The 115,343-nt window shown below is 71.2% G+C and carries 87 protein-coding genes and 3 pseudogenes (2 of these 90 only partly in view); 38 read left to right on the forward strand and 52 right to left on the reverse strand.

Annotated elements, in window-relative coordinates; translation table 11 throughout:
* A protein-coding gene (locus tag ACQP0N_RS22195) for an LLM class F420-dependent oxidoreductase (protein ID WP_433121742.1) crosses the window boundary here: on the reverse strand, positions 1–339 show its 5' end (the start). 645 nt of this gene lie to the left of the window's left edge; only the first 339 of its 984 coding nucleotides appear in the window; its start codon is at positions 337–339; its stop codon lies beyond the left edge, outside the window.
* A gap of 153 nt (positions 340–492) precedes the next feature.
* Here ACQP0N_RS22195 and ACQP0N_RS22200 point away from each other — a divergent pair, with 153 nt between their 5' ends.
* Both ACQP0N_RS22200 and ACQP0N_RS22205 read left to right on the forward strand, forming a co-directional pair.
* Positions 493–1,713 (forward strand): low temperature requirement protein A, encoded by a 1,221-nt coding sequence (locus ACQP0N_RS22200; protein ID WP_433113811.1) that lies wholly within the window; start codon positions 493–495, stop codon positions 1,711–1,713.
* Positions 1,714–1,802: 89 nt separating this feature from the next.
* Positions 1,803–2,666, forward strand: coding sequence for a DUF1028 domain-containing protein (locus tag ACQP0N_RS22205; protein ID WP_433113813.1), 864 nt, complete (start codon positions 1,803–1,805; stop codon positions 2,664–2,666).
* A gap of 19 nt (positions 2,667–2,685) precedes the next feature.
* Here the strand turns inward: ACQP0N_RS22205 and ACQP0N_RS22210 are convergent, their stop codons facing one another.
* On the reverse strand, positions 2,686–3,573 hold the full coding sequence (locus ACQP0N_RS22210; protein ID WP_433113815.1) for a phosphatase PAP2 family protein: 888 nt from the start codon (positions 3,571–3,573) through the stop codon (positions 2,686–2,688).
* Positions 3,574–3,761: 188 nt separating this feature from the next.
* Between ACQP0N_RS22210 and ACQP0N_RS22215 the strand changes: the two are divergent.
* A pseudogene (locus ACQP0N_RS22215) lies at positions 3,762–4,393 on the forward strand (DUF3159 domain-containing protein).
* Positions 4,394–4,678: 285 nt separating this feature from the next.
* On the opposite strand, the gene ACQP0N_RS22220 reads toward ACQP0N_RS22215, so the two are convergent.
* Entirely contained in the window at positions 4,679–7,585 is a 2,907-nt protein-coding gene (locus ACQP0N_RS22220; RefSeq protein WP_433113817.1) for a glycoside hydrolase family 48 protein, read from the reverse strand.
* A gap of 842 nt (positions 7,586–8,427) precedes the next feature.
* Between ACQP0N_RS22220 and ACQP0N_RS22225 the strand changes: the two genes are divergently transcribed.
* Positions 8,428–9,771: a GH1 family beta-glucosidase gene (locus ACQP0N_RS22225; protein WP_355047653.1), complete on the forward strand. Its 1,344-nt coding sequence runs from the start codon at positions 8,428–8,430 to the stop codon at positions 9,769–9,771.
* A 77-nt stretch (positions 9,772–9,848) separates the two neighbouring features.
* Here the strand turns inward: ACQP0N_RS22225 and ACQP0N_RS22230 are convergent, their stop codons facing one another.
* A complete protein-coding gene (locus tag ACQP0N_RS22230) occupies positions 9,849–12,812 on the reverse strand; it encodes a nitrate- and nitrite sensing domain-containing protein (protein ID WP_433113819.1) in 2,964 nt (987 codons plus the stop codon).
* A 99-nt stretch (positions 12,813–12,911) separates the two neighbouring features.
* Positions 12,912–14,324, reverse strand: coding sequence for an FGGY family carbohydrate kinase (locus ACQP0N_RS22235; protein WP_355047651.1), 1,413 nt, complete (start codon positions 14,322–14,324; stop codon positions 12,912–12,914).
* 262 nt (positions 14,325–14,586) lie between these two features.
* Here ACQP0N_RS22235 and ACQP0N_RS22240 point away from each other — a divergent pair, with 262 nt between their 5' ends.
* Positions 14,587–16,500 carry an anthranilate synthase family protein gene (locus tag ACQP0N_RS22240; RefSeq protein ID WP_433113821.1) on the forward strand — a complete coding sequence of 638 codons (1,914 nt, stop codon included), beginning with the start codon at positions 14,587–14,589 and terminating at the stop codon, positions 16,498–16,500.
* A 97-nt stretch (positions 16,501–16,597) separates the two neighbouring features.
* On the opposite strand, the gene wrbA is transcribed toward ACQP0N_RS22240, so the two are convergent.
* The 4 genes from wrbA to ACQP0N_RS22260 form a co-directional block, all read right to left on the reverse strand.
* Positions 16,598–17,215 (reverse strand): NAD(P)H:quinone oxidoreductase, encoded by a 618-nt coding sequence (wrbA, locus tag ACQP0N_RS22245; protein ID WP_355047649.1) that lies wholly within the window; start codon positions 17,213–17,215, stop codon positions 16,598–16,600.
* Between the two features lie 288 nt (positions 17,216–17,503).
* Positions 17,504–17,872, reverse strand: a complete 369-nt coding sequence (locus tag ACQP0N_RS22250; protein ID WP_433113823.1) for a DUF3037 domain-containing protein — start codon at positions 17,870–17,872, stop codon at positions 17,504–17,506.
* Entirely contained in the window at positions 17,869–18,627 is a 759-nt protein-coding gene (locus tag ACQP0N_RS22255; protein WP_433113825.1) for a HipA family kinase, read from the reverse strand. The genes ACQP0N_RS22250 and ACQP0N_RS22255 overlap by 4 nt, the downstream gene beginning before the upstream one ends.
* 26 nt (positions 18,628–18,653) lie before the next feature.
* Complete coding sequence (locus ACQP0N_RS22260; protein WP_433113827.1) at positions 18,654–19,244, reverse strand: TetR/AcrR family transcriptional regulator; 591 nt, start codon at positions 19,242–19,244, stop codon at positions 18,654–18,656.
* 130 nt (positions 19,245–19,374) lie between these two features.
* Here ACQP0N_RS22260 and ACQP0N_RS22265 point away from each other — a divergent pair, with 130 nt between their 5' ends.
* Entirely contained in the window at positions 19,375–20,316 is a 942-nt protein-coding gene (locus tag ACQP0N_RS22265) for an alpha/beta hydrolase family protein (RefSeq protein WP_433113829.1), read from the forward strand.
* Positions 20,317–20,369: 53 nt separating this feature from the next.
* Here ACQP0N_RS22265 and ACQP0N_RS22270 read toward each other — a convergent pair whose 3' ends face one another.
* The gene (locus tag ACQP0N_RS22270; protein WP_355047644.1) at positions 20,370–20,762 is read right to left on the reverse strand and encodes a DUF4190 domain-containing protein; all 393 of its coding nucleotides are present in this window, start codon (positions 20,760–20,762) and stop codon (positions 20,370–20,372) included.
* Between the two features lie 124 nt (positions 20,763–20,886).
* Between ACQP0N_RS22270 and ACQP0N_RS22275 the strand changes: the two genes are divergently transcribed.
* On the forward strand, positions 20,887–21,990 hold the full coding sequence (locus ACQP0N_RS22275; protein ID WP_433113831.1) for a winged helix DNA-binding domain-containing protein: 1,104 nt from the start codon (positions 20,887–20,889) through the stop codon (positions 21,988–21,990).
* A gap of 49 nt (positions 21,991–22,039) precedes the next feature.
* Here ACQP0N_RS22275 and malQ read toward each other — a convergent pair whose 3' ends face one another.
* The 5 genes from malQ to ACQP0N_RS22300 form a co-directional block, all read right to left on the reverse strand.
* Complete coding sequence (gene malQ, locus ACQP0N_RS22280; protein WP_433113833.1) at positions 22,040–24,088, reverse strand: 4-alpha-glucanotransferase; 2,049 nt, start codon at positions 24,086–24,088, stop codon at positions 22,040–22,042.
* 180 nt (positions 24,089–24,268) lie between these two features.
* A complete protein-coding gene (locus ACQP0N_RS22285; RefSeq protein WP_433113835.1) occupies positions 24,269–25,477 on the reverse strand; it encodes an ABC transporter ATP-binding protein in 1,209 nt (402 codons plus the stop codon).
* A gap of 10 nt (positions 25,478–25,487) precedes the next feature.
* On the reverse strand, positions 25,488–26,324 hold the full coding sequence (locus ACQP0N_RS22290) for a carbohydrate ABC transporter permease (RefSeq protein ID WP_355047639.1): 837 nt from the start codon (positions 26,322–26,324) through the stop codon (positions 25,488–25,490).
* 1 nt (position 26,325) lies between these two features.
* Positions 26,326–27,300, reverse strand: a complete 975-nt coding sequence (locus tag ACQP0N_RS22295; RefSeq protein ID WP_433113838.1) for a carbohydrate ABC transporter permease — start codon at positions 27,298–27,300, stop codon at positions 26,326–26,328.
* A complete protein-coding gene (locus ACQP0N_RS22300; RefSeq protein WP_396804081.1) occupies positions 27,297–28,589 on the reverse strand; it encodes an ABC transporter substrate-binding protein in 1,293 nt (430 codons plus the stop codon). The genes ACQP0N_RS22295 and ACQP0N_RS22300 overlap by 4 nt, the downstream gene beginning before the upstream one ends.
* Positions 28,590–29,343: 754 nt before the next feature.
* On the opposite strand from ACQP0N_RS22300, the gene ACQP0N_RS22305 reads away from it, so the two are divergent.
* The 3 genes from ACQP0N_RS22305 (at position 29,344) to ACQP0N_RS22315 (ending at position 31,029) form a co-directional block, all read left to right on the forward strand.
* Positions 29,344–30,045, forward strand: a complete 702-nt coding sequence (locus tag ACQP0N_RS22305) for a VOC family protein (protein ID WP_433113840.1) — start codon at positions 29,344–29,346, stop codon at positions 30,043–30,045.
* Between the two features lie 187 nt (positions 30,046–30,232).
* On the forward strand, positions 30,233–30,664 hold the full coding sequence (locus tag ACQP0N_RS22310) for a hypothetical protein (protein WP_433113842.1): 432 nt from the start codon (positions 30,233–30,235) through the stop codon (positions 30,662–30,664).
* A gap of 47 nt (positions 30,665–30,711) precedes the next feature.
* Positions 30,712–31,029, forward strand: a complete 318-nt coding sequence (locus ACQP0N_RS22315; protein WP_433113844.1) for a hypothetical protein — start codon at positions 30,712–30,714, stop codon at positions 31,027–31,029.
* A gap of 366 nt (positions 31,030–31,395) precedes the next feature.
* On the opposite strand, the gene ACQP0N_RS22320 is transcribed toward ACQP0N_RS22315, so the two are convergent.
* A complete protein-coding gene (locus tag ACQP0N_RS22320) occupies positions 31,396–32,106 on the reverse strand; it encodes an HAD family hydrolase (protein ID WP_433113846.1) in 711 nt (236 codons plus the stop codon).
* Between the two features lie 40 nt (positions 32,107–32,146).
* Positions 32,147–32,767, reverse strand: a complete 621-nt coding sequence (locus ACQP0N_RS22325) for a TetR/AcrR family transcriptional regulator (protein WP_433113848.1) — start codon at positions 32,765–32,767, stop codon at positions 32,147–32,149.
* Positions 32,768–32,944: 177 nt separating this feature from the next.
* Between ACQP0N_RS22325 and ACQP0N_RS22330 the strand changes: the two genes are divergently transcribed.
* On the forward strand, positions 32,945–34,147 hold the full coding sequence (locus tag ACQP0N_RS22330; protein ID WP_433113849.1) for a low temperature requirement protein A: 1,203 nt from the start codon (positions 32,945–32,947) through the stop codon (positions 34,145–34,147).
* A gap of 13 nt (positions 34,148–34,160) precedes the next feature.
* Here ACQP0N_RS22330 and ACQP0N_RS22335 read toward each other — a convergent pair whose 3' ends face one another.
* Positions 34,161–35,036 (reverse strand): RNA polymerase sigma-70 factor, encoded by an 876-nt coding sequence (locus tag ACQP0N_RS22335; RefSeq protein ID WP_433113851.1) that lies wholly within the window; start codon positions 35,034–35,036, stop codon positions 34,161–34,163.
* 158 nt (positions 35,037–35,194) lie between these two features.
* Between ACQP0N_RS22335 and ACQP0N_RS22340 the strand changes: the two genes are divergently transcribed.
* Positions 35,195–35,578, forward strand: a complete 384-nt coding sequence (locus ACQP0N_RS22340; protein WP_433113853.1) for a DoxX family protein — start codon at positions 35,195–35,197, stop codon at positions 35,576–35,578.
* A 40-nt stretch (positions 35,579–35,618) separates the two neighbouring features.
* A complete protein-coding gene (locus ACQP0N_RS22345) occupies positions 35,619–35,987 on the forward strand; it encodes a hypothetical protein (RefSeq protein WP_433113855.1) in 369 nt (122 codons plus the stop codon).
* Positions 35,988–36,602: 615 nt separating this feature from the next.
* On the opposite strand, the gene ACQP0N_RS22350 is transcribed toward ACQP0N_RS22345, so the two are convergent.
* From ACQP0N_RS22350 to ACQP0N_RS22370, 5 genes are all read right to left on the reverse strand, one after another.
* The gene (locus ACQP0N_RS22350) at positions 36,603–37,163 is read right to left on the reverse strand and encodes an SMI1/KNR4 family protein (protein ID WP_433113857.1); all 561 of its coding nucleotides are present in this window, start codon (positions 37,161–37,163) and stop codon (positions 36,603–36,605) included.
* A gap of 182 nt (positions 37,164–37,345) precedes the next feature.
* Complete coding sequence (locus tag ACQP0N_RS22355) at positions 37,346–37,639, reverse strand: barstar family protein (protein ID WP_377597792.1); 294 nt, start codon at positions 37,637–37,639, stop codon at positions 37,346–37,348.
* A gap of 1 nt (position 37,640) precedes the next feature.
* A complete protein-coding gene (locus ACQP0N_RS22360) occupies positions 37,641–46,289 on the reverse strand; it encodes a DNRLRE domain-containing protein (protein ID WP_433113859.1) in 8,649 nt (2,882 codons plus the stop codon).
* Positions 46,290–46,496: 207 nt separating this feature from the next.
* Complete coding sequence (locus ACQP0N_RS22365; RefSeq protein WP_433113861.1) at positions 46,497–48,335, reverse strand: BTAD domain-containing putative transcriptional regulator; 1,839 nt, start codon at positions 48,333–48,335, stop codon at positions 46,497–46,499.
* 156 nt (positions 48,336–48,491) lie between these two features.
* Positions 48,492–51,197 (reverse strand): MGH1-like glycoside hydrolase domain-containing protein, encoded by a 2,706-nt coding sequence (locus tag ACQP0N_RS22370; RefSeq protein ID WP_433113863.1) that lies wholly within the window; start codon positions 51,195–51,197, stop codon positions 48,492–48,494.
* Positions 51,198–51,239: 42 nt separating this feature from the next.
* Here ACQP0N_RS22370 and ACQP0N_RS22375 point away from each other — a divergent pair, with 42 nt between their 5' ends.
* The 12 genes and pseudogenes from ACQP0N_RS22375 (at position 51,240) to ACQP0N_RS22430 (ending at position 67,976) form a co-directional block, all read left to right on the forward strand.
* A complete protein-coding gene (locus tag ACQP0N_RS22375; RefSeq protein ID WP_433113865.1) occupies positions 51,240–53,183 on the forward strand; it encodes an amylo-alpha-1,6-glucosidase in 1,944 nt (647 codons plus the stop codon).
* 137 nt (positions 53,184–53,320) lie between these two features.
* Complete coding sequence (locus ACQP0N_RS22380) at positions 53,321–54,655, forward strand: glycosyltransferase family 4 protein (protein ID WP_433113867.1); 1,335 nt, start codon at positions 53,321–53,323, stop codon at positions 54,653–54,655.
* Positions 54,656–54,903: 248 nt separating this feature from the next.
* The gene (locus ACQP0N_RS22385) at positions 54,904–56,637 is read left to right on the forward strand and encodes a serine/threonine-protein kinase (RefSeq protein ID WP_433113869.1); all 1,734 of its coding nucleotides are present in this window, start codon (positions 54,904–54,906) and stop codon (positions 56,635–56,637) included.
* Positions 56,638–56,755: 118 nt separating this feature from the next.
* Positions 56,756–57,715, forward strand: a pseudogene (locus ACQP0N_RS22390) (serine/threonine-protein kinase); the annotation flags it as partial.
* 323 nt (positions 57,716–58,038) lie between these two features.
* Entirely contained in the window at positions 58,039–58,392 is a 354-nt protein-coding gene (locus tag ACQP0N_RS22395; RefSeq protein WP_433113871.1) for a hypothetical protein, read from the forward strand.
* A gap of 103 nt (positions 58,393–58,495) precedes the next feature.
* Positions 58,496–59,305 (forward strand): metal-dependent hydrolase, encoded by an 810-nt coding sequence (locus ACQP0N_RS22400; protein WP_355052763.1) that lies wholly within the window; start codon positions 58,496–58,498, stop codon positions 59,303–59,305.
* A gap of 692 nt (positions 59,306–59,997) precedes the next feature.
* Positions 59,998–61,023, forward strand: a complete 1,026-nt coding sequence (locus ACQP0N_RS22405) for a LacI family DNA-binding transcriptional regulator (RefSeq protein WP_433121744.1) — start codon at positions 59,998–60,000, stop codon at positions 61,021–61,023.
* Positions 61,024–61,109: 86 nt separating this feature from the next.
* Entirely contained in the window at positions 61,110–62,414 is a 1,305-nt protein-coding gene (locus tag ACQP0N_RS22410) for an ABC transporter substrate-binding protein (RefSeq protein WP_355052762.1), read from the forward strand.
* A gap of 67 nt (positions 62,415–62,481) precedes the next feature.
* Positions 62,482–63,450: a carbohydrate ABC transporter permease gene (locus tag ACQP0N_RS22415; protein ID WP_433113874.1), complete on the forward strand. Its 969-nt coding sequence runs from the start codon at positions 62,482–62,484 to the stop codon at positions 63,448–63,450.
* Position 63,451: 1 nt separating this feature from the next.
* Complete coding sequence (locus ACQP0N_RS22420) at positions 63,452–64,333, forward strand: carbohydrate ABC transporter permease (RefSeq protein ID WP_355052760.1); 882 nt, start codon at positions 63,452–63,454, stop codon at positions 64,331–64,333.
* Positions 64,330–66,570 carry an alpha-xylosidase gene (gene yicI, locus ACQP0N_RS22425; RefSeq protein ID WP_433113876.1) on the forward strand — a complete coding sequence of 747 codons (2,241 nt, stop codon included), beginning with the start codon at positions 64,330–64,332 and terminating at the stop codon, positions 66,568–66,570. The genes ACQP0N_RS22420 and yicI overlap by 4 nt, the downstream gene beginning before the upstream one ends.
* Positions 66,567–67,976 carry a GH1 family beta-glucosidase gene (locus tag ACQP0N_RS22430; RefSeq protein WP_433113878.1) on the forward strand — a complete coding sequence of 470 codons (1,410 nt, stop codon included), beginning with the start codon at positions 66,567–66,569 and terminating at the stop codon, positions 67,974–67,976. The genes yicI and ACQP0N_RS22430 overlap by 4 nt, the downstream gene beginning before the upstream one ends.
* Positions 67,977–68,141: 165 nt before the next feature.
* Here the strand turns inward: ACQP0N_RS22430 and ACQP0N_RS22435 are convergent, their stop codons facing one another.
* A complete protein-coding gene (locus tag ACQP0N_RS22435; RefSeq protein ID WP_355052788.1) occupies positions 68,142–68,735 on the reverse strand; it encodes a nucleotidyltransferase family protein in 594 nt (197 codons plus the stop codon).
* A gap of 171 nt (positions 68,736–68,906) precedes the next feature.
* Positions 68,907–70,586: a bifunctional 3'-5' exonuclease/DNA polymerase gene (locus tag ACQP0N_RS22440; protein ID WP_433113880.1), complete on the reverse strand. Its 1,680-nt coding sequence runs from the start codon at positions 70,584–70,586 to the stop codon at positions 68,907–68,909.
* Between the two features lie 129 nt (positions 70,587–70,715).
* Between ACQP0N_RS22440 and ACQP0N_RS22445 the strand changes: the two genes are divergently transcribed.
* Both ACQP0N_RS22445 and ACQP0N_RS22450 read left to right on the forward strand, forming a co-directional pair.
* Positions 70,716–72,440, forward strand: a complete 1,725-nt coding sequence (locus ACQP0N_RS22445; protein WP_433121746.1) for an ABC transporter ATP-binding protein — start codon at positions 70,716–70,718, stop codon at positions 72,438–72,440.
* 50 nt (positions 72,441–72,490) lie between these two features.
* Positions 72,491–74,182 carry an ABC transporter ATP-binding protein gene (locus ACQP0N_RS22450; RefSeq protein ID WP_433121748.1) on the forward strand — a complete coding sequence of 564 codons (1,692 nt, stop codon included), beginning with the start codon at positions 72,491–72,493 and terminating at the stop codon, positions 74,180–74,182.
* A gap of 6 nt (positions 74,183–74,188) precedes the next feature.
* On the opposite strand, the gene ACQP0N_RS22455 is transcribed toward ACQP0N_RS22450, so the two are convergent.
* Genes ACQP0N_RS22455 through ACQP0N_RS22475 form a run of 5 tightly spaced genes read right to left on the reverse strand, consistent with a single transcriptional unit; the run spans position 74,189 to position 79,210 of the window.
* The gene (locus ACQP0N_RS22455) at positions 74,189–75,118 is read right to left on the reverse strand and encodes a carbohydrate ABC transporter permease (RefSeq protein WP_355052757.1); all 930 of its coding nucleotides are present in this window, start codon (positions 75,116–75,118) and stop codon (positions 74,189–74,191) included.
* Positions 75,118–76,026 (reverse strand): carbohydrate ABC transporter permease, encoded by a 909-nt coding sequence (locus ACQP0N_RS22460; protein ID WP_357128190.1) that lies wholly within the window; start codon positions 76,024–76,026, stop codon positions 75,118–75,120. Before ACQP0N_RS22460 ends, ACQP0N_RS22455 begins: the two co-directional genes overlap by 1 nt.
* An 18-nt stretch (positions 76,027–76,044) precedes the next feature.
* Entirely contained in the window at positions 76,045–77,484 is a 1,440-nt protein-coding gene (gene ngcE / locus ACQP0N_RS22465; RefSeq protein ID WP_355052755.1) for an N-acetylglucosamine/diacetylchitobiose ABC transporter substrate-binding protein, read from the reverse strand.
* Between the two features lie 26 nt (positions 77,485–77,510).
* Positions 77,511–78,260: an SIS domain-containing protein gene (locus ACQP0N_RS22470; protein WP_355052754.1), complete on the reverse strand. Its 750-nt coding sequence runs from the start codon at positions 78,258–78,260 to the stop codon at positions 77,511–77,513.
* Positions 78,257–79,210 carry a MurR/RpiR family transcriptional regulator gene (locus ACQP0N_RS22475; protein ID WP_357128182.1) on the reverse strand — a complete coding sequence of 318 codons (954 nt, stop codon included), beginning with the start codon at positions 79,208–79,210 and terminating at the stop codon, positions 78,257–78,259. Before ACQP0N_RS22475 ends, ACQP0N_RS22470 begins: the two co-directional genes overlap by 4 nt.
* Positions 79,211–79,415: 205 nt before the next feature.
* On the opposite strand from ACQP0N_RS22475, the pseudogene ACQP0N_RS22480 reads away from it, so the two are divergent.
* Positions 79,416–80,401, forward strand: a pseudogene (locus ACQP0N_RS22480) (N-acetylglucosamine kinase).
* Positions 80,402–80,559: 158 nt separating this feature from the next.
* Here the strand turns inward: ACQP0N_RS22480 and ACQP0N_RS22485 are convergent.
* From ACQP0N_RS22485 to ACQP0N_RS22515, 7 genes are all read right to left on the reverse strand, one after another.
* Positions 80,560–80,988 carry an SRPBCC family protein gene (locus tag ACQP0N_RS22485; RefSeq protein WP_433113884.1) on the reverse strand — a complete coding sequence of 143 codons (429 nt, stop codon included), beginning with the start codon at positions 80,986–80,988 and terminating at the stop codon, positions 80,560–80,562.
* The gene (locus ACQP0N_RS22490) at positions 80,981–81,301 is read right to left on the reverse strand and encodes an ArsR/SmtB family transcription factor (protein ID WP_433113886.1); all 321 of its coding nucleotides are present in this window, start codon (positions 81,299–81,301) and stop codon (positions 80,981–80,983) included. The genes ACQP0N_RS22485 and ACQP0N_RS22490 overlap by 8 nt, the downstream gene beginning before the upstream one ends.
* The gene (locus tag ACQP0N_RS22495; protein ID WP_433113888.1) at positions 81,294–81,671 is read right to left on the reverse strand and encodes a glyoxalase superfamily protein; all 378 of its coding nucleotides are present in this window, start codon (positions 81,669–81,671) and stop codon (positions 81,294–81,296) included. Before ACQP0N_RS22495 ends, ACQP0N_RS22490 begins: the two co-directional genes overlap by 8 nt.
* A gap of 195 nt (positions 81,672–81,866) precedes the next feature.
* Positions 81,867–83,450, reverse strand: coding sequence for a CoA-acylating methylmalonate-semialdehyde dehydrogenase (locus ACQP0N_RS22500; RefSeq protein ID WP_433113890.1), 1,584 nt, complete (start codon positions 83,448–83,450; stop codon positions 81,867–81,869).
* On the reverse strand, positions 83,447–84,745 hold the full coding sequence (locus ACQP0N_RS22505; RefSeq protein WP_433113892.1) for an aspartate aminotransferase family protein: 1,299 nt from the start codon (positions 84,743–84,745) through the stop codon (positions 83,447–83,449). Before ACQP0N_RS22505 ends, ACQP0N_RS22500 begins: the two co-directional genes overlap by 4 nt.
* 101 nt (positions 84,746–84,846) lie before the next feature.
* A complete protein-coding gene (locus tag ACQP0N_RS22510; RefSeq protein WP_433113894.1) occupies positions 84,847–85,563 on the reverse strand; it encodes a hypothetical protein in 717 nt (238 codons plus the stop codon).
* Positions 85,560–86,444, reverse strand: a complete 885-nt coding sequence (locus tag ACQP0N_RS22515) for a hypothetical protein (RefSeq protein WP_433113896.1) — start codon at positions 86,442–86,444, stop codon at positions 85,560–85,562. Before ACQP0N_RS22515 ends, ACQP0N_RS22510 begins: the two co-directional genes overlap by 4 nt.
* Positions 86,445–86,517: 73 nt before the next feature.
* On the opposite strand from ACQP0N_RS22515, the gene ACQP0N_RS22520 reads away from it, so the two are divergent.
* A complete protein-coding gene (locus ACQP0N_RS22520) occupies positions 86,518–87,456 on the forward strand; it encodes a hypothetical protein (RefSeq protein WP_433113897.1) in 939 nt (312 codons plus the stop codon).
* A gap of 7 nt (positions 87,457–87,463) precedes the next feature.
* Here the strand turns inward: ACQP0N_RS22520 and murD are convergent, their stop codons facing one another.
* Positions 87,464–88,810, reverse strand: a complete 1,347-nt coding sequence (gene murD / locus ACQP0N_RS22525) for a UDP-N-acetylmuramoyl-L-alanine--D-glutamate ligase (protein ID WP_433113899.1) — start codon at positions 88,808–88,810, stop codon at positions 87,464–87,466.
* Between the two features lie 82 nt (positions 88,811–88,892).
* Here murD and ACQP0N_RS22530 point away from each other — a divergent pair, with 82 nt between their 5' ends.
* A complete protein-coding gene (locus tag ACQP0N_RS22530; protein ID WP_433113901.1) occupies positions 88,893–90,242 on the forward strand; it encodes a hypothetical protein in 1,350 nt (449 codons plus the stop codon).
* A 65-nt stretch (positions 90,243–90,307) separates the two neighbouring features.
* Here ACQP0N_RS22530 and ACQP0N_RS22535 read toward each other — a convergent pair whose 3' ends face one another.
* The 4 genes from ACQP0N_RS22535 to ACQP0N_RS22550 all read right to left on the reverse strand — a co-directional run bounded on the left by ACQP0N_RS22535 (position 90,308) and on the right by ACQP0N_RS22550 (position 97,065).
* Entirely contained in the window at positions 90,308–91,393 is a 1,086-nt protein-coding gene (locus tag ACQP0N_RS22535) for a hypothetical protein (protein WP_433113903.1), read from the reverse strand.
* A 1,653-nt stretch (positions 91,394–93,046) separates the two neighbouring features.
* Positions 93,047–94,729, reverse strand: coding sequence for a PucR family transcriptional regulator (locus ACQP0N_RS22540; protein ID WP_433113905.1), 1,683 nt, complete (start codon positions 94,727–94,729; stop codon positions 93,047–93,049).
* A 43-nt stretch (positions 94,730–94,772) separates the two neighbouring features.
* Positions 94,773–96,224, reverse strand: coding sequence for an argininosuccinate synthase (gene argG / locus ACQP0N_RS22545; protein ID WP_433113907.1), 1,452 nt, complete (start codon positions 96,222–96,224; stop codon positions 94,773–94,775).
* Positions 96,225–96,252: 28 nt separating this feature from the next.
* Positions 96,253–97,065, reverse strand: a complete 813-nt coding sequence (locus tag ACQP0N_RS22550; protein ID WP_433113909.1) for a TrmH family RNA methyltransferase — start codon at positions 97,063–97,065, stop codon at positions 96,253–96,255.
* 120 nt (positions 97,066–97,185) lie between these two features.
* Here ACQP0N_RS22550 and ACQP0N_RS22555 point away from each other — a divergent pair, with 120 nt between their 5' ends.
* On the forward strand, positions 97,186–99,033 hold the full coding sequence (locus ACQP0N_RS22555) for a thiamine pyrophosphate-requiring protein (protein WP_433113911.1): 1,848 nt from the start codon (positions 97,186–97,188) through the stop codon (positions 99,031–99,033).
* A 115-nt stretch (positions 99,034–99,148) separates the two neighbouring features.
* A complete protein-coding gene (locus tag ACQP0N_RS22560) occupies positions 99,149–99,874 on the forward strand; it encodes a hypothetical protein (protein ID WP_433113913.1) in 726 nt (241 codons plus the stop codon).
* Between the two features lie 93 nt (positions 99,875–99,967).
* Here the strand turns inward: ACQP0N_RS22560 and ACQP0N_RS22565 are convergent, their stop codons facing one another.
* A complete protein-coding gene (locus ACQP0N_RS22565; protein WP_433113915.1) occupies positions 99,968–100,573 on the reverse strand; it encodes a TetR/AcrR family transcriptional regulator in 606 nt (201 codons plus the stop codon).
* Between the two features lie 125 nt (positions 100,574–100,698).
* Between ACQP0N_RS22565 and ACQP0N_RS22570 the strand changes: the two genes are divergently transcribed.
* Positions 100,699–101,061: a DUF1330 domain-containing protein gene (locus tag ACQP0N_RS22570; RefSeq protein ID WP_433113917.1), complete on the forward strand. Its 363-nt coding sequence runs from the start codon at positions 100,699–100,701 to the stop codon at positions 101,059–101,061.
* A gap of 144 nt (positions 101,062–101,205) precedes the next feature.
* On the opposite strand, the gene ACQP0N_RS22575 is transcribed toward ACQP0N_RS22570, so the two are convergent.
* The 4 genes from ACQP0N_RS22575 to ACQP0N_RS22590 form a co-directional block, all read right to left on the reverse strand.
* Positions 101,206–103,410: a transglycosylase domain-containing protein gene (locus tag ACQP0N_RS22575; protein ID WP_433113919.1), complete on the reverse strand. Its 2,205-nt coding sequence runs from the start codon at positions 103,408–103,410 to the stop codon at positions 101,206–101,208.
* Between the two features lie 202 nt (positions 103,411–103,612).
* Positions 103,613–104,383, reverse strand: coding sequence for a hypothetical protein (locus ACQP0N_RS22580; RefSeq protein ID WP_433113921.1), 771 nt, complete (start codon positions 104,381–104,383; stop codon positions 103,613–103,615).
* A gap of 151 nt (positions 104,384–104,534) precedes the next feature.
* Entirely contained in the window at positions 104,535–105,641 is a 1,107-nt protein-coding gene (locus ACQP0N_RS22585) for an SPFH domain-containing protein (RefSeq protein ID WP_433113923.1), read from the reverse strand.
* Positions 105,642–105,646: 5 nt separating this feature from the next.
* Complete coding sequence (locus ACQP0N_RS22590; RefSeq protein ID WP_433113925.1) at positions 105,647–106,120, reverse strand: NfeD family protein; 474 nt, start codon at positions 106,118–106,120, stop codon at positions 105,647–105,649.
* A gap of 98 nt (positions 106,121–106,218) precedes the next feature.
* Between ACQP0N_RS22590 and ACQP0N_RS22595 the strand changes: the two genes are divergently transcribed.
* Positions 106,219–107,520, forward strand: coding sequence for a serine hydrolase domain-containing protein (locus tag ACQP0N_RS22595; RefSeq protein ID WP_433113927.1), 1,302 nt, complete (start codon positions 106,219–106,221; stop codon positions 107,518–107,520).
* Positions 107,521–107,571: 51 nt separating this feature from the next.
* On the opposite strand, the gene ACQP0N_RS22600 is transcribed toward ACQP0N_RS22595, so the two are convergent.
* The gene (locus ACQP0N_RS22600; RefSeq protein ID WP_433113929.1) at positions 107,572–108,384 is read right to left on the reverse strand and encodes a DUF3097 domain-containing protein; all 813 of its coding nucleotides are present in this window, start codon (positions 108,382–108,384) and stop codon (positions 107,572–107,574) included.
* Positions 108,385–108,708: 324 nt separating this feature from the next.
* On the opposite strand from ACQP0N_RS22600, the gene ACQP0N_RS22605 reads away from it, so the two are divergent.
* A complete protein-coding gene (locus tag ACQP0N_RS22605; protein ID WP_355052729.1) occupies positions 108,709–109,503 on the forward strand; it encodes a hypothetical protein in 795 nt (264 codons plus the stop codon).
* A gap of 138 nt (positions 109,504–109,641) precedes the next feature.
* Here ACQP0N_RS22605 and ACQP0N_RS22610 read toward each other — a convergent pair whose 3' ends face one another.
* The 4 genes from ACQP0N_RS22610 to fabG form a co-directional block, all read right to left on the reverse strand.
* On the reverse strand, positions 109,642–110,421 hold the full coding sequence (locus tag ACQP0N_RS22610) for an HAD-IIA family hydrolase (protein ID WP_355052728.1): 780 nt from the start codon (positions 110,419–110,421) through the stop codon (positions 109,642–109,644).
* On the reverse strand, positions 110,414–111,466 hold the full coding sequence (locus ACQP0N_RS22615) for a ferrochelatase (protein ID WP_433113931.1): 1,053 nt from the start codon (positions 111,464–111,466) through the stop codon (positions 110,414–110,416). The genes ACQP0N_RS22610 and ACQP0N_RS22615 overlap by 8 nt, the downstream gene beginning before the upstream one ends.
* A gap of 101 nt (positions 111,467–111,567) precedes the next feature.
* Positions 111,568–112,335, reverse strand: a complete 768-nt coding sequence (fabI, locus tag ACQP0N_RS22620; RefSeq protein WP_433113933.1) for an enoyl-ACP reductase FabI — start codon at positions 112,333–112,335, stop codon at positions 111,568–111,570.
* 28 nt (positions 112,336–112,363) lie between these two features.
* Positions 112,364–113,068 carry a 3-oxoacyl-ACP reductase FabG gene (gene fabG, locus ACQP0N_RS22625; protein WP_355052725.1) on the reverse strand — a complete coding sequence of 235 codons (705 nt, stop codon included), beginning with the start codon at positions 113,066–113,068 and terminating at the stop codon, positions 112,364–112,366.
* 152 nt (positions 113,069–113,220) lie between these two features.
* On the opposite strand from fabG, the gene ACQP0N_RS22630 reads away from it, so the two are divergent.
* From ACQP0N_RS22630 to ACQP0N_RS22640, 3 genes are all read left to right on the forward strand, one after another.
* The gene (locus tag ACQP0N_RS22630; protein ID WP_433113936.1) at positions 113,221–114,474 is read left to right on the forward strand and encodes a sensor histidine kinase; all 1,254 of its coding nucleotides are present in this window, start codon (positions 113,221–113,223) and stop codon (positions 114,472–114,474) included.
* On the forward strand, positions 114,471–115,133 hold the full coding sequence (locus ACQP0N_RS22635; RefSeq protein ID WP_357128104.1) for a response regulator transcription factor: 663 nt from the start codon (positions 114,471–114,473) through the stop codon (positions 115,131–115,133). The genes ACQP0N_RS22630 and ACQP0N_RS22635 overlap by 4 nt, the downstream gene beginning before the upstream one ends.
* Before the next feature lie 101 nt (positions 115,134–115,234).
* Positions 115,235–115,343, forward strand: the 5' portion of a protein-coding gene (locus ACQP0N_RS22640) for an alpha/beta fold hydrolase (RefSeq protein WP_433113938.1). It continues 788 nt past the right edge of the window; only the first 109 of its 897 coding nucleotides appear in the window; the start codon lies at positions 115,235–115,237; its stop codon lies beyond the right edge, outside the window.

Raw genomic sequence — 115,343 nt, forward strand, 5'->3', positions numbered from 1 at the left:
GTCCCGGGTACGCCGGAACGGCTCGTCGAACCGCGCCGCGTTCCAGTCCCGCACCAGCACCGGGGAGGACGCGCCGATGCCGAGCGCGAACCGGCCCGGCGCGGCCTCGGCCAGCGCCGCCGCGCTCATCGCGAGCAGCCCGGGCCCACGGGTGAAGACCGGGGTGATCGCGGTGCCCAGCCGTAGCTGCGGCTGCCACGCCGCGGCGAGGGCCAGCGGGGTGAACGCGTCGGTCCCGGCGACCTCGGACGACCACACGTCGGTGAACCCGGATCGCCCGAGGGTCGCGTAGACCCCCTGGTGCTCGGTCAGCGGAACCCCGCCCAACGGCACCGTCATGCCCCATCGATTCGTCACCGATCGATCCTGCCTGGTGACGGCGCCCCTGAGCAAGATCCCCTTAGTGGGCCTAATCGCCGGTTCGCCGCGCCCCGGCCGCCGAAGGTGTTACCACTGCGAGGTGGACCGGAGCACCGGCGCAGGCCGCTGACCATGGGTTCCAGGGCGGCAGGACACCTGGAGCCGGTCCCGGCGGCAGCCGCGCCCGGTCGGGCGACGTTCCTGGAACTCTTCTTCGACCTGGTGTACGTCTTCGCGCTCACCCGGATCTCCGCGCGGGCGTTCGAGGATCTGAGCCGGGAGCCGGCCCGCGACCACGCTGCGGCGGCGATCACCGGCAGCGGCAAGACGCTGCTGTTGCTGCTGGCGCTCTGGTCGGTCTGGCAGGGCACCGCGTGGACGACCAGCCGCTACGACCCGTACCGCGCGCCGTTGCAGATCGTCGTGTTGACGGCGCTCGTGAGCAGCATGGTGATGGGGGTGGCGGTCCCCCGGGCGTTCTCCGAGACGTCGCTCATGTTCGCCACGGCGTACGTGGTCGCGCAGGTGACCCGACCGGTGATCCTGTCGATCGCGTTGGGGCCGCACCCGTACCGCCGGCTGAAGGTGCGCATGGCGGTCGTGTTCGCCGTCACGGGGGTGCTCTGGATCAGCGGGGCGCTGCTGGACACCAACACGCAGGTGGTGCTCTGGTCGGTGGCCCTGGCGGCCGAGTACCTGGCCGCTCGGTGCGGGTGGCCGGTGCCGGGGCTGGGCCGGTCCACGGTCTCGAAGTGGGAGATCGCCGGCGAGCACCTGGCGGAGCGGTACCAGCAGTTCTTCCTGGTGGCGCTCGGCGAGACCATCCTGGTGGCCGGTTTCGCGTACAGCAAGGGCCCGTACGGGTCGGGGCACATGTGGGCGTTCGCGTTCGCGGTGGCCACGTCGATCATGCTGTGGCGGATCTACGTGCAACGCGCCGGGCAGATCCTGGGCGAGGCGGTGCAGATGGCCCGCCACCCCGCCAACATCGGCCGCTCGGCGGCCGACACTCACCTGATCATGGTGATCGGTCTGGCCGCGACGGCGGTCGGCTACGAGCTGGTGATCGAACATCCACTCGGCCATGCCCCGGCGCCGTGGGTGGTCATGGTGCTCGGCGGGCCCGCGCTGTTCCTGGCCGGCCGGGCCCGCTTCGAGTACGAGGTCTTCGGGCGGGTGTCGCCGTCCCGGTGGATCGCCATCGGAGTGCTCGCGGCGGCCGCCGTACCGCTGCTGTTCCTGCCGACGGTGGTCGCCACCGCCGCCGGCACGGTCGTGCTCGGCGGCGTCGCGGTCGCGGACGCCCGCCGGGCGCGCGGCGCGCCGCCGGAGGCCGCCGCGACGCCGTTCTGAGGCACCGGTGTACGCGGCCAGGCCGGTTGGGTCGAGTCTCACCGCCCCTGGCCGGCCGAGGGCCTGGACACACGACCTAGTCTCGGCGGGTGACCTTCTCCCTCGTCGCCCGCTCCGCCGACGGCCGCCGCCACGGCGTCGTCGTGGCCAGCAAGTTCCTCGCCGCCGGAGCGTTGGTGCCGGCGGCCGCGGCAGAGGTCGGCGCGCTGGCCACCCAGGCGCACGTCAACCTCGCCTACCGTCCGCAGGGGCTCGCGTTGTTGCGCACCGGGGTGGCCGCGGCCGAGGTGGTGGCCGGTCTGGTCGCCGCCGACCCCGAGCGGCAGCACCGGCAGCTCGCCGTGGTGGGCGTCAGCGGGCCGGGCGCGAGCTGGACCGGGCCGGCCTGCCACCCCTGGGCGGGCGGGCGCGTCGGCGACGGCTGGGCCGCGCAGGGCAACATCCTGGCCGGCCCCGAGGTGGTCGACGCGATGGGCGAGACGTGGCAGGGCGCCTCGACGCTGCCGTTCGCCGAGCGGTTGGTCGCCGCGCTGCGGGCCGGTGACGAGGCCGGCGGGGACCGGCGCGGCCGGCAGAGCGCCGGCCTGCTGGTGGTCGAGCGCGGCGGTGGGTACGGCGGCACCAGCGACGTGGTCGTCGACCTGCGGGTGGACGACCATCCGGACCCGGTCGCCGAACTCGGTCGGCTGCTGACCGTGCACACCATGCTGTTCAGCCGGCCCGACCCGGCGACCCTGCTCGACCTGAGCGGCGCGGTCGCCGACGAGGTGGCGGCGCTGCTCACCGCGCTGGGTCACCCGGTGGGCGACGCCGGGCCGGAGGCGGCGCTGGTCTCCTGGGCGGGCCTGGAGAACCTGGAGGAGCGCCTGGTGCCGGGGCGGATCGACCCGGTGGTGCTCACCCACCTGCGTGGCGTCGCCCCGCACGTGCCCGCGCCCCGCCAGGGCGCCTGATCACCGGACGCTCGCCGGGTCAACCCTTCACACGGGGTACCAGCCGGTGCACGACGGTCAGCGCCAGGGCCATGACCAACGCCATCGTTCCGGCGATGCCGGCGGCGCTGCCCGCGTACCCGGCGAACAGCGGCCGGCGGGCCAGCTCCTCCGGGCCGGTCCCGCGCAGATCCACCAGCCAGCTGAGCGCCAGCCCGGAGGCGATCAGGGCGAGCACTCCGGCGACACCGAGCACGGCGGCGGCGACGCGGTGCGCGTCGCCGGGCTCGATCTGGGCCTGCTCCCGTTGGGTGATCAGCAGGAGCAGCCCGGCCAGCGCTGCCCAGACACCCACCACCAGGTAGGCGGCGACCGCGTCACTGGGCCGGTGCCAACCGGCGGAGAGGGTGGCCACCCCGGCGACGGCGGCGTAGAGCGCGCCGACGAACGCGCCGACGGCCCGCACCTTGCGGGGCAGGACGAGCATCAGCGCGACCGCCACCGACGCGGCCACGGCGGTGTGCCCACTGGGGAGGCTGTTGCCCACCGCGTCCCGCTCCGGGTCGACGCCGAAGTCGGGGCGGCTCAGCCCGTACTTGAGCAGTTGGGTGGAGACGTTGGCCCCGGCGATGAGCAGGGTCGCGGTGACGGCCAGGGCGATCCGCCCTCGGATGAGCGCGATGAAGCCGATCATCGCGGTGGCGGCGAGCAGCGACACCACCGACATCGCGTTCAGGATCCGGTCCACCGGCCCGTCGATGCGGTCGTGACCGATCTCGTTGCCGGTGAGGGCGACCGTGTCGACCCACTGACCGATCTCGGTGTGCATGGCAACCCGCCACACGGCGAGGAAGGCGGCCGCCTGGACGAGGGCCAGTACGACCAACCAGACCGCGGTCCAACCCCGTGCCGTCGCGCGCATCCGCACACCGTAGCGGCCGGACCGGACCGGCCGGTCGGTGGCCCACCGGCCGGTGGCGGTTAGGTTGTGGCGGGGGTGAGGAGGTGGCGGTGAGCGACACACCGGAACGCGAGTCCGGCCAGGTCGAGCCCGGCGCCGCGCGGGAGTCCGGCCAGGTCGGGCCCGGCCCCGCGCGGGTTGAGTCCCTGGCGGATCTGCTGGGCGGACGGCGGGGCGCGGTCGACGCCACCCTGCCGCCGGTGGCGTTCGCCCTGGGCTGGCTGATCGGCGGCGAGTCGCTGTGGACCGGGGTGGGCGCGGCGCTCGCCGTCGGCGTCGTCGTGGCCGGCGTACGACTGCGACGGGGGACCGGCCGCGCTCGGTGCTGATCGGCCTGCTCGCCGTCTGCGTCGCCGCGCTGATCGCGGTGCGTACCGGCCGGGCCGAGAACTTCTTTCTGATCCAGCTGCTGTCGAACGCCGCGAGCGCCCTGGCGTGGGCCGTCAGCATCGTCGTGCGCTGGCCGCTGCTGGGCGTGCTGGTCGGCGCGGCGCTGGGCCAGCGCGCCCGGTGGCGGAGGGATCCGGCGCTGCTGCGCGGGTACGGCCGGGCCAGTTGGGTGTGGACGGCGACCTACCTGCTGCGGGTGGCAGTGTTCGTCCCGCTCTACCTGAGTGGACAGGTGCTCGCGCTCGTGGTGGCCCGGGTCGCGTTGACCTGGCCGCTGGTCGCGGCGGCGCTGGCCGTGAGCTGGGTGGTGCTGCGCCGATCGCTGCCACCGGAACACCCGGGTTTGCGTCACCCGGTCCCCGCGCTGCCGGACGCCGCACCGCGATTCCGGACATAAAAAGTGGAGAGGCCGCCACGGGGGGAGCGGCCTCTCCGGTGACGTACGTTACTCCGTCAACGTCCTTGGTGTGATCCCGTGACAGCCGGAATTTCTGGGCTTTTTCGCGGCAGTCTTCAGTCCGGGCGGTGGGGTGGGCCGGTCGACCCGCTGCGTTGACCAGATGACCGGCCCACCCCGGCCTGACCGTGGGTGTCAGGCCGTCCGCCGGCCGGGTCCCGTCGTTCCCCCGGACCCGGCCGAACCCCGGGGTGGGCGGGGCACTCCACCCACCCCGGGTTGCTCTCAGCCGTTCGGGAACAACGTCCCGTAGTCGGCGTACGCCATGGCCACATCGGCCTGCGCCCAGAAGCGGTGGTAGTTGAACGTGGGCTCCGGGCCACCGTTCAGGTACGCCTGCACCTTCGGCCAGTCCGGGTCGTTCTTGTAGAACGACCGGATGTCCAGGAAGCTCTTCCCGGCGGCGATGGTGTCGCCGTTGGGCATCTTCCCGGTCCAGCCCGGCGGGACGTAGAGGCCCTGCCCGCTGGAGGCGTCGTAGACGTCGTCGAAGCGCTTGTAGTCGCCACGCGTCTCGGTGGTGGAGACACCCTTCGAGTCACTGGCGGCGTCCAGCGCGTCGAGCAGACCCTTGGCGGTGGTCTTCGCCGCCGCGTTGCCCGACTTGGCCGCGTACGCGATCAGGATCCGGGCGTAGGAGGCGGCGACGCCGACGTCCTGGCCCTTGCTGATCACCTCGACGTGCAGGTTGGTGTTGGGCTGCGGGCTGCTCGGGTTCCAGGTGGTCGGCTGGCCGGTCCACTTCATGTCCGACGGGATCGACCAGTTGGTTCCGACCGTCGTGTTGGCGATCGCCCACGGCACCCACTTGTCCAGCAGCGCCTTGGCCTTCGTGTTGCCGGTCTGCAGGTACAGCTCGGCGATCCGCTGCATCGACCACGCCTGCATGCCGAACCACTGGTTCGACGGCGGGTCGTTGTAGACCGGGTCGACGTCGTAGAACATGCCGTAGAAGGTGCTCGTGCCCGACGGCGGCTGGGCGTAGCTGCCGTCCCAGCTGTTGGTCGCTCCGCCGGCGATGCCGCCCTCGGACGACTGGAGCCAGGTGTAGAACTCCAGCTGCCGGTCGAAGCTCTTGGTCCAGTCGGAGACCGCGGTCGACGACTGCGGCTTGAGCTCCGGCGTGTTGGTCAGCGCCCAGGCCGCGAACGGGTTCTGGTAGCCGAAGTGGTTGTGGCTGGAGCCGATCCGCCAGGACCAGTTCTGGCTGGTGTCGTACGCGCCACCCCAGGCGTAGTACCAGGACAGCAGGTAGTGCGCCGAGTCCCGGCCGCTGCCGGCGGGGCAGGTGCTGGCCCCGACGCAGTTGCCGATCTTCTTGAAGTACTTGTCGAACATCGCGTACCGCAGGTAGTCGCCCATCTTGGCGGCCTTGGCCACGGTCGCGGCGACGTCGGCCTGCTTGCCCTGCGCCTTGGCCCAGGTCAGCGCCCAGTAGGCGGCCTGCACCGCACGGGCGTCGGCGTCCGGGGCGTTGGTGTACTTCCACTGCTTGGCGGGAGCGCCGGTGTCCTTGACGAACAGGTCGAGGTAGCCGTACTGACCGCCGTGCTTGAAGGTGTCACAGGACGGCTGCGGGATGGTCTCCCACACCGACTCCTGGGTGCCCCGCTGGAAGGTGTTGATGTACGCCGGCTTGGTGGTGCCGTCGCCGCAGCGGCCGAAGCCGTACCTGTTGTCGACGTCCATCAGCCAGTGCATCCCGTAGATGTCGCCGGTGCCGTAGGTGGACTGCAACTCCGAGCGCAGCGGGTCCTGCCCGACCGAGATGTTCGGGTTCAGGGCCGACGGGTACTGGCTGGGCAGGTTGTACTCCGCGGCGTACTGCGGGGTGCCGGCCGAGGCAGCGGTGGGCTGGTCGGCGTGCGACGGGATGATGTACTTCTCCATCACCGTCCAGGCGTTGTTGAACGGCGCCCAGTTCTGCGTGACGCGGCCGTACTGGGCCTCCAGCCAGATCCAGAAGCTGAACGCCTCCGAGGTGGTCTCGTGGCCGTGGTCGGGCGCCTCGACGATCAGCGTCTCGACCGAGTGGTACGGCACGCCCTCGGGGCTGAAGTAACCCGAGTTCTTGATCTTGCCGTACTGGTCGAGGAACTTCTTGATGTAGGCGTTGTCGCCGCCGGGGGTGTCGTTGTCGATCTCGGTGGCGGCGACCGCCAGCGAGGCGAGACCGGTGGCGGCGGCGGTGATGGTGGCGCTACCGCCGACGGTGTCGGTGTCCTCGGCCGCGGCGACCGTGACGGTGACCCCGGTGTTCCAGTTGGTGGGGGTCAGCGTGACGGTGGTCGGCGAGACCGTGATGTCGCTGTCGCCCGAGGGGGTCAGGGTGACCGGCACGCTTGTCGTCGGCGCGGCGCTGAGCTTGAGGTTGAAGGTGGACGTGCCACCCTCGTTGACGCTCACCGCGGACGGCGTGGCGACCAGCGTCGGGCCGTTCGCGGCGCCGACGGTGAACGACTTCTCGGCGACCCCGATTCCGTTGGCGTTGTCGTACGCCTTGGCCTGCACGGTGTAGCTGCCGGCCGGCAGGTCCTCCTGGGTGTAGGAGTACGGCGCGGTGGTGTCGGTGTTGATGAGCAGGCCGTTGCGGTAGAACTCGACCTTGCTGATCGTCCCGTCCGGGTCACTGGCGGTCGCGGTCAGCGGCACGTCGGCGGGCGCGGTGAACGGCCCGGAGGGCAGGCTGAGCGTGACGGACGGCGGCTGGTTGGCCGGGGTGCCGTTGCAGGGCGTGCCGTTCAGGGTGAACGAGGTGGGCTTCGGGTTGCTGCCCGTGTGGGAGCCGTTGAAGCCGATGGTGGTGGAGGCCCCGGTGCCGAGGTTGCCGTTGTACGACTCGTTGGTCGCGGTGACCTCGCTGCCGGACTGGCTGTACCGGGCCGACCAGCCCTGCGTGACCCGCTGGCCGCTGTTCGGGAAGGTCCACTTGAGCGACCAGCTGCTGATCGGGTCGCCCAGGTTCTTGATGGTCACGTTGGCCGTGAAGCCGGTGTTCCAGTCGTTGGTCGCGTAGACCACGTCGCAGGCCGGTGCGGCCTGTGCGGCGCCAGCGGGCAGCATCACCCCGCCGACCGCGAGCGCGGCGGCGGCGAGGATCGCCACTCGACGGCGTCGTGCCAGATGTCTCATGTGCGCGGTGTCTCCTCGGACCAGGCCGGGTAATTCCCGGCGAGGCGCCTGCCCGCAGGTGGTGGTGGTACGCGGGGGATTCGAGGCGCCCGGGAAGGTGGTAGCCCCGGGCCCGGCCGGGGTGCGGCGATGCGGCCCGCGCGGGAGGGGGTCCCGCCGGCTCGCTCGGGTGCCGTGACCGGAGGTGGTGCTCCGGCTGCCCTCGGCGGTCCCGCGCCCACGCGATCTGGCTCCTGTCGCGTTGAATCGACAGTGTGCCATGGAAGCGCTCCCACAACAAGCCGAGAGGGGCCGAGAACACCCACTTGTTTCGATCTCGTTTTGGGTCTTTCACAAAGGCGTGACGGGCGTTACAGTCGCAACATCGGTCGATGGGAGCGCTTCCATCGACAAAGGTTCCAACTGGAAGATCGCCGGGACCGTCCTCGTGGCGGGCCCGGGGAACCATCCGAAGGCCGACGGCGGGCCAGCCCGGACGCCGCCGTCAGCCATCATCCCGCCACAGGGAGGGAGGTGGAACCAGAGCCACTCGCGTGGCCCGGCTCCCGCGCGACACGCACGGCAGGACCCAATTCCGCCCGTGTGTGTGCAGTTACGGTGGGGACGGGGGTTGCCCTCCCCCGTCCCCACACTAAACCCCCGTACACGATGGGAAAAGAGGCCGACGGGACAGGCGCGAAGCGCCGCCCGGTCGGCCTCGTTCGCTGTCCGGGGCCCTCAACCGCCTCGACCCGCCATCGTCGGCCGCCGTGACGGCCGGCTCACCGGGTCGAGCGCTTCTGGCCTATCCTGGGAGCGCTCCCGAATCTGGGCGGTGGGCCCCGTATCCACGAGGAGAATCCATGTCGATACCTACCGGGCCCGCCGGCCCGCTGCGCTTCCCCCGCCACTTCGGTTGGGGCGCGGCCACCTCCGCCTACCAGATCGAGGGCGCCACCAAGGAGGACGGCCGCGGCGAGTCGGTCTGGGACACCTTCAGCCGCGTCCCCGGTCGTACCCGCAACGGCGACACCGGCGACGTGGCCGCCGACCACTACCACCGGTACGCCGAAGACCTCGACCTGATGCGTGACCTGGGTCTGCGCAGCTACCGCTTCTCCATCTCCTGGCCCCGCATCCAGCCCGACGGCAGCGGAACGCCCAACCAGCGTGGGCTCGACTTCTACCGTCGTCTCCTCGACGGTCTGCACGAGCGCGGCATCGCCCCGATGGCGACCCTGTTCCACTGGGATCTGCCGCAGGCGTTGCAGGACGCCGGTGGCTGGGAGTCCCGCGACACCGCCCTGCGCTTCGCCGACTACGCCGACGCCGTCTTCAGCGCCCTCGGCGACCGGGTGCCGGTCTGGCTCACCATCAACGAGCCCAAGACCGTCGTACAGAACGGATACCTCACGGGCCACCACGCGCCCGGTCGGCAGGACCCGGACGCCGCCTACCTCGTCGCCCACCACCTGCAGCTCGCGCACGGCCTCGCGGTACGCGCGCTACGAGCCTCGGACAGCACCGCCCGGATCGGCCCCGCGCTCAACCTGCACCCCTGCTACCCCACCGACGACTCCGCCGAGGCCGCCGCCGCGGCGCACCTCTACGACGGCTACGAGAACCGCCTCTACCTCGACTCGGTGCTCAAGGGCAGCTACCCGCAGGACGTCCTGGCCGACCTCGGCCCGCAGAGCCGGATGGTCCGGGGCATCCGCGACGGCGACCTGGCCGTGATCTCGTCACCGGTCGACCTGCTGGCCGTGCAGTACTACACGCCCATCTACGTCGCCGCCGACGGCCGCACCGAACACCGCTGGCCCACCTCCGAGGCCGGCTGGCAGCAGATCTACCCCGACGGGATGTACGACGTCCTGACCCGGGTCACCCGCGACTACGGCCCGATCCCGCTCACCGTGACCGAGAACGGTCTGCCCACCCCCGACACCCTGGCCGCGGACGACACCGTCGACGACAGTGGCCGGATCACCTTCCTGCGCGACCACCTGGCCGCCGCGCACCGCGCCATCGCCGACGGGGTGCCGCTGGAGAGCTTCCATGTCTGGTCGATGCTCGACAACTTCGAGTGGGACGAGGGATACGAACAGCGTTGGGGCCTGGTCTACGTGGACTACGTGACCCAACGGCGCGTGCTCAAGCGCAGCGCCCACTGGTACCGCTCCGTCATCGCCGAGGGTGGCTTCTGAACCCCTCGCCCGGACGGCCGGGCCCGGACGGCTCGGCTCGGGTGAGCCGGTGACCGTCCGGGTCACGGCCGGAAGACTCAGCGGGGCAGCGCCTGCTGCAACTCCGCTCGCAGCGCCGGGGTGAGCATCTCCCCCGCCTGCTTCGCCAACCGCGCCATCTCGTAGCCCACCACGCCGATGTCGGCGTCCCCGGCCGCGAGCGTGGCCAGGATCGACCCGTCGCGCACCTGCATCACCAGGAAGTAGCCCCGGCCCATCTCGACCACCGTCTGCTTGACGATGTCGCCGTCGAACATCTGTGCCGCGCCCGCCGTGATGCTCATGAGCCCGGACGTCACCGCGGCGAGCTTGTCCGCGTGGTCGCGGGGCAGGTGGTCGGAGATTGCCACCAGCAGCCCGTCGGAGGAGACCACCACCGCGTGCGCCACGCCCGGCACCCGCTCCGCGAACGCGCTCACCAGCCAGCTCAGGTCACGTGCCTCCTGGCTCAACGTCGTCACTGTCGTCGTCCTCCTTCGTCGTGCCCCCACGAGGGTGGCACCGGTATCTCGGTGGTGTCCTCGGCCTCGGCACGCCGTACCCCGTTGTAGAGCCGGGAAAGCATGCCGCCGACCGCGTCCGGGTCGAGGTCGGCGCGCGGCGGCGACGACTCCGGCTGGGCGGGGCGGGTGACCGCGGAGAGCTGCGCCATGGGTACGCGTACCGGAAGGCCCCGCTCGTTCGTGCCGGCCGTCACCGGAGTCGCGGGCGGCACGGGCTGGACCGGGGCCGCCGACGCGGCCGGCCCCTGCCGGGACCACCAGCCACCGCCGTCGCCCGCGGAGGCGGCGGCCGGAGCCAACACGTCCTCGGCGCGTACCGGCACGGGTCGGGTCTGGCGGGGCACGGCGGCGGCCGGCGGACGACCGGCCACCGGGAGGTCCAGCGGCGCGGTCGCTGTCCCGTGGACGCCGCCGGACGGGGCACACCCGCCCCACGCTGCGCCGCGGCGCCCGGGCCGCGTTCGACGCCAGCATCCGGGCGGGCGCGGGCGGATCCAACTCGACCGCGCCGCCGGGCGCCAGCAGGGTCGCCGGCAGCACGAGCCGCGCGACGAGGCCACTGTGGCGCCCTTCGAGCTGCACGCGCACACCGAGCCGGCTCGCCAGGTGACTGACCACGAACAGGCCCATCCGCTCGACCGCCGCGACGTCCGCGGCCGGCGGGCTGGCCAGCACCGCGTTCGCCTCGGCGAGCGCGGACGGGCTCATGCCCAGACCGTCGTCGACGATCTCGATGAGCGCGGTGGACGCCTCGACCCGGGCGGTCACCACGACGAACGTGTCCGGACGGGAGAACGCCGTGGCGTTCTCCAGCAGCTCGGCCAGCAGGTGCACCAGCTCGCCGACCGCGTGCCCGACCACGTTGACGGCGCCCATCGACTCAAGTCGTACCCGCTGGTACTGCTCGATCTCGGCGGCGGCCGCCAGCAGCACGGTGCCCAGGCCCACCGGACGGTTCCACCGGCGGGTGGAGTCGGTGCCGGCCAGCACCAGCAGGCTCTCGTCGTTACGGCGCATGCGGGCGGCCAGGTGGTCGAGCTTGAAGAGGTTCTCCAACTGGTCCGGGTCGCTCTCCTCACGCTCCAGGTCGTCGAGCAGCTCCAGTTGCCGCTCCACCAGCACCTGGCTGCGGCGCGCGAGGTTGACGAACATCGCGTTGACGTTGCGGCGCATCAGCGCCTGCTCGACGGCGACCGTCACGGCGCTGCGGTGCACCGCGACGAACGCCTCGGCCAGCTCACCGATCTCGTCGAGCGAGCGGACGACCGCCGGGGACACGTCGATGGTCGGCACGCCACCGGTGACGGTGCGCAGCCGGTCCAGCGCGTCGGGCAGTTCCACCTGCGCGATCCGCAGCGCCTGGCTGCGCAGCAGGCGCATCGACCGGGCGACCGAACGCCCGACCAGCAGAGAGATCAGCAGGGCGACCAGCAGCACCGCCACGACGCCGCCGACCACCAGCAGGGTGGTCCGGAGCTGGCCGCTGCTCGCGTCGTCGGCCTGGCGCACCGCGTCGTCGAGCACACTCGCCTCGACCTGCCGCAGCAGCTCCTGGCGTTGCTGGCTCGCCGACCACCACTGCTCCGAGGGCAGCACCTCCGGCGCCGCGTCGCCGACCGGCAGGCTGCGCTCCTCCAGCCGGGTGGCGACCTGGAACCCCGGGTTCACCGAGGTCTCGTCGTACCGGCGGATCTGGTCGCTGGTGGCGGACACCCGGAACGCGCCGAGCGCGGTGAGCTGCTGGGCACGCAGGTCGGAGAGGATCACCCGGTCCTCAGTGCCGTACCGGCCGGCCCGGCCGGCGCCGTAGAGCTGCGCCCGGACCCGGGAGGACAGCTCCTTGACCCGGGCGATCTGGACGTATCGCAGCACCGCGTCGCTCAACCCCGGTCGGTCCTGGCCCGGTGTCGGCTCGGCGAGCAGGTCCAACAGCGAGTCGACCGCCCGGTGGTAGTTGCTCAGGATGGTGTCGTTGCTGAGCACCGCCGGCGGGATGGCCGGTCGGATGTCGACGACCTGGTCGTACGCCTCGAGCACCTCGGAGTAGGCGACCCGCCAGGAGGCGTCGGCGTCGGCCAACGGCTCGGCCGCCCGCCGGAGGTCCTCGACGGCGCGGTCGGTGGCCGACTGCAACGGCCGCAGGGCGGTGGCCGCCGCCTCCCGGTCGCCACCGCGGCGCAGCTCGCCCAGCTCACCCGCCGAACGGTCCCGCTCCTGCTGGAGCTGGTCGACCACGGCGGTGATCTGCCGGCCGATGCCGACCTGCCGGGAGAAGTCGTTCAACGTGGCCGTCCGACCGACCAGCGCGCTGGTCTGCACGCCCGCCAGCACGAGGAACGCCATCGACGGCACCAGCAGCACGGTGGCGAGCTTGGTGCTCATCCGCCAGTCCCGCAGCCGGAACGGCGAGCGGCGTCGATGCGGAACGACCCGGACGTCGAAGCGACGCCGACGGTGGTTCGACACCGCACCGATCGACGGGTCGGTACCTGCCGCCACCCTGCCTCCTCCGTCCTGCCGCGTCCACCGCGACCCGGGGAGCGGAGTCCATCCAACCAGGCTCGGTGGCGCTGTCAACGGCCCGGGCAGGGCGAAAGTTCAGGAAGGATACTGCGGGTGGGAACGTCCTGTCGTGGTCGGTGAGACCAGTTCGTCCGTCCGGCCGATGTCGGCGAGCGCCGCCGCCGCATCAAAGTGACCCAGGGCCACCAACGCCGCTCCGGTGGCACCGATCTCCGGGTTGCGTTGGTGCGACACCGGTCGCGGTGCGAGCGAGGCGGCGAACGCCTGCCGCCACCACACCGACGCGGCCACCGCGCCGCCGCCCAGCACCACCCCGACCGGCTTGTCGACTGTGGACTCCAGCACCGCGAGGTCCTCGGCGACCAGCCCACACAGCCCCTGCATGAGCCCGGCCAGGATGTCCACCGCCGTGGTGCTGAAACTCAGACCGCGCAGCTCGCCGGTGCCCGCCGGGGCCAACCCGGGCGCCCGGTCGCCACCGAACCGGGGATCAGCCGGCCGGCCACCACCAACCGGCACCAGCGCCAGCGCCGCGTCCAACTCGTCCCCCGGGGGCAGCCGCATTTCCCGGTTCGCCCAGGCGAACAGGTTGCCACCGCTGGAGTACGCCGCTCCGGTCACCACGTGGTCGTGGTCGACCCGGTAGCGCCAGAGGCGCTCGGGCAGCCGCGGCAGCGGCTCGCCGGCCGGGATGCGCTGCATGAGGCGTACCGCCGCGGAGGTGCCCACCGTGACCGCGGCCCGGCTCGGGTCGGCGCAGCCCGAGCCGACGTTTGACGCGCCACCGTCGCCCACCGGCGGCGCCCACCGGGCCTCGGCCAACTGCGGCCAGCGGCGGGCCCGGTCGGGGCGGAGCCGGCCGTGCCAGTCCAACTCGCCGAGCGGCGGCAGGTCGCGGGGCCGTGCGCCGGCCAGCGTCAGCGCCTCCTCGTCCCAGCGCAGGGTGACGAGGTCGAGCAGGCCCGTGCCGGAGGCCTGCGAGATCGACATGGGCGCCGTCTGGAGCAGCTCGCCCAGCACGTACTCCGGAAGGCCGACGAACCGGCTGATCGGCGTGCCCGACTGGTCCCGCAGCCAGGGCAGGCGCACCGGCCAGTAGGAGCGGTGCCACCAGCAGCCCGTGCGTTGGTGGAAGCCGGCCGGGTCGGCCGGGCCGGATGTGTCGCCGACCGGCGCGGGCCGGGTGTCCAACCAGGTGACGACCGGGCCCAGCGGGGTGCCGTCGCGGTCGAGCGGGAGCACCGAGTGCCACTGCGCGGACGTCGCCACCATGCCCACGTCGTGCAGGTGTCCCGCCTCGGCCAGCTCGTCCAGGCATTCGACGAGGCTGGCGAGGTAGTCGGGGCCGGAGAGGGTGCCGGTGCCGTCGTCCCCGATGGCGAGTTTGACCTTGCGCCGGGCCAGGGCGCCGGGCAGCGGCCGGGTTTCCCCGTCCAGCACCAGCCCGCGTACGGAGGAGGTGCCCAGGTCGAGCGCGAGAATGTTCATCGCCGGTCAAGTTACCCGGTGCCGGCCGCGCCGGGACGATGGTCCGGCCCGGCACACCCGTACGCCCGATGGGGTCCCGGGTGAGGCCTCGACCGCGTAAGGTGATGCGCATGCTCGCGCACCCAACCTCCTGGTGGCCCGCCAATCCGGCGGCCACCCCCCGCGCGTAGCTCCATCCACGCGGCCGCCACCGAGGCGGCCGCCGGATCTCCGGCCCGGATGGCCGCCCCGCTGGCGGCGCCCGGCGCCCACGGAGACCACGATGACCAGCCAGAACCCCCTGACCGACCTGCTCGCCGCCATCCACCGGGGCGACGATCCCGGCCCCTTCGCGCTGCTGCGCCGCGAGGGCGCCGACGACCTGGAACTGTTCACCGGCCCGGTCGGCACCGTCGACCGGCTGGCGGACATCCCGCTGCCCCCGGGTGAGCCCGGGGCGCGGACGTTGGCCCTGGTGCCGTACCGGCAGATCGCCGAGCGCGGCTTCGCCTGCGTCGACGACGACGCCCCGCTGGAGTGTCTCCAGGTCCGCGAACACGGTCGGATCCCGCTGGCCGAGGCGCTCGCCGCGCTGCCCGACGAGCCGGTCCGTACCCGGGACGCCGCCTTCGACGTCAGCGACGAGGAGTACGCGCGGATCGTGCAGCAGGTGCTCACCGACGAGATCGGTCGCGGCGAGGGCGCCAACTTCGTCATCCACCGCACCCTGCACGCCACCGTGCTGGGTGCGCCGCTGGTGGCCGCGCTGGCCGCGCTGCGCCGGCTGTTGGTCGCCGAACGCGGCGCCTACTGGACGTTCGTGGTGCACACCGGCGCCCGCACCATGGTCGGGGCCAGCCCGGAACGGCACGTCAGCGTCGACGACGGGCTCGTCATGATGAACCCGATCAGCGGCACCTTCCGGCCCACCGGCGGCACCCCGGACCGGGCGGCGCTGCTGCGGTTCCTCGCCGATCCGAAGGAGATCGAGGAGCTGTACATGGTGCTCGACGAGGAGCTGAAGATGATGGCGACCGTCGCCGAGCACGGCGGCCAGGTCATCGGCCCCTATCTCAAGGAGATGTCGCACCTGGCCCACACCGAGTACCTGCTCGCCGGCCGGGGCACCCGCGACGTGCGGGAGGTGCTGCGGGAGACCATGTTCGCGCCCACCGTGACGGGCAGTCCGATGGAGAACGCCTGCCGAGTGATCGCCCGACACGAGCGCCGGGGTCGGGGCTACTACGCGGGCGTGCTGGCGCTGCTCGGCCACGACGACGCCGGCCGGCAGACGCTGGACGCGCCGATCCTGATCCGTACCGCCGAGATCTCCCCGTCCGGTCGGCTGCGGGTGCCGGTCGGCGCCACCCTGGTCCGGCATTCGACGGCGGCCGGCGAGGTGGCCGAGACCCACGCCAAGGCCGCCGGGGTGCTGGCCGCGCTGGGTCTCGGCCCGGCGGCGTCCACCGGTGAGCGCGGGCCGGTCGTGCGGCTGGCCGACGACCCGGAGGTACGCGACGCGCTGGCCGCGCGTAACACGCCGCTGGCCCGGTTCTGGTTGGACCAGCGGTCGCCCGACGCGCCCGGGCTGCCCGGGCTGGCCGGCCTGCGGGCCCTGATCGTGGACGCGGAGGACACCTTCACCGGCATGTTGGCGCACCAACTGGGCGCGTTGGGTCTCGCGGTCACGTTGCGCCCGTGGCACGCCGGCGGCCCGGTCGACGGGTACGACCTGGTGGTGGCCGGGCCCGGTCCGGGTGACCCGGGCAGCGCGGACGATCCGAAGATGGCGGCGTTGCGGGACCTGCTCGGCGAGTTGCTGGCATCCGGTCGGCCCACCCTCGCGGTCTGCCTGGGGCACCAGGTGCTGGCCGGGCTGCTGGGGCTGCCCCTGCACCGCAGGGACGCGCCCTACCAGGGGCTGCAACGGGAGGTGTCGATGTTCGGCCGGTCCCGCCGGGTCGGCTTCTACTCCTCGTTCACCGCCCGCGCCCAGGTGGACCGGCTGGACACCGCGTACGGGACCGTGGAGCTGGCCCGGGACGTCCGCGACGGGTCCGTGCACGCCCTGCGCGGGCAGGGCTTCGCCGGGGTGCAGTTCCACCCGGAGTCGGTGCTCAGCCCGGACGGACTGACCGTGCTGACCGAGGTGTTGACCGACCTGCTGCCGGCGTCGCGACCGGTCGGCCAGGGTTAGCTCCCGGCCACGGCATGGTTACCGTCGTCACGGGGTAGGGCTGGTGCGGCCGGTGGCGCGAGCGGGTCGAGAGCCCCCGTCCGCGCCACCGGCCGCCTCAGCCGCCCAGGCCCTGCTTGAGCGCCGTGCCGATCAGCACCGCCCGGCGGGCGGTGAGGGCGCAGGCGCCCAGCGCCACCGCGTCCGGGGCGATCTCCCCGTTGTTGCTGGTGTGCGAGGCGCCGTACGGGTTGCCGGCGATGAACTGGCTGGAGTCGGTGTAGCCGGGAGGGACCACCACACCACCCCAGTGGTAGAAGACGTTGAAGAGCGACGTCAGCGTCGTCTCCTGACCACCATGCGACGTCGCCGTGGAGGTGAAGGCCGCGTAGACCTTGTTGGCCAGCGCGCCCTGCGCCCACAGCGGGCCGGTGGTGTCGATGAACTGCTTCAACTGCGCGGCGATCATGCCGTACCGGGTGGGCGAGCCGAAGATCGTCACGTCGGCCCAGGCCAGGTCGTCGATCATCGCCTCGGGAACGTCCTGGGTCTCCAGATGGTGCGCCTGCCAACCGGAGTTCGAGCGGATCGCCTCGTCCGGCGCGAGCTCCCGTACCTTGCGCAGGCGCACCTCCGCGCCGGCCTCCCCGGCGGCCTCACACGCGGCCTGCGCCATCTGGTAGGTGATGCCGGTGGCGCTGTAGTAGATCACCGCCACCTTCGTCTGGGCAGCCATCAGAGTTGTCCCCTTCTCGTCTCGGGTCAGCTCCCGCGACTACCCCGGCGGTGCGGAGACAAACGACGGAAGGCGGTGTTCCGGTCGTCCGGGCTCAAGTTTTCCGCAAGTTCCCGGACGTTCCGAACCGGTCGCCCGCGCGGACGGCGATCCTGATGCCATCCGGTGCCGGCGTGCGATCCTGCCGCCCCCCTGGCACCGGCGCCTGAACGGGGGATCGCGCTCCGCCGGCAACGGCGCTGGCGCAGCGCGATCAGGGGTCCGCCGTGGTCGAAGGCCCTTGCCCGCTCAGCGGACCAGCATCGTCATCAGCCGGTCCAGCTCGGCCGCCGGGTCGACGGTGAGGCCGGTGTGTACCGGACCGGCCTGGATCATCGTGCTGCGCGGCGCGACCAGCCAGTGGAAGCGCTCACCGAGCCGCATGCGGGTGGCCGGCCCGTCGCCGGAGCAGGTCCGGTCCAGCGACTCCAGCACCGCGGCGACGGCCGGCAGATCGACGTCGGGCGCCAGGGCGCGCGCCCGGTCGGCGTCCAGGTGCGTCCGCGCGGCCAGGAAGTCCCGCTGCTGGCAGTAGAGCAGCACACCCACGTTGATCTGTTCGCCGCGCTCGACGCGGGGCACCAGCCGGATGACCGCGTACTCGAAGGGGTGCCTCACGCCGCGCTCCCCGTCGGTAGCCAGTCCGCCGGGTCGGCGACCCGCCGCGACAGGTGCGACACGTACGCCTCCCGCGCCTCGTCGGCCGAGTCGAAGTCGGCCGCGGTCAGCCACGGGGCCGGCACCAGCGCCAACACCTCCCGCAGGAGGTCGGGGGTGACCCGGGCGGCCAGCTCGTCGTTGGCCTCGGCGACCCGGTCGGCGTACGGCGCGAGCACGTGGTCCTCGGCCCGGTAGGCGCGGTGTACGGCGGCGTCGGCGCGGGGCCAGTTGTGGTGGAAGTACAGCGCGGCGCCGTGGTCGATCAGCCACAGCTCGCGGTGCCAGATGAGCAGGTTGGGGTTGCGCCAGCTCCGGTCGACGTTCTCCACGTACGCGTCGAACCACAGCACCCGGGAGGCCAGCAGCGGATCGACGGGGTGCGCCACCGGGTCGAAGCCGAGCGCGCCCGGCAGGAAGTCCATCCCCAGGTTGGCGCCGCCGCTGTTGCGCAGCAGCTCCTGTACCTCCTGGTCGGGCTCGGCCCGCCCGATCACCGGGTCGATGTCGAGGACCACCAGCGGTGGCACCCGCAGGTCCAGCCGGCGGGCCAACTCGCCGCAGATCACCTCGGCGACGAGCGCCTTGGGCCCCTGCCCGGCCCCGGTGAACTTCGCGACGTACGTGCCGAGGTCGTCGGCCTCGACGACGCCCGGCAGTGAGCCACCCTCCCGCAGTGGGGTGACGTAGCGGATCGCGGTGACCTGGCGGAGCACGCCGCCCACCCTACTGTGATCTCCGGTCACCGGGGTTGCCGCAGGCCGCGCAGCAGCAGGTCGACGAGGCGGCGGGGGTCGTAGTCCGGGTCGTTGTCGCGACTGACGCAGAGGTTGCCGATGCCACGCATCAGTTCGTACGGGCGCGTGCCGGGGGTGATCTCGCCCGCGTCGACGGAGGCGTCCAGCAGTTGCCCGCAGACCGGCACGAGGCGGTCGACGAACCAGGCGTGCAGCGTGTCGAAGCCGCCGGCGTCCGATTGCAGCGCGCTCGCCAGGCCGTGCTTCGTGACCAGGAAATCGGTGAAGAGGTCGACCCACTGGCGGAGGGCCGCCAGGGGGGAGGCGGCGTTCGCCAACAGGGTCGGGCCCGCTTCGGCGCAGGCCTCGACCTGGTGGCGGTAGACGGCGACGACGAGGTCCGCCCGGGTCGGGAAGTGCCGGTAGATCGTCCCGATGCCGACCCCCGCGCGGGCCGCGATCTCCCGGATCGGTGCTTCGACGCCGGAGGTGACGAAGACCGCGGCGGCGGCCGCGAGGAGCGTCTGCTGGTTGCGTACGGCGTCGGCTCGTCGGCCACGGGCCGGCACTTCGGGGGTCTGGCTCGTCGCCGACACGGTTCTCCTCTACACGCCGCTTGAGAAACGGATCAGCGTTCCGTATATTAGTGGAACGGCGATCCGCTTCAACTGTAGCGGAGGCGGGGACACCCCTGCCGTGCCACGTCCGTCCCAGGGGAAGGCAACCATGACCACATCGACCCTCGTCGCCGACACCCCGATCGTGTCCGTCGGCCCGATCGTGCTCCCGGCACCCGACCGGGCCGTGGATTTGCGGCTTCGCGTCACCGCACCGATGACCGGCACCGAACTGCCGATCATCCTGCTCTCGCACGGCCACGGGCTCTCCAACAACCTCTCGTCACTCAACGGCTACGGGCCCCTCGCCAACCACTGGGCGGCACAGGGCTTCGTCGTGATCCAGCCGACCCACCTGGACTCGAGGACCCTGAGCCTCGATCCCGGCGACCCCGAGGCGCCGCTCTACTGGCGGTCCCGCGCCCGGGACATGACACGAATCCTCGACCAACTCGACGCGGTCGAGGCCGCCGTGGGACAGCTTCGCGGGCGTCTGGACCGGAGCCGGGTCGCCGTGGCCGGGCACTCGATGGGCGGACACACCGCCAGCCTGCTGCTGGGCGCCCGGCCCACCGACCCCCACGACGGGAGGCCCGTCGACCTGTCCGAGCCACGGATCGGAGCGGGGGTGCTCCTCGCCGCGCCCGGCCGGGGCGGAGACGCGCTCACCGAGGTCGCGAAGGGCTACGGCTTCTTCGAGACCACGGACTTCTCCGCGATGACGACGCCCGCGCTCGTCGTGGCCGGCGACCGGGACACCTCCGAGCACCTGACGGTGCGGGGCGCGCGGTGGCACGCCGACCCGTACGTCCTGTCCCCCGCCCCCAAGTCGCTCCTGACCCTCTTCGAGGCGGAGCACGGTCTCGGCGGGATCTCCGGCTACGACGCCGCCGAGACCACCGACGAGGACCCGCGACGGGTCGCGGCGGTCGCGGCGCTCACCGGGGCGTACCTGCGCAGCACGCTCTACCCGGGAGATCCCGCGTGGCAGTCCACCCGCGCGGCGCTCACCTCGGGGGTCGACGCGGTCGGGCGGGTCGAGTCCAAATAGGCCGGGGTGGGGGCCAGCGGCATGCCCTGGCCCCCAGCCACCCGGGCCCGGTGTCAGTCGAGCTTGTCCCGTAGGTCGTCGACCTGGTTCTGAAGGCGGTCCACCGCGCCCTTGTTGTTGACGAACGTGGTGATGCCCGCGGCGAGGCCCAGGCCGATCAGGACCGCCAGGATGCTCAGCACCAGGCCGCCGATGGACACGCCCCGGCCGGTCACGCCCGGCCGGCGGGCCATCTTGAGCCCGACGATGCCGAGGACGATGCCGATGATGCCGAGCACCAGCCCGACCCAGGCGAGGATGGCTGTCAACACGCTGAACAGGCCGGCCACACCGAAGACCAGAGCGAAGGTGGCGGCCGCGCTGGTCTTGGCGCCGGTGGACGCCCGATGGGCCCGAGAATCGGCCGGTACGCCGGCACCACGGGCCGGTTGGCTTGCGGCAGTCATGGGACTCCCTTCCGTACGCGCGGCGCGCGTACTTCCGGCCGGCCGCATTCCCACCGCCGCGGCGGTTAACCGTGCGTGTCGGTCCTCGGGCCTAGGCTGCGGCGTGGCGACCGGAAGGGGTGCGATGACTGCCGACCTCAGCGCGGCCGAAGCGCTGGCACTGCGGATGACCAGCCTGCTGCTGCCCCCGCCCGTCGGGCCGGGCACCGTCGCGGAGGTGGTCGAGTGGTTCGGGGCGATGCAGGCTCAGGACCTGGCGAGCGGGCTGTGGTCGCTCGGCGCCCGGCTGCCGGGCTGGACGGTGACCGACGTGCAGGCCGCGCTGGAACGCCGCGAGGCGCTGCGCACCTGGCCGATGCGGGGCACCGTGCACCTCATCCCGCCCGCCGACACCCGCTGGATGCTGGAGCTGACCGGCGTACGCGCGCTGGCGGGCTCGGCGACCCGGCGCGCACAGCTCGGGCTGACCGAGGCCGACGAGGCGCGGGCGCTCGACGTACTCGGCGTCGCGTTGGCCGGCGGCGGCCGGCTCACCCGCGCCCAGTGTCTCGCCACCCTGCGCGAGGCGGGGCTCGGCACCGACGGCCAGCGCGGCTACCACCTGCTCTGGTACGCGAGCGTGCGCGGGGTGACCTGCGTGGCGCCCACCATCGGCACCGAGCAGACGTTCGCCCTGCTCGACGAGTGGGCGCCGGAGCAACGCCGCCTGGAGCGGGACGAGGCGTTGGCGCTGCTCGCCCACCGCTACGTCCGGGGCCACGGGCCGGTCACCGACCGCGAGTTCGCCGGGTGGAGCGGCCTCACCCTGACCGACGCGCGGCGCGGCCTGACCGCCGCCGACGACCTGCTGAGCGCGGTACGCGTCGACGGCGAGCCGATGTACGTGGACGCGGCGCTGGCCGACACCCCGCGCGCGCCGGCGGCCGAGGTGCTCGCGTTGCCGGGCTTCGACGAATACCTCCTCGGCTACCGGGGTCGCACGCTGATGCTCGACACCGCGCACCGGGCGGCCGTGGTGCCGGGCAACAACGGCATCTTCCAGGCGACCGTGGTCCGCGCCGGTCGCGTGGTGGGGGTGTGGAAGCGCAAGGTCGGCCGGCAGGCCGTCACCCTGACGGTACGGCCGCTGGTGCCGATGACCGCCGGTGAACGGGTCGACGTCGAGCGGGCCCTGACGCGGTACGCGGACTTCCTCGGGCTACCACCGAAATTCGACTGGCCGGCCTGACTACTGCCCCGCCGGCCCTGGCGGACTACTGGCCGTCCTGAGCGGAGGCCTACGTCCCGGTCGGGTCGAGGGTGGCCGGGCGGGGGCGGGCTGCGGTGAGCAGGCCGACGATCCGGGTCACGCCCGGGTCGGTGCGGATCTGCGCCACGCTGGCCGGCAACGGCAGCCGCCAGTTCGGGTACTCGTCGACCGTGCCCGGCATGTTGGGTTGGCGCACCTCCCCCAGCACGTCGTAGAGGGACACGCCGAGCAGTCGTGACGGGCTGGCCGCGAGCGCGGCGTGCATCGCCACCACCACGTCGCCGTCGTCCGGCTCACCGCCGGCCCCCGCCCCGGAACCGGCCTCTGCTCCGGCGGCAGCCCCTGCCGCTGCGTCGGCCTCGGCCCCGGCGGCGGGCGACCCGGGCAGCAGCGCCTCGTTGCGCAGCATCGCCAGCAGCCGCTCGCGGTCGGCGGCGGCCCGGGCGCGTTCGACGGCCACATCGGTGCTGAGCAGCTTCAACTCGTCGCGCACCCGCACGTGCTCGCCGGTCAGGAATCCCGGGGCGGTCGGCAGGTCGTGGGTGCTGATCGTGGCGAGAGCATTGCGGGGCCAACGGGCCGGCGGGGTGAACGCGCCGTCGTCGTCCCGGGCGAACCACAGCACGGTCGAGCCGAGCATGTTGCGCCCGCGCAGCCCGCGCGTCACCGCCGGCTGGACCGTGCCGAGGTCCTCGCCGACGACCACCGCGCCGGCCCGGTGCGCCTCCAGCGCCAGAATGCCGAGCATCGCCTCGGCGTCGTACCGCACATAGGTGCCCTCGGCGGCCCCGGCGCCCGGCGGCACCCACCAGAGTCGCCAGAGCCCGGCGACGTGGTCGACCCGCAGGCCGCCCGCGTGCCGCAGGGTCCGCCGCAGCATGTCCCGGTACGCCGCGTACCCGGTCTCGGCGAGCCGGTCCGGTCGCCACGCGGCGAGGCCCCAGTCCTGGCCGAGCTGGTTGAAGTCGTCCGGGGGCGCGCCGACCCGTACCCCCTGGGCCAGGACGTCGGCGAGCTGCCAGCCGTCCGCGCCGCCCGGGTCGATGCCGACGGCCAGGTCGTGCACCACGCCGACCGGCATGCCGGTCGACCGGGCCGCCGCCGTCACGGCGTCGAGCTGCTCGTCACAGAGGTGTTGCAGCCAGGCGTGGAACGCCACCCGGTCGGCGAGTTGGCGACGCTGCTCGGCGACCGCCGGGGAGTCCGGCTGGTGCAGCTCGGCCGGCCACGCCCGCCAGTCGTTGCCGTGCCGCTCGGCCAGCGCGCACCAGGTGGCGAAGCTGGTCAGCGCCGGGTCCGCGTCGAGGTCCACCGCCTCGGCGTACGGGTGCAGCAGCTCCAACGCGTGCCGCTTGGCGGTCCACACCTCGTCGTAGTCGATCAGGTCCCCGCGGTCGGGGCGTAGCGCGTCGACCACCGCACGGGTGGCCGGGTCCGCCGCCGCGTACGCCGTGGTGTCGCTGACGCGCAGGTAGAGCGGATTCACGAAGCGTCGGCTGGCCGGCGAGTACGGCGAGGCGGCCACCGGGTGCGCCGGTCCGACCGCGTGCAGCGGGTTGAGCAGCACCAGCCCGGCGCCCGTTCCGCCCGCCCATCCGGTGAAGTCGGCCAGGTCGCCGAGGTCGCCCATCCCCCAGGAACGCTCGGAGCCGAGCGCGTAGAGCTGGAGCATCCAGCCCCAGGTGCGGGGCGGCACGGGCAGCCGCCGGGGCACCACGACGAGGGTCACGTCCCGCCCGTCGCAGGCCAGCCGGTGCCAGCCCAGCGGCAGGTCGGCGGGCAGCTCCGCGTCGACCGTCCGGCGGCCACCGTCCTCAAGGGACACCACGCCCGGGCCGGGCAGCGCGTGCGTCGCGCCCTCGGGAAGCACCAGGGTCGGCGGCAGCGCGGTCCGGTCCACCGCGCGGGCGGCGGCGAGCGCGTCGGCGATCGCGGCAGGGCTGGTGGCGTCCACGCCGAGCAGCCCGAGCACGCCGACGACGGTCGCCGGCGCGACCTCGACACGGCGGTGCCGCCAGTCCTCGTACCAGGTGGACACGCCATGCGCGTCGGCCAACGCGACAAGTCCCCGATCCATCCCGCCCCCACCTCACGATGCGACCTCCGACCACCTTGCCACGACCGGGGTTGTCGCGCAGGACAGGTTGGTAGAGCAAGGGCCCGTCGATCATGAAGTTGTGGTGCCCGCTTTGACGTTTTACGGGCGTTTTCTGGCCCACCACAACTCCATGATCGACGAGGCAGTGCCGGTACGTCGTCAATCCGTGAGGGCGCTGGCTGAGCGTCCTTCACTCAGGGTCAGGTTGCGGCCTGTGTTCGGGTCGAAGAGGTGGATCTTCTCCAGGTTGAACCAGGCTCGGCGGGGCTGGCCCTCGACGGCGCCGGACTCGGCGGACAGCCGGGTCACCAGGTTGCCGCCGGCACCGGCGAAGTCGCCCGCGCCCGCGTCCGCGGCCAGCTCCTCCAACTCGGCGGCGCTGGCCCGCTCACCCTCCACGGTGAAGTACACGTACTTGTCCGAGCCCATCGACTCGACGATCTCCACCGGGGCCTCGAACTCCAGACCCCGGCGGCGGGTCTCGTCGTCGACCAGCTCGGCGTCCTCGAAGTGCTCCGGCCGGATGCCGAGGATCAGTTCGCGGGGCGCGTCGGCCGCCTCCAGCTCCCGGCGCAACCGGTCGCCGAGCGGCACGTCGCCCAGGGCCGTACGCAGGCTGCCTTCCTGCACCGCCGCGTGCAGGAAGTTCATCGACGGCGAACCGATGAAGCCGGCCACGAAGAGGTTGCGGGGCTGGTCGTACAGCTCCTGTGGCGGGCCGACCTGCTGCACCGCGCCACCCCGCATGATCACTACCCGGTCGCCGAGGGTCATCGCCTCGGTCTGGTCGTGGGTGACGTAGACGGTGGTGGTGCCGAGCTGTTTCTGCAACCGGGAGACGACCGTGCGCATCTGCACCCGCAGCTTCGCGTCGAGGTTGGACAGCGGCTCGTCCATGAGGAACGCCTTGGGCTGGCGGACGATCGCCCGGCCCATCGCCACCCGCTGCCGCTGACCACCCGAGAGGTTCGCGGGTTTGCGATCCAGCAGCGCGGTCAGCTCCAGCACCTTGGCGGCCTCGTCGACCTTGGAGTTGATCGTCTCCTTGTCCAGCTTGGCCAGCCGCAGCGGGAACGCCATGTTCTCCCGCACGGTCATGTTCGGGTACAGCGCATACGACTGGAACACCATGGCGATGTCCCGGTCCCGGGGGGCCTTGTCGTTGACCCGCTGGCCGCCGATGCGCAACTCGCCGGAGCTGATGTCCTCCAGGCCGGCGATCATGTTGAGGGTGGTGGACTTTCCGCAGCCGGAGGGGCCGACCAGGATCACGAACTCGCCGTCGGCGATCTCCAGGTCGACGTCCTGCACGGCGACGGTCCCGTCCGGGAAACTCTTGCTCACCTTGTCGAGCACGATGTCAGCCATGACTACCCACCTATCCCTTGACTGCGCCGGAGGTCAGGCCGGAGACGATGCGGCGCTGGAAGAAGAGGACGAACAGGATGATCGGTACGGTGATCACCACGGCGGCGGCACAGATCGCCCCGGTGGGGTCCTCGAACTGTGACGCGCCGGTGAAGAACGACAGCGCCGCCGGCACCGTGCGGGACCGCTCGGTGGAGGTCAGCGAGATGGCGAACAGGAAGTCGTTCCAGCAGAAGATGAAGACCAGGATCGCCGTGGTGAACAGGCCGGGCGCGGCCAGCGGGGCGATCACCCGCCGGAACGCCTGCGCCTGCGTGGCGCCGTCCATCTTCGCCGCCTTCTCCAGGTCCCACGGGATCTGCTTGAAGAACGCCGACAGCGTGTAGATCGCCAGCGGCAGCGCGAAGGTGATGTACGGCAGGATCAGGCCGGGCCAGGTGTCGAAGATCCCGAGCTGCCGTTCGATCTCGAACAGCGGCGACACCAGTGACACCTGCGGGAACATCGCGATCAGCAGGGAGATGCCGACCAGCAGCTTCTTGCCCGGGAAGTCCAGGCGGCTGATGGCGTACGCGGCCATCGCACCGAGGACCACCGCGATCAGCGTGGCGATCAGTGCGATGCCGATGGAGTTGACAAGTGCTCGGACGAACTGGTCGGTGTCGAAGATCGTCCGGTAGTTGTCCAGCGTCCACTCGCGGGGGATGAACTTCCCGTCGGTGAGGGTGGCCGGCGTCTTGAACGACAGCGAGGCGATCCACAGCACCGGGACCAGCGCGAAGACGACCACGAGGACGTCCAGCAGGCCCCACCGCAGCTTCGCGCGCGTGGTGGTTTCCGCAGCCATGTCAGCGCCTCTCCCCATCGTCGCTACCGGGGGCAGCGGTACCGAACAGCTTCACGAAGACGAAGGCGATGATCGCCACGGTGAGGAAGACCAGCACCGACATCGTCGAGCCGATGCCGAGGTTGAGACCCCGCAGCAGGTTGTTGTAGGCGAGCATCGACACCGACGAGGTCTCGTTGCCGCCGGCCGTCAACACGAAGATGTTGTCGAACACGCGGAACGCGTCCAGGGTGCGGAACAGCAACGCGACCAGGATCGCCGGCTTCATCACCGGCAGCATCACCTTGGTGAACTTCTGCCAGGAGGTCGCCCCGTCGGTCGAGGCGGCCTTGAGCAGGTCCTCCGGGACCAGCGCCAGCCCGGCCATCAGCAGCAGCGCCATGAACGGCGTGGTCTTCCAGATCTCCGCCAGCATGATGATCGCCAGCGAGCTGGCCCGCTCGGTGAGCGGAGCGCCGTCGCTGAACAGGTCGGCCAGGTAGCCGGTGCCGGGGGTCCAGGCGTACCGCCAGGAGAAGGCGGCGACGACCGTGACGATGCCGTACGGGATGAGCGCCGCGGTACGGACGATGCCCCGCCCGACGAGCGTACGGTGCATGATCAGCGCCAGCCCCATGCCGAGCACCAGCTCGACGGCCACGGTGACCACCGTGATCAGCGCGGTCACCCCGAACGCCGTCCACCAGAACTCGTTGGTGAGCACGGTGATGTAGTTCTCCAACCCGACGAACTCACGCTGGTCGGGAAAGCGCAGGTCGTAGCGCTGCAACGACAGCCAGAACGAGTAGATGATCGGGTACGCGGTCACCAGGACCATGACCAGCGCGGCGGGCGCGCAGAGCAGCCAACCGAGCCGGCGTTCGGCCTTCTTGTTCTCGCTCAGCGGCGCCTTGCGGCGGCTGCCTCGCTGGGTGGGCACCGCAGCACGCTGGCCGTCGGTCCTCTCCGGTGTCTGCGTGGTGGCGGGCCGGGTCATGGCAGCACCCCCTTCGATTCCAGGGCGTCGGCGATGGCGTCGCGCAGCTCGTCGGCGGTCTGCTGCGGGCGGATCCCGGACGGCGGCGAAAGGATCGCCGACATGACGGTGGAGATGCTCTGGTAGGCCGGGGTCAGGGGGCGGGTCGCCGGGTCCTTCAGCTCTTCCAGAATGGTGTCCTTCATCGGGTACGCCTCGGCCATCTCCGGCTCGTCGAAGACGGCCTCGATGGTCGGGGGCACGCCGTCGTTGATCGCGGAGAACTTCTGGTGCTCCGCGCTGCGCAGGCACCGCGCGGCCTCGAACGACAGTTCCGGGTGCTTCGAGTACGAGCTGACGGCCAGGTTCACCCCGCCGATGGTGACCTTGCTGGGGGTGCCCTCGTCGATGCCCGGCACGCGGGCCCAGCCGACCTGCTTGGCCAGCTCCGGGTTGGCCTCCTGAAGGGCCGGGTAGACGAACGGCCAGTTCACCTGGAACGCGCCCGACCCGGACTGGAACTCCAGCCGGACCGGGTCCTCGGTGGCGTTGCTGAACGACGGTGAGGTGACGCCCGACGTGGCGAACCGCTGCAACTGTTCCAACGCCCGGACCGTGCCGTCGTCCATCACGGCCTTCTTGCCGTCGTCGGAGAGGACCTTGCCGCCCGCGCTCTCGGCGAGGGTGTTGTAGAGGACGACCAGGCCCTCGTACTGCGCGCCCATGGTGAGCACCTGGTACGGCTTGCCCTGGTCCTTGAGCTGCCGGGCCGCGGTGATCATCTGGTCCCAGGTGGTCGGTGGCTGCGGCACCAGGTCCTTGCGGTACCAGAGGAGCTGCACGTTGGTGTTCTTCGGCGCGGCGTAGAGCTTGTCCTCGTAGCGGGCGGTCGCCAGCGGCCCGGCGAGGGTGCCCTGCTCGACCTCGGCCTTGTCCTGGCCGGTCCACTCGCGGATCCAGTCGGCGCTGGCGAACTCCTGGGTCCAGGTGACGTCCAGGCCGAGGATGTCCATACCGGTGTCCTCGGCGGCGAGCCGGCGCACCATCTGCACCCGCTGGTCGTCGGCCTGCCGGGGCAGCACCCGGTAGGCGATCTCGTACCGTCCCTGGGCCTGTGTGTTGCAGTCGTCGACGACCTTCTGGAGGTTCTGCTCGGGCGGGTAGTACAGGTTGAGCGTCGGTGGGCCACCGTCGTCGGATGCGCCGCACGCGGCGAGCGGCGCGACCAGCGCCAACGCGGCGGCAGCCGCCCCGACCCGGGCAACCGGCCGGCGTCGGTGTCGGTGTCGGGCCGTTTCGGGGTCCGTCATCGCCTTCCCCCTCTCGTGCACAACGGACCGGGGAGGGCATCCGTGCCCCGGCGCACGGTGAGCTGGCTCCGAGCCCAGGAGCTGCGAAAACGCCCCGCTCGGATACTCCGTGCGGCTACACTGCCCCACTCACCACGCCGCGAAACCTGCCCGCAACACGGCGCGTCAGGCTCCCACCCCAACCGAACCCCCCAACCCGACCCCCGCCCCCTCTCAGCCCTGTTGATCAAGAGGTTTGCGTCAGGAAAGACGCCTTTCCTGACGCAAACCTCTTGATCACCGGAAGCGCGCCAAGCAGCACTGACCGCACCCCGCACGCAGACCTCCCCGCCCCCGTCCCGCCCCCGGCCCGTCCCGCCCCCGGCCCGTCCCGCCCGCCCCGCCCGGCCGCCCGCGTCGATCTTGCAGTTTCGGTCGTCGAAAAGTCTGGAATGCCGCCTATGTCGGCACAGAAAGTGCAAGATCGCGGCCAGGCCCGGTCGATCATGGAGTTGTGGTGCCCGGCTCGGGTGGTGTGGGTAGTTTTGTCGCCCACCACAACTCCTTGATCGACCGGGCTCCGTGCAGCGACGCGGCTCCGAGCGGCGAGCGGGCGCAGTGCGGGAACGCGGCGCCGAGCGGGGACCGGGACGCCATGCCGGAACGCGGCGCCGAGCGGGGACCGGGACGCCATGCCGGAACGCGGCGCCGGGTGGCGCTGAATCCGTCACGCGGCGTCCCCCACGGGTGTGCCCGGAGCGGGCATGCTGGGGCGATGATCGCTCGTTTCAAGGACCTCTGTCTGGACGCCGCCGACGCGCTCGCCCTGGGCGGCTTCTGGGCGCGGGTACTCGACGCCGACGTCGCCGACGCGGGTGACGGCGACACCAGGATCGACCCTCGTTCGGCGCGGTCGGCCGCCGAGTCGATCTGGGTGAACCGGGTGCCCGAGCCCCGGGTCGGCCGTACCCGCGTACACCTGGATCTGCGGTTGGCCGACGCGGACCCGGCGGCGCTGCTCGCGGCCGGCGCGCGGTCGGTGCGCGAGCCGGACGGCGACGTCGAGCGGTGGGTGCTGGCCGACCCGGAGGGCAACCAGTTCTGTGTGCTCCCGGCCGGCGACGAGGCCCGGCCGGGTCCGGTCGAGCTGGTGGTGGCCGCCGTCGACCCGGCGGCGCAGGCGGCGTGGTGGGCCGGTCTGCTGGGCGGCACGACCGCGTCCGGACCGAACACCGCGTCGCTGCACGACGCCGCCGGTTTCCCCTGGCAGGCGTGGGTGTTCGACGGGATCGACGAGCCCAAGACCGGGAAGAACCGGATGCACTGGGACGTCGAGATGACGGCCCCGGAGCCGACCGCGCTGCTCGACGCGGGTGCGACGCTGCTGCGTGAGCCGGTCGACGCGGCACGGTGGTGGGTGCTGGCCGACCCGGAGGGCAACGAGTTCTGCGCCTTTTCGCCGTCGACCACCGGGTGAACGACCGACTACCGAGCGCGGGCGCGGTGCACTAGCGTCTTTCCCAGCGCCGCAGCCAGCGCGTTCGCCGCCGCCGTCGACACGCCTCCGGCCGACCCAGCCTGCCCGATCGGTTGGTTATCGCGGGAACGCCCTTCCGCCACTGCACCGGTTCGGCAGGATCGTCCCCAACGAGGGAGGTGCCGCCGTGCAGGACACCCGCGCTCTCGCCCTGACGTTCGAGGTGAGCGGCCTGCCACCGGTCAAGACCGAAGCGTTGTCCATTTTCGCCGCCGGGCACCGGCAGGCGACGAGGGTCCGCACCCTGCTCCAGGCCGCCCTGGGCGCGGCCCAGCGCACCGGCTGGACGCCGTTGCCCGGGCCGATCGAGGTGGACGTGGTTCTGCGGTGCCCGCCCGGGCACCGTACGTCCGACGCCAGCACCCTGCTCGGCGGCGTCTGCGCCGTGCTCCAGGACAAGAAGCGGGTCGCCAGCATCGGCCTGGCGCATCTCGGCGTCCTGGTGGACGTCGCCCTCTACGACGACGACCGGCAGATCCGCCGGTTGTCGTACCAGGAGGAACCGGCGGAAGACTTCTCCTACCAGGTGCGGGTCGCCGCCGTACCCACCGGAGTTTGACCGACGGCCGCGGTGGGGTATCGCGGACGCCGACGAAGGGAGCACCGATGTCGGAGCCACATGTCACGCTCGACCCACGCGGGCTCGATCCTGTGCAGCAGAAGCTGCGTGGCCCGCTGGAGGACCAGCTGACCTCGGCTCTCCAGGCGGCCACCGACCGGATCCGCGCCAGCTACGCGGGCGAGCCGGTCGAGCAGGTGTGCCAGCGGCTGTTGGACGAGACCCGCTCCGGGTTGCACCCCGACATCGCGGCCGGCTTCAACCCGGACATGGACGAGTTCTGCCGCGTGGCGATCTCGATCGTCCGCGGCGGCTCGGACGAGGCGGATACCCGCCACGCCGGCGACGGCCGGCACCGCGCCTAGGTTCTGTTTCACAGGGACTGGCCGGGTCAGGACCGGGTCCGCAACTACCCGGCCCTGACCCCCGGCCGTCCGACGGGGGAGCGGACAGCTCCGGCATTTCACCACGCGCGTGGGCGTGGCACGACGCCACGCGGCTCGGTGGGGAGGCCCGGCCGCCCTGCACTCAGCTCCACGGTGCCCACCTGTCGGACGCCGGTGCGCCCCCGGCACACCCCGAAAGGCCGCGAACGCCGGCTCAGGCTAGGCGGATCGCGCCGGGCCGGACAAGCGCTGCCGGGCCCGCCGCGACGTGACTGATCTCAAGGGCGAAAAGCGGCAGGTACGCGTAACGCGACCATGATCGCCGACGCTGTTCGGATTCGACGGTCAGAAGTGGTCCAGCAGGTCCCGGAAGGCCGCGAGCCGCAGCACGCCGGTGTCGGTCGGGTCCAACTCGTCGTTCTCCAACACCCAGGTGTTCTCGTTCGGGATGAACACCGCGTTCAGCCCGGCCGCCCGGGCCGGCAGGATGTCCGACTTCGGGGAGTTGCCGATCATCCACGCGCGGGCCGGCTCGAACCCGTGCTCGCCGATCAGCCACCGGTACGTGTCGACGTCCTTCTCGGCCACGATGTGCGCGGCCCCGAAGTGGTGCAGCAGGCCGCAGGCGTCCAGTTTGCGCTGTTGCTCCTCCCGGTCGCCCTTGGTCAGCAGCAGCAGCTCGTGCCGCTGCGCCAGCTCGTCGAGCGCCTCGGCCACACCGGGCATCAGTTCCACCCGGTGCTCCACCAGCGCCAGGGCCAGCCGGTCGATCTCCTGGCGCTCGGCGTCGGTGGCGGGCCGGTCGCGCAGCCGCTCCAGGCAGTCGCCGAGGCTGCGCAGGAACACCTTGCTGCCGTACCCGTGCGCCACCGCGTTGGCCCGCTCGATGTCGTCGAGGATCGCCCGGATCTCCGTCCGGTCCATCGTGGGGTGGTCGATCCAGGCCAGGAAGTCGTCGATCACCCGCTCGAAGACGACGTTGTTCTCCCACAACGTGTCGTCCGCGTCGAAGATCAGCACCTGTGCCCGTCGGCGGGCCTCCTGGTCCACGGTCATGCCGACCCCTCCTCGCGATCATGCTCGTGCGGACGCGACTCTAGGGCATCGCCTGCCCCGCACCCACCGGGTTCCCGCTCGTCGGGCAGGGCCACCACAGCAGCCTCTCCGTGATCATCGCTTCCCGCTCCTCCTGTGCCTCGGGGCGCAGACGACCACCGCGGGTGAGCATGACGATGCCGTGCAGCAGGCTCCAGCCCACCTCGGCGAGCGTGTCCGGGTCGCGGCCCTGGGCCAGCGGAAGCAGCGCCGCGCGCAGCGCGGCGAAGACGGCCCTCGGCGCCGCCGGCACCCCCGCCGCGCCGAGGGCGAGGTCCGGGGTCAGCGCCAGCATCGCGTCGTAGACAGCCGGATTGGCGTACGCGAAGTCGAGGTACGCGCCCGACATCACCGCCCAGGCCCGTTCGGGGCACGGGTTGTCGGCGTGTGCGGCGGTCAGCGCGGCGGCCAGGTCGGCGAAGCCGTGCACCGCGACGGCGGCCAGCATCGCCTCCTGGTCGGCGAAGTACCGGTAGAGGTCGCCGATGTCCATGTCGGCCCGTTCGGCGACCCGCCGGACGCTGAGACCCATCCAGCCCTCGGCCTCGGCCAGCTCGCGGGCGGCAGCGACGACGAGCAGGCGTCGCTCGTGCTCGATGGCCTCCTCGGCGGGTACGGACACCGGCCGAGCGTAACGACCCACACTGTCCGCATCCGCCTCATGACGGATTGGTGACTGATCGCCCGCTGAGAGGCCGTTCGCTGCCGTACCCGGTGGTGGTTCGTTAGGTGATCAGGTCACCGCGACGGGAGGGCACGTGGTCGTTCGACGGCGTCCGCCCGCCGAGGCGGTCGGCGGATGAGGGAGATGCCCGGCGGCGGGTTGGTGCGGGGCGCGGGCACCCGCGAGCGGGCCACCTTCCTGGAACTGTTCCTCGACCTCGTCTTCGTCTTCGCCCTCACCCGCATCTCCCTGCGGCTGATCGACGACTTCACCGGGGGCGGGCGCGGCGAGTTCGCGGGCCTCGGTCAGGCACTGCTGCTGTTCCTGGCGCTGTGGAGCGTCTGGACGCTGACGGTCTGGTCGACCAGTTGGCTCGACCCGGAGGCGATGATCGTCCAGACCGTCATCGTCATCACGATGGCGGGCGCGATGACGATGGCCGTCGCCGTACCGGACGGATTCGGCGCGCGGGCCTCGCTCTTCGCCATCACGCTCGTGGCACTCCAGGTCGCCCGGGTGGGGTACTTCCACCTCGCCGGCCACGGTGGCCCCGACCCGCACCAGTCCGTCCGGATCGTGTTCTGGCTCAGCCTGCACGCGCCGTTCTGGATCGTCGGTGGGCTTGTGAACGACGGCGACGTTCGCGGTTGGCTCTGGGCTGTCGCCGTCCTGGTGGACTACACCGGGTCGTACCTCGGGTGGCCGACACCGGGACTCGGCGCGCAGCGACTCGGCATGCAGGGACTCGCCGCCGAGCACCTGGCCGAGCGCTACCAGCAGTTCCTGCTCATCGCGCTCGGCGAGGCCATCTTCGTCATCGGACTGGCGTTCAGCGGCAGCAGCTTCCACGCCGCGCAGACCGCCGCCTTCGTGCTGGCGCTGGCGACGACGGTCCTGCTGTGGCGAATCTACTTCCACCTGGCCGGCGGGACGCTGGACGCCGCCGTCGGCACCTCGCGTGACGCCGCCCGGCTCGCCACCGACATGGCGTTCGCGCACCTGGCGATGATCGCCGGGATCGTGCTGACCGGCGTCGGGATGGAGCTGTACATCACCGAGCCGTTCGGGCATCTCCCGCCGACCTGGCTCATCGCCATCCTCGGTGGTCCGGCGCTCTTCCTCGCCGGACGGTCGGCCCTGGAATACCAGGTGTTCTCCCGGATCTCCCGGTCCCGGACAGCCGGGCTGCTGGTCATGGCCCTGCTGCTGCCGGTGGTCCTCCCCCTGCGACCGCTCGCCGCCGGCGCGGCAGCCACCCTGGTGCTGCTCGGCGTCGCCGGTGCGGACTCCCGACACTCCCGGCGCCGGCCCCGCGAGATGGCCAGGCCGCCGTTCTGACCGGCGTCGTCCATCACCGACGCAGTGCCGTGGCCTGGCGCATGTGCGACAGCTTCTCGGGGTTGCGGACGGCGTACAGACCGGTGACGAGACCGTCGTCGACGCGCACCGTCAGGACGGTGTCGAGTTCGCCGTCGAACCGGACGATCAACGCCGGGCAGCCGTTGACCTCGGCCGGGTGCAGCGACAGGACGGCGACCACCACGTGCCGGGAGGCCAGCAGACGGGCCACCTTGTCCGCGCCGACGACGGGCCGCAGCACCGCCTGCTTGATGCCGCCGCCGTCGCCCAGCAGGACGACGTCGGGCGCCAGGATGTCGAGCAGACCCTGCACGTCGCCCAGGTCGACGGCCCGCTGGAACGCCTCCAACGCACGCCGCGCCTCGGTCGCCGAGACCCGGCCGCGCGGTCGACGCGCGGCGACGTGCGCCCGTGCCCGGTGGGCGATCTGGCGGACCGCCGCGGGGCTCTTGTCCACGGTCGCGGCGATCTCGTCGTAGTCCAACTCGAACACCTCCCGCAGCACGAACACCGCCCGTTCCGTCGGGCCGAGCGTCTCCAACACCAGCAGCATCGCCATCGACACGTGCTCCGCCAGCTCGACGTCGTCGGCGACGTCGGGCGTGGTCAGCAGCGGCTCGGGCAGCCAGGAGCCGACATAGGACTCCCTGCGCCGGCCGATCGTCCGCAACCGGTTGAGGGACTGGCGGGTGGTGATCCGGACCAGGTAGGCGCGCGCGTCGCGTACCGCCGCGTGGTCGGCGTCCGCCCACCGCAGCCAGGTCTCCTGGAGTACGTCCTCCGCGTCGGCCGCCGAGCCGAGCATCTCGTACGCCACCGTGAAAAGCAGGTTCCGGTGCGTGACGAACGCGTCCACGGCGGGATCCATCCGCGACTCCTGTCCTCGACGTCGACTCACCACCATCCGACACCGGTCGACGGTCTCCTGTGACACCACGGGCCTGTGCAGCACATCACCCACCGGACTGAGTCACAGCCACCGGGCCGGCGGTGTCTCCTGGTCGACCTCAACCGAAGGGAACGTCCATGAACATCGCGCTGTGGATCGCGGCCGGACTGCTGGCCACGGTGGCGCTGGCCGGCGGCATCACCAAGACCTTCGTACCCCGCAAGAAGCTGGCCTCGCACCGCGGCGGCGGGTGGACCGGGGACGCCAGCGACGGCTTCGTCAAGACCCTGGGGGTGCTCGAACTCCTGGCCGCCATCGGCCTGATCCTGCCCGCCGTGCTCGACATCGCACCGGTCCTGGTGCCGGTCACCGCCATCTGCTGGATCCTGCTGATGATCGGCGCGATGATCACCCACCTGCGCTACGACGAGGCGAGGTTCGTCGCGGTGAACGCGGTGTACCTCGCCCTGGCCGCCTTCGTGGCCTGGGGCCGGCTCGGCCTCGAACCCTTCACCGGCTGACGTTCACTGGATCTCCACAGCGCCTCGCTAACCTGGCGCGATGAGATCGCCTCGACGCCTTTTCCTGGCCGGGCTCGGCGTCGTGGGCCTGTTGGCCTGCGGTTGGGGCCTGTGGTTCGCGGCGCTGTGGGCGTTCGGCGACGAGGGGTCGTTGCCACCGAAGTGGCGCATCCCGGACGTGCCCGCCGGGGCGACGGTCGTCGACGAGAGCGAGACGTGCGCCTCCGGCGGGTGCTCGTGGCAGGTCACGGTCGCGCCCCCGGCCGGCCAGTCACCCGAGGAGCTGGCCGAGCGGATGGGCCTGTCCGAGCAGCAGGACCTGCCGCCGAAGCTGCTCGACCCCGGGTCCGTCTACGTGGTGGCGGAACCCCGGAACGGGCAGTTGATCATTCACGTCGGCTACGAGTAGCCCGCACTCGGATCGCTCAACTGATCTCCGCCAGTGCTGTCGAGATTTCCCGCAGGTCCGCAGGGCTGGGTCCAGCGCCGCCGTCGGGGTTACGCATGCTGTACCGGCCATCGCTGACCCGGACGCCGTTGACATCTCGCCAGGGTGGTCGGGGCAGGCTCTCCAGCAAGTGGGCGGCGAGCTCATCGACCTTGGCCCCTGCGCCGCAAGATGTCAGTGCGGCGGCGACTCTCGCCGTCGCCTCGGTCGGCACATCTCGGTCGCCCAGCGCGGGGAGCAGAAGAAGCAATCGGGCGTTCGCCTCTACCACTCCAAGGGGCGCACCGGAGAAATCCGCTGCGGTGCCAAGCTCGGGCCAACTCAACCCCGGACGCATTTCATGCCCTCCGACGGTCGCGAGCCTCAACGCATGCTCCCCGCCGGGACGGCACGGAGGATCAGTGGAGGCGTATCGCCTGGCCTAACCTTGGGGACGGTGTGCGCCCGACAAGCCCTCATCGAGCCTTGATCACGATGCCCGGCTGGAGTATTAGAGCGCTCTTGGGTCGGTAGTTCACACAGGATGAACTACCGACCCAAGTCGCTATTTCAATGTTTCATCAACGCGCAGGGAAACTATTTGTCACCCTTCTTCAGCCGCTGAAGTTCCAGTCGATTGTAGTCGACCATTGAAAGAAAGAACTCGTCAAACGAGCCAAACACTTCGAACCCGTCACCCCAGAACCACAGCACCTTACCAGCGCCTTCGTCACCCGCTGCGGAGATGAACCACAGGTCCGCCTGCGTGTCGCTGGCACCAATTGCCAGCGCATCGTCAATCCGAAACCCGACATCATTAAAAATGCCGGATCCCGTTACCTCTCGCTGTCCAGCAGTCGCAATCTGCTTCAACGGCCCGCCGAGCAGCTGCGCGGTCCCGAAGAGATCGACGCCTTGCAGGAAGCCCTTCCATCCATTCGCAAATCTGAGCAAGGATCGATACCGTGGGTCCAAGGCGCCTACCACTCGCTCGGCGTCAACGAGCTCCGCCTCGGTGGCAGCCACTTCAGGCAATGGGTACTCATACAGCTCGTCGAGAGCTTGAGCTTCCTGCCTGACGAGTACGGCCTTTACAATTTCTGGACGCCAGTCTTCAATCAAGGGCTTTTGCAACTCAACACGCGGCAGGCTCAACACGGTGGACAACGTCCGAGCCAGGTCAAGCAATGTTTCCACTCGGCCCCCCACATCCCCGTCAGCCGAGCCAGTGTGCGGCCTCGCCGTCCTCGCTATCTGGTGGTGCTTTCGAGACGCAGGCTCAGCACGAGGAGTGCTGCCGCTCGGCTCACGCATCCGGGCCGAGCGGCAGCTACCCCGTTTCATTCAATTATTGACAGTTCAAATCGTTCAGCTTCGCCTCGATCGCGATCCCACTCCTCCGCTCGCCGCAGGATCGCCACGATCTCGTCAAAGCGGTCCTTTCCCATGGCTTTCATGCTGACCTGCGCGTGATTCCAGACCAGCCGCACCGGACGCTCAACATCGAAGCTCACGCGGTCCCAAAGAGCGTCCAGATTCTTCCCGTAATAAGGCCCGAAGTCAAGCAGACGAGCTATCTCGGCATGGAACTCAGCAGCCGATCTGATCTTCCGACCATCCAACTCTACCAGCATTTCACTTCCAGTTCGGGAGTTGATAGAAGGACCCATAGTGGTCACCCGTGACGTACGCCAAACCGTCATTCGAATATACCAAGCGGTTACCAGGCTGCTTTGCTCGACTCATGGTATTGCTGAGCCCCACGTCTGCCTCGTAAAAGACGCGCCCTGGCGCTGACGGCAGCAGGTTGGTCGAGTTATGGTAGATGTCACCGCCGATCTGACCACCAGGAACGTAGTTGTTCAGCGCCTTGCCCGGCTTGTAACCGGCCGCCTGCGCCGCGGTCTTGGTGACATAGTTGCCCGGGAGCCGGCCCGTCGACTGCAGCGACTCGACCAACGGATTGGCCGCCTCAGCCACCTTCAACTGCGTCGCGAAGCGGGCATGAGCAGCCGCGTTGGTGGCTCCGCCAACGACTTCTTCAGCCTTGCTTACCTTTCCGGCCTTCGACGCTCCGCCGCCGAGGAACAGCGTCGCTAGGTCGAAGACCGCTCGGCCGGCCGCATGCGCGTCGTTGCCGTTCTTGATGTCCTCCTCGTAGGGCTGCTTCACCGCGTTCCAGAGCTGACCGGGGTTCTTGACCGCGTCGCCGCGGGCCTCCGCCCGTGCCTTCGTCTCGTTGCGAGTCTGCTCGGAGACGAAGGGACTGCTGCCAACGAACACGTCGTAGCCGAGTTGACCCAGGCCGCTGGCCGCGTCCTTGGCGCCGTCGACGAATCCACTGCCGAAGCCTTGGAGGTTGTCGATGAAATCGCCCCACGAGTGACCGTCGATCTCGACGGCGCTGATGGGGTTGCCGCCGCCGAAGGCGTACCGGTTGCCGGTGAAGGGACTGGTGCCGAGGTTCATGTCGGCCAGGGCACCGTTGTAGCTGTCCCGGGACAGGAACCTGTTCAGACCTGGGCTGTAGTCACGGAAGCCCATGTCGTAGTTGCCGGAGGACTGGTCCCACCGCTTGGCGTTGTAGCGGTAGGCGTTGTACGGCTCCTTGGTCGGGTCGGCCGCGTCCGGCTTGTCGATGCCCGTGAACTGGGCGTCGTCGTTCTTGCCGTAGGCGGTGTAGCCGTAGGTGGCCTTGGTGTCCCCGGTCTTGTCGGTCAGGGTCTCGACGTCGGTGTGCGGGTTGTAGCCGTAGTAGCCGTCCTCGGTGGTGCCGTCGGTGTTGTGGGTGATCTGCGACAGGCGCTGGCCCCACGGCGAGTACTGGTACGACTTGGTCAGCTTCCCGGCGACCTCCTCGTCCAGGACCTCGCTGGACATGCCGAGGTAGTTGAACGTGGTGGTCTTCTCCTTGGCACCGCCGGCGTCCGTGGTCTTGGTCGTCGTGCGGTCCATCGGGTCGAAGGTGTACTTCGTCGTCGAGGTGCTGGTGCCGTTGTTCTTCCGGTTCTCGACGACGTGATCGAAACCGTCGTACACGTTGCGCTCGATCACCGTCCCCGCCGCCGTGACGGTGTCCAGACGGCCGAACGGGTCGTAGTTGTACGACGCCGTCGCACCCCCGGTCACCGCCGTCAGGAGACGGTTCCGCTCGTAGTTGAACGTGGTCGGTGTGCCCTTCACCGTCTGACTGGTGACGTTGTTGTTCGCGTCGTGCACGTAGGTTTCCGTGCCGGCGCCGTCACCGGTCTTCGTCACCGAGGCCAGCCGGTCCCGCGGGTCGTAGGTGAAGTCACTGGTGGTGGTCAGATAGGCGCCGTGGTTGTCGGCGTTCATCTTTTTGGTGACGTCGTGCGACCGGTTGCCGTTGAGGTCGTAGTCGAGGGTCGACTCCGAGACCAGGGTCCCGTTGGGCTTCTTCTCCGTCTGGGACTTCAGCAGGCCGTCGAGGAAGTACGTGTAGTCGACGCTGTTGCCGTTGCCCTTGACCTCCTTGAGCTTCTCTCCCCGGTCCGTGTAGGTGTAGGTCGTGACCTTCGGCGACGCGTCCGTGGCGGACTTGCCGTTGGTCACCTTCGAGACCAGGTCGCGCTCGTCGTACGTGTAGGACGCGTACTGCTTGTCGTGGCTGGTCGTCAGCGGCGCGCTGTTCTCGTTGTAGGTGAACGACGTCGAGTTGACCACCGCGCCCGACTTCGACTCGATGACCTTGTCGACCTGGTTCAACCTCGTGTACGACACGGCATAGCTGTCCACGCGGGCACCGGGCGAGGCGTCCGTGATCGTGGTCAGGTTGCCGTTGGCGTCGTACCGGTAGCTGTAGTCGTGCTTCTCGTTGTCGACGTCGCCCGAGTTGTCGCGGACCAGCTTGACCGCGTCGGCGACGACCGTGCCCGTTGCCTGGTCCGACAGCGTCACCTTCTGGGCGTTGCCCTCGGCGAAGCTGTAGGACCCGAGGCTGACCCAGGTGCCGGCGCCGGCGGTCTGGTTGACCGTCTTCACCGTCGGGCCCGCGCTGGAGCTGACCGTGTACTTCGCGTCGGTCGCCGCCCCGGACACCGTCGGGAAGCGGGCGTACACCTGGTAGGTGCCCGACTGGGGCACGTTCAACTGCCAGGTGAACACGTTGGTGCCCGTGCCCGCCGCGTGGGTGGCGTAGTCGATGCCGTACCTGTTGGTGGCCGTGTTGGCCGTCGGCCAGGTGCCCGTCGCGGTGGTGTTGTTGAACTCCGAGTTGTCGACCAGCACCACGTGCTTGCCCACCGGCACACCGTCGTCGGACCGAGCCTTCAACTTTCCGTCGGGGAAGTACGACCAGCTCATGGTCCGGTTGGAGGAGCCGCCCGCCGACGTCATCGTCCGGGCCGTCTGCGCGCCCAGCTCGTTGTAGTCGTACGAGGTGACGATGTCCCACGGGTCGGAGGAGGACTTCGTCCACCCGTTGTCGTAGTAGCTGTAGGTGGTGTCGTTGCGCACCGACTGACCCGCCGACGGCGGCGCGGACAAGGTCGCCAGCCGGCCCACCTCGTCGTACGTGTAGGTGGTCTTGTCGGCAGTGGTGTAGCGGGCGTCATCCTTGTCGTACGCCGACTGGGTCTCCTTCACCCGGTTCAGCGCGTCGTACACGGTGACCTGGGCGAAGTCGTCCGGGTCGTCGGTGGTCGCCACGCCCCGCGGGCTGATGACCTTGGTCGTGTTGCCTACCTGGTCGTACTCGTACTTCGTGATGCGGTACGAGATGGTGCCGGAGACGTCCTTGTACGGCACCTTGACCTCGGTCGGCTTGCCGCGCCGGTCGAGATTGACCAGCGTGGTGTTGCCGAGCTGGTCGGTACTTCCGGTGACCAGACCGTCCCGGTCGTAGGTGCTGCTGGTGAACTTGCCCAGCGCATCGGTAGCCTTCGTGACCCGGTGCGCGAGGTCGTACGTCATCGTCGACGTGTAGTCGAGGGTGTCGGTGGTCGCGTTCTTACGCGGGTCCACCACCTTCTCCACGTTGCCCACGTTGTCGTACTGATAGGTGATCTTGTCGCCCTTGGCATTCGTCACCGAAACCAGCTGGTAGATCTCGTCGTACGCGTTCGTCGTCTGGTAGTCGGCGGGGTTCGCGTCGGGGAGGTTGCCCTTGGGCTCGGTCGTGGTGCGGAGGTTGCCGACCTTGTCGTAGGTGAACGACGTCTTGCGCTCCGGATCCCCGGCCACGTCGACGGGTGCCTTCGCCCAGGTGAGTTCGTCGGCCGCGTCGTAGGAGGCCGTGGAGACTGCCCCGTTCGGCGCGATCGACTGGGTGACGTTGTCGTTCGCGTCGTAGGTCGGCGCCGGAGTGGTGATGTACACCCCGGCGGCCTGGTCCTTCGGCGTCTTGCTGATCAGCGGACGACCGAAGGTGTCGTACGTCTGGGTGATGTCCTTGTTCAGCGCGTCGGTGACCTTGGTGACCTGGCCGCGGACGTCGTAGACGAAGGTGGTCGCCCTGGTCAGGGAATCCGTGATCGTCTGCGGGTAGCCGTTGGCGTCGTAACGGCTGTACTTGGTGAGGTTGCCGTTGGCGTCCTTGGCCGTGTCGAGCTGCCCCCAGGCGTCGTAGGTGTTGTAGGTGGTGTAGTCACCGGCCGTCGTGGTCGAGGTGCCCATCGGGTCCGTGACGCTCGCCAGGTCACCGTCGGGCTCGTAGGTGAAGCTCCACTTGCGGCCCTCGGGGCTGGTCTTCTCGGTGAGGTCCGCGACGTAGCCGTTGAGCTGACGCTGGTAGGTCAACACCGTGCCCGGCGTGCCGTTCTTGACCGCCTCGGCGTCCTTGATCTCGGTCGGGTAGCCGGTCTTCGCGTCGTACGTCCAGGTCGACACGGCCTGGTTGTCCTCGGTGAGACTCGTGACGTTGTGGTCGGCGTCCCACCCGAGCTTGGTGACCTGGTTCTTCGCGTTGGTGGTCTGCGTGGGTCGGCCGTAACCGTCCATCACGTAGGCCGTCGCGTGGTTCTCCGCGTCGGTCACCGTCGCGTTGATGGTCTGGCCCTGGGGCCCGTCCGGGTCGGTGTAGGCGAACGTCGTCGGGTAGCCGAGCCGGTCGGCGTACGACTTGGTGGTCCAGTGGAACTTCGGGTCGTCACCGTCCTGCGGATAGTTGTACGTCAGGTTGGTGGCGTTGCCGCGCGGGTCGGTGACCTTGACCAGCTTGACGTTCTTGTTGCCCTGGGTCATGTCGTAGGCGAACTTGAACGTCTTCGGCGCGCCCATGGTGCCGCTCGAGCCGTACCCGTCCACCAACTCGCCGAGAAGACCCTTGTCCGTGTACGTGAAGGTCATCTTCCGACCGGAGATGTCGGTGATCTGCGAGATGTGGTCGATGATCTTCGGGTTGGTCAGGTTCGTCGCCCCGGACACCCGGGCCCAGGTGGTGTCGTTGATGTAGTCGAAGGTCTGACCCTTGGCGTAGTAGTCGATCGTCAGGGTCTTCCGGCCGGCCGCGTCGGTGATGTACCGAAGGAACTTGGTCGGCTTGTTGTTGGACTTGCGCTCCTCGTAGGTGAACGACATCGTGTTGCCGTTCTTGTCCACCGTGCTGGTGAGGAAGCCCTCGCAGTCGTACCAGAACTGGGTACGGTCCGGCTTGGTCAGCCGCCAGGCCCTCGGCTCCTGGGTGTTCGGCTTGCAGTCCGTGGTGGTGATCTTCTCCAGGTAGAGGTGCACGCCCTTCGGGCTCTTCCACGTGGAGGTCGCCGAGTCCCAGGTGAACCAGTGGCTGGTGCCGTCACCATCGGTCATGGTGATCTTCGTCGGGTTCGGGTTGGGGTGGAAGTCCAGCGGGCTGCCCAGCCGCATGAGCGACGACGCCTGTAGGGACCAGCCGTATCCGGCGACGGTGTCGGACGTGTCCAACGAGTTGTAGGACATCCGGACGAACGTCGACAGGCCCCGGGACGGGTTGCTCAACGCGTCGTACGACCACACCGTGTTGCCCGAGTACAGGTTGTTCATCAGGGTGCCGCCGGCGCCGGTGTTCTTCCCCGCGTACGAGTAGAACTTCTCCAGACCGAGCTGGTCGGAGGTCGGCTCCACCACCGCCACGTTCTGCGGCAGGGCGGCGATCGGCGCGGTGTCCGACAGCCACTTCCCGGTCAGCTTGTTGCGCAACTGCCAACTCAGCACGTAGTCGGTGCGCTTGTTGCCCTCGGTGGTGCTCGCCGGGGTCTTGACCTGCGCGGTCAGGTCCACGGTGCCGCCGGCCGGGATGTCCGCGGGCAGCGGGGTCGCGACGACCGCGTTGGCGTCGGTCACCGCCTCACCGTTGGCGCGGCTCCACTGGTACGCCAGCTCCCAGTCGGTGGTCTTCCAGGCCGCCTGGGTGGGGTTCGACACCGACACCGGGGCGGTGTACGTCGACGCCGGCGCCAGGTTCGTGGGCGTCTTCGCCGCGTAGTAGGTCGACTCGGGGGTCTGCTCCAGGTAGGTGACCTCCAGCGTCGGCTCGAACATCGAGTCCTCGGCCTCGGAGGCGAGCATCATCGCGCGGGCGTTCTGGTTGGTCTCGTCGCGCATCCGCAGCAGCAGGCCGTTGTTGGTGCTGGGCGTGGCGACCCAGCCCTTCACCGGGCTGGTGACGTCCCACGTCTCCCACTCCGGGTCGTTGGTGAAGCCGTTGAAGCCCGCCTTCCACGAGGTGTCGTAGTCACCACCGGCGGTCCACGCGTTGGTGCCGTCGTAGGTGTTCCAGGTGGCGGACCCCTCGTTGAAGCTTCGGTTCAGCTTGTAGACGTCGACGTACTGGGACTGGTCCGTCCCCGGTTGAAGGGAGATGTTCCACATCCGCAGTTGAGCCGCGGTGACCTGGGCGTTGGTCGGGATCGCCCCGCCCAGGCTGGACCACTTCACCACGCCACGCGTCACGCCGTAGGTGGGTGAGTTGTTACCCACGCCGACGTACGGGTCGCCGTCGTAGACGTTGACGTTGGTGGTGGGCAGACCCTTGGACAGGGTGGTGTCGGTAACCCCGGTCCGGAAGATCTTGGTGATCTGACCGGCCTTGGGCAGCATGGCGGGCACCGTCGGCCCGGCAACGAGCTGCCCGTCGGCCGTCTTGGCCACCACCATGTAGTAGTAGAACTGCCGGTCCATCGGGTCGGTCTTGTCCGCCGGCGTGGGGGTGGCCGTGGTGTCCTGGAAGGACAACGTGGTCGCCGAGACCGGGGCGATCAACGTCGCCGCGCTCGGGGTGTACGTCTGGTTGGGGCTGCGGTGCACCTGGTACTCGACGACGTCGTCGCCGGTACCGGCCTGCCCGTCCGGGTCCTTGTACTTCGGCCAGTCCAGCACGGCACCGGTCGACGTGATCGTGGTGGGCGGGTTCACCGCCACACCCGGTCGGCCGTACGTGACGACGAGCTTCGGCAGGTTGTAGTCCCGCCGGTCGTTCATGTAGGCGTACTCGGAGGCCTCGAAGATGGCGCCACCCTGCTTGGCCAGCGTCTCGTTCTTGGCCTTCAGCATCACGCCGTAGTTGGGCTGGGTGCCGCTGGCCCACTGCTGGACGAGGCCGCGCACCGGGAACGACAGCCAGGTGCTGGAGCGCGACGCCTCCTTCATTGCGCCGTTCTTGCTGAACCGTACGGCGTCGGCGATGACCGCCTTGTTGGCCTGGTCGCCGAGCACGACCTTGCCGGTGGTGCCAGCGTCGAACGGGTAGAAGCCCAGGTTGACCCATGCCCCCGTGCCGTTCGGGGTGCGCTGGTCGACCGGAACGGTCTTGCTGCCACCCTTGTGGTAGACGGTGTACGACGCGGCGTCCGCGCGGTCCGAGGCGCCCACGTAGTGCGCCTCGACCTTGTACTCGCCCGCCTCGGTCAGGTTCGGCGTGTACGTGTAGGTGTCACCGGTGACCGCGTCGCTGTTGACCCGGTAGTCCTTGCCCACCGCGTACGCGGTCAGGCTGCTGGTGGAGGCGTTCCAGGTGCCCTTGGCCGTGGCGTTGGTGTCGCCGTCGTCCACGGTGACGATGGTGCCGGGCAGCGTGGTGTCGCCGGCCCCGCTCATCGAGGTCCAGGTCGCGGAGCCCTCGGTCCAGCTCGACTTGACCCGCTGGACCTCCATCGGCACGTTGTTGGCGTAGATGTTGTCCAGGCTCTGGTCGTAGTAGACCATCACCTCGGCGTCGTCGATCGTGGTGTTCGCCGGGATCTGGGTCACGTCGAACTTCAGCAACGAACGCCAGGTCGCGTCGTTGCCGGTGCCCACCTTGAGCTGGTAGGTGTTGTTGAAGTTGGTGCCCGGGCTGCCCGACGAGATCTGCACGTCCTGGCCGTCGACCGGCACCGGCTGGATCTTGATGGTCGGGTCGATGACCACTGGGTACGTTCGGGCCTTGTCGCGCAGCCACGAGGCGTCCGCCGAGACGGTGACCGTGGTCTGCCCGTACATCTGCTGGACCCGCTGAGTTACCGCGGTGCTGGTGGACGGCGTACGGGCGCTGTCGTACATGTACGGCGGGGGCATGACCAGTTCGGGGTCGCCGCCGTCGGGTCGGAGGAACGCGATGGAGCCGTCCGCGCGCTGCTGCGCCACCAGACCTCTGGTGTCGAGCGTGAAGGTGTACGACACCGGCCCCGGCGGGGCTTGGCGCAGCACGATCTTCTCCTTGAGCGCGCCGGCGGTGACGTCATAGACGAGATCCGCGCCACCGGCCAGACCGGAGTAGGTGACCGTCGAGCCGTCGACGGTCGGCGCGGCGGCCCGCTCACCACCGGCGAGGCCCAACTGCACCGCGCGGCCGTTCCGCTCGAAGCGCACCAGGTTGTCGGTGCGTCCCCCGAAGAGGCTGGTGAAGCTGTTGGTGGCGTTCTGCTGGACGTACCCGCCCCGGTTGGCAGGCACGACCCGCGTGTCGATCGGCTGCCAGTGGCCCTTGCCGTCGCGGTAGTTCATCGGCAGCGCCGACAGCTCAGCCTGGAGGCGACCGTCGGAGAGCTGGAAGACCCGCCCGTTGGCGGTTCGCCGCTCCGGCACCTCCCGCACCCGCTTCGGCGTCGGCAGCTTCTTCGCCGGCGGTGGCTGCTCGTTGACCGACAGCCCGGCGCTGACCACCTCCGGTTCCGCGCCGCGCGGACCGCCGTTCACCAACTGCCGGGCCGCCCCGCCAAGTCGGGCGATCAGGCCCTCGTCGTCCTTCGCCACGTCCACCTGGTCGGTGCGCTGCGGAGTGCGGTCCGGTAGGACCTCCATCCCGCCGAGCGTGGCCACCATGACCAGCGCCAGCCCCCCGATCAGGGGACCTCGTGATCGTCGTTTCACCCGTAACCCTCCGGCCCGTTCGTCTATACAACGGGTGAAGGCTAGGAACGAGGAATACTCGGCCGGCTATCTCCCAGATACCTTCCAGGTTTGCGCCGTCCGACGGGGCTGGGCAGGACAAACACGCTGGACCAATGGCCGCATACCGCAAGACATACTCTGCGACGACTTCCCGGCGGTAGACGACGGTCGGCCGGTCGTACCGGGTCAGGCCGCCACCGGCGGATGCCCCCGCCGTCTGGGCAGTGGGCCGGTCTGCGTGGGCGGCAGGGCCAGTTCGACGGCGTAGTCACGGACCAGGGCGGGCACCGAGTAGCCGCCGGCGGATACCCGATCGATGAGGTGCGCGTCGACCAGGCCTTCCAGGGCACGGCGTAGCCGCCGGGTGGAGACGCCGAGTTGCGCCGCGGCGTGGTCCAGCAGAGCCGGATGGTCGGGCTGGGTGGCGAGCAGTTCGAGCAGCCGTCCGGCTACCTCGTCATCGGAACGGACCGCCGCGACCCCAGCGGCGAGGCTCGCCCGCACCGAGAGGTCCTCGTAGGCCAGCAGGTCCAGCCGGTCCGGCCCGTCGCGCAGCTCCCGGACCATTCCGGCCACCGGCATGGCTGGGCACCCGGCCAGACGGCTGCCCACGATCCGCAGCGCCAGGACCGAACCAGCGCAGAGCCGCGCCAGCTCCGCGGCGGCAGCCGGGTCGGCGACCAGCCGCTCCGGGCCCGCGAAGGCGGCCAGCAGGTCACGCGCCGGCACGGCGCCCAGCGGGTGCAGCGTCACCCGGCGTACGCCGTCCAGGCTGCTGAGGTGCCGCTGCCCGACGACGACGAGGGCCGGCCCCGGACCGGCGGGGAGCAGTGGCCGCACCTGGTTCGCCCTGGTGGCCCCGTCGACGACCAGCAGCAACCGGCGCCCCGCCACGAGAGAACGGAACCAACCCGCCCGCTCCTCGCTGTTCCCGGGGATATCGGCCGAGGGGACACCGAGCGCGCGCAGGACCCGGGCCAGCACTTCGCTCGGCGTCATCGTGGTGTCGTAGCCGAGGTCAACGAAGACCTGCCCGTCCGGGAAGTCACCGGCCACGGTGTGCGCGGCACGCACCACGAGCGCGGTCTTGCCGCTGCCCGCCGCGCCAGCGACGACCACGGCGGCCGACGGCGCGCTACTGAGGGCTGCCACGACCTGGGCGGTCTCCCTGGTACGGCCGACGAACGTCGCCGGGGTGGCGGGCAGCTCCCGGGGCACCGTCCAGCCAGGGTTGGGTCGGGTCTGCGCAGCCGGCGCGACAACGGTCGACGCGGCAGCCGGCACGTACGCCAGCTCCGGCGCCCGGTCGAGCATCGCGCGGTGCAGGCCGGCCAGTTCGTCGCCGGGTTCGATCGCGAGCTGCTCGTGCAGGACCGTACGGGCGTGCCGGAAGACGGTGAGCGCGGCTGGCACGTCACCGCAGCGGTAGAGCGCGAGCATCAACTGCCCCCACGCACGCTCCCGCAGCGGGTGGGCGGCGAGGTGTCTGCGCAGCTCGGGTAGGAGCTGACCGTGTTGCCCGGCGGCCAGCCGCGCGTCGGCCAGTTCCTCGAACACCTGGAGTCGCTGTTCCTCCAGAGTGGTCCACCGGTTGTCCAGCGCGGTGCCGCGCGGCAGGCCGTCACCGGACGGGCCGCGCCAGCACGACAGGGCGGCGTTGAGCGCGGTGATGGCCTCGGCACTCTCGACACTGGCCAGCGCGCGTCCCTCCCCGGCCAGCCGCTGGAACTCGGCGACATCCAGCTCGCCCGGCGCCAGCCGCAGCTCGTAGGCGTTGGGCCGGGCGACCAGGCGATCCCCCAGCACGCGGCGCAGCATCGCCGCGTGGGTCCGCAGATTCGCCACCGCGGACGCTGGAGGGGTCTCCGGCCAGACCATCTCCGCCAAGCGGGGCAACGAGACGGCGTGGTTCGCCTCCAAGGCCAGGCCGGCGAGAACCGCTCGGCGCTTCGCCGCGCCGGGTGTGACGATCTGACCGTCGACCCACAGCTCCACAGTGCCCAGCAGCCTGATCTGTAGCTTCATCGCGCCGCTCCCCCGTTGTACTCGAGCGGGCTCAGGCTAGGTCCACGAGGTACGGGCAACAACCCGGAGAGGCAGCCAAGGAGCGTGGCGAATATCAATGCCCCTACACGGGGTGTTCCCGTAACGAAGGCACCATCGGAAGCGCTCTTGCAGGGATCAACGGCGCAGGGTGAGGATCAGGTCGGCGACCAGCGCCGTCCAGCCGGTCTGGTGCCAGGCGCCCAGGCCGGCGCCGTTGTCGCCGTGGAAATACTCGGGGAAGGCGACCAGGTCCCGCCAGTCGGGGTGGGTCTGGAACAGCCGCGCCGCGCCGTAGATCGGTCGGCGACCCCAGTCGTCCTGGGTGAAGAGCGAGATCAGTCTCCTCGACAGGTCGTCAGCGATCTCGTCCAGCGAGAGCTTCACCCCCGAGCGCGTCGGATACTCCACCTGGAGGTGGTCCCCGAAGAACGCGGCGTAGTCGCGCAACGCGCTGATCAGCAGGAAGTTCGTCGGCATCCAGATCGGCCCACGCCAGTTCGAGTTACCCCCGAACAGGCCGCTCGTCGACTCGGCCGGCTCGTAGCCCACGGAGAACTCCTGCCCGCCGAGGTTGACCGAGAACGGCTTGTCCAGGTGCGCGCGGGACAACGTGCGGAGGCCGAAATCGGAGAGGAACTCGTCGGTGTCGAGCATCCGGGCGAGCAGCCGGACCACCTGCTCCTGGCCGACCATGGACAGCAGCCGCTGCTGGCGGCCGTCCGGGCCGATCCGTCGGGTGCCGATGACCTCGGCGTACTCCGGGCGGTTGGTGAGGAACCAGCGCAGCCGGGCGCCCAGCTCCGGCAGGTGGTGCAGGGTCTTGGCGGTGAGGCGGGTGGTGGCGGCCAGCGGCAGCAGCCCGACCACCGAGCGGACCTTCAGCGGCACCTTCGTGCCGTCGGCGAGCCGCAGCACGTCGTAGAAGAACGCGTCCTCGTCGTCCCACAGCCCCTGCTCGTACGCGGCGGCGGCGATGTAGAGGAAGTGCTCGAAGAACTTGGTGGCCGTGTCCACCCAGGTCCGGTCGTGCTCGGCCAGCACGATGGCCATGTCGAGCAGGTTGAGCGCGTACATGGCCATCCAGCCGGTGCCGTCGGACTGCTCCAGCACGCCGGCCACCGGCAGAGCCGCCGAGCGGTCGAACGGTCCGACGTTGTCCAGCCCCAGGAAGCCGCCCTCGAAGACGTTGTTGCCGCCGGTGTCCTTGCGGTTGACCCACCAGGTGAAGTTGAGCAGCAGCTTGTGCATCACCCGGCCCAGGAACTCGAAGTCCTTGCCGCCGTCGATCTCGAACACCTTCAGCGCCGCCCACGCGTGCACCGGCGGGTTGACGTCGCCAAACGCCCACTCGTACGCCGGGATCTGCCCGTTGGGGTGCAGGTACCACTCGCGTAGCAGGAGCAGGATCTGCTCCTTGGCGAAGCCGGGGTCGACCCGGGCGATGCTCACGCAGTGGAAGGCCAGGTCCCAGGCCGCGTACCAGGGGTACTCCCAGGGGTCGGGCATGGAGATGACGTCGAAGCTGGTCATGTGCCACCAGGCGCTGTTGCGCCCGTGCCGACGCCCGGCCGGCGGTGTCGACCCGGGGTCGCCGTCCAGCCAGCGTTTGACGTCGAAGTGGTAGAACTGCTTGCCCCACATCAACCCGGCGATGGCCTGCCGGGCGACCAGCGCCTCGTCGGCGGTGGCGGCCTCGGGGATCACGTTGGCGAAGAAGCGGTTCGCCTCGGCCCGCCGGGCCCACACCACCGACTCGAAGCCGTCGCGCAGGTCCGCGGGGGGCGGTGGGCCGGCCGCCGGGGGCGACGCGGTACGGGTCAGCCGCAGCCGGATCTGGCGCTGCCCACCGGCCGGCACGTCGAGCACGTAGTGCAGCGCGCCCTTGGTGCCCTCGCGGGCCGGGTTGACGGTGGGCGCGCCGTTGACGACGTGGTCGTTGATGCCGTCCTTCGGGTACGGCGAGCGGCCCGCCAGGCCCCAGAGCCGTTCGGCGTTGGTGTCGTTGTCGCAGAGCAGCGGCACCGGGCCGCCGTCGCCTTCGAGCAGCAGTTGCCCGAGCACCCGGTGCTCGCCGACCAGCCGGGTGCCCTCCCCGGTCAGCCGGGGAATCCGGTCGCCGCCGGGCAGCCCCCACGCCCAGGTGTTGCGGAACCAGAGGGTGGGCAGCACGTGCAGGGTCGCCGCCGCATCGCCCCGGTTGGCGACGGTGATCACCATGCACAGGTCGGTCGGGGACGCCTTGGCGTAGTCGACGGTCACCGCCCAGTACCGGTCGTCGTCGAAGATGCCGGTGTCAACGAGCTCGTACTCGGTGTCGTCCCGGCCGCGCAGCGCGTTCACCGCGACGAGTTCGTCGTACGGGAAGGCGGCCTGCGGGTAGTGGTAGCGCCAGCGCATCCAGGAGTGCGTCGGGGTGCTGTCGAGGTACCACCAGTACTCCTTGGCGTCCTCCCCGTGGTTGCCGCTGTCACCGCCGAGGCCGAACATCCGCTCCTTGAGGATCGGGTCCTTGCCGTTCCACAGCGCCAGGGCGAACGCGAACGTCTGTCGGTCGTCGCACACGCCGGCCATGCCGTCTTCATTCCACCGGTAGGCTCTGGACCGCGCGTGGTCGTGTGGGAAGTAGTCCCACGCCGTACCGTGCTCGCTGTAGTCCTCCCGCACCGTCCCCCACGCCCGTTCGGACAGATAGGGACCCCATGCACGCCAGTCCTGCTCCCCCGAGTCGGCCTGGGCGAGCCGAAGCCGCTCAGCGTCGGGTGGCGAGGCGTCGGAGGACGATCCGTCAGTGATCACGTGCACATCTTTGACGCCGCCGCGGTACTTCACCACAGCGGCCATTCTCGTCGTGGCGTGTTACACCTCGACGGCGGTGGAGGAAAGTTGATCGACATTATTTTCGGTCCGCAGGTCTGCGGCGACCTGACCAGCGCGTCCAGCCGGGAGTGGCTGGTGCCCGACGGCCTCGGCGGGTACGCCATGGGCACCGTCGGCGGGCTGCGGACCCGCCGGTACCACGGCCTTCTGGTGGTGCCCGGCGATACGCCAGCGTCCCGCCAGGTGGGACTGGTCAGCCTCGACCCGGCCGTCACCCTGCCGTCCGGGGCACGGGTACGTCTCGGCGCGCACGAGTGGTCCTCCGGCGACGTCGACCCGCGTGGATTCGAGCTGCTGGAGCGCTTCGAGCTGGTCGACGGGCTCCCCCGATGGCGGTGGCGGATCGGCGCGGTCGTCATCGAACGCGAGCTGGCCATGCTGCCCGGCCGCTCCTGCGTGGCCGTGGTGCACCGGCTGGTCGCCGGCGGTCCGGTCCGGCTGGAGCTGTCCGCCGCCTGCACCTGGCGCGACGCGCACGGCGAGCGGCGGGCCGACGGGCCGACGCCGCAGGTCGAGACGGTCGCCGACGGCGCGGTGGTCGAGGGCGCGTACCGGCTGGCCGGCCCCGGGTGGGCGCCGGAGGGGCAGTGGTGGCTGGGCGTGCACCACCGCGAGGAGGCCAACCGGGGCCTGCACCCGGACGAGGACGTCTGGTACGCGGGCCGCTTCGCCGGCGAGCTGGAACGCCCCGGTGACACGGTGTCGGTGCGGGCCTGGGCCGCTCCGCTGGACGAGGAGCCGCCGCCGGCCGTCGAGATCGTGGCGACGGCCCGGCGACGCAACCGGCAGGTGGTGGCGACGGCGAAGCCGGCCGACGACGTGGACGCGACGCTGGCGCTGGCCGCCGACGCGTTCGTGGTCCGCACCCGGCAGGCGGCGGTCGACGTGGTCGCCGGCTATCCCTGGTTCGGGGCCTGGTCGCGGGACACGATGATCTCGTACGAGGGGCTGTTCCTCTGCACGGGCCGGGCCGCCGAGGGGCGGGAGCTGCTGCGGGCGTACGCGGCGACCCTCTCCGAAGGGATGCTCGCCAACACGGCCGACACCGGCCGGGTGGAATACAACACCGTCGACGGCACCCTCTGGTTCCTGCACGCGGTGAGCCGGCACGTGACGGTCACCGGCGACACCGATCTCGGCGACGAGCTGCTGCCCGCGCTGCGCGGGGTCATCGACGCGCACATCGCCGGCACCCGGTACGGGATCGCCGTGGACCCGGCCGACGGGCTGCTCACCCAGGGCGCCCCGGGCACCGCCCTGACCTGGATGGACGCCCGGGTCTACGGCGTGCCGGTCACCCCGCGTACGGGCAAGCCGGTCGAGGTCAACGCGTTGTGGATCAACGGGCTGGCCGGGCTCGCCGAGTTGACCGAGCTGGCCGGGCAGGACGCGGGCGAGCTGTGGCGACTGCACGGGCGGGCCACCACCTCGTTCCGGGAGCGGTTCCCGGCCCCGACCGGCTGGCTGCACGACGTGCTGGACGCGCCCGCGCCGGCGTATCCGCTGGGTGGGGCCGCCCTGCACGACGACGACGCGCTGCGCCCCAACCAGTTGCTGGCCTGGTCGTTGCCGTTCGCGCCGCTGGAGCCGGACGAGGCGACGCTGCGCCGGGTCGCGAACGGGCTGCTCACCCCGCTCGGGCCGCGCAGCCTCGCGGAGGACGCGGCCGAGTTCGTGGGTCGCCACCGGGGCGGCCCGGCCGAGCGGGACGGCGGCTACCACCAGGGCACGGTGTGGCCGTGGCTGCTCGGCCCGTACGTGGACGCCACCCGTCGGGGCAAGATGCCAGTCGATGACGCATTGATTGGCATTGAGTCCCATCTGACCGAATATGGGCTAGGATCGGTAAGTGAGACGGCCGACGGTGTCGCGCCGCACTCCGCGACCGGCTGCCCGTTCCAGGCGTGGTCGGTGGCCGAGTTGCTGCGGGTGCGCCGAAAAGGCCAGTAGCGCTTTACACGACCGCAACGGCGGTGTCTCCGCTGGTTATCTCGGCCCCGGCAGGATTGGCCCCGATCCAGACGCGACGGCGACACCGACTCCGGTGTCGGTCGGCGCGCGCCCGGGGACAACTCAAAGGGGGCCGCATGTCACCCGACGCCCACGTGATCGACATCAACCCCGCCCGCCAACTGCGGGTCCTGATGCTGTCGTGGGAGTACCCCCCGGTGCTCGTCGGCGGCCTCGGCCGCCACGTCCACGCCCTGTCCGTCGCCCTGGCCGCTGCCGGCCACGAGGTCACCGTCGTCACCCGCCACGCCGAAGGCGCACCCCTGGAGGAGTACGCCGACGGCGTCCGCATCCTGCGCGCCCCCGAAGACCCCGTTGCCTTCCCCCTGGCCACCGGCTCGCTGCTCGCCTGGACCATGGCCTTCAACCACACCCTCACCCGCACCGCCCTGCGCGCCACCCAGGCCGGCGCCTACGACGTCATCCACGCCCACGACTGGCTCGTCGCCCACACCGCCGTGACCCTTTCCGAGCATCTGGACCTGCCGCTGGTGACGACCATGCACGCCACCGAGGCGGGCCGGCACCAGGGCTGGCTGCCGGAGGAGATGAACCGCACCATCCACGGCGTCGAACACTGGCTCAGCGGGGCCTCCACCCGCGTGATCACCTGTTCGGGTTACATGCGCGACCAGGTCAGCGCGCTGTTCGACGTACCGGGCGGGCTGGTCGACGTGGTCCCCAACGGGGTCGACGACCGGGCCTGGCGGGCCCGACCACGCGCGGTCGCGTCGGCCCGCGCCCGCTTCGCCGCGGACGGTCCCCTGGTCGGGTACGCCGGCCGGCTGGTCTACGAGAAGGGCGTCCAGCACCTCGTGCACGCGGTGCCCCGACTGCGCGAGCGGCACCCCGGGCTGCGCGTGGTGATCGCCGGCGACGGCCCGTACCGCCCCGAGTTGGAGGCCGAGGCCCGTCGCCTGGCGCTCGGCTCGACCGTCCGCTTCACCGGCTTCCTCGACGCCACCCAACTGCCGGCGGTGCTCGGCGCCACCGACGCGACGGTGGTCCCCAGCCTCTACGAGCCGTTCGGCATGGTGGCCCTGGAGGCCGCGGCGGCCGGAGCGCCCCTCGCGGTGGCCCGTACCGGCGGCCTCGCCGAGATCGTCGAGCCCGGCGTCACCGGCGTGACGTTCCCGCACAGCGACCCGGTCGCCCTCGCGGGCGCGGTCGACCGACTGCTCGGCGACGAGGTCTTCGCCCGACGGGTCGCCCGACGGGCCCGGACCATGGTCGGCGAGCGCTACGGATGGGCCACCATCGCGGCCCGCACCGCCGCCAGCTACGCCGCCGCCCGGCGCGAACACGGCCCACTCCAGGCTCGCCGGGCCGCCGCCCGACTGGCCGGCGGACGGAACCGGATCGCCATTCCGGAGGGCAATCTGCTCGCCGCCGCCGACCACGCCGCCTGCTGAGGTAGGGCCTGTTTCGTAAGGGCGGTCGAGCCGAGGCGGAGTCCGGGCGGCGATCCGGCAAGGCGCGGGGGCGTCCGGATACCGGTGTTGTATCCGGACGCCCCCGCAACGCCGCCGGGCGTCGTCCGGGCCCGCCGCAGGCCGACCAGTTCTTATGAAACAGGCCCTGGGTCGGACGACCTATAGGTGCCTTCCGATCCGCTGGTTAGGGTGTACACCGGACAGCGGCTGAGGAGGAGCGTGCGCAGGTGCTGATCGCCGGTCGGTACCAGCTGCTCGACCTGGTGGGCCGCGGGGGCATGGGTCGGGTCTGGCGAGCCCGCGACGAGATGTTGCACCGCGAGGTCGCGGTCAAGGAGGTCGTACCGCCGAACTGGCTGGCCGACCACGAGCGGGCCGAGCTGCGCTCGCGCACCCTGCGCGAGGCGCGCACCGCGGCCCGGCTCAACCACCCCGCCGTGGTCCGGCTCTACGACGTCGTCCAGGTCGAGGGCAGTCCGTGGATCGTGATGGAGTACGTCCCGTCGCGCACCCTGCAGGACGTCCTCGACGCCGAAGGGCCCCTGGAGCCGGCCCGCGCCGCCCGGATCGGCCTGGCCCTGCTCGACGCCCTGGAGGCCGCGCACACGGCCGGGGTGCTGCACCGCGACATCAAGCCGCAGAACGTGCTGGTCGCCCACGACGGCCGGGTAATGCTCACCGACTTCGGACTGGCCACCTTCGACGGCGGGGACGGCGCGATGACCCGCCCCGGGATGGTGCTCGGCTCCCCGCAGTACGTCGCCCCGGAGCGGGCCGCCGAGGGAGTCTCCACGGTGGCCGCCGACCTGTGGTCGCTGGGCGCCACCCTGCACGCCGCCGTCGAGGGCCGCTCCCCGTACGCCCGCAGCAACGCGATGGCCACCCTCAGCGCGCTGGCCGCCGGTCCACCGGACCCGGCCCCGCATGCCGGTCCGCTCGCGCCGGTGCTCGACGGGCTGCTGCGCCGCGACCCCCACGACCGTCTCGACCACGACGAGGCCCGCCGGCTGCTCGCCACCGCCGCGGGCCCGACCGGCATCTCGTCCACTTCCGGGGAAGTCGCCCACTCCACCACCCCGCAGCCCGTGCCCGACGCGATCGGCTCCGGCGTCGACCCACCCGGAGACGCTCCCCTCGATGATCGCCCGAGCGGCGAACCGGACGTCCGGTACCCGCCGGACGCCGCCATCAGCACGACGGGGCGAGCGGCCCGCCGGCCAGCGGCCCGGCGGGCCGCTCTGGTCATCACGACACTGCTCGTGGCGGCGGCCGCCGGGGTGGGCACCGCGCTGGCCGTGGCCGGCGACGCCCCGACCGACACCGCCGGGCCGACCGCCACCCCGACCGCCGGACAGGTGGACGACGGTCGAGGGCCGGACGGGGAGTACGGCGACGACCGGGGCGGCCCGCACCGCGGCGGCCCGGGTCGGCCGCCGCCCGGGGGCCGCGACGTGCCCCCGCCGCCGTTTCCCTGTGTCCGCCCGGACATCGTCGGCGCGCCGGTCACGGTCGGGTCACCCGCCGCGGGCGAGCGGTTCCGGCCGCCACCGGGATGGGTGTGGCATGCCGACACCACCGGCTTCCGGGTCTCCGTCCCGGCGACCTGGTACTACTCCCGGGAGGGCACGGTGGCCTGCTTCCAGGACCCGGCCACCGGCCGGGCGTTGAGCGTCGCCGAGGGCGGCGCTGCCGACCCGATGACCCGACTACGCGCGGCCCGCGACGAGGCCACTCGGGCCGGCGCGCTGCCCGGCTACGACGAGATCCGGCTCGCCCCCGGCGACACCGGCGCGGAGTGGGAGTGTCGGTGGGACGCCCCGGACGGCCCGCGGATCCACGCCCGGCAGCAGATTGTGGGTGAGTCGCGCTGGACGTTGGGTTGGATCACCGACGACCGCGACTGGAACACCGCCGACGGGGACTGGGCCACTGTGCGAAAGAGTTTCCGACCACCCCGCTGACCTGCGCCGTATGGCCCTGCCCGGCCCCCCGTCCGGCGTGGATCGAGGCCGCTCAGCGGATGAGAAAAACGGCGACGGTGGCTATCGTGTAACTCAGGGTGACCGAGGGGGAGCGACCGTGCAGCAGTTGCTGATCGCGGGTCGGTACCGGCTGCTCGACCTGGTCGGCACCGGCGGGATGGGCCGGGTGTGGCTGGCCCGCGACGAGATGCTGCACCGGGACGTGGCGGTGAAGGAGGTCGTGCCGCCGGCCTGGCTGGCCGAGGCCGAGCGGGCGGAGCTACGGCTGCGCACGCTACGCGAGGCGCGCACCGCCGCACGGCTCAACCACCCCAACGTCGTCCGGCTGTACGACGTGGTGCACGACGGCGAGAACCCGTGGATCGTGATGGAGTACGTGGCATCCCGGTCGGTGCAGCAGATCATCAACGCCGAGGGTCCGCTCAACCCCACCCGCACCGCCCAGATCGGGCTTGCGGTGCTCGCCGCGCTGCGGGCCGCGCACACCGCCGGTGTCCTGCACCGCGACGTGAAGCCGCACAACGTGCTGGTCGCCGATGACGGGCGGGTGGTGCTCACCGACTTCGGCCTGGCCACCTTCGACGGTGGCGACGGGGCGATGACCGGCCCGGGCCTGGTCCTCGGCTCCCCACAGTTCGTCGCACCGGAGCGGGCGCGCGACGGCGTGTCGGACCCGCGTACCGACCTGTGGTCGCTGGGCGCGACGCTCTACGCGACGGTCGAGGGGCAGTCTCCGTACGCCCGGTCCAGCGCGATGGCGACGCTCAGCGCGCTGGCCACCGAGCCGCCGGATCCGATGCGCCGGGCCGGCCCCCGCGCCCGGTGATCAGCGGCCTCTTGCAGCGCGATCCCTGGCGGCGCTTGACCGCCGCCGAGGCCGAGCCGCTGCTGCGCGCGGCGGCAGCGGCGGCCGACCACGACCAGCCCTCGCCGGCACGGTCCACGGCGGTGGCGGCGGTCCGCGGCGCGGCCCGGGCCGCCGCGTCCGCCCCGGTCCGCGCTCCCGATCCCGCGCCGGACGCGGCGACGTCGGTCCACCGCCCGGCGGACCGCGCCGTGGGCCGACGCGGACGGGTCATCGCATGGAGCGGCGCGGCGACCGCGGTGGCCCTGCTCGTCACCGGTGGCGTCACGGCGGCGCTGCTGCACCGCCCGGACGACCGCACGCCACCGTCCGGCTCCGGCGGCGGCGCGACCGCGACCCGACCGGCCGCGTTCGCCTGCGCCACGCCCCCGCCACCGACGGCCACGCCGGTGCCCTCGACCCCACCACCGAAGGACGCGCGGTACGGGCTACGGGACGGCTGGACCTGGCACACCGACCCGACCGGCTTCCGCATCGCCGCCCCGGTGGGCTGGGCACGCTGGACCGAAGGGGCGGTGACCTGCTTCCGGGAGCCCAGCGGGGCGCGCGTGCTCAGCGTCGAGGCGGGACCGGCACGGACCGATCCGCTGGCCCACCTGAGGGCCCAGGAGGAGCGGCTCGTCGCCGCCGACGCGCTCCCCGGCTACCGCAAGCTGGACATCTCCGCGCTGGACGTGTTCGACGGCGGGGCCCTCTGGGAGTGCAGTTGGGAGAACGCCGCCGGCGAACGGGTGCACAGCATCCGGCTGCTCGCCAACACCTCCGCCGGACACGCCTACACCGTCTCGTGGTTGACAAAGGAGTTCGACTGGCAGGTCAACGCGGCATACTTCGTGATGATCCGGCAGAGCTTCACGCCCACCCTCTGACACTGTCCGCTGTGGACACCTCAACTGACGCCCCTGCGACACCGGTGCTGGCTACAGTGGCGTAGTTTTGGCGCTCAAGATCCCTGGGGAGGGTGAGCCGAAGATGATGGGACCGTCGCACGCGCTGTCCGGCGCGGCGGTATGGCTGGCCGGGTCCTGGGCGCTGGACCAGTTCGCCGACTATCACCAGTCGCCTCTGGCGCTGGCGGTGGGCACGGCGGTGTGCGCGGGTGGGGCGCTCTTTCCCGACCTCGACCTGTCCGGCAAGGTGACCCGCAACCAGGGTGGCGCCACCGTCGCCCGCACGTTCGGGGTCTTCTCGCTCTTCGTGGCCGAGGTGATGGAGAAAATCTCACTCGGCGTCTACTACGCGACGAAGCTCAGCAAGGACCCGCGTCGCAACAACGGGCACCGGACGCTCACCCACACGCTCCCGTTCACGCTGCTGGTCGGCTGGGGCACCACCGCGCTCTGCGCCGCGTACGGCAAGTGGGCGGTGATCACGATCCTGTTCTTCATGTTCGGCCTGGCCCTGCGCGGGCTCTTCGACGAGTGGGCCGAACGGGCCGGCTGGGTGATCGTGACGCTCGCGTCGGCCGGAGCGGCCTGGTTCACCTTCGCCAACCTTCCGGGCGGACGGGGTTATCCGCTGATCGGCACGGCCGTCGGGGTGGGCTGCCTCGTGCACATCCTCGGCGACATGATCACCAGGGCCGGGGTACCGATCCTCTGGCCGATTCCGATCCGCCGCCGCATGTGGACGATGATCGGCCTCCCGAACAGCATCGCGCTGCGCACCGGCAGCAAGACCGAGGTCGTCGTCCTGCGCGCCGTGTTGACCGTGGTCGTGGTCCTCGCCACCGCCGGCCTGATCGCGCCCTCAGTCCTACAACGCCTCAACATCGACGTATAGCCCCCTCCGCCGCCCGGCCCGGCCCGGCCCGGCCCGGCCGCGTCGATCTTGCACTTTCGGATGCCGATCCGCCCCGTTTCGCGACCTATGTCGCCGCAGAAAGTGCAAGATCGACGCGATGAGGGACGTCGCCGACGTCAAGATCGTGCTTGATCCAGGATCTAGTGGCCTCCCCGTCGCTCCGAGAGCACTAGATCCTGGATCGAGCGCGATCATGCCGAGGCTGGCCCGGAGGGCCAGGAAGGACCCAACCACTCGCGCGATCTTGCACTTGCGGTTGACGAAGTGTTGGTGTTTGCGCAATTTGTCGGCGCAGAAAGTGCAAGATCGGCGCGCCCCGTGCCCCGCGCCCCGCGCCCCGCGCCCCGCGCCCCGCGCCCCGCGCCCCGCGCCCCGCGCCCCGCGCCCCGCGCCCCGCGCCCCGCGCCCCGCGCCCCGCGCCCCGCGCCAAGATCCTCACAACATCACCGGTATTGCTGCCTCAGACGCGCGGGACGCAGCAATATCGGTGAACTTGCCGCCTTGGGCGCCTGCCCGACCGTGCCGCTACACGCCTGACTTCTTTTCGACATCGGCTATTGACGGTGCCGTAACACGTGACCTAGCGTCTGTCGAAACGTTTCGTCGAAACGCTTCGACGATCATCCGGAAGCGGTTCCACTCCAGGCCGGAGGAGGTGCTTGGTGGCCACGATGCACGACGTCGCCCGCCTTGCGCAGGTCTCGGTGAGCACCGTGTCGTACGTGCTCACCGGCACCCGGCCGATCTCCCAGGCCACCCGCGCCAAGGTGCTCGCGGCGATGGCCGAGCTGGACTACCAGCCCAACGCCATGGCCCGGGGGTTGGCCAGCCGGCGCAGCCGCATCCTGGGTCTGTTGATGCCGATGGACGAGCGTGGTCTGGGCGCCACCGAGACCGCGTTCGTCACCGGTGCCGCCGCGGCGGCCAGCGCGGTCGGCTACCACCTCGTGCTCTCGCCGGTCGGCGGCGGCGACCTCGACGACCTTCGACGGCTGGCCAGTCAGCGGATGCTCGACGGCGTGGTGCTGATGGAGGTGCAGCTCGCCGACGAGCGGGTCACCGTGCTCCAGGAGGCGGGGGTGCCGCTGGTGCTGATCGGGCGTACCGGCGACGCCACCGGGCTGTCCTTCGTCGACATCGACTTCGACCAGACCGTGCGGGAGGCCGTCGCGCACCTGGTCGGGCTGGGGCACCGCCGGATCGTCTACGTCAATCACTCGGCGGCGACGCTGGCCAGCGGTTACGGCCCGGCGTTGCGTACCCGGGACGCGTTTGTCACGGCCATGACCGGCCACGGCCTGGAACCGATCATGATCCCGGCCGAGGACAGCGCCGCCGGCGGGCGGGCGGCTCTGGCCGCCGCGCTCGCCCGGGCCCCGGAGCTGACCGCCCTGCTGGCGATGAACGAGACGGCGCTCTTCGGCATCCTCGGTGAGCTGACCGGGCGCGGACTGTCGGTGCCGGACGACGTGTCGCTGGTTTCGATGGTCACCTCGCCGCAGGTCGCCGAGTTGGCCACCCCGGCGTTGACCGCGATGACCTCGCCCGGGTCGGCCCTGGGCCGGATCGCGATCGAGGCGTTGGTACGCCACCTGGACGGCCCCGGCGACGAGCGCCACCAGCAACTGCTGCCCTGCTCGCTGGAGGTCCGGGGATCGACCGCGGCACCACGAGCAGAGCGACCCCATGGGGGCTGACCAGTAAAAACGGCCCGCCGCCGCGCGGCAACGCGACGACGGGCCCAGTGAGATACCGGGCTCGATACTCAACGAGGAGGATAGCAATGCAGCGATTTCGCCGGATCGTCGCGGCGATCGCCCTGGCGGCGACCGCGACGACCACCGTGGCCGCCTGCGGCGGCGGCGAGAGCGAGGACGACAGCGGGGCCAAGACCCTCAAGCTCTGGCACTACGAGAGCGAGAACAGCGCGATGGGGGTCGGCTGGAACAAGGCGATCGAGATCTTCAAGGCCGAGCACCCGGGCGTCGAGGTGCGTTTCGAGCGCAAGGCGTTCGAGCAGATCCAGCAGAACGCCGGCATGATCATCAACTCGTCCGAGGGCCCGGACATCATGGAGTACAACAAGGGCAACGCGACGGCCGGCCTGCTGTCGTCGCAGGGTCTGCTCACCGATCTGAGCGCCGAGGCCGACAAGCGTGGCTGGGCCGGCAAGCTCAGCCCCAGCCTCCAGACCACCGCGCGGTACAGCGACAAGGGCGTGATGGGGTCGGGCAACTGGTTCGGCGTGCCGAACTACGGCGAGTACGTCACCGTCTACTACAACAAGGACCTGTTCGACCGCAACGGCGTCAAGGTGCCGACCACGCTGGCCGAGATGACCGCCGCGATGGACACCTTCGTCAGCAAGAAGATCACCCCGCTGGGCATGGCCGGCGCGGAGTACCCGGCCGGGCAGCTCTTCTACCAGTTGGCGCTCTCCAAGGCCGACCGGCAGTTCGTCGACAACTACCAGCTCTACAAGAATCCGGTCGACTTCAAGGCCGACCCGCTCAAGTACGGCGCGGACACGTTCGCCGAGTGGGTGCGCAAGGGCTACGTCGCCAAGAACTCGGCGAGCCTCAAGGCCGAGGACATGGGCACCGCGTTCATCGCCGGCAAGACCCCGATGATCGTCTCCGGTAGCTGGTGGTACGGCCGGTTCAAGACCGAGATGAAGGCCAACTGGGACACGTTCCTCTTCCCCGGCAACACCCTCAACGCCGGGTCGTCGGGCAACATCTGGGTGGTGCCGTCGAACAGCAAGGCCAAGAGCCTGGCGTACGACTTCATCGACATCACCCTGCGCCCGGAGATTCAGGACCTGATCGGCAACAACGGTGGCGTTCCGATCGCCGCCGACGCCTCGAAGATCAGCGACCCGAAGGACCGCAAGCTGATCGAGGACTTCAACACGGTCAGCAAGTCCGACGGCCTGGCCTTCTACCCGGACTGGCCGGTGCCCGGCTACTACGACGTGCTCGTCGGCGGCTTCCAGGGGCTGATCAACGGTTCGAAGTCCCCGGACCAGGTGCTCGACACGATCGCCAAGCCGTACGCCGATGGCGTCAAGGAGATCACCGGTAAGTGACACGGCGAGCGGCGGGCGCGACCGGCACGACCGGAGCGCCCGCCCGTACCGCCGGGAAGGATCTCCCATGGCAGTCTCCGAGACCGTCGCCGCCACCACACCGACGGCGACACCCACCCCGCCGACGCCCCGCCGCCGACCTCGCGGCCGGAACGCGGCGTACTGGCTCTACCTGCTCCCCGGGGCGGTGCTGTTCATCCTGGTGATCGGCGCGCCGCTGGTCGGCACCGGTTACCTGTCGCTGACCAAGTGGTCCGGCATCGGCGACCCCACCTTCGTGGGGTTCGACAACTACCAGCGGCTGTTGGACGACGAGGTGTTCTGGGCCTCGTTCCGCAACACGGTGGCGATGATCGTCGCGATGGTGGTGGTGCCGACCCTGCTCGGGCTGCTGCTCGCCTCGGTGCTCTTCGACGTCATCGGCCGCCGGTTCCAGCCGCGTACCGCCGCCGGCCTGCGGGCCGCCTTCTACCTCCCGCAGGTGCTGCCGGTGGTGGTCGCCGGCATCGTGTGGGGCTGGATCCTGCGCCCGGACGGCGCGTTCAACAGCCTGCTCGACGCGGTCGGCCTCGGCGCGCTGCGCCACGACTGGCTCGGCGACCCGGACACGGCGCTGCCGGCCGTGATGGCGGTGATGATCTGGGTGCAGATCGGCTACCCGGTGGTCGTGTTCATGGCCGCGTTGCAGCGGGTGGACCCGGAGCTGTATGAGGCGGCCGAGGTCGACGGCGCGAACTGGCTGCACCGGTTCCGGGCGATCACCCTGCCGCAGATCCGGCCGGAGACCTTCGTGGTCGCTCTGACCTGCACCATCGCGGCGCTGAAGGTGTTCGGACCGATCTTCGCGCTCACCCGGGGTGGCCCGGAGAACGCCACGAACGTGCCGTCCTACTTCGCCTACTACACCTTCTTCAAGAAGCTCCAGGTCGGCTACGGCTCGGCGATCTCCACGGTGCTCACACTGATCATCGTCGTGGTGGCCGGGGTCTTCATCTGGTGGCAGGCGCGCACCGAGCGCCGGGACCGGGGGTTCTGACATGGCCGTGACTCTCACCCCGGCCCCGACGCCGGTCCGCCGGCCGGTCCGCGACCGGCACCACCGCGGCGTGAGCCGCTGGGTCGTGCTCGCCCTGGTCACCGTCGGCGCGCTCGTCATGCTGGTGCCGTTCGCGTTCATGCTGCTCAACGCGTTCAAGTCACCCGGTGACTATTCGTCGGCCGGGCCGCTGAGCTGGCCCAGCGAGTTCTACACGAAGGGCCTGCGGACGTACTGGAACGAGGTCGACTTCCCGCTCAAGCTGTGGAACTCGGCGCTCATCGCCGGCTCCGTGGCGGTACTCGGCGTCCTCGTGTCCCTGCTCAACGCGTACGCCCTCGGCATCGGTCGGGTCCGTGGCCGACTGTGGATCGTCGGGCTGTTCCTGTTGGCCAACATGCTGCCGCAGGAGGCGCTGATCTACCCGCTGTACTACGTGGCGAAGGAGGTCGGCCTCTACAACACCCGACTCGCGGTGATCATCATCTTCACCGTGATCCAGAGCGCCTTCGGCACGTACCTGCTGGCCTCGGTCCTGGGCACCTTCCCGCGCTCGCTGCTGGAGGCCGCCGCCCTGGACGGCGCGGGCAAGTGGACGGTGCTGTGGCGGGTGGTCTTCCCCAACCTGCGACCCACCCTGGCCGTACTCCTCATCTTCTTCTTCATCTGGACCTGGAACGAGTTCCTCATCCCGCTGGTCATGCTGATCGACAACCAGACGCAGACCATCCCGGTCGCGCTCGCCTCGTTGCAGGGCGACCGTCTGATGGACGCCCCGACGACGAACGCCGGCGCGCTGATCAGCCTCGTGCCGGCCATCCTCTTCTTCCTCATCTTCCAGCGCACTCTGGCGCGCGGCATCACGGCAGGAGCCGAGAAGTGAAGTTCACCGACGGGTACTGGCAACTGCGCCCGGGGGTCAGCGTGCTGCGCCCCGGCGCGGTGGAATCGGTCGAGCCGGACCAGAGCGGCTTCACCGTCTTCGCGCCGGCCGGTCAGATCACCGGTCGGGGCGACACTTTGAACCGGCCCGTCGTCACCGTCCGGTTCTTCTCCCCCGCGCCGGGCGTCATCGGGGTGACCATCGGTCACCACAGCGGCGGGCTCCCCCGCGAGCCGCACTTCGAGTTGACCGCCGACAACGACCAGCCGGTCACCGTCGACATCACCGGCATCACCGCGTCGCTGACCAGCGGCGAACTGACCGCGCGGGTCGCGCTCGTCGACGGCTGGCGGGTCCAGTTCCGGCACGGCGACCGGTTGCTCACCGCGTCCACCGCGCGCAGCGTCGGGATCGTCACCGACGGCCGGGGCCGCCGGCACGTGCACGAGCGGCTCGCCCTCGGCGTCGGCGAGACGGTGTACGGGCTGGGCGAGCGCTTCGGCCCGTTCGTCAAGAACGGCCAGACCGTCGACATCTGGAACGCCGACGGTGGCACGGCCAGCGAGCAGGCGTACAAGAACGTGCCGTTCTATCTGAGCAGCGCCGGCTACGGGGTCTTCGTGGACCACCCGGAGCACGTGTCGTTCGAGGTCGGCTCGGAGGTCGTGGCGCAGAACCAGTTCAGCGTCGAGGGCCAGTCGCTCACCTACTACGTCATCGACGGGCCCACCCCGAAGGACGTGCTGCGCCGGTACACGGCGCTGACCGGCCGACCGGCCCGGGTGCCCGCCTGGTCGTACGGGCTGTGGCTGTCCACGTCGTTCACCACGTCGTACGACGAGAAGACCGTGACCGAGTTCGTCGACGGGATGGTCGAGCGGGACCTGCCGCTGTCGGTGTTCCACTTCGACTGCTTCTGGATGCGCCAGTTCCACTGGGTCGACTTCATCTGGGACCCGGCGACCTTCCCCGATCCGGAGGGGATGCTGCGCCGCCTGCACGAACGCGACCTGAAGGTGTGCGTCTGGATCAACCCGTACATCGCGCAGCGCTCGTACCTCTTCGAGGAGGGCCGCCGGGCCGGCTACCTGGTCCGCAACCCGGACGGCTCGGTCTGGCAGTGGGACAAGTGGCAGGCCGGCATGGCGCTCGTCGACTTCACCAACCCGGACGCGGTCGCCTGGTTCACCGGCAAACTCAAGGTCCTGCTGGACATGGGCGTCGACTGCTTCAAGACCGACTTCGGTGAGCGCATCCCCACCGACGTGGTGTGGCACGACGGCTCCGACCCGCAGCGGATGCACAACTACTACTCCTACCTCTACAACAAGGCCGTCTTCGAGTTGCTGGAGGCCGAGCGCGGCGAGGGCGAGGCGGTGGTGTTCGCCCGCTCCGCCACGACGGGTGGGCAGCAGTTCCCGGTGCACTGGGGTGGGGACTGCGAGGCGACGTTCGTCGCGATGGCGGAGTCGCTGCGCGGCGGGCTGTCCCTGGCGGCGTCCGGCTTCGGCTACTGGAGCCACGACATCGGCGGCTTCGAGGGCACCCCCGACCCGGCCGTGTTCAAGCGGTGGATCGCCTTCGGTCTGCTCTCGTCGCACTCCCGGCTGCACGGTTCCGGCTCGTACCGCGTGCCGTGGGCGTACGACGAGGAGGCCGTCGACGTGCTGCGGCACTTCACCCGGCTCAAGCTCAGCCTGATGCCGTACCTGGCAGCAGCGGCCGAGGAGGCACACCGCGACGGAATCCCCATGATGCGCCCGATGATCGTGGAGTTCCCGGACGATCCGGCCGCCGCGCACCTGGACCGGCAGTACATGCTCGGCTCCGACCTGCTGGTCGCGCCGGTGCTCAGCGCGGACGGTCAGGTCACCTTCTACGTCCCGGCCGGGACCTGGACGCACCTGCTGACCGGCGCCCAGCTCACCGGTCCGGCCTGGGTGACCGAGAAGCACGAGTTCGACAGCCTGCCGGTGCTCGCCCGTCCGGGCGCGGTCATCGCGTTCGGCGCGCGCTCCGACCGGCCCGACTACGACTGGGCGGACGGTGTCCGCCTGTGCCTCTACGCTCCGGCCGAGGGGCAGCGGCGTCGGGTACGGATTCCGTCGCCCGGTGAGGGGGCCGGCGCGGAGTTCGAGGTAGGTTTCCGCGACGGCGTGGCCAGGGCGGAACTGGTGGCGGGTGAATCGTCGGCGTACCACTGTGTGGTGGCCGGGACGGAGGTGGCAGGACAGTGACGGCACATGCCTTTCCGGAGAGTTTCCTGTGGGGTTCGGCGACGGCGGCCTACCAGATCGAGGGCGCGGCCAGCGAGGACGGCAGGGGCCCGTCCATCTGGGACACCTACAGCCACACCCCGGGGCGGACGCTGAACGGCGACACCGGTGACGTGGCCGCCGACCACTACCACCGCTGGGCGCAGGATCTCGACCACGTCGCCGAGCTGGGCCTGGCGGCGTACCGCTTCTCGATCTCCTGGCCCCGGGTGCAGCCGGGCGGCTCCGGCCGGCTCAACCAGGCCGGCGTGGACTTCTACTCCCGGCTCGTCGACGGGCTGTTGGAGCGCGGCATCCGCCCGGTGGCCACCATGTACCACTGGGATCTGCCGCAGGAGTTGGAGGACGCCGGCGGGTGGCCGGTACGGGACACGGCGCTGCGCTTCGAGGAGTACGCGGCGGGGATCGTCGCCGCGCTCGGCGACCGGGTGCACACCTGGACGACGCTCAACGAACCGTGGTGCTCGGCGTACCTGGGTTACGGCTCCGGCGTACACGCGCCGGGTCGGACCGAGCCGGCGGCGGCGCTGGCCGCCGTACACCACCTGAACCTCGCGCACGGCCTGGCCGGTCGCGTGGTCCGGGAGACGGCGCCGACCGCCGAGCTGTCGGTGACGCTGAACCTGCACGTCATCCGCCCGGCCTCGGACGCGGCGGCGGACGTCGACGCGGCCCGCCGCATCGACGCGCTGGCCAACCGGGCGTTCCTCGGGCCGATGCTGAACGGGGCGTACCCGGCGGACCTGCTGGCCGACACGGCCGCTGTCACGGACTGGTCGTTCGTGCGCCACGGCGACGAGAAGGTGGCCGCCGTGCCGCTGGACGTGCTGGGCGTCAACTACTACTCCAGCACCCTGGTCCGCGCCTGGGACGGGCACTCGGCGCGCTCGGACGCCGACGGTCACGGCGCGTCGGCGCACTCGCCGTGGGTGGGCGCGAACGACGTCGACTTCCTGCCGCAGCCCGGTCCGTACACGGCGATGGGGTGGAACATCGACCCGCCGGCGCTGACCGAGCTGCTGCTGCGGCTCCAGCGCGAACATCCCGGCCAGCCCATGATGATCACCGAGAACGGCGCGGCGTTCGACGATGTGGTGTCGGCCGACGGCCGGATCCACGACGACCGGCGGATCGACTACCTGCGTCGGCACATCGGCGCGATGGCCGAGGCCCGTGCCCAGGGCGCCGACGTGCGCGGCTACTTCGTCTGGTCGTTGCTGGACAACTTCGAGTGGGGTTACGGCTACGACCGTCGCTTCGGGATCATCCGGGTCGACTACGACACCCAGGAGCGCACCTGGAAGGACAGCGCGCACTGGTACCGCCGCCTCGCCACCACCGGCCAGTTGGATCAGCTCTCGGAGTAGTCGGCCCGGGTCTACCGACCGGCAGCAAGGGTGTTCGGCCCCTTTGCTCTGCTTCAGCGGAGGCAACACCTGGTGTCCGGATAACGGACACACGGTGTTGCGCGGGTTGAAGCAGAGCAAAGGGGCGACAGGTGGGTGCTGCCCCCGCCGACGTCAGGCGTGCGACTACACGCCCACGCGCTGCGGCGGGACAGTGAGGCCGTAGAGCTCCATCAACTCCGGGCTGTCGACCCGGCTGCCGTCGGCCACCGAGTCGCAGGCGATGTCGACGATCTGGTCCTTGTGCGCCAGCAGGTACGGCCGCGCGCCCACATCGGCGCTGGCCAGGGTGGCGATGCCGGACCAGTGTCGGCGGCCGAACAGCATCGGGTAGCCGCGCAGCCCGTCGTAGGTGGCGCACACCAGCACGTCCGGGTACGGCAGCGCGGCCACCCGGCGTACGGCCGCCGCGGTCAGGCCCGGCATGTCGACCGGCACCACCACCACCGCCTCGATGCCCGCGTCGTCCATCGCGGCCAGGCCGGCGCGGATGGACGAGCCGACCCCGGTGCCCCACGCCTTGTTGACCACCACGGTGGCCTTGCCCAGGTCGGCGGTCTCCCGGACCTGGTCGGCCGCGGCGCCCAGCACGATCACGATCTGCTCGCAGCCTGCCTCGGTCATCGTGTCGATCATCTGGTTGACCAGTGGCTTCTCGCCCTGGTGCAGCAGCGCCTCGGGACCGCCGATACGGCGTCCACCACCTGCGGCGATGATCATTCCTGCGATCCGGTTCAGCTGGGCCCCCTCAAGCACGGGACCGACCGTGACCGGCCGGCCCCTCCTACGGACACTGCAACGAGGAGAGCCGCGCACGGGTGGCGGGGCGAAAAGGGAAAATAGTGCAACCGTTACGCAACGGACCGCTGCCGAACCCAGCGGCCGGGCCGCTCAGGTGGCGTCGGCGTAGCAGTCGACGATGGACAGGTCGAGCGGGAAGCGCACCGGAGTCTCGCCGAAGAGCAGCGCGGTGGCCCGCTCGCCCGCCCGGCTCACCGCCGCCGCCACCGTCTCGGCCTGCTCGGCGGGCGCGTGCACGATGACCTCGTCGTGCTGGAAGAAGACCAGCTCGGCGTCGGCGCCGGCCAACTCGGCGCGCAGGGTGGCCAGCAGCGTCGAGGCCCACTCCGCGGCGGTGGCCTGGATGACGAAGTTGCGGGTGAACCGTCCCCGGGACCGCGCGGCACGCGCGCGTGGGCTCTGCCGGTCGGCGGCGGCGTCCGGGTCGATCGGCCCCTCGTCCGGGTCGGCGGGCCCGACGCCACCCGGCGGGCACGTCCGACCCAGCCAGGACCGCACGAGGCCGCCCGCCTCGCCGGTACGCGCCGCCGCCTCCACGTAGCCGAACGCCGTCGGGTAGCTGCTCTTCAACACCGCCAACGCGGGCACCGCCGCCCCGCCGGTCTGCCCGTACATGGCGCCCAGCAACGCCACCTTGGCCCGGGGACGGTCACCGCCGAACGACTCCCGCGCCAGGGCGGCATAGAGGTCGCCGGCCCCACCCGCCGCCGCCAACCGCGCGTCCCCGGAGACCGCGGCCAGGACGCGGGGCTCCAACTGGCCGGCGTCGGCCACCACCAGCCGCCAGCCCGGGTCGGCCACCACCGCCCGCCGGATCACCTTGGGGATCTGCAACGCGCCACCGCCACGGGTCGCCCAGCGGCCGGAGACGACCCCGCCCGGCACGTACTCCGGCTGGAACCGCCCGTCGCGCACCCACTGCTCACGCCAGGACCAGCCGTGCGCCGTCCAGATCCGGTACAGCTCCTTGTATTCCAGGACCAACGGCACCGCCGGATGGTCGACGCCGCGCAGCACCCAGGCCCGGGTGTTGGGCAGCTCCACGCCGGCCCGGGCGAACGCGAGGAGCAACTCGGCCGGGGAGTCGGCGTGCAGCCGCCGGACGCCGAACGCGTCGGCGATCCGGGCCGCCAACTCGGCCAACCGGCGCGGCGGCCCGCCGACCGGGGACGGTTCACCCAGCAGCTCGGCGAGGATCTCGTCGTGCACGTCGGCGCGCCAGGGCAGCCCGGCGGCACCCATCTCGGCGGCGATCAGGGCGCCAGCCGACTCGGCGGCCACCAGCAACCGGAACCGGCCGGGGTGCTCGGTCCTCAAGGCCCGGGCGAGCTGATCGGCGTACACCTGGGTCAGTGCCTCGAGGCCCGGGCCCGGCGGGCCCGGCAGCGTGTCGAAGAGCGCGCCCTGGCCGTGCCCGGGCGGCGCGGCGGCACGCGGCGGTGGGTCGGCCGGCACCGGCCCGCCGGTCAGGCGGGCCCAGGCGGCGGCCAGCGCGCGGGGCTCACCCCACCGGCCGGCGTGCCCGAGCAGCAACGCCTCGGTCAACTCCACGTCGTGGCACCGCTCGACCCGTACCCCGGCCCGCAGCAGCGCCGGGTAGATCGTGCCCGCGCTCGCCCAGACCCAGCGCGGACGCGCGACCGCCTCCCGGGCGGCCACCGCGGACGCGAGGTCGGTGACGGACTCGGTCGGGCCGGCGGGGCGGCCGGCGGCGTCGAGCGGGCACAGCTCTCCCCCGCCCTGCTCATCTGCCACCACCGCCACCAGCACGAATGTGATTCTGCCTTCCCCCTCCGACAGGAAAACGGGTCGGTGGGTCGGCCCACCGCTCGGTAGCGTTACCGAGTGCCCGTCCAGATCCCGCACCCCGACCCTGGCACCCCCGACACCCGTGGTCCGATGCGGTACCTGTGGTGGCTGGTGCGTCGCCAGCCCGGCCGGGTGCTGCGCGGCAGCCTGCTCGGCACGGCCTGGATGGTCGGGTTGTCGGTCCGGCCCTACCTCATCGCCCGGGCCGTCGACGACGGGCTGCGCGGCCGCGACTCCCGTGCCCTGATCCTGTGGGTCGCGGCGATCGTCGTGGCGGGAGTGGGGTTGTCGTACCTGGGGATCATGCGGCACCGCACGATGACCTTCATCCGCGAGGACGCCAAGGCCCGCTCCGCCGAGGTGCTGCTGCGTCACCTGTCCCGGGTCGGCGCGGCCCTGCCACGGCGCTCCGCCGCCGGTGAGGTGTCCACCGTCGGCGGGTCCGACATCGAGTGGACGGCGCAGGTGCTGACGCTGACCGGTCCCGGGGTCGGGGCGGTCGTCGCGTACGGGGTCATCGCCGTGGTGCTCTGGTCGATCTCCCCGGTGCTGGCGCTCTGTGTGCTGGTGGGCATACCGGCGGTCGGGCTCGTCGTCGGGCCGCTGCTGCGCCGGCTCGAACGGGTGGAGTCGGTCTACCGCGGGCAGCAGGGCGCGCTGACCGCCCGGTCCGGCGACATCGTGGCCGGGCTCCGGGTGCTCGCCGGGGTGGGTGGCCGGGACCTCTTCGCCCGCCGGTACGCGGCCCGATCGCAGGCCCTGCGGGCCGAGGGCTACCGCGTCGGAGCGGTGATCAGTTGGATCGACGCGGCGACGGTCGCCATCCCCGGCCTCTTCCTGGCGGCGGTGGTGTGGCTGGCCGCGCGGATGGCCGTCACCGGCGACGTCACGGTCGGCGAGCTCGTCGCCGTCTACGGCTACGTGGCGACGCTGATCGTGCCGGTCTGGTTCCTGTTGGAGGGCAGTCACCAGCTCATCCGGGGTCGGGTCGCCGCCCGGCGGATCGCCGGCCTGCTCCGGCTCGCCCCGGACGACGTCGGTGGGCCGGGCCGCCGGTGGCCGGCCGGTGTCCCCGGCGCCCGCGACCCGCACGCCGTCCCCGCGCCGACCGGTCCCGCCAACCTGCACGACCCGTCGACCGGGCTCAGGGTACGCGCCGGCCGGCTGACCGCGGTGGCCGCCGACGACCCGGCCGACGCCGTGGCGCTTGCCGACCGGCTCGGCCGGTACGTCACCAGCGACGTCACCTGGGGCGGCGTGCCGCTGACCGCTGTCGCCCTGGACGAGGTCCGGGCCCGGATCCTGGTCGCCGACCACGACTCGTACCTCTTCGCCGGCACGCTGCGCGACGTGCTGAGTTCGGGGGCCGACGACGACGAGGTCCGCGCCGCGCTGCGGACCGCGTCGGCCGACGACATCGTCGACGCCCTGCCGGCCGGGCTGGACACCCCGCTGGACGCCCGGGCCTGGACGCTGTCCGGCGGTCAACGCCAACGGGTACGGCTGGCCCGGGCGTTGCTCGCCGAGCCGGAGGTGCTGATCCTCGTCGACCCCACTTCGGCCGTGGACGCGCACACCGAGGCCCGGATCGCCGAGCGGCTACGGACCGCGCGGGCCGGGCTGACCACGGTTGTGCTCGCCACCTCGCCGCTGCTGCTCGGCCGCGCCGACGAGGTCGCGCACCTGAGCGCGGGTCGGATCACCGCCACCGGCACCCACGACGGCCTGCTCGAATACGTCCCCGGTTACCGGCACCTGGTGGCCCGGGGCAGCGACGACGAGCAGCACTCCGATGCCGAGGAGGCGTACCAGTGAGCCGCCTGCCGGTCGCGGATCGCGGCACCGTACGCCGCGCCCTGCGGGACATGATCAGCAGACATCGCCGGGCGGTCGGCGTCGTGCTGGCGCTGCACAGCGCCGCCGCGCTCGCCGGGCTCGCCCCGCCGTGGCTGTTGGGCACCATCGTCGACCGGGTCACGGCCGGCGCGGGCGTCGCGACGGTCGATCGACTGGCCCTGGCGATCGCCGGCTGCGTCGTGGTGAGCGCGCTGCTCGCCCGGTACGCCCAGTACGCCGGTCACCGCTTCGGCGAACGCGCCGTCGCCGAACTGCGCGAACAGTTCGTCGACCGGACGCTCGCCCTGCCCGTGTCGGTCGTGGAGCGGGCCGGCGCCGGGGACCTGGCGACCCGCAGCTCGGTGGACGTGGCGACCGTCGGCACCACGGTCCGGGACGTGGCGCCCACCATCGTCATCGCCTCGGTGCAGTTGACGTTGCTGTTCGGCGCGGTGTTCCTGCTGCACCCGCTGCTCGGGCTCGCGGCGCTGGCCGGTCTGCCGTCGATCGTGGCGGCGACCCGGTGGTACCTGCGGCGGGCCAGCTCCGCGTACCTCACCGAGGGCGCGGAGGCAGCCGAGCTGACCGAGGCGTTGACCACGACCGCCGAGGGCGCCCGCACGGTCGAGGCGCTGCGGTTGGCCGACGACCGCGTCCGGTACGGCACCGCCCGCGTCGCCCGGCTGTGGCAGGCCCGCCGGGCGACACTCGCGCTGCGTACCGTGTTCTTCTCGGTGGTCGAGGCCAGCTATCCCCTGCCGATCGCCCTGGTCCTGCTGGTCGGCGGCTATCTGCTCTCCGCCGACCTGGTGTCCCTCGGCTCGGTGGTCGCCGCCGCGCTCTACCTGCAACAGGCCATCGACCCGATGGACCGGTTGTTGCAGTGGACCGAGCAGGCGCAACGTGGGTTCGCGTCGTACGCCCGGGTGCTCGGGGTCGGGCTGGTTCCACCCGAGTCGCCCGGCGGCACGGCCACGTCGCGGGGCGAGCGGCTCGTCGTGGCCGAGGCGCGGTTCTCGTACGCCGACGGCCCCGACGTGCTGCACGGCATCGACCTGGAGGTGCGGCCCGGCGAACGGTTGGCGATCGTCGGCCCGTCGGGCGCGGGCAAGTCGACGCTGGCCCGGCTGCTCGCCGGGATCGACGCCCCCCGGCAGGGCGTCGTCAGCATCGGCGGTTGCCCGGTCACCGACCTGGACCCGGCCGAACGGCGACGGCGGATCGCCCTGGTCACCCAGGAGCACCACGTCTTCATCGGCTCGGTCCGCGACAACCTCGCGTTCGCCGCCCCGGACGCCACCGACGACCAGATGCGCGCCGCGCTCGCCATGGTGGGCGCCGACTGGTTCGACGCGCTGCCCGACGGTCTGGACACGGCGCTCGGCGACGGCGCCCGGCAGCTCGGCGCGGCCGAGGCCCAGCAGGTGGCGCTGGCCCGGTTGGTGCTCGCCGACCCGCACACGCTGATCCTGGACGAGGCGACCGCGGCCCTCGACCCGAGCACCGCCCGGCGGACCGAGCGGGCCCTCGCGGCGGTGCTCGTCGGACGGACGGTCATCGCCATCGCGCACCGGCTGAACACCGCGCACGACGCCGACCGGGTGGCCGTCCTGGCGGACGGCCGGATCACCGAGATCGGTAGCCACGACGATCTGGTGGCGGCCGGCGGGGCGTACGCGGCGCTCTGGCGCTCGTGGCACGCCCGCGCCGACGCGCGGTGACCGGAGTTACTTGACCGCGCCGGAGGTGAGGCCCGCCTGGATCTGCCGCTGGAACACCGCGTACACGATGATCATCGGCAGGATGGCGATGGTCAGCGCGGCGAACAGCCCGGACCAGTCGGCCTCGTAGCCGGCGTTGACCGAGATGTCGGCGATGCCCTGGGTGAGCACCCACTTGTCCTTGGCGTTGGAGAGCAGCACCAACGGGAGCTGGTACTGCGCCCACTGTCCGATGATGTTGAAGATCGCCACGCTGATCAGGCCCGGCTTCGCCATCGGCATCATGACCTGGAAGAACAGCCGGGTGTGCCCCGCGCCGTCGATCATCCCCGCCTCGGCGACCGAAGTCGGCAGCGTCTTGAAGAACGCGGCCAGGAAGAAGATCGTGAACGGCAGCGAGTAGGCGATGTAGACCAGGATGACGCCCTGGTAGGTGTCCAGCATGCCGAGCTGCTTCACCACGAAGAAGAGCGGCACCAGGGCCAGGAACACCGGGAACGCCAGCCCCGAGACGAACAGGTAGTAGATCGCCCGGTTGCCCCAGAACTTGTAACGCGCCAGCACGTACGCGGCCATCGAGCCGAGCAGCATGGTGCCGAAGGTGCTGCACGCGACCACGAAGACGCTGTTGAGGAAGTACCGGCCGACGTTCGCCTTGGTCCACGCCCGGCCGAAGTTCTCCCAGCGCAGCTCGGCCGGCAGGGTCCACGGACTGCTGAAGATCTCGCTGGTGTTCTTGAACGCGGCGAGGAACGTCCACAGGATCGGGACGATCACGATCACCGCCCACACGGCGAGCGCGATGTGCCCGAGGCTGGCGAAGAGCCGTACCTCCGAACGAGGGCCCTTGCCCCGCCGGCCGCCGGTCGCGGACGGATCGCCGGTCTTCGGCGGTAGCGCCGCCGGCGTCGGCGGCAGCGTCGACTGCGGGTTCATCAGTACTCCACGCTTTCCCGCTTGGTGAGCCGCAGCGTCAGCGCCGCGAACGTGAGGGTGAGGAAGAACAGCGCCACGCCCATCGCGGAGGCGTAGCCGTACTTCGAGTAGACGAACGCGTTGCGGTAGATCTCCATGGCCAGGACGGTGGTGGCGCCGTCCGGGCCACCACCGTCCACCGAGAGCACGGCCACGATGGCGAACGCGTCGAACGCCGCGATGCCCAGGTAGACCCACGCGACCTGGAGCGTGTCCCAGAGCAGCGGCAGGGTGACCCGGAAGAACAGCGTCACCTTCGTCGCCCCGTCCATCTCCGCGGCCTCGTAGATCTCGCCCGGGATGGAGGCCATCCCGGCCGAGAAGAGCACCACGTAGAAGCCGACGGCCTGCCAGACCAGCACCGCGATGATCGACCAGAGCGCCAGGTTCGGCTTGATGAGGAAGAGGATCGGCTCCAGGCCGAACTTCATCAGCACACCGTTGATCAGACCCGACTCGTTCGGCCGGTAGACCATCTGGAACAGCACCGCGATGATCGCCACCGCCAGGACCTGGGGGAAGAAGAACACCACCCGGTAGAACTTCGCCCCCCAGACCCCCTGGCGTTGACCGCCGCTGCTCTTGCCACCCACGTTGAGCAGGAAGGCGAAGAACAGCGCGATGGCGATCGTGATCAGCGGCAGGGCAAGCAGCAGTACGCCGTGGTGCTGGACCGCCTTCCAGAAGGCGCCGTCGTCGAGCAGCCTCCGGTAGTTGTCGAAGCCCACCCACTGCGGGGCGGAGAGCCCCCGCCAGTTGGTCATCGAGATCTGGAACGCCTGCGCGTACGGCCAGATCACGAATGTCACGTACAGCGTGACCGGGAGGAACAGGAACCCGACCACGAAGGGATACTTGCCGTGCCGCATGACCCTAGCTCCGATCGATCAGCGCTTGAACTTGGCGACCGAGCTGTCCTTCTTGATCGCGTCGGCGCGCTTCTGGATCCGCTCCACGAAGGCGTCCGCGTTGATCCGGCCGAACATCAGCTCGTTGGTGGCGCTGCGCGCCTCCGTGTCGAGCTCCTTGTACCAGCCGTCGAAGTACAGGTTGAACACGTCCTGGCCGGCCGCCTTGAGCGCGGCCTGCGAGCTGGCCACACCGGGCGGGAAGGCGAAGCCCTCCGAACCGGCGGTGACCACGGTCGGGGCCTTGACCACCTCGGTGAAGCCCTTCGCACCCTCCTTGGACAGCATCTGGCGCATGTACTCCAGACCGCCCTTGGGGTTCTTGCTCTTGGCCGAGACGAAGTAGCCCTCGCCCGCGGTGGCCCGCAGCGCGGTGGCCGGCAGCTTGTCCGACGCGGTGAGGCTCGGCACCGGCATGAGCTGGTAGTCGAAGCCGGCCGGGGTGTCCTGCTTCTGCTCGCCCTCCAGCCAGTCACCACTGGGGTACAGGGCCACCTTGTACTGGTTCTGCCGCAGCTGCACGTCGGTGTGCTTGAGCCCCTCGAAGCTCTTGTCGCTGAACTTCGCCCCGACCTCGGCCCACGCCGCGGCGGCCTGCTTGACCGCGTCCTGCTTCCAGGCGCCGTCCTCCAGGTTGTCGATGTTCTTCAGCACGTCCGTGCCACCGATCTTGGCGGCCTGGGTGAGGATCACGTTCCACTGGTAGTAGGCCGCGTTCGCGCCCGCGTACCCGTACGGCGTGATGCCCTTGGCCTTGATGGCGGTGAGCAGCTTGATGAAGTCGTCCCAGGTCTTCGCCGGGGCCCAGCCGTTGTCCTTGAACAGCTTGGCCGAGTACCAGATGCCGAAGACGGTGGAGACGTAGTACAGCACGTACGGCTTGCCGTTGAACGAGCCCGCCTCGACGGTGCCCGGCACCACGGTGTCGCGGACCTTCTTGGCCGGGTCGTCGACCGACGGGGCGTCCCACAGCTCGGTGAGGTCCTGGAGCTGACCGTCGGCGACCAGCGAGCCGAAGTCGATCAGCTTCTCGCCCGAGTTGTTGACGAACTCCGGCGGGTTGCCGGACGCGAACCGCGGCTGGAGCACCGTGGAGACGGCCTGCGTGGACTGGTGCTTGATCTCCGCCTTGGGGAACGCCTTCTTGTACAGCGGCTCGTGCACGTCGGTCGCGTACTTCTCGCCGTAACCGCCGTTGAAGATGATCACCTCGATGGGAGCGTCCTCCTTGACGCCCAGCGGGTTCTTCTCGCTCTTGGTGCCTTCGGCGGCCTTCTCATTGTCCTTGTCACCGCCGCTGCTCGTCGCGCAGGCGCTGAGCAGGCCGATGGCCGGGGTGGCGAGCATGCCCACGGCGGCGGCGCGACGCAGCACCGTGCGGCGGTCGAGCGCGGCCGGGTGCTCGGGGGTAATCGACATCGTCGTCTCTCCTTGTGGAATTCGGGTCAGGCCGTACGCCGGAGACGTCCGGCGTACCGCGACTCGAGGGCGATGTTGTGCTCGTCCCCACCGGGGACGTTGGCGGAGAGGTAGATAGGGGGTACCTCCCCGGCCTGGTGGAACCGTCGTACGACCTCAGCGGTCAGCAACTGCGCCAGCAGCGCCGTGGTGACCGAGGAGACCGCACAGACCGCGCCGCCGCCCTCGAGCGGCAGCAGTGCGTCACCGTACGGCGCGCCGTTGTCCAGCACGACGTCGGCAAGGTCGGCGAGCCGTTGACCGGACGGGTGCCGTGGCGCCACCCGCGCGGTGTGCTCGACCGAGGTGACCGCGATCAACGGGTGACCGCGCTCGGTGACCAGCGCCGCCAGCTCGACCACCGAGCCGTTGATGCCGGACTGGGACGCCACCACGAACACGTCGCGCGGCTGGGGCGCCGCGAGCGCGTAGATCTGGTGGGCGATGGAGGGATCACGTTCCAGCTTCGGGTCGGCGAGCACGTCGCGTGGGGCGTCGCCGTGCACCACCAGGTCCCGTACCGAGAGCCGGTTCGTGGGGACCAGCCCGCCGGCGCGCGCGACCAGCTCGGCGGCGAACGCCTCGGAGTGCCCGGCCCCGAACGCCTGGAGCACGCCGCCGGCGCGCAGGCTGTCGGTGATCAGGTCGGCGGCCCGGGTGATCCCGTCGGCCTCCGAGTCGAGCAGGCGGTCGAGCACCGGACGGACCGCGTCCGCGTACCCCTGTGCACTGATCATGAGAGGACCCCCTTGGCGGCCTTGTGCCCGTCGACGGCCTGCGCGGTACGCCGGAAGGCCGCGTGGGCGCGGTCGTGGGTGCGCTGTGCGACGGCGATGTAGAGCAGGTCGAGCACCACCAGTTGCGGGTGGCGGGCGGAGAGCGCGTCCGGCCGGAAGGTGGTCGCCTGGCTGGCCGTGAGCAGCACGATGTCGGCCAGCTCGGCCAACGGCGAGCGGGGGAAGCCGGTCAGGGCGAGGGTCGTGGCGCCCCGACTGCCCGCCTCGGCGAGCATCTCGATGGTCTCCCGGGTCTGACCGGTGTGCGAGATGCCGAGCGCGACGTCGCCGACGCCGAGCAGCGCGGCGCTGGCCAGCCCCTCGTGCACGTCGCTCCACGCCCAGGCGGCCACCCCGATCCGGTGCAGGCTGAACTGCATCTCCTCGCCCACCAGGGCGCTGCCGCTGGCCCCGAAGATGTTCACCCGGGTGGCGCCGGCGATCGCCACGGCGGCGCGTTCCACCTCGCCGAGGTCGAGCAGCGCGGCGGTGTCGTGCATGGCCCGGGTGTCGGCGGCCATGATCTGGTCGAGGACCCGACCGAGGGGGTCGTTCGGCTGGATCTCACGGCCGATGTCGACGGTCCAGCCGGCCGAGCGGGCCCGGCCGGTCTCGGCGGCGATGCCGAGGCGCAGGTCGGCGTACCCCTCGAAGCCCATGGCCCGGCAGAAACGGGTGATGGTGGCCGGTGAGGTGCCGCTGCGCTCGGCCAGTTCCACGATGGTCGAGCGCGCCGCGGCCTCGGGGTCGCTGAGCACGTGCTCGGCGACCCGGCGTAGCGCGCCGGTCAGCTCGCCGAGCCCGTTGCGCACCCGGGCGAGCACCCCGTCGGAGGCCGCGCTCCTTCGGTCGATCGCGTGGGCGTCGACCACCGCGGTCCCCGCGGCGGTGTCCACCTCGTGATCAACCATGGGACGCCTCACCTTTCCGAAAAGACTGTTAACTGTTAGTGGTAAAAGTTCTTACTGAACGGCCCTCCGTGTCAAGACTGTGGGCGAAGTTTTCAAACTGTTACCTGGCGCACAGCCCGCACGCGCACTCCGGAGTTGCCCATCGCGGCCGTGCCGACCAGCATGAACAGGCCCGTGACCACGCAGCGCAAGGAGGCCCGTGCCGATGTCCGACACCGTCGTGGTCGGTCTCGACGTCGGGGGTACGTCCACCCGGGCGACCGCCCTGACCCTCGCCGGCGAACGCCTCGGCACCGGCAACGCCGGCGGTGGCAACCCCACCAGCCACGGTGCCGAACGGGCCGCCGCCGAGGTGCTGACCGCGCTGCGCGCCGCGCTCGCCGACGTCGACCCGACCCGGGTGGCCGCCGGCACCATCGGGCTGGCCGGAGCGGCCCGACTGCTCGCCGACCCCGCCGGACGCGCCGCCTTCGACTCCGCCTGGCACGACGCCGGCCTGCGCTGCCCGTACGCCGTACACGGCGACGCCCTCGTCGCCTACGCCTCCGGCACCGCCGAGCCCGACGGGACGATCCTCATCGCCGGCACCGGAGCGATCACCGCGCAGGTCGTCGACCTGCGGCTCGACCGGGTCGCCGACGGGCACGGCTGGCTGCTCGGCGACGCCGGATCGGGCTTCTGGCTCGGCCGCGAAGCGGTCCGCCGACTCCTCGCCGACCTGGACGCCGGCCACGCCCCGGGCAGGCTGGGCGCGGCCGTGCTCACCGAACTTGTGGGCAGCGCCGACGTGGCCCCCGCCCCCGCGACACGGTGGACGCCACGGTCCAGGCGGTCACCCGGCGACCGCCGATCGACCTCGCCCGGCTGGCGCCGCTCGTCGTCACCGCGGCGATCGACGGCGAACCGGTCGCCACCGCCCTGATCGCCGAGGCCGCCGCCCACCTGGCCGAGAGCGTCACCCGCATCCGCCCGGCGGAGTCGACGACGCCGGTCGTGCTCGGCGGTGGACTGCTCATCGCGGACACCCCGCTCGCCCGCGCCGTCCGCGTCGAGATCGGTCGACGCTGGCCGACGGCGCCCCTGCGTACCGCCGGCGACGGCGCGGCCGCGGCCGCCTGGCTCGCTGCCCGCGACCTCCCCGAGGTCACCGACCCGGCAGCCCTACACACCCTCCTCTTCCCCACCCCCTGACCACCCCACCGCGCGCCGCCGGGCCACCGCACCCCTGCCAGAGACGCAAGATCGCGCCCGATCCAGGAAGTAGTGGCCTCCCGCCGCGAGGAGGGGACTCTTTCCAGGATCGAGCGCGATCATGGGCGTGCGGAGCCGGGCACGATGCGGGCGGGAGACTAGGACTCAAGGATGTCGAGGACCGTGCTGAGGCGACGCCAGACGTGCGAGCGCCAACCGCCGTCAAGTAGGGCGTAGGTGCGCTGCTGGAGTGGGTCGTCCGGGTCGAAGCCGGAGTGTTCGAGGAAGAGCCGGGTGCCCCGGCCCTCGGCGGCGAGGGTCCAGGTCACCACCGTGTCCAGCGATCCGCCCCGCCAGGACCAGCGCAGCAGTCGCTGGGGTTCCAGGTCGAGCACCTCGCAGTGCACGATGCCGTCGAATCCTGGGCGCGGGCCGGTGCGGAACGTGAACCGGTGGCCCACGACCGGCACGAAGTCGGTCTCCATGAGCCAGCGCGCGATGAGATCAGGATCGGTCAGAACCCGCCAGACCTTGGCCGGCGGGTGGGGCAGGAACTGGTCCACCCGGATGGTGCCGCGCTCACTCATCGTCCAGCTCGTCCAGCACGTCGCGCAGCGCACCGAGTCGACCCCGCCAGTACGCCTCATACGGACTGAGCCAGTCGGCGACCTCCCGCAGCGGCTCCGGACGCAGGGCGTACAGCCGTTGCCGGCCGACCGGCCGCTCGACCACCAGGCCGGCTTCCTTGAGCACCTTGAGGTGCTCGGACAGGCTCGGCCGGCGCATGTCGAACTGGTCGGCGAGCCGCTGCACCGGCTGCTGCCCACCCTCGCGCAGCAGCCGCAACAGCTCGCGACGTGTGGGGTTGGCCAGCGCCGCGAAGATGTCCGACTCAGACACGGGTCGCCTGGAGGACGATGCCGTTGCCGTCGGGGTCGTCGAAGGTGGCGTACCGGCCCCAGGGGGCGGACTGGATGCCCCCGTCGACGAAGTCGACCCCCCGCTCCCGCAGGCGGGCGACGTCCGCGTCCAGGTCGTCGGTCTCCAGCACCAGGCCCTTGAGCGACCCGGGCGGCATGGTCGGGAACCAGGTGACCAGGGTGAGGGCGGTGGCGGCACCCGGGGGTGCCACCTGCACCCAGCGTCCGCCGTCGGGGCCCATCGGGTTGTCCCAGACCAGGTCGAACCCGAGGACGTCGACGTAGAAGTCGCGGGCCCGATCCTGGTCGGCGACGGGTACCGAGAGTAGTTGCACATGGGTCACGGTCATGCGGCCACAATAGGTAGGAGATTTCCTACTGGTCAAGCCGCGGCCTGCTTGACCTGGCTGACGGGTCAGCCCGGCCCCAGCGGGTGATCAAGAGGTTCGCGCCATCGAGAGCGCGGTTGGTGACGCGAACCTCTTGATCACCGAGGCGGGGCGGGGGGCGGGGGGCCGGGGGCCGGGGGGGGTGATCGGTATCGGTCAGGTTTGGGTGGGGAAGCCGAGGTTGACGCCACCGTGGCGCGGGTCCAGCCACCGGCTGGTGACCACCTTGCTCCGGGTGAAGAAGCGCACCCCGTCCTCGCCGTGGGCGTGCAGGTCGCCGAAGAGGGACGACTTCCAGCCGCCGAACGAGTGGTACGCCATGGGCACCGGGATGGGCACGTTGATGCCGACCATGCCCACCTCCACCTCGTGCTGGTAGCGGCGGGCCGCCCCGCCGTCGTTGGTGAAGATCGCCGTGCCGTTGCCGTACGGGCTGGCGTTGACAAGTGCCACGGCCTCGTCGTACGAGCCCACCCGCACGACGCTGAGCACCGGCCCGAAGATCTCGTCGGTGTAGATCGACAGGTCCGGGGTCACCCGATCAAAAAGGGTCGGGCCGAGCCAGAAGCCGTCCGGGTCGCCGTCGGGCGTCACCTCCCGCCCGTCGACAACCGGCACCGCCCCGGCGGCCACGCCCGCGTCCACGTAGGACCGGACCCGCTCGGCGTGCGCGGCGGTGACCAGCGGTCCCATGTCGCAGCCCCGCCGGCCGTCACCGGTGCGCAGCCCGGCCATCCGGGCGGCGATCCGCTCCACGAGGGCGTCCGCGACCGGCTCCACCGCCACCAGCACGGAGATGGCCATGCACCGCTCCCCCGCCGAACCGAACCCGGCGTTGACCGCCGCGTCGGCCGCCAGGTCCAGGTCGGCGTCGGGGAGCACCACCATGTGGTTCTTCGCCCCACCGAGCGCCTGCACCCGCTTACCGGCGGCGGTGCCGCGTTGGTAGACGTGCCGGGCGATCGGGGTGGAGCCGACGAACGACACCGCGCGCACCTCGGGGTGGTCCAGCAGCGCGTCGACCGCCTCGGCGTCGCCGTTCACCACATTGAACACCCCGTCGGGCAGGCCGGCCTCGGCGAACCACTCGGCCAGCAGCAGCGCCGCGCTCGGGTCCTTCTCGCTCGGCTTGAGCACCACCGCGTTCCCGCAGGCCACCGCCACCGGCACGAACCACAGCGGCACCATCACCGGGAAGTTGAACGGCGAGATCACCGCCACCACGCCGAGCGGCTGCCGGATCGTGTACGAGTCGACCTCGGTGGAGACGTTCTCGCTGAACGCGCCGCGCAGCGCCGAGGGCATTCCGCACGCGTACTCGATGACCTCCAGGCCGCGCTGCACCTCGCCGGCGGCGTCGGCGAGCACCTTGCCGTGCTCGGCGGTGATCACCTCGGCGAGCCGGTCCCGGCGGGCGTGCACCAACTCCCGGAACGCGAACAGCACGGCCGACCGCCGGGCCAGCGAGGCGTCGCGCCAGGTCCGGGCCGCCTGGGCGGCGGCCCGCACCGCGACGTCCACGTCCGCGGTCGAGGCCAGCTCGACCTCGGCGGTACGACGACCAGTGGCCGGATCGAACACGTCACCCCGTCGCTCGGACGTGCCGCCGACCCGCTTGCCGTCGACGAAGTGGCCGATGCTCACGCCGCCCGGACCGGCGATGCTGGTGCCGCCCGGACCGTCGACGCTCGGGCCGCCCGGACCGCCGGCGCTCATGCCGCGCGGACCGCCGGCGCTCATGCCGTCACCTCCGCCGACGAGCGGATCGCGTCGACCAGGATCGCCAGACCCTCGCGGGCCTCGTCCTCGGTGAGCGTCAACGGTGGCCCCATCCGCAGCACGTTGCCGTAGAGCCCGCCCTTGCCGGTGAGCAGACCGCCGTCGCGGCACGCCTCGAAGACCCGGTTGGTCAACGCCGGATCCGGCTCGCCGCTGCCCGGCCGGACGAACTCGACACCGAGCATGAGCCCCTTTCCCCGTACCTCGGCGACGCAGTCGAGACCGCCCACGGCGGACCGCAGGCCGTCGGCGAGGATCGCGCCGACGCGGGCCGCGTTCGCCTGGAGGTCGTGCGCGACCAGGTAGTCGAGCACCGCGTTGCCGGCCGCCGTCGAGATCGGATTGCCGCCGAAGGTGGAGAAGCTGATCCCCGGCACCGCCTGGAGCACCTCGGCCCGACCGACCACCCCGGCCAGGGCGAACCCGTTGCCGATGCCCTTGGCGAAGGTGAGCAGGTCCGGGGTGACCCCGTGCGCCTGGTAGCCCCAGAAGTGCTCTCCGGTACGCCCCCAGCCGGTCTGCACCTCGTCGGCGATGAACAGGATGCCGTGCTCGTCGAGGACCTTCTTCCAGGCCGCGAAGAGCCCGTCCGGTGGGTGCACGAACCCGCCCACGCCCTGGATCGGCTCGGCGATCAACGCGGCCACGTCGCCGGACGTCTGGGTGGCCAGCACCTCGCGCAGGTCCTCCACGGCCGCGTCGAGGCGCTCGTCGGCGCTCAACCGGGCCAGCAGGCCGCGTACCCGGTCACCGGAGTGCAGCCAGGCCACCTGCAACGGATTGAGCGCGCTGGCCGACCAGGTGCGGTTGCCGGTGACGCCCATCGCCGCGTACGACCGGCCGTGGTAGCTGTTGCGCACGGCCAGCACCTGGTGCGAGCGGCGGTAATTGGTGGCGACCAGCAGCGCCGCCTCGTTCGCCTCGGTGCCCGAGTTGGTGAAGAACACCCGGGCGTCCGGGATGCCGGAGCGCTCGGCGATCTTCTCGGCCAGCTCGACCTGCTGGCGGATCAGGTAGAGCGTCGAGGTGTGCACGATGCCGGTGGCGAGCTGCCGCTCGACGGCCTCCCGGATCTCCGGGATGTCGTACCCGATCATGTTGGTCAGCACGCCGCCGAAGAAGTCCAGGTAGCTGCGGCCCTGCGCGTCGGTGACCCGGCGACCGGAGCCGGAGACCAGCTCGATCGGCTCGGCGTAGTACAGCGGCATCCAGGGTGGAAGAACGGCCCGGTGCCGGGCCAGCAGGTCGTCGGTCATCGTGGCACCCTTCAGCGGCGTTCGTGGATACCGCACGCTCCCACCGGCGGCCGGTGTGGACAACTGTCAGGGTGTAGCGCAGAGCGGGTACGACCTGACACTCAGGCGGCGCGCGGACGCCACGGCAGGTGCAGGACGGCGGCGACCACCGCGAAGGCAACCCAGCCGGCCCCCAGCGCGCGGGCCGTCGAGACGTCCTGGACGTAGTGGTACGCGGTGAGGAAGGCGACCAGCGCGAGACTGTTGCGGGCGAAGTGCCCGGTGAACTCGGACAACTGGTGTCGCGCCTCGACCGCCACCAGCACCCCCGAGTACGGGAACGTCACCACCATCTGACGCAACACGGCCCCGAGCAGCGCGGTGAGGACCGCCCCCACGAAGATCACCGCCAGCTTGAGCGGCACCGGCAGCCCTGTTGGGGCTGGCCCGTCAGCGGTGACGGTGACCGGTCGGGCGCGACGGCGGCGCAGCAGCATGGCCGCCGCCCAGAACGCGAGCGTGCCGGCGAGGGCCGCCTCGAACGGGACGTCGACCGCCACCAGGCCGGCGCTCAGCGCCACGTAGACACCGATCCCCGCGCCGTCGGCGAGCAGGATGGGCCAGCGCAGCCGCCGGTGGGTGACCGCCACGGTGACGAAGAAGAGGTTGAGCCCGAGCACGCCGAGCACCTGCGCGCCGCCGACGTCGTACCCGGTCGTCACCAGGGCCAGCGTCATCGGCAACGGAAGGCTGTAGACCAGCGCCCGGAGCCGTACCGAGCGGATCACGCTCACCGCCCCGACCACGGCCGTCACCAGCAGGACGGCGCTCCACGTCATGGCGTCGGCGTCGGGTCCTCGAACGTCGCCGCGCTCGCGCAGGCGTCGAACACCCGGGTCAGTCGCTCGACGTCGGCGCGGTTGACGGAGAACTGGTTCTCGCCGATCTCGCCGTGGGCGGTCATCCGGGCCTCCCAGCAGCTCGACGAGTCCCAGAGCGTCAAGTTGACGAGCAGGTGCGGGCCCACCGCGCCGAAGGGCAGCAGCCCCACCCGGGCCCCGGCCGCACGTTGCCGACCGACCAGGTCGGACAGTTCGTCGGTCAACGTGGCGTAGACGAAGACCCGGGTGATCCGTACGCCCCGCCGCAGAGCCTCGACGTTCCCCTCCCAGTAGCGGCGGCCGATCTCGCTACGCCACCAGCTCAGCTCCCCGCTCGCCCGGGGCATCACGTTGGTCAACGCGTCCAGCCGGTGTACGCAGGCGCGGGTCGCGCCGAGCAGGTCCTCGGCCTCGTCGCCCCGCCGGATGACGCGCCCCTGCGCGAACTGCTCGGCCTCCAGCCGGAACTGCTCGTAGCGTCGCCGCGCCTCCACCGCGACCCGCGTACCGGCGTGCTGCTCCGTCGCCTCCCGCATCGCGACGACCACCTCGGTGGCGGTGTGCGCGAGCCACGGTGGACCCTCCAGCAGCGTCCGCAGGTGGAACCGGCGTTCCGCGCGGGCCAGCGAGTCCACCAGCAGCGAGATGGTGATGCCCATCAGGCCGGCCAGCAGCGACTCCACGCCCGAGGCCGCGCCAGTGAGGTCGAGCAGGACGCTGAGGGTGATCGACAACGTGATGCCGATCAGCGCCACCGGGTCGGTGTGCGCCACCAGCCGGAGGAAGCCGCTCGCGGAGGGGCCGCCCCCGCGCCGTGGGCGCGCACCGTCACGGGTCATCGAAGTCCCCCCATCAGCCGCTGCGGCCAGCGTAAACATCAGCCACAACAGCCCGGCCGGTAGCATCCGGCAGGTGCAGGAGACGCAGACAGGTACGGTCGCCGAGCGGATCGAGGCCTGGGTCTGCTCCAGCTCGCTGCGCGGCCTGGTCGGGCACTTCGGCGGCGACTGGCCAGCCGGCGACCTCGCCGAGGCGCTGCGGTACCTGGACGACTTCTCCGCCCGCCACTGGGACTTCCGGGGCGGGCGGGAACGACCCGACGCGCGCGAACCGGACCTCGATCCGGCCACCGCGATGCTGGTCCTCGATGCGGCCGCCGCGCTCGGGCTCGTCCACCCGCTACCGCCGGCCCGGTCGGCGTACGCCCATCTGGTCGTGCTGGGCGGGCTGGCGCACGCGTGCGTGCGGCGCGTCGGGTACGCGGCGCACCTGCTGCGCGCCGGCCTGACGGTACGGCGTGAGGTTGCCGTGCTGGGCAGCTTCCGACCGCTGTCCGAGTGGGAACGGGCCACCCTCGCCGACGCCGGTCTTCCGGCCGACGAGACCGAGGTGGACGTGCTGGACACCGCCGTCCGGCGGGTCTTCGAGGTGGCCGCGCCGGCGGAGCAGGCCGGCGTGGACGCCGGACACCCGCACCACTCCTGGTCGTCGCGGACCTACCGGCCGGTGGGCCTGCCGCCGGTACGGGTGCTGGCCGCGCCGTCCAGCGAACCGGACCGGCGGCGGGCACACACCGCCGACACCCAGCGGTTCTGGGCCGGGCACGTCCGGCTCGCGCCGGGCGACGAGGTGTTGACGGTCACCGCGCCCATCTACGTGCCGTTCCAGCACTGCGACGCGCTGCGCACCCTGGCCCTGCCCTTTGGCTGCGACATCGACACGGTCGGGGTGGACCCTGCGGTGGCCGACGTGGCGGCGCTGCCCGAGCAGACCCTCACACCGGGCCGCTACCTCCAGGAGATCCGCTCGGCAATCCGCTCGATGCGCGCCCTGCACGAGAGCCTGCGCTGAACCAGCCTCAGCCGGCGGTGTCGCGGACGGCCTGGGCGAACACCTCGGAGCGGTGCTCGAAGTTGCGGAACCGGCCGTAGCTCGGGGCGGCCGGCGACAGCAGCACCACCCCGCCGGCCGGGGTGACCTCCCGGGACAGCCGTACCGCCTCGACCAGGTCGTCGACCAACTCGGTCCGCACCTTCGGCAGGTTGGCAAGCACCTCGACGATCCGCGTGCCGCTGTCCGGGATGCCGATGACGGTCAGCTCGCGCTCGGCCAGGTGCTCGGCCAACGGGGTGTAGTCCAGCCCCCGGTCATTGCCGCCGACGATCACCGTCAAGGGCCGCCCGTCGTACGCGTCGATGGCGTGCATGGCCGCGTACGGGCTGGTGGCCAACGTGTCGTCGACGAAGGTCAACCCGGACGGGTCGGTGATCTCGGTGAGCCGGTGGGCCAGCCCCTGGAACTCGGCGACGGCGACGGCGAGGTGGTCCTTGGCGGCGACCACGTCGACACCGAGCGCGTCGAGCACGGCGAGCGCGACGCAGAGGTTGCCCTCGTTGTGCCGGCCCACCAGCGGCAGCACGGCACGCGGGAAGAGTGGGTGGTCACCGAGGTGGAACCAGGGCGTACCGTCCGCGCCGGTGGCGACGTGGGTGGTGTCGGGCCGGCCGGCCCGGGTCGCGGGCAGGTCACCAAGCTCGGCGGCGAGCCGCGGGTCTCCGCCGTTGACCACGATCGTCTGCGGGTCGTGGGCGAGCAGGTTGAGCTTGTCGCGGTAGTACTCCCGCTCGCCGCCGTGCGCGTCCAGGTGCTCGGGGAACAGCGCGGTGACCACGGCGACCCGGGGCGAGTCGGTGAGGTCGCTGCACTGGTAGCTCGACAGCTCCAACACGTACAGCTCGGCGTCCGGCAGGTCGAGCGTGGGCACCCCGATGTTGCCGCCGAAGACGTTGGGTCGGCCCATCGCGCTGAGCAGGTGGCTGATCAGGCTGGAGGTGGTGCTCTTGCCCTTGCTGCCGGTGACCCCGACGGTGCGGGCGGCGTGGTCGGCCATCCAGAGGGCGGTGCCCTGGGTCACCGGGACGCCACGTCGCCGCAGCTCGACCAGCCACGGATGGGTCTGCGGCACCCCGGGCGAGCGGACCACCACGTCGGCGCCGGTCAGCCGGGCGAACCCTGCCTCGCCGGTGACCAGGGGGGCCGCCTCGGCCAGCGGACCGTCCCACGGCAGCGACAGGAAGTTGGCGCTGTCGTCGACGGCGACCAGCTCGGCGGGGCCGTGCGCCGCGATGGCGGTCACAGCGGCCCGGCCCTCCCGACCGGTGCCCCAGACGGCGACGGTACGTCCGCGCAGGTCAGACAGGCGCACGGGGCTCTCCTCGGGGGTCACGGCGGCGGCTGGCGGGGCCCGGTCCGGACACGGCCGGACGAACCAGGGCCTAGTATGGCGTGTGCCCAACGAGCAGCTCCGGCGGATGGACGCCTTCACCTTCCCGTCCTACTCGATCGACTTCGCCACCGGCGAGGTGTTGTTCGACTACGCGTTGACCGGCCCGGCCGGTGAGCAGCGGTTCACCGAGGTGATCACTCTCCCGCTGCCGGCGGAGCCGCCATCGGACGAGACGGTGGCGACCCTCAACCGGGTGCTGGAGGTGCTGCACCTCGTCGCCGGGGTCAGCTACTACAAGGCCGCCGCGCCGCCCCGACTGGTGCTGCCGGCGCCGCTGGGCGCGGCCACCGTCGACTACGTCACGGCCGTCTACACCAAGGGCCTCGCCGAGTACGCGTACCGCAACGAGCTGCCGTACGTGCTGGAACTGCGTCCGGAGGTGCCGGCCGGGTCGGTGACGCCGGCCCGGGTGTACGACAACTCGGACCGTCGCCCGCTCTCGGCGGTCGGCGGCGGCAAGGACTCGATCGTGAGCTTGGAGGCGCTGCGCCGCGCCGAGTTGGACCCGGTGCCGTTCTCGGTGAACCCGAATCACGTGATCGTCGCGGTGAACGAGGCGTCCGGGCTGACGCCGCTCGCGGCCCGCCGGCGGATCGACCCGGTGCTGTTCGACCTGAACGCCGCCGGCGCGCTGAACGGCCACATCCCGGTCACCGCCATCAACTCCCTGATCGCGGTGGCGACGGCCGTGCTGCACGGGCTGGGCCCGGTGGTGATGTCCAACGAGCGCTCCGCGTCCGACCCGAACCTGATCTGGAACGGTCACGAGATCAACCACCAGTGGTCCAAGGGCGTGGAGGCCGAAGGGCTGCTGCGGGGCGCGCTGGCCGAGCACGCCGGGCTCACCGAGCCGTACTTCTCCCTGCTGCGGTCGCTGTCCGAGCTGCACATCGCCCGACTGTTCGCCGAGTTCACCCGGTACGACGACGTGGTGACCAGCTGCAACCAGGCGTTCAAGCTGCGCGACGCGTCCGAGCGCTGGTGCCGGAACTGCCCGAAGTGCCGGTTCGTCTTCCTGGCCATGGCGCCGTTCATGCCCCGGGAGCGGGTCACGCACATCTTCGGCGGCGACATGCTCGCCGACCCGGAGCAGATCCCCGGCTACCGGGAGCTGCTGGGCGTGGACGGGCACAAGCCGTTCGAGTGCGTGGGCGAGGTCGAGGAGTCGGTCGTGGCCCTCGGCCTGCTCGCCGAGCAGGACCAGTGGCGCGACGCCCCGGTGATCAAGGCCCTGGTGGACGCCGTACCGGCCACCGCCTGGTCCGCGGTGGCAACGACTGACGTCTTCACCCCCGGCGGCCCCAACCACATCCCCCCCACCTACGCCAAAGCCCTGACCTCCCTCGCCTGACCGCCACGGATAGTCTGCGCCACCGGAGGCGATCTCCCGGACGGGTGACGCGGCAGCCGACGTGGCTACGGTCGCGGCGATCTGCGGTTGCCGGGTGCCCGCTGGGAGTAGTCCGCGGGTGGCGGGTTGCCGCTGTTGTCGTAGTAGGGGCCAGTAGGGGCCGGGCCGGCAACGCTGGTAGTGATGTGGGCGGCGTTCGGGTCGAATTGCTGGTACGACTCCCCCCCGGTGCCCGCGTACTGCCCCCCATAACCAGACAAATACGCGCCATCGCCCGAATACACAGCGCTCCGGTAATCCTCCGTCACGGCATAACCACCGTAGGAATACGCCCCGACGGCCGATTGCTGAGCAGGACCCGCAGGCACCACGTAGCCGCCAGCAGAACCCGCGCCACCGGCGCCGGTGGTCAGGTGGGCGGCGCTCCCGTCGATCGGCCTGAACGACTCCCACTCCGTGCCCGCGTACTGCCGCTCATAACCAGACGGGGTACCGACCCGGTCAGGAACCTGCCCCCCATACCCACCCGAATACCCCACCGCACTGGAGGCCTGCTCCCCACGATCCCCCGACACCACACCCGCACCCTCAGAAAACCGCGCCGACGCCCTCGACCTCTTCTCACCTTTCTTTGCCCCCCGTTTGGGCGTGATCGCTCTCGCCACGGCGCCGATCGCTCCGCAGTACTCCAAAAAATCCCTCAGATCATCGGGCATGCTCTTCGGAACAGTCTTGCCCTCCCGCCGCCAATCAGCAAGATTCTGTCCGAGGTGTACCATAATCCCGTTGCTGGCCCGCTTCTGGTAAAGTTTCGGCGGGACTGTCAGCAGATTTTTTTCGCCATTCCCGTAGTAGTCTCGTGCTATTTCTCCGAACGCCACCCATCTAGCGTCAGTACTATACTTAACCTTGCTGGGGGCCACCGATTTCGCCCAGTCCCCGATCGCTCCGCAATACTCCAAGAACTCCCTCAGGCTCTCGGGCATGCCCTCTGGTAAATGCCTGCCCTCTCGCCGCCAATTATAAAGGTCCAGTCCGAGATCTACCATAACTCCGTTAGTGGCCCGCTTACTGTACGTCGTCGGGGGAACTGTCAGCAGATTTTTTTCGCCGTTCCCGTAGTATTTTCGTGCTATCTCCTCGAACGCCACCCACTCTTCTTCAGTCTTCTTCCTCGGCGGCATGAGACGTCCTCTCTGTTCTTTCAGCGGCTGGGGCTCGGTGACTCCAAAGTGTGGCCGGCGTACGTGACGTCGCCGCCCACAACCACCATGGGCTGGGTTACCGTCGCGGCGGTGTGGGGTTGCCGGGTGCCCACCGGGAGTAGTCCGCGGGTGGCGGGTTGCCGCTGTTGTCGTAGTAGGGGCCAGTAGGGGCCGGGCCGGCAACGCTGGTAGTGATGTGGGCGGCGTTCGGGTCGAATTGCTGGTACGACTCCCCCCCGGTGCCCGCGTACTGCCCCCCATAACCAGACAAATACGCGCCATCGCCCGAATACACAGCGCTCCGGTAATCCTCCGTCACGGCATAACCACCGTAGGAATACGCCCCGACGGCCGATTGCTGAGCAGGACCCGCAGGCACCACGTAGCCGCCAGCAGAACCCGCGCCACCGGCGCCGGTGGTCAGGTGGGCGGCGCTCCCGTCGATCGGCCTGAACGACTCCCACTCCGTGCCCGCGTACTGCCGCTCATAACCAGACGGGGTACCGACCCGGTCAGGAACCTGCCCCCCATACCCACCCGAATACCCACCGTCCTGGTAACCCCGTGCCGTCGCTGCGGCGTCACCGCCGTAGGAATACTCCCCACCGGCCGGCTGCTGCACAGACCTCATCACCCCCTGCGGAAACGACTCCGGCCCAGCACCCCCATGCTGCCTCCCATAAACAGACGAATATTCCACCCCATCATGAGCCCGCTCCCCATGATCCCCCGACACCACACCCGCACCCTCAGAAAAGGGGGCCGCCACCTCCCGCCTATCATCATTTTTCTTTCGCCCAACTCCGGGCGCGATCACTCTCGCCAGGGCGCCGATCGCTCCGCAATACTCCAAAAATTCCTTCAGGCGCGGGGGCATGCTCTTCGGAACATCCGCGCCATCCTGCCGCCAACTGCAAAGGTCTTGTCCGAGGTTTACCTTAATTCCGTTGGAGGCCCACCTACTGTACGTTACCGGTGGGAGTGTCAGCAGATTTTTCTGGCCATCTCCGTAGTAGGCCCGTGCTACCTCCTCGAACGCCTCCCACCTGGCGTCACTACTAAACTTAAGACCAGTGGGCGCGACCGCCTTCGCCACGTCGCCGATTGCTCCGCAACCCTCCAAGAATTCCTTCAGGCGCGGGGGCATGTCACTGGGAGGCCGCCTGCCCTTCCGCCGCCAATCATAAAGGTCTCGTCCGAGGTTTACCCAAATTCCGTTGGTGGCCTGCCTCTGGTAATTTTGCGGGGGAACTGTCAGCAGATTTTTTTGGCCGTTCCCGTAGTATTTCCGTGCTATCTCCTCGAACGCCACCCACTCTTCTTCAGTCTTCTTCCTCGGCGGCATGAGACATCCTCTCTGTTCTTTCAGCGGTTGGGACTCGTTGTGACGTGGGTGCGTGCGCTGACCCAGATGACGTGGAGTGATCCAACTTCCGGCGTGGCACTCGCCTCCCCAAGATCATCTGGAGCGTCCCCCCGCCCCTACACCCTGATGGCGCTTCGGTCGCCCTACGGGCCGACGTGGCCTTGGGTTCAAGCCGTGCCCCAACAAAAAGTCCATCGGACGGCGGATCCGTCCGGCTGATCAAGAAGGGTTCGTCAGGGGGTGCGGACTGCTTCCAGGGCCAGGAGGGCCACGTGGAGGGAGAGGGTGGCTTCGACCGAGTCGAGGTCCACGTTCAGGATGCGGGCTATGCGGGCCAGGCGTTCGTAGAAGGCCGGTCGGGACAGGTGCGCGGCGGCCGCGCCGGCGGACTTGTTGCGGCCCTGCTCCAGGTACGCGCGCAGGGTGTCGAGGAGCCGCTCCCGGGGGTGCTGGGCGTCGTACTCCAGCAGCGGGCCGAGTTCCCGCTCGACGAAGGTCTGGAGTCGGGGCTCGTCGCGCAGCAGGTGCAGCAGGCCGGCCAGACCCACGTGCGGCAGCCGGAATACGGGCAGGTCACGCCGGTCCCGCCGGGCGGCCTCGGCGATCTGCCGCGCCTCGACGAGCGACCGCCGGGCCTCGCGCAGACTGTTCACCCCGGATCCGGCGGCCACGATCACCCCGCCCGAAGCGTTCGACGCGGTCCGGCCGGTGGCGGTGTCGAGGCGTACCCGACGAAGGGCCTCGGCGAACGCGGACAGCGCGCGGTCCTCGGCGGCCGGGTCGGTCAGGGCCAGCAGCGCGCCCACCGAGTTGTCGTCGACGGCGCTGGTCAGTGCCGTCAGTTTGGCCTCCCGCAGCGCCTGGCCGACGGCCTCGGAGAGGTCGCGGAGCCGGGCCTGGCCGGCTTCGGGGCCGCCGTCCGCGGCGGGGTCGTCGGCGCGGTGGCGGACCAGCACGCCGACGAGGTGCCGACGGTCGAGCGTCACGCCGAGCGCCTTGGCGCGCAGCGCCACCTCGTCGACCGGTCGGGAGTGGTCGAGCAGGGCGGTGAGCAGGGTGCGGTGGAGCTGCCGTTCCAGCCCTTCGGCGTCGCGGCGGATCAGCCGGCCCAGCGCGAGGGTGGACGCGGCCCGCTCGACGAGGATGTTCAGCCGATTGGGGGGAGCGTCGGTGGGCGCGTCGCCGCTGGCCGGCCAGCGCAGCAGCAGCCGTCCCCAGTCCTGGCCCCGCGCGCCGACGGTGGTCACGAGCCAGCCGCTGTCCGGGTCGTACGCGGTCCGCCCGACCGGACGGATGCGCCGGGAGTGCTGCTCCCAGCCGTCCAGCAGCAGCTCCGCGCTCTCCCCCGCCGGGTCGTATCCGAGGACCTGCCGGGACAGGTTCTCCAGCACGACCGGGCAGCCGGACAGCTCGGCGGCCTGTCGGATCACCTCGGCGGCGTCGGCGCCCTCGACGGAGAGGTCGGTGAACCGCTGGTGGATCTCCTCGGCGGCCCGCAGCTCGGTGAGCTGCGCGTCGACGATCAGCGCGTGCACCGCCTCGGTGATCCGCACGAACGGGGTGGCCCGGCGCAGCTCGACCAGGGGTAGGCCGCGTCGTTCGGCGGCGGCGGTCATCACCCGGGGTACGCCGGTGACGTAGCGACGGCCCAGTTCGACGACGAGTCCGGAGACACCCACGTCGGCGAGGTCGCCGATGAACGCGCGCAGTCCCGCGTCGTCGGCCGGCAGGCCGATGCCGGTGGTCAGCACCAGTTCGCCGCCGCCGAGGAGGGTGGCGATGTCGGGGACCTCGGCGACGTGCACCCAGCGGACCGGCCGGTCCAGCCCGGCGTCCCCGGCGACCACGCGCGGAGCGCCGTGGCGGACCGGGTCCAGGGCCAGGACCTCACGGACGGTAGGGAACACGGCCGACACGCTACCGTCCGTGACCCCGGGCTTCGACCGGCCGGGTACCGGATCAGTCCGTGCCGAACTCCATGGCCGCCCGGTCGAGCGCCTCGTCCGCGGCGGTGGCGACGCCTCGGGAGGCGATGGCTTCCGCGCCGCCCTCCGGCATCGCGCCGATCAGTCCGGTGGAGGCTGCCTGCGCGGCCCCGATCATCCGCTCGCTTCCCGCGCCACCGACCATGCCGAGGGAGGCGTACTGCTCCAGCTTCGCGCGGGAGTCGGCGATGTCGAGGTTGCGCATGGTGAGCTGGCCGATGCGGTCCGACGGGCCGAAGGCCGAGTCCTCGGTGCGCTCCATCGACAGCTTGTCCGGGTGGTAGCTGAACGCGGGGCCGGTGGTGTCGAGAATCGAGTAGTCCTCGCCCCGGCGCAGCCGCAACGTCACCTCACCGGTGACCGCCGTGCCGACCCAGCGCTGCAACGACTCGCGCAGCATCAGCGCCTGCGGGTCCAGCCAGCGACCCTCGTACATCAGGCGGCCGAGGCGACGACCCTCGCTGTGGTAGTTGGCCAGGGTGTCCTCGTTGTGGATGGCGTTGACCAGCCGCTCGTACGCGATATGCAGCAGCGCCATCCCGGGCGCCTCGTAGATGCCCCGGCTCTTGGCCTCGATGATCCGGTTCTCGATCTGGTCGGACATGCCCAGGCCGTGCCGGCCGCCGATGGCGTTGGCCTCCAGCACCAGGTCGACGGCGCTGCCGAACTCCTTGCCGTTGATCGTCACCGGACGGCCCTGGTCGAAGCCGATCGTGACGTCCTCGGTCGGGATCTCCACCGACGGGTCCCAGAACTTCACGCCCATGATCGGGCTGACCGTCTCGATGCCGGTGTCGAGGTGCTCCAGGGTCTTCGCCTCGTGCGTGGCGCCCCAGATGTTGGCGTCGGTGGAGTACGCCTTCTCGGTGCTGTCCCGGTAGGGCAGGCCGCGCTCGAGCAGCCATTCGGACATCTCCTTGCGCCCACCCAGCTCGGTGACGAAGTCGGTGTCCAGCCACGGCTTGTAGATGCGCAGCATCGGGTTGGCCAGCAGGCCGTAGCGGTAGAACCGCTCGATGTCGTTGCCCTTGAAGGTCGAGCCGTCGCCCCAGATCTGGACGTCGTCGGCGATCATCGCGCGGACCAGCAGGGTGCCGGTCACCGCCCGACCCAGCGGGGTGGTGTTGAAGTACGAGCGTCCGCCCGAGCGGATGTGGAAGGCGCCGCAGGTCAGCGCGGCGAGGCCCTCCTCGACCAGGGCGGCGCGGCAGTCGACGAGTCGGGCGACCTCGGCGCCGTAGCTGAGCGCACGGCCGGGGACCGAGCCGATGTCGGGCTCGTCGTACTGGCCGATGTCGGCGGTGTACGCGCAGGGGACGGCGCCCTTGTCGCGCATCCACGCGACCGCGACCGAGGTGTCGAGGCCGCCGGAGAAGGCGATGCCGACACGTTCGCCGATGGGCAGGGAGGTGAGAACCTTGGACACGGGGAAGATTATTCAACAAGACGCATGGTCATGCAAGCGGATCGCCGCGTCCCAGTTCCCAGAACGCCACGGCCGCCGCCGCGGCGACGTTCAACGAGTCCACTCCGCGCCGCATCGGCAGGACCACCCGCACGTCGCTGGCCGCCTGCGCCGCCGCCGTCAGGCCGGGCCCCTCGGCGCCCAGCAGCAACGCCGCCCGCTCGCGCTGCCTCGGCGTCAACCGCTGCATGGGTACGGCGTCCGGCGCGGGCGTCATGGCGAGGACGGTGAACCCCGCCGCGCGTACCTCGTCGAGGCCGGCCGGCCAGCGGTCGAGCTTGGCGTACGGCAGCGCGAAGACCTCCCCCATGCTGACCCGCACGCTGCGCCGGTAGAGCGGGTCGGCGCAGGACGGCGACAGCAGCACGGCGTCGACGCCCAACGCGGCGGCTCCCCGGAAGATCGCGCCCAGGTTCGTGTGGTTGTTGACGTCCTCGAGGATCACCACCCGGCGCGCGCCGGCGAGCACCTCGGCCGCCGTCGGCAACGGACGGCGGTGGAAGGACGCCAGCACTCCCCGGTGTACGTGGAAGCCGGTGGCCTTCTCCAGCACGTCCTGGGTGGCGGCGTAGACGGGCGCGTCGCCGGTGTCCAGGTCGGCCAGCTGGTCGACGCGCTTGGCGTCGATCAGGTACGACCGGGCCGGATAGCCGGCACGTAGCGCCCGGCGCAGCACCAGCTCGCCCTCGGCGATGAACAGGCCGTGCGGAGGCTCCCAGCGGGTGCGCAGCTCGACGTCGGTGAGCGCGCGGTAGTCGGCGATCCGGTCGTCGTCGGGGTCGGTGATCTGGTGGACGGGCACCCGACGATTCTGCCGGACGCCCGGCTGCCACCCCGACGTCCGCCCGGCGGGGGGTGTTTTGCCCGGTCGAGAAGGGGAACGACCGGTGGGATACCGGACGCCACGGGAAGGACCAGCCAGGTGAGCGCAGAGCACACGGCACCGGCCGAAGGGGGCACCCTGCCCCGCCGTCCGACCGTCGCGGACCACATCGTCTCCCGTTTGTTCAGTTGGGGCGTACGCCGGTACTTCGGCTATCCGGGAGACGGCATCAACGGCATCACCTCCGCCCTGCAACGCACCAACGAACGCGCCCAGTTCGTCCAGGTGCGGCACGAGGAGACCGCCGGGTTCGCCGCGTCCGCCCACGTCAAGTACGGCGGCGGGCCGCTGGGCTGCGCGCTGGTGACCAGCGGCCCCGGTGCCATCCACCTGCTCAACGGCCTGTACGACGCCAAGCTCGACCACCAACCCGTGGTCGCCCTGCTCGGGCACACGGCGGTCACCGCCGAGGGCGGCGGCTACTACCAGGAGGTCGACCTGCTGGCCCTGTACAAGGACGTGGCGGCGGCCTTCCTGGCCCAGCTCGACCACCCCGCGCAGGTACGCCACCTCGTCGACCGGGCGTGCCGCACGGCGCTGTCCCGTCGGACGGTGACCGCGCTGGTGCTCCCCTCGGACATCCAGGACGAGCCGGCCGTCGTGGATCCCCCGCACGCGCACGGTTACTACCACACCAGCAACGTGCCGAGCAGTACGCCGACCGTCCCGCCGACGGCCGACCTGCGCCGCGCCGCCGAGGTGCTGCGCGGTGGCGAGCGGGTGGCCATGCTGGTCGGTCAGGGCGCGCTCGGGGCCGAGGCCGAGGTACGCGAGATCGCCCACCGGCTCGGTGCCGGGGTGGCCACCGCGCTGCTCGGCTTCGCCACCGTCGACCACCGCGAGCCGTGGGTGACCGGCGCGATCGGGCTGCTCGGGACCCGGCCGAGTTGGCAGCTCATGACCGGCTGCGACCGGCTGCTGATCGTGGGCAGCAACATGCCGTACTCGGAGTTCTACCCGCCGCCCGGCCAGGCCCGCGCGGTGCAGATCGACCTGGACGGCACGCAGCTCGGCCTGCGGTACCCGACCGAGGTGAACCTGACCGGCGACGCCCGCCCCACCCTGCGGGCGCTGCTGGACGAGCTGGGCCCCGGCCCCGGGCCGACCGCCTGGCGGGCGGAGATCGCCGAGGCCACCTCGGCGTGGCGACGCGCCCAGCGCGACCTGGCCGGGCAGAGCGCCGACCCGGTCAACCCGCAACTGCTGTTCAGCACTCTCAGCGATCGGCTCCCCGACGACGCGATGCTCGCCGTGGACTGCGGCACGGCGACCGCCTGGTACGCCCGGCACGTGCAGGTCCGGCCCGGGATGCTGGCCAGCCTCTCCGGCACGCTGCTGTCCATGGGCGGCGCGATGCCGTACGCGCTGAGCGCCAAGTTCGCCCACCCGGACCGGCCGCTGATCGCGATGATCGGCGACGGGGCCATGCAGATGAACGGCGTCAACGAGCTGATCACGGTGGCGAAGTACTGGCGCGGCTGGGCCGACCCACGGTTCGTGGTGCTGGTGCTCAACAACCGGGACCTGGCGTTCGTCAGCTGGGAGCAGCGCTCCAGCGAGGGCACGCCGATGTTCCCGGACAGCCAACAGCTCCCGGACATCGGCTACCACCAGTGGGCCGAGGTACTCGGGTTGCGCGGTGAGCTGGTCGACTCGCCGGATCAAATCCCGGGCGTCTGGGATCGGGCGCTCGCCGCGGACCGTCCGGTGGTCATCAACGCGCTGGTCGACCCGGCCGAGTTGATGCTGCCGCCACACTTCACCGCCGAGCAGGCCCGCAAGACCGCGGCCGCGGTCCTGCGCGGCGACACCGACTGGGCCGGCATCATTCGCCGCGGCCTACCCGCGACGATCGCCAGCTACCGCCCCCGCCGCCGGGAACGCTGAACCTGACCTGCCGCAGCTGCCCGCGCCGACGCCCCACATCGAAGGATTGCCCAGGATCGATCATGGGTACCTGCGTGTCTGCTCACCCACGGGGGGTGGCACGAGGGAGCTGACGATGAGAGCACCGACAATCAGGAAACACCTCGCCGCCGTAGTGGCGGTGGCCTTGCTCGCCGGCTGTGGCGGCGGGGGTGGGGACCAGCCGAAGTCCACGGCACCCGCCGACAACGGCGTCGCCGCGCTCGCGCCGAACGAGGCGCTGCAGCGCGCCACGGCGGCGGTGCAGAACGCCAAGTCCTACCACCTGGTGGGCGACGTCAACAACGACGGCCAGAAGATGACCCTCGATTTCAAGGTGACCGGCAGTGACCTGGGTGGTCGGGTCTCCACCGACGAGGGCACAGTGGAACTGCTGTCCGTGGCCGGTCAGCAGTACATCCGGCCGGACGAGAAGTTCTGGACGAAGAACGTCGGCCCCCAGGCATCGGACCAGATGGTCAAGTTGATGGGCGACAAGTGGGCCAAGGTGTCGAAGAAGGACGACTTCTCCCAGCTGTTCGACATCGCCAACATCGACGAACTGCTCAAGCCGGACGGCACCCTGACCAAGGGTGAGGCCAAGGAGTTCGACGGCGTCAAGACCATCGGCCTCGTCGACGGCGACAAGAGCGGCACCCTCTACATCGCCACCACCGGCGAGCCGTACCCGATCCGGATGGAAGGCGACCAGGACACGGCCGGTCAGATCACGTTCAGCGAGTTCGGCGCGACCTTCGACGACGTGAAGGCGCCACCGGAGGGCCAGGTGGTCGACTTCGACGAGTTGAAGAGCAAGAAGTAGTCGACGCTCCACACTGTTCGGCCGGCGCCTCCCCTCCCTGCGGTGGGGAGGCGCCATCGCGTCGTGGGGGCCGTTGCCTCCCCGGGACGATCGCTAGCCGCCGTCCCCGTCGCGGCTAGCGCTGACCGGGCCGGACAGGGCTTCCCGCGCGGCCTGGAGGATCTCCTCCGACAGGGGTGTCTGACCCGTCGCGCGGGCCAGCGTGAGCGCACCGACCATCGTCGCGAGATCGACGAGCGCCATCCGGCGGGCCTCGGGCCCATCCTCGATGTCCGTCAATCGCCTGATGGTCTCCTGGACACCCACCGCGTACGACATGCGGAGCGGGCTGTCGGCGGGTGACCGGGCGGCGTCGGCGGCCAGCGCGGTATTGGCACATCCCGTGCCAGGCGTGTCGCGATGCTCGGGTGACAGGTAGTGCCGCAGCAGCGCGTTCCGCGCTTCCGACCGGTCGGGAGAGTCGTCGGAGAGTTGGTCCAGCAGGGCCAGGAGTTCGCCGAAGGCCGTCGCGGCGGCGATGCCCAACAACTCGTCCTTCGAGCTGAAGTGCTTGTAGAACCCGCCGTGGGTCAGCCCGGCGGCACCCATGAGGTCCTGCACGCTCATGCCCGCCGCGCCGCGTTCACGGAGCAGCCTCGAGGTGGCGGCCACCACTTCCTCGCGGTGCCTCGCCGCTTCGGCACGGGACGTCCTGCCCATCACGCTCCCCCCTCACCGGTCGACCCCTCAACTATAGAGGACGACCCTAATCCAAAACTTGCCGTCGCCGCGAGGCCCAGTTAGATTATGGGCGTCATCCAAAATTCGAGGACTTGGAGATCCCCATGAGCACCTACCTGATCAACCACCTGCGCATCCCCGGCGGCATCCCGAACGAGGCGGGGCTGTCGTACCTGGAACAGGTCGAGGCCACCGTGCACCCGTACGGCGGCAAGTGGCTCGCCCAGGGCGACGTGGACGTGGTCGAGGGAGCCTGGCCCGGGACCGTCGTCCTGATGGAGTTCCCCAGCCGCGCCGACGCCGAGAAGTGGTACAACTCGCCCGAGTACCAGGCCATCCTGCCGCTTCGGATGAACAATGCGATCTCGGACATCATCCTGGTCGACAGCCTGGCCCCGGACTTCACCGTCGCCGGTTTCGCCCAGCAGGTACGCGCCGCGATCTCAGCAGCCTCGACCAACAACTGAGGCTGCGTCCGGTCACGTCGCCTCCGAGAGGTCACCGCCAAGCTCGGCAGTGACCTCTCGGAGTGACCGACGCCCGCCAGCGGACGTGTGGAGAAAGCACGACGGCCCGGCTCGAAGCGAGCCGGGCCGCCACTGGATCCGGGATCAGCCCCGACGGTCCAGCCAACGTTGCAGGGCCGAGAGCGGGTCCTGGTCCGGTGTGGGCTGCTGCTGGCGCTCGGGAACGGCCGGGCGCTCCACCGGGCGGCGGGGCTCGCCGGCCAACCCCTTGCTGGGGGCGGTGAACGCCTTCTCCGGCTGGCCCTTCACGGCGGTGGCGATGACCCGCGCGACCGCGTCGATCACCTTGCTCTGCACCGCCGAACCCACCGAGTCGGCCGGGTCGTCGGGGTTGGCCGCGATGCCCGCGACGGCCACCTGCGGGGTGAAGCCGACGAACGTCTCGGTGGCGTTCTCCTCCGAGCTGCCCGTCTTACCGGCCACCGGCCGGCCGTCGAGGATGTCGTTCACACCGGTTGCGGTGCCGCCGTTGCACTGCCCGTACGGCGACTGCTGGCCCACGGGGCAGCGGGCCGCGTCGGTCGCGGCGCGCGCCACGTCGGCGTCGAGGACCTTTTTGCAGGACGGCTCGCCGACCGGCACCTTCGTGCCCTTCGCGTCGGTCACCGAGACCACCGGCACCGGCGTGCAGTAGGTGCCCTCGGCGGCCACCGTGGCGTACGCGTTGGCCAGGTCGAGGGGGGTGGTGGCGGCCACGCCGAGGGTGAACGATCCCCAGTTCGCGGCGTTGTTCTTGGCGAAGGCGGCGTCGGTGTCGGCGCGGAACGTGATGCCGAGCCGCTGCGCCATTTCGACCACCTTGTCCTGGCCCACCTGCTCGGCCAGCCACACGAAGTAGGTGTTCACCGAACGGCCGAAGCCGTCCCACATCATCCGGTACCCGTCCATCCACGCCGGGTTGGCGTTCGCCGGGCACCACTTGCCGTCACAACTGCCCGGCCCCTCGGCCGGGTACCGGGTGGGCAGCTTGGCCGGGGCGTCGAACCCGGTGGAGAGGGTACGGCCCGATTCCAGCGCGGCGAGCATGGTGAACAGCTTGAACGTCGAACCCGCCTGGTACCCGTCGACGCTGGCCCCACCGGAGATCAGCGGGTTGACCGTGTTGGGGTAGTTGGCCTGCCCGGCCGGATTGTCGGCGAGGCTGTAGTGCCGGTTGACCGCCATGGCGAGCACCCGACCCGTGCCGGGCTGGACGGCCGCGATCGGCAGGGCCCGCTTGTTGTCGTACCCGTAGACCTTGGTGGCCTGCTGCTGCGCGGTGGCCTGGATCTTCGGGTCGAGCGACGAGACGACGGTGTAGCCGCCCGCGCGCAGGGCCTGCTCGCGCTCGGCGGGGGTGGCCCCGAAGGCCGGCTGGGTCAGCCACCACTGGCGCAGGTAGTCGCAGAAGTAGCCCCAGTCGTCGTGGCCCTGGGCGACGGCGGTGCAGCCGTTGGGCTGCGCGGTGGGGTGCAGCGCCAGCGGCTCGGCCTTGGCCTGCGCGGCCTGCGCGGCGGTGATCGCCCCGGTGGCGACCATCGAGTCCAGCACGTACGACCGGCGGGCGAGGGCCTGGTCCTTGTCGCCGCTGATCGGGCTGTACGCGTCCGGGGACTGCACCAGACCGGCGAGCAGGGCCGACTCGGCGAGGGTCAACTGCGTCGGTGCCTTGCCGAAGTAGCGCTGGCTGGCCGCCGCGATCCCGTACGCGCCGGAGCCGAAGTAGGCGATGTTCAGGTACCGGCCCAGGATCTCGTCCTTGCCGAGGCTCTTGTCCAGCGCGCCCGCGTACCGGATCTCCTGGATCTTCCGACCGACGGTGGGGTCGGTGGCGGCGGCCCGCTCCTCGGCGGTGCGGGTGGGGTCGGTCTTGAGGACGTTACGGACGTACTGCATGGTCAGCGTCGAGCCGCCCTGCTCGGTGCCACCGCCCTTGACGTTGGCGACCAGCGCCCGGGCCAGGCCGCGCAGGTCCGCGCCACCGTGGTCGTAGAACCGCCGGTCCTCGGCCGCCACGATCGCCTGCCGCATCACCGGGGCGACGTCCGCCAACGCCACGTCCGTCCGGTTCACGTCGTAGAACGTGGTGAGCAGCGTCTTGCCGTCGTTGGCGTAGAGGTAGGAGCGCTGCGGCGTCGCCGGGGTGCGCAGCGCGTCGGGCAGCGCGGCGTACGAGCTGAGCGCGGCACGCGCGGTGAACCCGACCAGCAGATTGCCCGGCAGCGCCGCGGCGGCCAGGACCAACCCGGCCAGCAGACCGGTGAGCAGCACGGTGAACAGCCGCGACAGCGGCGAGCGGGGGGCGGCCATGCAACCCAGGATTGCCACAAATAACGCCAACCGACCACCCCCGAAGCCCAATTGTCAGCAACTTCACGGCCTCCCACCAGCCCCCTCGCACGCGCCAGACTGCGTCGATCATGAAGTTGTTGCCACGACACGCCGAGGCAGAGCGCAATAACTTCATGATCAACGGCACCGGCGCGGCGTCGGCGGGCGGGACCGGGGCGGGTCAGGAGGTTGGGGGGGTGGAGAGGCTGGCGTTGGCCGCGTCGTCGGCGGTTTGGCGGGGCATCAGGCGGCCGCTGCGGTAGCCGATGCCGATGCCGGCGATCAACACGAAGATCGCGCCGAAGGTCTGGAGCGACCCGATCAGGGCGCCGCCGAGGCCGAGCAGCGGCGCGGCGATGATCAGCATGACCCCGTCGCCGAGGCTGAAGGTGCCCGAGCGGGCCACCGCCCACCCGGTGAGGAACCACCCCACGCTGTAGAACGTCGCGCCGAGCAGGACCAGCGACCGCGCGGTGGTGCCGAAGACCGGCGTCTGCTCCTCGAAGCCGGCGAACGGCAGCATCAGCACCGTGCCGGCGATGCTGACCAGCAGCCCGGCGGCGGCCACCCGGCGGCTGCGGGTCGCGGCCAGCAGGCCGGTGAGGGCCAGCAGCGCGAGCAGGCCGAGCCAGACCGCCGCCACCCAGCCGATCAGGTACACCGCCTGGCCGTCCGCCGGATACGGGTCGTTGCCCACCCCGCCGTCGCTGGCCATCGCCACCGCGCCGTAGAGGATGGCGTACGCGGGCAGCAGCCACACCGCGGCCCGGGCGAACCGGCGTACCGACCAGGCCCAACTGGCGTTCGTGGCGGGGGCGAGCGGAGTGGGCTCGCCGACGAATGGCAGTACGCCGAAGCCACCGCCACTGCGCCGGGAGCCCAGCGGCGCGACCGGATCGTGCGCGCCGGGTACGGGGGCCGAGGACCACATCCGATTCGCCGGATCCTTCATGCGTCACCTCGCTCGTCCACGAGCGGTGCGAGACGCGCCGGGGCGCCCCGATTGCCTGGTCACCACCCGTCCTAGGACCGATCGTGGCAGGCGTCGGAGCGCCCCATGAGCCTTTCTCGTATTTACCCGGCCAGGCGGCCGTCCTTCGGCGTCAGCCGCGCTCGCGCTGGTCCGTCGGGTCGTTGACCAGACTGTCCGGGGTGACCGGCTCCGGCGCGGGCAGGCCCTGCGGCTTGTTGCCGCCGGTGGCCTGCGCCTCGGCGACGCGTACCTCGTCGTGGATCTGCTGGGCGGCGTCGGCGGCAGCCTGCGCCGCCGCCGCGGCCTCGCGCTCGACCTGGCTCGCGTGGTCGGCGGCCTCCGGAGCGGGCACGTCCCCCACCATCTGGCTCAGCCCACCGAGTGCGCCGCCCATGCCCTCCAGCGCCTTGGTCAGCTCGGCCGGCACGATCCAGACCTTGTTGGCGCTGCCCTGGGCGATCTGCGGCAGGGCCTGCAGGTACTGGTAGGCGAGGACCTTCTGGCTCGGGTTCGCCTGGTGGATCGCGTCGAACACCGTCCGGATCGCCTTGGCCTGGCCCTCGGCCTGCAGGATCCGGGCCTGCCGGTCACCGTCGGCCCGCAGCACCGCGGACTGCTTCTCACCCTCGGCGGTGAGGATCTGCGACTGCTTGTGCCCCTCGGCCGTGAGGATCGCGGCGCGACGGTCCCGCTCGGCGCGCATCTGCTTCTCCATCGAGTCGCGGATGCTGGCCGGCGGCTCGATCGCCTTGATCTCGACCCGGGTCACCTTGATGCCCCAGCGGCCGGTCGTCTCGTCCAGGACCCCGGAGAGGTGCCGGTTGATCTCGTCGCGGCTGGTCAGCGCCCGCTCCAGGTCGAGCGAGCCGATCACGTTGCGCAGCGTGGTCACCGTCAGCTGCTCGATGGCCTGGAGGAAGCTGGAGATCTCGTACGTCGCCCGGACCGGGTCGACCACCTTGAAGTAGAGGACCGTGTCGATCGAGACCACCAGGTTGTCCGAGGTGATCACCGGCTGCGGCGGGAAGCTGACCACCTGCTCGCGCATGTCGACCTTGGTACGGACCGCGTCGATGAACGGCACCAGCAGGTTGAGGCCGGGGCTGAGGGTGCGCTTGTACTTGCCGAGCCGTTCCACCACGTCATGGCGCTGCTGCGGCACGATCCGCACCGCCTTGGCCAGCGTTATCACGGCGATCAGCGCCACCGCGATCACCACCACCCCGATTAAGGTCATCCCGTTCACCCTCTCGCTTCCGGCAGCTCGCCGGCGGAAGAAACGTCGTCCTGCCAGACCAGGGCGGTCGCGCCCCGGACCTTTATCACCCGAACCCGTTGGCCGGGCTCGAAAGTCTGCGTCGTGTCGTACGGCCGGGCGCTCCACAACTCCCCGTCGATCTTGACGAGCCCGTGGTCGGCGTCCACCCGCTCCAGCACCAGCGCCGTGGAGCCCTCGATCGCCTCCACGCCGAACGGCTGTTCGCCGCTCTCCAGCGCGGACCGGCCGTGCCGCTTGATCACCGGTCGGACCACGACCAGGCTCAGCGCGGACACCACCGCGAAGACCAGCGCCTGCACGGCGACCGGCGCACCCAGGGCCGCAGCACCCGCGGCGGCGAACGCCCCGGCCCCGAACATGATCAGGAAGAGGGTCGTCGTGAAGATCTCGGCGACCGCCAGCACCACACCCAGAACGATCCACACCATGGCGTCCACACCACGATCGTGACACGCAAATGCTCGCGCGGCCTCCCCGCGAAGATCAGTAGGCTCGGCGAGGCCCATCCGGCGGCGGCCCGACCCGAGGAGATGCGTTGACCCTGCTACCCGAGACCGCCCGACAGATCGACGCGCGGGTCGCCCAGGCGCAGGCCGACGGCCACGTCCCGTCGCTGGTGCTGGGCGTGGTCCGCGACGGCGCGCTGGCGCACCTGGCCGTCGCCGGCGAACACCCCCGCCCGGACGTCGACCTGCAGTACCGGGTCGGCTCGATCAGCAAGACGATGACCGCCACCCTGATCATGCAGTTGCGCGACGCCGGCCGACTGGCTCTCGACGACCGGCTGGAGCAGCACCTGCCGGGCACCGGCCTCGGCGCGCTCACCCTGCGCCAACTCCTCGGGCACGCCAGCGGGATCCAACGCGAACCCGAGGGCGACTGGTGGGAGCGGAACGAAGGCGTGGACCTACCGACCCTGCTCGCCGGGGTCACCGCCGACAAGATCGCTTACTCCCCGCACACCACGTACCACTACTCCAACCTGGCGTACGGGCTGCTCGGCGGGGTGCTCGAACGACTCACCGGGACGCCCTGGGCAGACCTGCTCGACCAGCGGATCCTCACCCCGCTGGGCCTGCGCCGGACCACCTACGCGGCCACCGAGCCGTACGCCCGCGGCTACGTCGTCCACCCCTGGCACCACACGTTGCGGGAGGAGCCGCGCACCGACACCGGCGCGATGGCCCCGGCCGGACAGCTCTGGTCGACGATCGAGGACCTGGGCCGCTGGGCCGCGTTCCTGGCCGAACCCGACCCGTCGGTGCTGGCCGCCGAGACGCTGACCGAGATGTGCGCCCCCGTGGTGATCAGCGACCTCGACTCGTGGACCGGCGGGCACGGCCTGGGGCTGGAGCTCTACCGCGAGGGCGAGCGCGTGTACGTCGGGCACGGCGGCTCGATGCCCGGGTACGTGGCCGCCCTCGTGGTGCACCGGCCCAGCCGTACCGCCGTGGTCGGCTTCGCCAACTCGTACGGCTTCCCGATCACCGCACTCGGCCGCCGGCTGTTGACGAGCGTGCTGGACGCCGAGCCGGCGTTCGGCCAGCCGTGGCGGCCGGCCACCACCGCGCCCGCCGCCGAGGTGGCCGAGCTGACCGGTCGCTGGTGGTGGATGGGCACCTCGCTGGACCTGAGCTGGGACGCGGGTGAGCTGGTGGCTCACGTACGCGGCGAGCGGGTGAGCCGGTTCACCGCCGAGGGGACGGACCGCTGGAGGGGACGCTCCGGCCCGGAGAACGGCGAGATCCTGTCGGTGCTGCGCGACGACGACGGACGGGCGACGGCGATCGACATCGCCACGTTCGTCTTCACGCGTAGCCCGGACGAGGCCCCCTGACCCGCCGCCCGGCCTTGGACGCCGGGTGGGCGGTCACGGCGGACCAGGCGGTCAGGCCGGCTCGGTGACGAAGTCGATCAGACGCTCCATGGCGTTGATCAACGGAGTCTCGACGTCGGCGAAGCTGTTCACCCGGGACAGGATGTGCCGCCACATGTCGGCCGGCTCCGCCACCCCGAGAGCCGCGCAGACGCCCTCCTTCCACGGCCGCCCCGGGGGCACCACCGGCCAGGCCGCGATGCCCAGTGCCGCCGGCTTCACCGCCTGCCACACGTCGACGTACGGATGCCCGGTCACCAGCACGTACGGCGAGGTCACCCGGGCCACGATGCGGCTCTCCTTGCTGCCCGGCACCAGGTGGTCGACGAGCACGCCCAGCCGTCGGGTCGGACCGGGGGCGAAGTCCCGCACCGCCGCGTCCAGGTCGTCGATGCCGTCCAGTGGCTCCACGACCACACCCTCGATCCGCAGGTCGTCGCCCCAGATGCGCTCGACCAGCGCGGCGTCGTGGATGCCCTCGACCCAGATCCGGCTGGCCTTGGCGACCTGGGCGCGGACGTTGTCCACCGCCACCGAACCGGACGCGGTCCGCCGGCGGGCCGCCGGTACCGCAGCGCGGGTCGGGCGGCGCAACGTCACCGGGCGGCCGTCGAGCAGGAACGCCGCCGGCAGCAGCGGGAAGTTGCGCCGTTTGCCGTGCCGGTCCTCCAACACCACCGCGCCGGCCTCGAAACCCACCACGGCTCCGCAGAAGCCGGAGTCGGCGTCCTCCACCACGAGATCCGCTTCGGCGTCCACCTCGGGGGTGACCTTCCGCCGCCGCCAGTCCCCCGCCAGCACGTCCTCGCCGTATCGCCCCGCCATGTAGATCACGCTAACCCGCCCTCCCCTCACCCCCTCCCCGCGACACACCGCCACCGCCCGCTCCCACCCCACCCCACGCATCGCGTCGCGCCCCGCCCCGCCGCGTCGATCATGGAGTTGTGGTGGTGCACGAAGCGCTACCAACCGCCAGCAATCAGGCACCACAACTCCATGATCGACGCAATGAGGGGCGGGACCCGGGGGCGGGGCGTGGCAGGTGGGGCAGGGCGGCATGGGACGGGGCGAAGGGGGCAGTTCGGGGCAGGGAGGGCGGCCGGAGCGGCAGCCGAGACAGGGCCACCGATCACCACGTACCCTTTCGGCATGTCCACCCCCGCAACCGGCGCGGCCACGCTTGCGCCGCGCCGGTCGAGCCGGTTCGTTGCCTGGGTGCGCGCGTGGCGCGCTGGGTTGGTGCCGTACGACGAGGTCGCCGACGCCATCGCCGGCGACGAGGAACATCTCGTCGCGGACGCCCCGGGCACCTGGACCGACGTCCCGCTGGGTGCCGCGCTGCCCACCCTGGCCAAGCTGTCGCCCGACGAGATCCGGCTGGTGCTGCCCGCGCCGGGTGACCCACGGGGTCTGCCCGGTCCCGGGGACTTCGCCGGAGCGGCACTGGTGGCGGGCGAGGCGGTGGTGGCCGGTGGGCTGGGCCTGATCCCGCAGGTACGCAGCCACACCTCCGGCTCCGGGGACTGTTTCGAGACGGTGCTGTGGCGGGTCTACCCGCTGCCGGCCGACGCGCCGGCCGCCTCGCTGTCGCTGCCCGGGGCCGCCGAGGCCGAGGCCGAGTTGGCCGCCGCGCTGGCCGAGACGACCGCCGTGCTGACCCGGCTCGACGTGGCCCAGTGGCGGCCCGAGCTGGCCGGCGCGCTGGCCGCGCTGCGCCGCCCGGACGGCACCACCGACCTGCCACCGGGATTCGACCCGCGGGCCCGCCGGCTGTTCGCCCGGGCTGCGGTGCTCGATCGGGTGCTGGCGTTGGCCGGGCACGCCGCCCCGGGCGGCGCCATCAACAACTACGAGGCCCAGCAGCGCGACGCCGCGCTCCGCCCGCTCACCGCAGCCTGCCGCCAGGCCCTGGTAGCCGCCTGCAACGCCCCTCTACGCCCCTGACAACACCCCACCCCCGTGCCCCGCGCTGAGACGCCACACCCCCGACACCGCACTGATCTTGCACTTTCTGCTGCGACCTAAAGGGCGTAACGCCCCATAGCGGCAACAGTAAGTGCAAGATCGACGAGAGCAGGCGGGTTACACCTCGTCGATCAGGTCGGCGACGGAGTTGACGATGCGGGACGGGCGGTACGGGTAGCGCTCGGCCTCGGTACGGCTGCTGATGCCGGTGAGCACCAGGATGGTCTCCAGCCCGGCCTCCAGACCGCAGAGGACGTCGGTGTCCATCCGGTCGCCGATCATCGCGGTGGTCTCCGAGTGCGCGTTGATCGTGTTCAGCGCCGACCGCATCATCATCGGGTTGGGCTTGCCGACGAAGTACGGCTCCACCCCGGTCGCCTTGGAGATCATGGCGGCCACCGAGCCGGCGGCCGGCAACGCCCCCTCGACGGACGGGCCGGTCACGTCCGGGTTGGTGCAGATGAACCGGGCCCCGTCGTTGATCAGCCGGATCGCCTTGGTGATCGCCTCGAAGCTGTAGGTGCGGGTCTCACCGAGCACCACGTAGTCCGGGGCGAAGTCGGTGAGCACGTACCCGACGGCGTGCAGCGCCGTGGTCAACCCGGCCTCGCCGATGACGTACGCGGTGCCGCCCGGCCGCTGGTCGGCGAGGAACTGACCGGTGGCCAGCGCCGAGGACCAGATCGACTCCTCCGGCACGTCCAGCCCCATCCGGCTCAACCGGGCCGTCAGGTCGCGCGGGGTGTAGATCGAGTTGTTAGTCAGCACCAGGAACGGCTTGCCGGAGGCGCGCAGCCGGTTGACGAACTCCGGCGCTCCGGGCACCGGCTGGCCCTCGTGCACCAGCACGCCGTCCATGTCGGTGAGCCAGCTCTGCACAGGCTTGCGGTCATGCATCGGGGCCCCCAGCAGGCGTCGGTCGGCGGGTCGGTACACAGCAGACGGTGGGACAGGTGTCCCACCTGGGCAGGTCCCCGAGGCGCCGGCGCAGCTGCGCGCCGTCCGGATCGGTGCGCTCGGTGACCAACTCCCGGACCATGGTCACGAAGCGCGCGTCGGTGCCCGGGGTGCCGGCCCGGACGAAGTCGAGGCCGAGCTGCTTGGCGGTCTCCAGAGCCTCGGTGTCCAGGTCCCACACGACTTCCAGGTGGTCCGAGACGAACCCGATCGGGCTGACCACCACGCCGGTGACGCCGTCCTCGGCGAGCGCGTTGAGGTGGTCGTTGATGTCGGGCTCCAGCCACGGCACGTGCGGTGGGCCGGACCGGCTCTGCCACACCAGGTCGTACGCCAGGTCGGGGGCGGCGGCCGCGGCCACCAGGCGGGCGGTCTCGCGGAGCTGCGCTTCGTAGCGGCCCCCGTGCGGGCCGGCGTTGGCCGCCATCGAGGTGGGGATGGAGTGTGCGGTGAACACCAGTCGGGTGGTGGCCCGCTTCGCGGGGTCGAGCTGGGCGAGGGCGGCCCGGACCGCGTCGACGTGGGGCTCGACGAACCCGGGGTGGTCCCAGAACTGCCGCAGCTTCTCGATCACCGGCGCGTCGGGCCCGACGGCGGCGCGGGCGGCGGCGATGTCCTCCTGGTACTGCCGGCAGGACGAGTAGCCGCCGTACGCGCTGGTGACGAACGCCAGCGCGCGGGTCACGCCGTCGTCGCGCATCTGGCTGACGGTGTCGGCGAGCATCGGGTCCCAGTTGCGGTTGCCCCAGTAGACGGGCAGGTCGACACCGTGCGCGGCGAAGTCGGCGCGGACGGCGGCGAGCAGGTCACGGCACTGCTGGTTGATCGGGGACACCCCGCCGAAGTGCTGGTAGTGCTCGGCGACCTCGGCGAGCCGCTCGGGTGGCACCCCCCGGCCACGGGTCACGTTCTGCAGGAACGGCATCACGTCCTCGGGCCGTTCGGGCCCACCGAAGGACACCAGCACCACCGCGTCGTACGCCATGGGGGTCATTCTGGTACCTCGCCCCCGACGGCCCGGCGACGCCCCCTGCTCCGGACGCGTGGGTCACGCGTCCGGGGGCCGGGGGCGTCGTCGTGGCAGGGTCAGGCGCCGATGGCGTGGTAGCCGCCGTCGACGTGCACGATCTCGCCGGTCGTGGCCGGGAACCAGTCGGACAGCAGCGCCAGGCAGGCCCGCGCGGCGGGCTCCTGGTCGGTGAGGTCCCAGCCGAGCGGGGCGCGCTCGCTCCAGGCGGTCTCGAACTGGTCGAAGCCGGGGATCGACTTGGCGGCGATGGTGCGCAGCGGCCCGGCGGCGACCAGGTTGCTGCGGATGCCCTGCTTGCCCAGGTGCAGGGCCAGGTAGCGGGAGGCGGACTCCAGGCCGGCCTTGGCGACGCCCATCCAGTCGTAGACCGGCCACGCCTTGGTGGCGTCGAAGGTCAGACCGACCACCGCGCCGCCGGACGACATCAGCGGCAGCGCCGCCATCGCGAGGGACTTGTACGAGTAGGTCGACACGTGCAGGGCGGTCGCCACGTCCTCCCACGGCGCGTCGAGGAAGCCACCGCCGAGGCAGCTCTGCGGGGCGAAGCCGATCGAGTGCACCACACCGTCGAGCCCGTCGACGTGCTCGCGGACCCGGTCGGCGAGGCTGGCCAGGTGCTCGGCGTTGGTCACGTCGACCTCGATCACCGGCGCGGGCTCGGGCAGCCGCTTGGCGATCCGCTCGACCAGGGAGAGCCGGCCGAAGCCGGTGAGCACGACCTGAGCGCCGTTCTCCTGGGCGAGTTTCGCCACCGAGAAGGCGATCGAGGCGTCGGTGATGACACCGGTGACGAGCAGCCGCTTACCGGCGAGCAGTCCGGACATGCAGGGTTTCCTCCGTAGTCAGAGAAGGTCAGTGGCCCATGCCGAGGCCGCCGTCGACCGGGATCACGGCCCCGGAGACGTACCCGGCGCCGTCCGAGGCCAGCCAGGTGACCACGGCGGCCACCTCGTCCGGGCTGGCCATCCGGCCGGCCGGGATGGACTTGCGGATCTCCGCCTTGCGGTCGTCGGACAGGCCGGCGGTCATGTCGGTGTCGATGAAGCCGGGCGCCACCACGTTCGCGGTGATGTTGCGGCTGCCCAACTCGCGGGTGACCGAGCGGGCGACGCCGACCAGGCCGGCCTTGCTGGCGGCGTAGTTGACCTGCCCGGCACCGCCGGAGAGGCCCACCACCGAGGAGATGAAGATCATGCGGCCCCACTTGGCCCGCAGCATCTTGCCCGAGGCGCGCTTGGCGACCCGGAACGCGCCGGTGAGGTTGGTGTCCACCACGTTGGTGAACTGCTCCTCGGACATCCGCAGCAGCAGCGTGTCGTCGGTCATGCCGGCGTTGGCGACCACCACCTCGACCGGGCCCAGCTCGGCCTCGACAGCGGTGAACGCGGCGTCGATCGAGGCCGCGTCGGTGACGTCGGCGCGTACGCCGAACAGCCCTTCGGGGGCCTCGCCACTGCGGTGGGTGACCGCCACCCGGTCGCCCTGCTTGGCGAAGGCCTGCGCGATGGCCAGGCCGATTCCCCGGTTGCCGCCGGTCACCAGCACGGTACGGGCCACGGTTCCTCCTTGCGACTGCTCAGCATGGACGCGTCGGAGCCTAGGCGTTACCCGCAAGTAAGCGCTAACGGGTGTCGCGTCCCACCCAGGTACGACGTGGGGATCAACCTGCGGGGGCACGCCTCGTGGCGCCCTCGGCCCGTAGCCTCCGGATGGTGAACCGGCAACCGATCGCCGTGGCCCTGGGGGCGCTGGGGCAGACCCTGTGGGGGCGGGACGCCCCGGCCGGTCGACCGTTGCTGGCCCGTTGGCCCTGGCTGGCCCGCTACGTCACCCCGGTGGGGCTGCTCGCCGCGCTCGGCCTCTTTTTGATCACGCTGAGCGTGGAGAGCGAGTGGGGCCTGCCGCTGCCGGTCGCGCTGCTGTTCGCGGCGATGACTGTGGTGCCGCTGCTGGTGCTGCCCCGGCGTCCGTTGCTGGCGTGGCGGCTGACGGTGTTGGCCCTGCTGATCTGCACGTTCAACGCGCCGGCCGACCGGTCCTGGCCGTGGACCCCACCGCTGGCGCTCGGGTCGGTCGCGGTGCTGGCGGTCGTCGTCGCGCGGGTCGACCGGCCGGTGCTGGTCTGGGTGGTGACGATCAGCACGGTGCCGGTGCTCGCTCTGGTCCACCCCGACAACCGGGTGCCTGTCCTGCTGCTGCTCGGTGCGCTGGCGATCGTCGGCGACCTGGTCCGTCACAACCGGCTGTCGCGGCGCGCCCTGGCCGCGCAGACCGAGCTGAGCGAGCGGGAGCAGGAGCGCCGCGCGGTGCTGGAGGAACGCACCCGGATCGCCCGTGAGCTGCACGACGTGGTCGCGCACCACATGTCGCTGATCGCCGTGCAGGCCGAGACCGCGCCGTACCGCCTCGACGACGTGCCCGCCCCGGCCGCCGCCGAGTTCGTCGCCATCGCCGGCTCGGCCCGCGACGCGCTGACCGACATGCGGCGGCTGTTGGGGGTGCTGCGCAGCGAGGCCAGCGGGCCGCAGACCGCTCCGCAGCCCGACCTGGCCGACCTGGGCGCGATGGTGGACGCGGCCCGTCGCGCCGGGCTGGCCGTGACCCTGGACGCCGAGCCGCCGGGTCCGGTACCCGCGCCGGTCGGGCTGGCCGCGTACCGCATCGTCCAGGAGGGCCTGGCGAACGCGGCCCGGCACGCGCCCGGCGCCGCGGTGCGCGTCACCGTCCGCTCCGGTCCGTCCGCTCTGGAAGTACGCGTCGACAACTCCCCGCCCGACGCCCCGCCGACCGCCTTTCCGCGCGGTGCCCCACCGACCGCCGACGGCGGGGCGGGGCACGGGTTGACCGGCATGCGGGAGCGCGCCACCTCGCTCGGCGGTACGTTCACCGCCGGGCCGCTACCCGAGGGCGGGTACGCGGTGGCGGCCGAACTGCCGTACGAGGTGGGGAGCCTGGACACATGATCAAGGTGCTGATCGTCGACGACCAGGCGATGGTCCGGCAGGGCTTCGGCGCACTGCTCGCCGCCCAGCCCGACCTGCTGGTGGTGGGCGACGCCGCCGACGGCGCGCAGGGGGTCGCCGCCGCCCGTCGGCTCGACCCGGACGTGGTGCTGATGGACGTGCGGATGCCGGTCCTGGACGGGCTGGCCGCCACCCGTCAACTGTTGGGCGACCGCTCGGCGCAGCGCCCCCGGGTGCTCATCCTCACGACGTTCGACCTGGACGACTACGTGTACGAGGCGCTGCGCGCCGGCGCGAGCGGCTTCCTGCTCAAGGACGCGCCCGCGGCCGACCTGGTGCAGGCGGTGCGGGTGGTGGCCGCCGGGGACGCGCTGCTCGCCCCGGCGGTGACCCGTCGACTGATCGCCGAGTTCGCGGCCCGCCCGGACCGTCGCCGGCCCCGCCCCACCGACCTGGCCGGGCTGACCCCGCGCGAGACCGAGGTGCTGCGGCTGATCGCCCGGGGCCGCAACAACGCGGAGATCGCCGCTGACCTGGTGGTGGCGGAGCAGACCGTGAAGACGCACGTCGGGCGCATCCTGGCCAAGCTCGGCCTGCGCGACCGCGCCCAGGCCGTGGTGCTGGCGTACGAGACGGGTCTGGTCGCCGCCGGCGAGTAGCGCCTCGGGGCCACCCGGGAGACAGCTCCCCGGTACGACGACCGCGACCCGTTCGCCCCCGCACTCTCCCCTTCCGGACGTCATTCGGGAGGGAGAACGTGGTGCGACGACGAGGTGTCACACGTGTCGCTCTGAGCGCGTTGCTCGGGGCGGGCCTGGTCCTGCCCGGCCCACCGGAGCCGGTCACCGAGGTGGGGTTCGTCGAGGCGT

It is taken from the genome of Micromonospora sp. CA-246542, from assembly GCF_050942905.1.
In the GTDB taxonomy this organism is placed as follows: domain Bacteria; phylum Actinomycetota; class Actinomycetes; order Mycobacteriales; family Micromonosporaceae; genus Micromonospora.

What these genes read in the sequence shown, in the direction of transcription:
- ACQP0N_RS22290 (WP_355047639.1), bottom strand. Translation starts at nt 26,324, where the DNA reads ATGGCTGCGGAAACCACCACGCGCGCGAAGCTGCGGTGGGGCCTGCTG.
- ACQP0N_RS22445 (WP_433121746.1), top strand. Translation starts at nt 70,716, where the DNA reads ATGCGGTACCTGTGGTGGCTGGTGCGTCGCCAGCCCGGCCGGGTGCTG.
- ACQP0N_RS22495 (WP_433113888.1), bottom strand. Translation starts at nt 81,671, where the DNA reads ATGACCGTGACCCATGTGCAACTACTCTCGGTACCCGTCGCCGACCAG.
- ACQP0N_RS22355 (WP_377597792.1), bottom strand. Translation starts at nt 37,639, where the DNA reads ATGCTGGTAGAGTTGGATGGTCGGAAGATCAGATCGGCTGCTGAGTTC.
- ACQP0N_RS22610 (WP_355052728.1), bottom strand. Translation starts at nt 110,421, where the DNA reads ATGCATGACCGCAAGCCTGTGCAGAGCTGGCTCACCGACATGGACGGC.
- ACQP0N_RS22580 (WP_433113921.1), bottom strand. Translation starts at nt 104,383, where the DNA reads ATGAAGGATCCGGCGAATCGGATGTGGTCCTCGGCCCCCGTACCCGGC.
- fabI (WP_433113933.1), bottom strand. Translation starts at nt 112,335, where the DNA reads ATGTCCGGACTGCTCGCCGGTAAGCGGCTGCTCGTCACCGGTGTCATC.
- ACQP0N_RS22220 (WP_433113817.1), bottom strand. Translation starts at nt 7,585, where the DNA reads ATGAGACATCTGGCACGACGCCGTCGAGTGGCGATCCTCGCCGCCGCC.
- ACQP0N_RS22635 (WP_357128104.1), top strand. Translation starts at nt 114,471, where the DNA reads ATGATCAAGGTGCTGATCGTCGACGACCAGGCGATGGTCCGGCAGGGC.
- ACQP0N_RS22410 (WP_355052762.1), top strand. Translation starts at nt 61,110, where the DNA reads ATGCAGCGATTTCGCCGGATCGTCGCGGCGATCGCCCTGGCGGCGACC.
- ACQP0N_RS22500 (WP_433113890.1), bottom strand. Translation starts at nt 83,450, where the DNA reads ATGAGCGCCGGCGGTCCGCGCGGCATGAGCGCCGGCGGTCCGGGCGGC.
- ACQP0N_RS22450 (WP_433121748.1), top strand. Translation starts at nt 72,491, where the DNA reads ATGATCAGCAGACATCGCCGGGCGGTCGGCGTCGTGCTGGCGCTGCAC.
- ACQP0N_RS22370 (WP_433113863.1), bottom strand. Translation starts at nt 51,197, where the DNA reads ATGGCCGCTGTGGTGAAGTACCGCGGCGGCGTCAAAGATGTGCACGTG.
- wrbA (WP_355047649.1), bottom strand. Translation starts at nt 17,215, where the DNA reads ATGGCTGCCCAGACGAAGGTGGCGGTGATCTACTACAGCGCCACCGGC.
- ACQP0N_RS22615 (WP_433113931.1), bottom strand. Translation starts at nt 111,466, where the DNA reads ATGGCGTACGACGCGGTGGTGCTGGTGTCCTTCGGTGGGCCCGAACGG.
- ACQP0N_RS22235 (WP_355047651.1), bottom strand. Translation starts at nt 14,324, where the DNA reads ATGAACATTCTCGCGCTCGACCTGGGCACCTCCTCCGTACGCGGGCTG.
- ACQP0N_RS22400 (WP_355052763.1), top strand. Translation starts at nt 58,496, where the DNA reads ATGATGGGACCGTCGCACGCGCTGTCCGGCGCGGCGGTATGGCTGGCC.
- ACQP0N_RS22565 (WP_433113915.1), bottom strand. Translation starts at nt 100,573, where the DNA reads ATGGGCAGGACGTCCCGTGCCGAAGCGGCGAGGCACCGCGAGGAAGTG.
- ACQP0N_RS22275 (WP_433113831.1), top strand. Translation starts at nt 20,887, where the DNA reads ATGACTGCCGACCTCAGCGCGGCCGAAGCGCTGGCACTGCGGATGACC.
- ACQP0N_RS22485 (WP_433113884.1), bottom strand. Translation starts at nt 80,988, where the DNA reads ATGAGTGAGCGCGGCACCATCCGGGTGGACCAGTTCCTGCCCCACCCG.
- ACQP0N_RS22265 (WP_433113829.1), top strand. Translation starts at nt 19,375, where the DNA reads ATGACCACATCGACCCTCGTCGCCGACACCCCGATCGTGTCCGTCGGC.
- ACQP0N_RS22630 (WP_433113936.1), top strand. Translation starts at nt 113,221, where the DNA reads ATGGTGAACCGGCAACCGATCGCCGTGGCCCTGGGGGCGCTGGGGCAG.
- ACQP0N_RS22460 (WP_357128190.1), bottom strand. Translation starts at nt 76,026, where the DNA reads ATGCGGCACGGCAAGTATCCCTTCGTGGTCGGGTTCCTGTTCCTCCCG.
- ACQP0N_RS22335 (WP_433113851.1), bottom strand. Translation starts at nt 35,036, where the DNA reads ATGGATCCCGCCGTGGACGCGTTCGTCACGCACCGGAACCTGCTTTTC.
- ACQP0N_RS22380 (WP_433113867.1), top strand. Translation starts at nt 53,321, where the DNA reads ATGTCACCCGACGCCCACGTGATCGACATCAACCCCGCCCGCCAACTG.
- ACQP0N_RS22605 (WP_355052729.1), top strand. Translation starts at nt 108,709, where the DNA reads ATGTCCACCCCCGCAACCGGCGCGGCCACGCTTGCGCCGCGCCGGTCG.
- ACQP0N_RS22510 (WP_433113894.1), bottom strand. Translation starts at nt 85,563, where the DNA reads ATGACGTGGAGCGCCGTCCTGCTGGTGACGGCCGTGGTCGGGGCGGTG.
- ACQP0N_RS22300 (WP_396804081.1), bottom strand. Translation starts at nt 28,589, where the DNA reads ATGACGGACCCCGAAACGGCCCGACACCGACACCGACGCCGGCCGGTT.
- malQ (WP_433113833.1), bottom strand. Translation starts at nt 24,088, where the DNA reads ATGGATCGGGGACTTGTCGCGTTGGCCGACGCGCATGGCGTGTCCACC.
- ACQP0N_RS22470 (WP_355052754.1), bottom strand. Translation starts at nt 78,260, where the DNA reads ATGATCAGTGCACAGGGGTACGCGGACGCGGTCCGTCCGGTGCTCGAC.
- ACQP0N_RS22240 (WP_433113821.1), top strand. Translation starts at nt 14,587, where the DNA reads ATGACCAGCCAGAACCCCCTGACCGACCTGCTCGCCGCCATCCACCGG.
- ACQP0N_RS22365 (WP_433113861.1), bottom strand. Translation starts at nt 48,335, where the DNA reads ATGAAGCTACAGATCAGGCTGCTGGGCACTGTGGAGCTGTGGGTCGAC.
- ACQP0N_RS22320 (WP_433113846.1), bottom strand. Translation starts at nt 32,106, where the DNA reads ATGACCGTGGACCAGGAGGCCCGCCGACGGGCACAGGTGCTGATCTTC.
- ACQP0N_RS22435 (WP_355052788.1), bottom strand. Translation starts at nt 68,735, where the DNA reads ATGATCATCGCCGCAGGTGGTGGACGCCGTATCGGCGGTCCCGAGGCG.
- ngcE (WP_355052755.1), bottom strand. Translation starts at nt 77,484, where the DNA reads ATGTCGATTACCCCCGAGCACCCGGCCGCGCTCGACCGCCGCACGGTG.
- ACQP0N_RS22415 (WP_433113874.1), top strand. Translation starts at nt 62,482, where the DNA reads ATGGCAGTCTCCGAGACCGTCGCCGCCACCACACCGACGGCGACACCC.
- ACQP0N_RS22340 (WP_433113853.1), top strand. Translation starts at nt 35,195, where the DNA reads ATGAACATCGCGCTGTGGATCGCGGCCGGACTGCTGGCCACGGTGGCG.
- ACQP0N_RS22405 (WP_433121744.1), top strand. Translation starts at nt 59,998, where the DNA reads ATGCACGACGTCGCCCGCCTTGCGCAGGTCTCGGTGAGCACCGTGTCG.
- ACQP0N_RS22315 (WP_433113844.1), top strand. Translation starts at nt 30,712, where the DNA reads ATGTCGGAGCCACATGTCACGCTCGACCCACGCGGGCTCGATCCTGTG.
- ACQP0N_RS22295 (WP_433113838.1), bottom strand. Translation starts at nt 27,300, where the DNA reads ATGACCCGGCCCGCCACCACGCAGACACCGGAGAGGACCGACGGCCAG.
- ACQP0N_RS22575 (WP_433113919.1), bottom strand. Translation starts at nt 103,410, where the DNA reads ATGGCCGCCCCCCGCTCGCCGCTGTCGCGGCTGTTCACCGTGCTGCTC.
- ACQP0N_RS22560 (WP_433113913.1), top strand. Translation starts at nt 99,149, where the DNA reads ATGAGAGCACCGACAATCAGGAAACACCTCGCCGCCGTAGTGGCGGTG.
- ACQP0N_RS22225 (WP_355047653.1), top strand. Translation starts at nt 8,428, where the DNA reads ATGTCGATACCTACCGGGCCCGCCGGCCCGCTGCGCTTCCCCCGCCAC.
- ACQP0N_RS22270 (WP_355047644.1), bottom strand. Translation starts at nt 20,762, where the DNA reads ATGACTGCCGCAAGCCAACCGGCCCGTGGTGCCGGCGTACCGGCCGAT.
- ACQP0N_RS22345 (WP_433113855.1), top strand. Translation starts at nt 35,619, where the DNA reads ATGAGATCGCCTCGACGCCTTTTCCTGGCCGGGCTCGGCGTCGTGGGC.
- ACQP0N_RS22420 (WP_355052760.1), top strand. Translation starts at nt 63,452, where the DNA reads ATGGCCGTGACTCTCACCCCGGCCCCGACGCCGGTCCGCCGGCCGGTC.
- ACQP0N_RS22505 (WP_433113892.1), bottom strand. Translation starts at nt 84,745, where the DNA reads ATGACCGACGACCTGCTGGCCCGGCACCGGGCCGTTCTTCCACCCTGG.
- ACQP0N_RS22570 (WP_433113917.1), top strand. Translation starts at nt 100,699, where the DNA reads ATGAGCACCTACCTGATCAACCACCTGCGCATCCCCGGCGGCATCCCG.
- ACQP0N_RS22285 (WP_433113835.1), bottom strand. Translation starts at nt 25,477, where the DNA reads ATGGCTGACATCGTGCTCGACAAGGTGAGCAAGAGTTTCCCGGACGGG.
- ACQP0N_RS22455 (WP_355052757.1), bottom strand. Translation starts at nt 75,118, where the DNA reads ATGAACCCGCAGTCGACGCTGCCGCCGACGCCGGCGGCGCTACCGCCG.
- ACQP0N_RS22600 (WP_433113929.1), bottom strand. Translation starts at nt 108,384, where the DNA reads ATGGCGGGGCGATACGGCGAGGACGTGCTGGCGGGGGACTGGCGGCGG.
- ACQP0N_RS22200 (WP_433113811.1), top strand. Translation starts at nt 493, where the DNA reads ATGGGTTCCAGGGCGGCAGGACACCTGGAGCCGGTCCCGGCGGCAGCC.
- ACQP0N_RS22475 (WP_357128182.1), bottom strand. Translation starts at nt 79,210, where the DNA reads ATGGTTGATCACGAGGTGGACACCGCCGCGGGGACCGCGGTGGTCGAC.
- ACQP0N_RS22305 (WP_433113840.1), top strand. Translation starts at nt 29,344, where the DNA reads ATGATCGCTCGTTTCAAGGACCTCTGTCTGGACGCCGCCGACGCGCTC.
- ACQP0N_RS22515 (WP_433113896.1), bottom strand. Translation starts at nt 86,444, where the DNA reads ATGACCCGTGACGGTGCGCGCCCACGGCGCGGGGGCGGCCCCTCCGCG.
- ACQP0N_RS22330 (WP_433113849.1), top strand. Translation starts at nt 32,945, where the DNA reads ATGAGGGAGATGCCCGGCGGCGGGTTGGTGCGGGGCGCGGGCACCCGC.
- ACQP0N_RS22585 (WP_433113923.1), bottom strand. Translation starts at nt 105,641, where the DNA reads ATGACCTTAATCGGGGTGGTGGTGATCGCGGTGGCGCTGATCGCCGTG.